Genomic DNA, 113,523 nt, shown 5'->3' with positions numbered 1-113,523 from the left:
GATTGTATGTACAGAATGGTCATTGAGCAACCGACAAATAACCTTAAAAAAACATCATGCTAAAACGCCACGCCTTCGTCGACCTCTTCAAGCGCTACGCCAAAATCTTCCGCCACGCCTGGTCACAGCGCAAAGAGACCGACGCGCCCGACCTGCATCCCCACGAAGCCCAGTTCCTACCCGCCGCACTCTCCCTGCGCGACACGCCGGTGCATCCCGCACCCCGCATCACGCTGTGGCTCATCATGACCTTTGCGCTGATCGCGCTGCTGTGGGCTATCTTCGGCCGCATTGATGTGGTGGCGACGGCGGTCGGCAAGATTATCCCCAACGACCGCACCAAGGTCATCCAGCCGATGGAAACCGCCGTGGTCAAAGCGATCCACGTGCGCGATGGACAGGAAGTCAAACTGGGCCAGGTGCTGATCGAACTTGATGCCACCAGCGCTGCCGCCGACAGCGAACGGCTGCGCAACGAAGCTTTGACCGCGCGGCTAGAAGCCATGAGAGCACAAGCCCTGTTGACGTCGCTGGCAAACGGCACCTCGCCCAGGTTGCAAGCGCTGGATGGCGTTGATCCTGCCCGGCTGCTCGCTGAACAAAGCCAGGCCACCGGCCAGTACCAGGAATACCAGGCCCGCCAGCGGCAATTGCAGGACGAGATCATCCGCCGACGGGCTGAACTCCAGACCACCCAGGAGCAGGTCACCAAACTTGAACAAACCGCGCCCATCGCCCGCCAGCGCGCGCAGGATTACCAGAAGCTGGTGAAAGAGAACTTCATTTCCCAGCACGGCTATCTGGAACGCGAACAGGCGCGGATCGAACAGGAGCAGGATCTGGCCAGCAGTCGATCCAAAGTGATGGAAATCCGTGCTGCGTTGGCTGAGGTTCAACAGCAGCAAGCCACCCTCGCCGCCGAAACGCGCCGCCAGCTGCTGGATCAGCACAATCTCGCTGCGCAAAAAGCAGCGTCGCTGGAGCAGGAATGGGTCAAAGCCGACCAGCGCGGCCGCTTGATGCGCATGACCGCTCCCGTCGCAGGCACGGTGCAGCAACTGGCCGTCAGTACCGTCGGTGGCGTGGTCACTCCCGCGCAGCCCTTGATGGTGATCGTGCCCAAAGAGAATGTGCTCGAAGTTGAGGCCATGCTGCCGAACAAGGACATCGGCTTTGTGAACCCCGGGCAGGACGCCGAGGTGAAAGTGGAAACCTTCCCCTTCACCAAGTACGGCACGATCCACGGCAAGATTACCCAGGTGTCATCCGACGCGATCCAGGACGAAAAGCTGGGGCTGATCTACTCCACCCGGGTGAAGCTCGCCAAAGACACGATTCAGGTGGAAAACAAGGCGGTACGACTCAGTCCAGGGATGGCGGTGACGGTTGAGGTCAAGACCGGCACACGGCGGGTGATCGAATATTTCCTGAGTCCGCTGATGCAGGTGACGAGTGAGAGTTTACGGGAGCGGTAATAGAGACCAATCTATATGGCTATATATCTTGGGTAGGCGTTGATATAAAGGCCTACTCCCACTACAATGCCCGGCTGTTCGAAATGGTTCGGACAAATTCGCACACCTGTCGTTAAAGGGTGGCGTCGCGTTCAAGTGGTACGCGCGCTGCTGACGGGTGGAGGCTTAACCCTTTAGGAGTCATTGCAATGTCCTCAGTCACTATGCGTCAAATGCTGGAAGCCGGTGTCCATTTCGGTCACCAAACCCGTTTCTGGAACCCCAAGATGGCACAGTACATCTTCGGTCATCGCAACAAAATTCATATCGTGAACCTGGAAAAGTCGCTGCCGATGTTCCAGGACGCGCAAAAATTCGTCCGTCAACTGACCGCCAACAAGGGCACCGTTCTGTTTGTGGGCACCAAGCGTGCCGCGCGCGAGATCGTGCGTGAAGAAGCCGAGCGCGCAGGCATGCCTTATGTCGATAACCGCTGGCTGGGCGGCATGCTGACCAACTTCAAGACGGTCAAGCAGTCGATCAAGCGTATGAAGGATCTGGAGGCTTCGCTGGCCGAGCCGGGCCGTCTGTCGAAGAAGGAAATCCTCACGGTGCAGCGCGAAGCCGACAAGCTGAATCGCAGCCTGGGTGGCATCCGTGAAATGAACGGCCTGCCGGACGCTATTTTCATCATCGACGTCGGTTACCAGAAGGGGACCGTGGTCGAGGCCAAGAAGCTGGGCATTCCGGTGATCGGCGTGGTCGACACCAACAACAGCCCGGAAGGCGTGGCTTATGTGGTGCCCGGCAACGACGACTCGGCACGTGCGATTCGTCTGTACGCGCGCGGCATGGCCGATGCGGCGCTGGAAGGCCGTGCTCAGATCCTCGGCGAAATCACCGGTGGCGAAGAGTTCATCGAAGTGGAAGAAGAAGGCGACGTGGCCGCTGAATAAACGCGACACGCCGTAACATCGCCGGAATAGATTTCCGGCGTCATGTATCTGAGGAGGGGCGTTGGCCCCTCTTTCTGCATGAGCTGACCGATTTGCTGTATTTAATTTATTAGGGAGTTAGGAACATGGCTGAAATCACTGCAAGCATGGTTAAAGAGCTGCGCGAGAAAACCGACGCGCCGATGATGGATTGCAAAAAGGCGTTGTCGGAAGCCGAAGGCGATATGCAGAAGGCAGAAGAAATCCTGCGCGTGCGTTTCGGCAACAAGGCTGCCAAGAGCGCGGGCCGCGTGGCGGCTGAAGGCGTGGTCACCATCGCCATCAGTGCCGACGGCAAGTCGGCTGCGATGATCGAAGTCAACTGCGAAACCGACTTTGTGGCGAAAAACGACGATTTCCTGGCGTTGTCCAATGCGCTGGCCAAAATGGTGCTGGAGCAGAATCCGGCTGACGTGGCTGCGCTGTCCGCACTGGCTTACAACGGTTCCACGGTGGAAGCGGTTCGCACCGAGCTGGTCGGCAAGATGGGCGAGAACATGTCGGTGCGCCGTTTTGAACGCCTGAGCGGCCAGGGTAAGTTCGCCAGCTATATCCACAGCGGCAAGATCGGCGTGCTGGTCGACGTCAGCGGCGACGAAGCGCTGGCGCGCGATATCGCCATGCACATTGCTGCGTCCAAGCCGAAGTCGCTGGATGCTTCCGGCGTGCCGCAGGCGCTGCTGGACATGGAGCGCCGCGTTGCGATCGAGAAAGCCAAGGAAGCCGGCAAACCGGAAGCCATGCTGGACAAGATCGCCGAAGGCACCGTGCAGAAGTACCTGAAGGAGGTCACCCTGCTGTCGCAGCCCTTCGTCAAGGACGACAAGCAAACCGTCGAGCAGGTGCTGAAGTCGAAGAATTCGCAGTGCCATGGCTTCACCATGTATGTGGTGGGCGAGGGCATCGAGAAGAAAGTGACCGACTTCGCGGCTGAAGTCGCTGCCGCCTCCAAGGTCTGATCGCGATGGCGCAGGCGCGTCGCATTTTGTTGAAGCTCTCCGGCGAGGCGCTGGGTGCGGATGCGTCCGGTGCCGACTCGTTCGGTTATCGCGCGGAGACGCTAGCGGGTTTTGTCGGGCAGATTCGCGAAGTGGTCGAACTGGGCGTGCAGGTGGGCATCGTCGTCGGCGGCGGCAACCTGTTTCGCGGGGCGACCGGCGCGCTGTCCGGCATGGACCGCGCAACGGCCGATTCGATGGGCATGCTCGCCACGGTGATGAATGCGCTGGCGCTGAAGGATGCGCTGGTGCGTGCCGGGGTGCCGGCGCGGGTGCAGACCGCAGTGGCGATCACGCATGTGGGCGAAGCCTTCGAGCGCGACACGGCCCTGCGTCACCTCGAATCGGGTAGCGTGGTGATTTTTGGCGGCGGAACGGGCAATCCGTTTTTCACCACCGACACCGCGGCGGCATTGCGCGGTGCTGAAATCGGCGCCGACCTGCTGCTGAAGGCGACCAAGGTCGATGGCGTGTACACCGCCGATCCGAAAAAAGATGCCACAGCGACGCGCTATGCGAGCCTGAGTTTCGACGAGGCGATCCGCAACAACCTGGCCGTGCTCGACACGGCTGCGTTCGCCCTGTGCCGCGAGCAGAAACTGCCGTTGGTCGTGTTCGATATTTTCAAACCGGGCGCCCTCAAGCGTGTGGTGATGGGCGAAGACGAAGGGACGCGCGTCACGCCTTGAACGCGCTTTACGAAGGAAGGAAACACAATGGCTGAAATGACGATTGCGGAAATCAAACAGTCTGCCGAGCAGAAAATGGGCAAGTCGCTGGAGTCGCTGAAAAACGATCTGGCGAAAGTGCGCACCGGGCGCGCGCATACCGGCATCCTCGATCATGTGATGGTGGATTATTACGGCAGCCCGACTGCCGTGCCACAGGTGGCAAACGTGTCGCTGGTGGACAGCCGCACCCTGGGTGTGCAGCCCTATGAAAAAAACATGATTGGCAAGATCGAAAAAGCGATTCGCGACGGCGATCTTGGCCTCAACCCGGCCACGCACGGCGACATCATCCGTGTGCCGATGCCCTCGCTGACCGAAGAGCGTCGCAAGGATCTGATCAAGGTGGTGCGCGGCGAGGCCGAAACGGCGCGCGTCGCGATGCGCAACATCCGCCGCGATGCCAACGGTGCAGTCAAGGACATGGTCAAGGCCAAAACGGCGACCGAGGACGAAGACCGCCGTACCCAGGACGAAGTGCAGAAACTGACCGACAAATACATCGCCGATATCGACAAACTGCTTGCCGAAAAAGAGAAAGACCTGCTCGCAGTCTGAGCGGCCCCGGCGACCCCGTCCTGCGTGATGACCCGCTCGAAACACCCGGCCTCAAGCGCTGATGTCCCCAAACACATTGCCATCATCATGGATGGCAATGGGCGCTGGGCGAAGCGTCGCCTGTTGCCGCGCGTGGCCGGCCACCGCAAGGGCGTCGAAACGCTGCGTGGGGTGATCCGTGCGTGCGCCGACCGCGGCGTGTCGCACCTGACCGTGTTTGCCTTCAGTTCCGAGAACTGGCGGCGGCCACAGGAAGAAGTCACGTTGCTGATGGAACTTTTCATGCGTGCGCTGGAAAACGAAGTGACGCGCCTGCACGAAAACAATATCCGCTTCCGCCTCATCGGCGACCTGTCCGGTTTTTCCGAGCGCATCCAGACCCTGATCTGCGATGCCGAAACCCTGACCCGCAACAACACCCGACTGACCTTTACCGTGGCGGCCAATTACGGCGGACGCTGGGATATCGTGCAGGCCGTGAAGAAATTGATGTCGGTGGGATTGGCGGCGGACGACATCGATGAAGCCGCACTGGCGCAGCAACTCAGCCTGTCCGATGCGCCCGAGCCGGACCTGTTCATTCGCACCGGCGGCGAAAAGCGCATCAGCAATTTCCTGATGTGGCAGCTGGCTTACACCGAACTGTATTTCACCGATACGCTGTGGCCGGACTTCAACGCGAAAGCGCTGGACGCGGCGATCGACTCCTATCGCACCCGCGAGCGCCGGTTCGGCCGTACCAGCGAGCAGGTTCAAACTTCCTCGTGACGGCCATCCCGGAGCTTGCCCCGAGCATGACGCCTCTGGCACGACGCGTGTTGACCGCTGCACTGCTGCTGGCGGTGTTCGTGCCGGCCGCACTGTGGGCGCCGGCGTGGCTGTGGGCGTTGCTGATGGCGACGGTGGTGGGCGCTGCGGCTTACGAATGGGCCACCCTGAGCCGTTTCCCGGTCACGGCGGCGCGCTTCTACGCAGTCGGGCTGGCTGCCGGCGCGCTGTTTCTGCATAAGCTCACGGGCGCCGATTGGCCGCTTGTTCAAGGCGGACTCGTGTTGCTGGCGCTGGCATTCTGGCTCGTGGTCGCGCCGCTGTGGCTGGCAGGTAAATGGCAGGCGCCGCAGCCCTTTGTGCGCGCGGCTGTCGGCGTGATGCTGCTGCTGCCGACCTGGGTGGCCCTGCTGTATCTGCATGCGCGCGGCCCTGCGGTACTGCTGGGGGTGATGGCCGTGGTATGGATTGCCGACACCGCCGCTTATTTTGCCGGCCGCCAGTTTGGGCGGCACAAGCTGGCACCGACCATCAGCCCGGGCAAAACCTGGGAAGGGGTGGCCGGTGCGCTGCTTGCGCTGGCCCTGTACGCCGCAATCCTGAGCCAATACACCGCAATGCCCTTGTTGCCGCTGTTCCTGATGTTGGTCGGACTGCTGTATTTGTCGGTGCTGGGCGACCTGTACGAGTCCTGGATCAAGCGGGTTGCCGGCATGAAGGACAGCGGTACGCTGCTGCCCGGCCACGGCGGCGTGCTCGACCGTATCGATGCCCTGACGTCCACGCTGCCGATTGCGACTGGCATGCTGCTGTGGCTGGAGCATGCCCTATGAATGCTTCCGCGTTGAAACCCCGCGTTCTCACCGTGCTCGGCGCCACCGGTACCATCGGCGTCAATACGCTCGATGTGGTGGCGCGCCACCCGGAGCGGTTTGAGATTTTTGCGCTGACGGGCGCAACGCAAGTCGATCGCATGTTTGAACAATGCCGCGCACACCGTCCCCGCTACGCGGTGATGACCGAAGCGACGGCAGCAGCGCAGTTGCGCGAACGCGTGGCGGCAGCCGGGCTGACTGTCGAGGTGCTGGAAGGCAGCGCGGCCTTGACTGCCGTCGCTACCGCGCCCGAGGTCGACACCTTGATGGCCGCCATCGTCGGCGCTGCCGGCCTGCCGGCCACGCTGGCGGCCGCGCAGGCCGGCAAACGAATCTTGCTGGCGAACAAGGAAACCCTGGTGGTCTCCGGCCAGCTGTTCATGGACGCCATCGCTGCCAGCGGCGCCGAGCTGCTGCCGATCGATTCCGAGCACAACGCGATTTTCCAGTCGCTGCCGCGCGACTTCAACGGCGATTTCCAGCAGGCCGGCGTGAAAGCCCTGTGGCTGACCGCATCCGGCGGTCCTTTCCGCACCTTGTCGGCCGAAGCCATTGCCATGGCCACCCCGGCGCAGGCGGTGGCGCACCCCAACTGGGTGATGGGCAAAAAAATATCGGTCGATTCGGCGAGCCTGATGAACAAGGGGCTCGAGGTGATCGAGGCGCGCTGGCTGTTCAACGCGCGCCCCGAGCAGATCAAGGTGGTGGTGCACCCGCAGAGCATCGTGCACTCGATGGTCGAATACGCCGACGGCTCGGTGCTGGCGCAGATGGGCACGCCCGACATGCGTACGCCGATCGCCTATGCCCTGGGATTTCCCGAGCGGATCGAGGCGGGGGTATCGGCACTGGAACTGATGGGCAAGCAACTTACGTTCGAAGCGCCGGACACCACGCGCTTTCCCTGTCTGCAACTGGCGTTCGATGCGCTCGCCGCGGGCGGCAACGCATCGGCCGTGCTGAACGCCGCCAATGAAGTGGCGGTGGCGCGTTTTCTCGACGGCGCCGTGCCATTCAGCGCCATCGCCGCCAGTATCGCGCACACGCTCGAGGCGCTGGCGGGTGGCGTGGCGACCACGCTGGAAGACCTGCTCGATGCCGACCGACAGGCACGCGCCGTAGCCGAATCCTATTTGAACCGGGTGCCTGCATGAGCGTGCTGCATACACTGGTCTGGTTTCTGGTCGCCATCGGCATCCTGGTGGTAGTGCATGAGTTTGGCCACTATCTGGCAGCGCGTCTGGCCGGGGTCAAGGTGCTGCGGTTTTCGGTCGGCTTCGGCAAACCGCTGCTGAGCTGGCGCGTCGGTCCGGATCAAACCGAATGGACCCTGTCGCCGTTGCCATTGGGCGGCTACGTCAAGATGCTCGACGAGCGCGAAGGCGAAGTGCCGGCCGCGGAAGCGCATCGCAGTTTCAACCGCGCCACCGTGTGGCGGCGCATCGGCATTGTTGCAGCGGGGCCGCTTGCCAACTTTCTGCTCGCCATCGTTTTTTACTGGGCCTTGTTCATGCACGGCCTGCCAGCGATGAAGCCGCTGATCGGCGAGCCTCCGCTCAACACTCCTGCGGCAGCGGCGGGTCTGGCGGCAGGCGATGAAATCCGCCGCGTCAATGGCATCGATACGCCCACCTTCCAGGATGTGCGCCTGAACCTGCTGCGGGCAGGCGTGGCGGGCGAGCCTTTGCAGATCGAACTGGTCGATGGCCGCAGCGTGCAGCTTGCCCCGCCTGCCATGCGCGATGAGAACCTGGAGCAGGACACCCTGCGTCCGCTTGGCATCGTGCGTTACGACCCGGTGATCGAACCGGTGATCGGCAGCCTGGCGGCCGATGGTGCGGCCCTCCGCGCAGGCTTCAAGCCGGGCGATCGCTTGCTTGCGGTGGATGGCAAGGCGGTCGCGGACTGGCAGGGCTGGGTGAAACTCATCCGGGCGCATCCGGCCAAACCCTTGCGGATCGAGTTTGAACGGCAGGGCCAGCCTGCTGTCATTACCATCACGCCGGATGCAGTCAGCGAAGCGGGTCAGCAGGTGGGAAAAATCGGCGCCGGCCCTCAAATCGATGAAGCCGTCTTTGCCGGCCTGATGACCGAAGTCAGCTACGGCCCGCTTGAAGCGCTCTGGCAGGGCACGGCCAAGACCTGGGAAATGAGCGTCTTCACGCTGGAAATGATGGGCCGCATGGTGCTCGGGCAAGTGTCGTGGAAGAACCTCTCCGGCCCGCTCACCATCGCTGACTATGCGGGGCAGAGCGCGGCCCTCGGCTGGATCAGTTTTGTCGGCTTTCTGGCACTGGTGAGCGTGAGCCTCGGTGTGCTGAATCTGCTGCCTGTCCCGCTGTTGGATGGGGGGCACCTCATGTATTATGTGGCGGAAGTTTTGACAGGTCGTCCGGTGTCCGAGCGCACCATGGAAATAGGCGGCCGGATCGGCATGACGCTACTGCTCCTGCTGATGTCATTTGCCTTGTTCAACGATTTGCAACGCCTGCTTGGCGGATGAAAAAACCCATGCTTCTAAACCGTCTGACGCTTGCTCTCGCTGCTGTGCTGGCCGCGCCATCGGTGCTTGCCGTAGAGCCTTTCACCGTGACCGATATCCGGGTTGAAGGCATCCAGCGTACCGAGGCCGGTACGGTGTTCAGTTACCTGCCGGTCAAGGTCGGTGACACGATGACCGACGAAAAAACGGCAGCGGCAATCAAGGCGCTGTACGCCACCGGATTTTTCAAGGAGGTCCGGCTGGAGGCACGCGAGGGTGTGCTGATCGTCACGGTGGAAGAGCGTCCTTCGATCGCCAAGATCACCCTGGAAGGCATCAAGGAGTTTTCCGAAGAAGACCTCAAGGCCGGTCTCAAACAGACCGGGTTGGCTGAGGGACAGGTACTGGACCGTTCCCTGGTCGACAAGGCCGAGCAGGAATTGCAGCGCCAGTATTACAACCGCGGCAAATATGCGGTCGAGATCAAAACCACCCTGACCCCGCTGGAGCGCAACCGCGTGGCGGTGCAGTTCGATGTGGTGGAAGGCGAGAGCGCCAAGATCCAGCAGATCAATCTGGTCGGCAACAAGGCCTTTTCCGAAGAGGACTTGCTGGATGAAATCACTTCGACCACGCCGGGCTGGTTTACCTGGTACACCAAGAACGACCAGTATTCGAAAGCCCGTCTGGGCGGCGACATCGAAATCCTGCGTTCGTTTTATCTGAATCGCGGTTATCTCGAATTCAACGTCGATTCCACCCAGGTTTCGATTTCGCCGGACAAGCAGGGTATCTACATCACCATCAACATGACCGAAGGGCCGCAGTACACGGTCTCCAGCGTCAAGCTGGCAGGGCAGATGCTGGTGCCCGAAGCCGAACTGCAAAAGTTGATCACGGTGGTGCCGGGCGAAGTGTTCGTGCGCGACCGCCTGACAGAAACCACCAAAAGCATCAGTGAACGGCTCGGCAACGACGGCTACGCGTTTGCCAACGTCAACGCCGTGCCCGAGCTCGACAAGCAGAAAAACGCCGTCGCCTTTACGCTGTTCGTCGATCCCGGCCGCCGGGTGTACGTCAATCGCGTCAATGTCACAGGCAACACCAAAACCCGCGACGAAGTGGTGCGGCGTGAAATCAGGCAGATGGAAGGCGGCTATTACAACGCCGAACAAATCAACCGTTCGCGTGACCGGCTGAACCGGCTCGGGTTTTTCGAGCAGGTGAATATCGAAACCCCTTCGGTTGCGGGCACGACCGACCAGGTCGACGTCAACGTCAACGTCGCTGAAAAATCCACTGGCAGCGTCCAGCTGGGCGCCGGTTTCTCGTCGTCGGAAGGCTTCGTGCTGTCGGGGTCAGTGTCGCAGGCCAACGCATTCGGCACCGGTAATCGGGTGTCGCTGCAACTCAACACCGGCAGCGTCAACACGGTGTATGCGCTGTCCTTCCTGAACCCGTATTACACCCTGGACGGCATCAGCCTGGGCTACGACCTCTACAAGCGCGATGTCGATACCAACAATCTCGACAGTGTCAGCGACTACGAAAGCTCGACGCTGGGTGCTGGCGTGCGGTTCGGATTTCCGGTCAACGAGCGCGACTATATTTCTCTAGGTCTGGTTTATGAAGAAAATTCGCTGAAGGTTGACCCCACTGTTCCTGCGGGGCAGCAGCAAACCGAGTATCAGAAATTCGTTGACCCTGATAAGACGGGTAACAGTACGCGCGACGACAACACGCTGCGTGTGGACGCTTCGTGGGCGCGCGATACCCGCAACAGCTACCTCTTTCCGACCCATGGCATGCTGCAGCGGGTATCGTCGGAAATCGGTACGCCCGTAGGAAGTCTGCAATATTACAAGTTGTCATTGCAGCATCAGCAATTCATTCCGCTCGGACATGACTTCACCCTCATGTTCAATGGCGAGGTGGGCATAGGCGGCGGACTGGGCGATGAAGAGCTGCCCTTCTACAAGAATTTTTATGCGGGCGGCAGCGGGTCAGTGCGCGGTTTTGAAACCGGCACCCTGGGGCCGAAGGATTACACCGGCGATGCCATCGGCGGCGACAGGCGTCTGGTAGGAAATATCGAATTGCTCTTCCCCTTGCCCGGCGTCAAGGCGGATCAGTCCTTGCGCATGTCGGCCTTTATCGATGGCGGCGCCGCGTTTGGTCCGGGCGATGCCAATGGCCTGTACCGGGACTTCGCTTTCGAAGATTTGCGTTTCTCGGCTGGCGTGGCCGTGCTGTGGGTGTCGCCGCTGGGGCCGCTTAAATTCAGCCTGGCCCAGCCGCTGGTCAGCAAGCCGGGCGACAAGGAAGAAGTCTTTCAATTCACCTTGGGCAATGCGTTCTAAGGCAGAGATTTACGGAGTGTGAAAATGAAAATCAAGCTATTGGCCGTTTCCCTGATGCTGGCATCCGCTTTTGCGGTCGCTCCCGCGCTTGCCGAAACGAAGATCGGTTTCGTCAATACCGAGAAACTGCTGCGCGAAGCGCCGCTTTCGGTGGCTGCGCAAAAGAAGCTGGAACGCGAATTTGCCGCGCGCCAGCAGGAGTTGCAGAAGCTGGCCAAGCAGGCGCGCGAACTACAGGCGCAGCTCGACAAGGACGGGGTGACCATGTCCGACACCGAGCGCAAGAACAAGGAACGTGAACTGGGTAATCACAGCCGCGAGCTGCAGCGCCAGGAACGCGAGTTCCGCGAAGACCTCAACCTGCGTCGCAACGAAGAGCTGGGGCAGATTCAGGAGCGTGCGCGCAAGACGATTCAGGAAATCGCCCGCGCGGAAAAATTCGACATCATCATCGAGCAGGCCGTCTTTGTGGATGCCAAAAGCGACATCACCGATCGCGTGATGAAAGCGCTGGGCGGCAAATAAGCCAGACTGATGACGGTTACGCTGACTGAGTTGGTTGCCCGTTTCGGCGGGGAGTTGGTGGGCGATGGCACGCGGACGATCCGCCAGGTTGCGCCGCTGGCACAGGCTGCGCAGGATGAAATAGGCTTTGTCTCGCAAAGCAAATATCTGGCGCAGCTGGCCGCTACCCAGGCCGGCGCAGTGATCCTGCCGCTGGACGCGCGCGATGCGAGCGACCTGCCGCGCATTTTGACCGCCAATCCCTATCTGTATTTCGCGCGCGTTTCGGCCTTGCTGAACCCGCCGCCGCGACCGCCGGTGGGCATACACCCGGCCGCAACGGTGGCGGAAGATGCCGTCATTGCCACCGATGCCTGCATCGCTGCGGGTGCCGTGATCGGGACGGGCGCGGTGATCGGCGCACGCACGGTGATCGGTGCCAACAGTGTGGTGGGCGACCATGCGCGCGTCGGGGCGGACTGTCTGCTGCATGCCCATGTCACCGTGTATCACCGCTGTGAAATCGGCGATCGCGCCATACTGCACTCCGGCTGCGTGATCGGTGCGGATGGTTTTGGTTTTGCACCGAACGACGGTCGCTGGGAGAAGATTCCGCAGATTGGCCGGGTCATGATCGGCGACGATGTCGAAGTGGGCGCGTGTACCACCATCGATCGCGGTGCGCTCGAAGACACCGTGATCGAGGAGGGCGTCAAGCTCGACAACCTGATCCAGATTGCCCACAACGTGGTGGTGGGCGCGCATAGTGCGATCGCGGCCTGTACCGGCATCGCCGGCAGCGCCAGAATCGGTCGCCATTGCACCATCGGTGGCGCGGCCATGATATTCGGCCACATCGAGATCGCCGACGGCACGCGCATATCGACCAACACGCTGATCACCAAGTCCCTGCCCAAGGCCGGCACCTACACCTCGGCGCTGCCGTTCTCGGAGCACGAGGTGTGGCAGAAAAACGCAGTGCACATGCGCAACCTCGACAAGCTGGTCAAGCGCGTCAAACAACTTGAAACTCGCCTTGGCGAATTGGAAAACCCGTCGGAAAGACAATCATGATCATGGATATCACGCAGGTGATGCAATATCTGCCGCATCGCTACCCCTTCCTGCTGATCGACAAGGTGACCGAGATGGAACTCGGCAAGACCATCACCGCGATCAAGAATGTCACCATCAACGAGCCGTTCTTCCCGGGGCATTTTCCGGTCGCTCCGGTGATGCCGGGCGTGCTGATTCTGGAAGCGATGGCACAGGCGGCGGCCATCCTGTCGTTCAAGACCAAGAACATTGCGCCGGAAGACATCGGGATTGTGTATTTCGCCGGCATCGACGGCGCGCGCTTCAAGAAGCCGGTCCTGCCGGGCGATCAGCTGGTGTTGAAGATCGCCATCGTGCGCGAGATGCGCGGCATCTGGAAATACACGGGACGCGCCGAAGTGGACGGCGCGCTGGTCGCCGAGGCGGAACTGATGGCCACCCTGCGCGACAAGCCCTGACATGGCGAAGATTCACCCCACCGCGCTGGTCGCGGCAGGCGCACAGCTGGCCGACGATGTCGAGATCGGCCCCTACAGCATCATCGGCGAGCACGTTGCGATCGGCGCCGGCACCACGGTCGGCGCCCATGCGGTCATTACCGGCCACACCCGCATCGGTGCGCGCAACCAGATTTTTCATTTTGTCTCGCTCGGCGAAGTGCCGCAGGACAAGAAATACGCGGGCGAACCGACGCGGCTTGAGATCGGCGACGACAACGTCATCCGCGAGTTCTGCACTTTCAACGTCGGTACCGTGCAGGGTCGCGGCGTCACCACGATCGGCAATCACAACTGGATCATGGCCTATGTCCATATCGCGCACGACTGCGTGGTGGGCGACCGCACGATCTTCGCCAACAACGCCTCGCTTGCCGGGCACGCCGAAATTGGCGACTGGGTGATTCTGGGCGGCTTTACCGGCGTGCACCAGTTCTGCAAGATCGGCGCGCACGTGATGACGGGAATTTCAAGCGTGGTGTTCAAGGACATTCCGCCCTTCGTCATGGCAGCCGGCCAGCCTGCCGCACCGCACGGCCTCAACAGCGAAGGCCTCAAGCGGCGCGGTTTTTCGGCCGACGCCTTGTCTGCGCTGAAGCGCGCCTACAAGATCGTTTACCGCGAAGGCAATACGGTTGCCGAGGCGCAGACCAAACTCGGGGACGATGCGGCCAGCCACCCCGAAGTACAGCAGTTGCTCGATTTTCTCGCGCGATCCGAGCGCGGCATCATCCGATGATCGATCTGGGGCTGGTCGCCGGTGAAGCCTCCGGCGATCTGCTCGGCGCACATTTCGTGCGCGCACTCAAGCAAGCCCATCCTGCGTTGCGCGCCGCCGGCATCGCCGGGCCCCGGCTCGCCCAGGCTGGCGTCGATGCGGTCTACTCCAGCGACAAGCTGGCGGTCAACGGCTATGTCGAGGTGCTGCGCCACCTGCCTGAGCTATTGTGGATACGCTCGCGCATCACGCGCCATTTTTTGCAGGAGCGGCCGCGCGTCTTCGTTGGCATCGATGCGCCGGATTTCAATTTCACGCTTGAAACACGGCTCAAGCAGGCTGGAATCCCCACCGTGCATTTTGTCAGCCCCTCGCTGTGGGCATGGCGGCCTGAACGCATTCACCGCATCGGGCAAGCGGTATCGCAGATGCTGGTGGTGTTTCCGTTCGAGGAAAAGATTTATCAGGATGCCGGCATTCCCGTCACCTACGTGGGCCATCCGCTGGCCGATGTGATTCCGTTGCAGCCGGATGTCGCGGCTGCTCGCGTCGCGCTGGGACTGCAGGCAGGTCCGGTGATTGCGCTGCTGCCAGGCAGCCGGCTCAGCGAAGTGAAGCGCCACGCGCAGTTGATGCTCGATGCCGCAGGATTGATTCTGCAGCGTCAGCCCGAGGCACAGTTCGTGCTGCCCGCCGCGAGCGAATCGGCTGCGCAGCTGATCCGCCAGGCTGCACAGGGCAGGGCGCTGCCCCTGCATATCCTGAATGGGCAGTCGCATGCCGCACTGGCGGCGTGCGACGTGGCGCTGGTCGCATCCGGCACTGCCACGCTCGAAGCTGCGCTGTTCAAGAAGCCGATGGTGATTACCTACCGGGTGCCGGCACTGACCGCCTACCTGATGCGCAAGAAAGCCTTGTTGCCGTGGATCGGCTTGCCGAACATTCTGGCGCGCGACTTCGTGGTGCCGGAGCGGGTGCAGGAGGACGCGACGCCGGCGCATCTTGCCGCCGACGCGCTGGCCTGGCTCGCGGATGCGCCGCGCTGCCAGGCGCTGGCCGACAGATTTCATGCGATGCATATGAGCCTGCGGCAGAACGCCAGCGCACGCATCGCCGAAGCGCTCGAACCTTATCTGGAGGGCGTGTGACGTCGCCGGTTATTTTGCATGTCGGGCCGCTCGGCTTGTGCGGTGTCGATGAAGCCGGACGCGGGCCGCTGGCCGGGCCGGTGATGGCGGCAGCCGTCATGCTCGATCCCGAACGGCCGATTCCCGGTCTGCGCGATTCCAAGAAGCTCAGCGCAAGCAAACGCGAACAACTGGCCGGCGCCATCCGTTTGCATGCCGCTGCCTGGTGCGTGGCCGAGGCCAGCGTCGCTGAAATCGACCAGTTGAATATCCTGCAGGCCACGATGCTGGCGATGCAACGTGCCGTGGCCGGACTGGCGCGCGCGCCGGACGACGTCTGGGTGGACGGTAACCGTTGTCCCAACTGGTCATGGCGTTCGCAGGCCGTGGTCAAGGGCGACGACAAGGTGGCGGCGATTGCTGCAGCATCGATCCTGGCCAAAACGGCACGCGACCAGTTTATGCAGCAGTTGCACGCGGAGTTTCCTGCTTATGGATTTGCCCAGCATATGGGCTACGGGACGGCCGTACACCTGGCCGCATTGAAAACCCATGGCGCCTGCCCACACCACCGACGCAGTTTCGGCCCGGTTAAACTTGCGCTCGATCAAGCTTTACTTTTTTGAAAGGAAATAGCATGGAACTGTCCGCAATATTGCATGTGCTGGGTATCGTAGTCTGGGTCGGCGGCATGTTCTTCGCCTATATGGCGCTGCGCCCGGTGGCGGCTGCCGTGCTGGAACCACCGCAGCGCCTGACCCTGTGGGCTGGCGTATTCGGCAAGTTCTTCCCCTGGGTGTGGGTGTCGGTGACGCTGGTCCTGGCAACCGGCCTGCACATGCTGATGCAGCTGGGCGCGGCCACGCCGCATTACGCACTGGCTATGCTGGCGCTCGGTGTGGTGATGATGCTGTTGTTCGCCCATGTGTTCTTCGCCCCCTACAAAAAACTCAAGCGTGCGGTGAGCGAGCAGAACTGGCCTGCCGGCGGTGCGGCTCTGGGTCAGATTCGCATGCTGATCGGCATCAACCTCAGCCTTGGGCTGCTGACGATTGCCGTGGTGTTCCTGGGGCGCGCCCTGACCTGAGGCGGTTCAACCCGGAAAATCCACCTAATGGATTATCCGGGTTCAAGGTTCATCCTGCGACGGCGCAGCCAGCAGGCGTTGTACGCTTTGCCGGATGGCCTCCGGCCGCGCTTCACATTGCAACTCGGCGTGAAACCGCCCGTCGCGATACAAATACAGCGTGGGCAGATGAAAGATGCCGAAGTAGCGCGCCACGCCGGTGGCTACGCTGACATCGACTTCATACAGCGCGTCGGCCATTCCGGTAAGCGCTGTCGGCAACAGGCTTTTCCAGCCCCGGCAGGCACCGCAGGCCGGCGCACTGAACAACACGAGCGCTACGCCCGCCGTCGTCGCCAGACGACCGTGATAGCCCCCTTCGTTCAGGCATGAAAATGCCAGCGGAGGGCAGGGCGTCCGGCTGGTAGAATCCACGTTTTCCTCCTGGCTGTCTCTCATGTTGTTTCTCGAATTATTGGGCTATCTGGTCGTGATCCTGGTGGCGGCTGAAATCTTTGTCAACGCGCTCGAACACCTGGGCGAAAAACTCAAAATCTCGGAAGGCGTCACCGGCTCCCTGTTTGCCGCGGTCGGTACGGCCATGCCCGAAACCATGGTGCCGTTGCTGGCGATTTTTGCCGGAACCGGCAATGCGCAGGTTGGCGAAGAAATTGGCGTCGGCGCCATCCTGGGCGCGCCCTTGATGCTGTCGACGCTGTCGGTCAGCCTGATGGCGCTGGCCGTGCTCAAGCGGCGCGGAATTCAGGGCCACCTCACACCCGAGCGCACCGGCCTCAAGCGCGATCTCGACTTTTTCCTGATCGCGTTCTCGCTGGCCTTCGTGGCCTTGTTCATTCCCCATGGCGAGGGCTGGGTGCGTGCCGCCATTGCGTTCGTCATGGTGTTGATTTATTTCATCTACGTGATGATGACCCTGCGCGCGTCGAGCAAGCTGGTCGAAGATGGCCACGCCACCGAGGCCGGCTCGCCGATGCTGCTGACCCGGTTGGGCCTGCCACAGAACATGCTGTTCATCATTGTGCAACTGGCGATGGGCCTGGCATTGCTGGTAGTGGGTGCAAAGGGCTTCATTCATGGCGTGGAAGCCGCCGCACCGATCATCGGCCTGTCCGCCCTGCTGCTGTCGTTGATGATCATTCCGATTGCGACCGAGTTGCCGGAAAAAGTGAATTCCATCCTGTGGATCCGCAAGCGCAAGGACACGCTGGCGTTCGGTAACATCACCGGCGCCATGGTGTTTCAGGGCACGCTGCTGCCCGCGATCGGCATTTCGCTGACGCCGTGGGCGCCGCAAATGGAAGTGCTGCTGGGCGTGGTCGTCACGCTGGTGGCGGCCTTCTGGCTGCGCTGGGCTGCGCTGAATGGCGGCTTGCGCGTATGGCATCTGTTTGTGAACGGTGCGCTGTATGTGGGCTACCTGACGGCGGTTCTGATCTGATCCGAACCATCACACAATAAAAAACGGCGGGTTCACCCGCCGTTTTTTATTGCATATCGAAAAGGCTACGCCTTGCGTCGCCGGGCGGCGAATCCGACCAGACCCAGACCTGCCAGCAGCATCGTCCAGGTGTCGGCTTCCGGCACAGGGGTGACTTGCCAGCCGATATCCTGCATGGCGGCGAAATCGAGTTCGGTGAAATATTTTCGGGTGCCGTTGGTGAGGCTGGGCGTCATCGCCGCTTCCTGGCTGACGCCATTGGCGAAACTCAGGGTGCCCGACGCCCAGTGGTCTTGATCGCCGTTCAAGGCGTGTGAGCCGGCTTCCGCACCGACAAAGTTACCGTTGCTGATCAGATTTTTGAATGAATCGGATGCGCCGAAGCCAAGCAGGTGAGCCAGTTCGTGCACGGCAACCGAGTAAAAGTCGAATTCGTTGTTGTCGAGCCCGGTGGTGGTCTGGCCGAAATGCCAGTTGGTGCCAGCAGAATCGAAAGTGATCGAGCCGCCCCAGGGAGCAACGTCATGGGCGTCCACACCCGCAACATCGCCCTGGCCGCGCTGGGTGGCATCGCTGCAAAAGCTGCCGATACCCGAGCAGTTGTAGCCGCCACCGCCGCCCATGCCAAGGGTGTTGGTGGTGAAGTTGTAGCCACCGGCATAAACCCGGATCACATTGGCGGCGAAGGTGTCGTTGTTGTTGCTGAGCTCTGCGCCAACGGGGTTGGCAGGGTTGAAGAAAAGCGGATCGAAACCATTCGGGCCGGAAGAAGTGATGGCGCTGAATGAGTCGGAAAAACGGCTTTCGAACACGCTGGCAGCGGATTCCAGCACAGATATACGGCTGGCATCGCTGAAAAAGTTGTTGGTGTCGTAGCTGAAGTCGAACTGGATGTCGATGTTGGCTTGAGCCTGCGTAGTTAGCGCAATCAGCAGTGCTGCAGAGAGGGGACGAATAATCATGGGTTCACGCTCCAAATTTAAATGGGAAAGTCAGTTTTTTATTGGATCTTGTTATCAGGCGCTATCCGCTGAGCTGAATCATAGCGCAGCAGGCCATTCGTTGAGTGTTTCAGTTGAGCATGACAGGCCTGTGTCAGCAGGCCCGTATCCGGACTTATTTTGTCGACGGCAGCTCGCGGCGGAACGGCGCGTCCAGCTCATCCATGTAATGACTGATGGCGTCGGTTTCGCGTTCGAGAAAACGGTCGACCGCCTCGCGGAATTCGGCGTTTTCCAGCCAGTGCCAGGAATGCGTGGCAGTGGGGACGAGGCCGCGCGCCAGTTTATGCTCGCCCTGCGCGCCGCCTTCGAACACCTGCAGGCCATGCGCAATCGCGTATTCGATGCCCTGCTGGTAGCAGGTCTCGAAATGCAGGCCGGGCACATATTCCAGGGTGCCCCAGTGGCGACCGTATAGCCGCTGGCCATCCTTGACGCAGAACGAACAGGCGATGGGCTCGCCTTGCCGGTCGGCGATGATGAGCACCAGGTTTTCTGGCATCGACGCGCGGATGGCGGCGAAGAACGCATGGTTTAAATGCGGGTCGCTGCGATGGCGGGCGTAGGTGTCGGCGTAACAGCGATAGAAGTGATCCCAGTCGGCGTCGGTGCTTTCCGCGCCTTCGACCCAACGGAAGGTGACGCCTGCGGCGGCGAGTTTCTTTCTTTCCTGGCGGATTTTCTTGCGCTTGTCGTGCGTCATCGCGGCGAGGAAGGCCTCGAAATCGGCATAGCCCGCGTTATGCCAGTGAAACTGGAAGCCGCTGCGGTGCATGAGCGGCGTGGCCTGGAGCGCGGCATGGTCCGGTTCGGTGGGGAACAGGATGTGCAGGGACGAGAAGCTCAGGTCCTGCATGAGTTTGAGCGCTGCCTGCAGCAGCGTGCCGCGGTCGGCATCGTTTCTTGCCAGCAGGCGCGCGCCAGGCACAGGCGAGAACGGCACGCAGCACACCAGCTTGGGGTAGTAGGCCACTCCGTGGCGGCGATACGCATCTGCCCAGGCCCAGTCGAATACGAACTCGCCCCAGGAATGATGCTTGATGTAGAGCGGCATGGCGGCGTCGAGCTGGCCGTTGCGGAACAGCGCCAGGTGCACCGGCTCCCAGCCGATGTCGGCGCCAACGCATCCGCTGGCTTCCAGCGCGTGTAAAAAAGCGTGGCGCAGAAAAGGCGAGTCGCCCGCCAGTGCGTCCCAGGCTGTCGGATCGAGGTCGGCCATGCGCGGAATCACGCGAATGACGGTTTCCGTGGCTTCCGCATCGGCGGGCTTTGCTTCAAAATGCACGTTTTGGCGAGCTTCCATCAAACATGAACCTGCACGAGTATCAGGCCAAACAAATATTGCGATCGGGCAACATTACCACGCCGCGCGGCATCGCCGCGGCGAGCGCCGACGATGCCGTGAAAGCCGCCACTGAACTGGGCGGCGAGGCCTGGGTGGTCAAGGCGCAAATCCATGCCGGCGGGCGTGGCAAGGCAGGCGGCGTCAAGGTCGTGAAGCAGCTTGATGAGGTGCATGCGCTGGCAACCAGGCTGCTTGGCAGCGTGCTGGTGACCAATCAGAACGCACCCGACGGTCAGCCGGTGAATCAGGTACTGGTCGAAGAAACCCTGCCGATTGCGCGCGAGCTGTATCTGTCCCTGCTGGTCGACCGCGAATCCGAGCGCGTGGCCATCGTCGCCTCGGCTGCAGGCGGCATGGACATCGAAGAAGTCGCTCACGCCACGCCGGAAAAAGTGCTGACCGAAATCTGCGACCCGCTGCTGGGCGTGCAGGATTTTCAGTGCCGTGCGCTGGCGTTTGCGCTGGCCTTGACGGGCGAGGCGTACAAGGATTTCTGCCGCCTGCTGCCGACCTTGTATCGCGTGTTCATGGCCAACGATTTGAGCCTGCTTGAAATCAATCCCCTGATCGTCACCGCTGATAATCGCGTGCTGCCGCTCGACTGCAAGATGAGCATCGACGACAGCGCCCTGTACCGCCGCAAGTCGCTGGCCGAGCTGCGCGACGACAGCCAGATTGACGCCAAAGAAGCCGCGGCCAACGCGGCCAACGTCAACTATGTCGCACTCACCGGCAACATCGGCTGCATGGTCAACGGCGCCGGGCTGGCAATGGCGACGATGGACCTGATTCAACTGGAGGGCGGTACGCCGGCCAACTTCCTCGACGTCGGCGGCGGCGCCACGCCCGAGACGGTGGCGCAGGGCTTCAAGATCATCCTGCTCGATCCCAACGTGCGCGCGGTACTGATCAACATCTTCGGCGGCATCGTGCGCTGCGATGTGATTGCCGAAGGCATCATCCAGGCGGTGAAGGAAGTCGGCGTGAAGGTGCCGGTAATCGTGCGGCTGGAAGGTACCAATGCCGAGATTGGGCGCAAGCTGCTGGCTGAATCGGGGCTGGCGATCCTGGCTGCGGAAAGTCTCACCCATGCCGCCAAACTTGCCGTGGAGAAGGCCGCATGAGCATCCTCGTCAACCAAAATACCAAAGTGATTTGCCAGGGCTTCACGGGCAAGCAGGGCAGCTTCCATTCCGAACAGGCGATCGCCTACGGCACGCAGATGGTCGGTGGCGTGACGCCGGGCAAGGGCGGGCAGACGCATCTGAACCTGCCGGTATTCAACACCGTGCGCGACGCGGTGCGGCAGACCGGCGCGCAAGCGACCATGATCTACGTGCCGGCCGCGTTTGCCGCCGACTCGATCCTCGAAGCGGCCGACGCCGGCATCGAGGTCATCGTCTGCATCACCGAAGGCATTCCAGTACTCGACATGCTGAACGTGAAGGCGGCCTTGCGTGCCAACGGCGCCAAGCTGATCGGTCCAAACTGCCCCGGCATCATCACCTCGGGCGAATGCAAGATCGGCATCATGCCCGGCGTCATTCATCAGAAGGGCAGGATCGGCATCGTCTCGCGCTCCGGCACGCTGACCTACGAAGCCGTGTACCAGACCACGCAACTCGATCTTGGTCAATCGACCTGCGTCGGCATCGGCGGCGATCCGATCAAGGGCCTCGACTTCATCGATTGCCTGGCGCTGTTCGAAGCCGATCCGCAGACCGAAGCCGTGATCATGGTTGGCGAAATCGGCGGCAGCCGCGAGGAGGAAGCGGCCGAATTCATCCGCTCGAACATGAAGAAGCCGGTGGCAGCCTACATTGCCGGGCGCACCGCGCCCAAGGGCAAGCGCATGGGCCATGCGGGCGCGATCATCGCCGGCGGCGCAGGCACGGCGGACGCCAAGATCCGTGCGCTCGAAGCGGCGGGCGTGGTTATCGCGCAGAGCCCAGCCGGGCTGGGTGAAGCCGTGCAGCAAGCGCTGGCTCGAAGCTAGATGTATCTCCCTGAACATTTCAAGGAAGAAAGCCCTGAACGCATTCAGGCGCTTATTCAGGAGAACGCTTTTGGCATGCTTGTGACTGCGCCGCAAGGGCAGCCCTTCGTTAGCCATTTGCCTTTCCTGTTCGAGCCGTCGTCCGGCGCACAGGGGAAGTTGTTCGGGCACATGGCGCGGGCAAACCCGCACTGGGAGCACCTGGCTTCTTGCGATGAGGTGCTGGTGGTTTTTCAAGGGGCGCATGCATACGTTTCACCTTCGTGGTATGCGGCCCCCGGTGTTCCCACCTGGAATTATGCTGTGGTGCATCTAAGGGGAAAGCCACGGATCATGGGATCCGAAGCCGAGCTTGAAGCCCTGCTTGAAAGGCAAACGGATGTTTACGAACAGAAGCAGCCCAAGCCGTGGAAACCCGATCTGGCGGGTGAACGACGTACAAAACTGCTCGGCATGATCGTCGGTTTCGAGATCGAAATTACAGATATTCAGGCCAAATTCAAGCTGAGTCAGAATCGTTCCGCAGAAGATCGGTTGCGAGTGATCGAAGAATTGGAAAGCTCAAAGAATTCCATGGAGGCTTCAGTTGCAAAACTCATGGGAGCTTAGTCGATGAAACTCGGCATCGCCCAACTCAACCCCACTGTCGGCGACATCGCCGGCAATACCGCGCAATTGCTGGCAGCGGCGCGCGAGGCGCAGGCGGCGGGTGCGGCCCTGCTGCTGACGCCGGAAATGTCGATTTGCGGTTATCCGGCCGAAGACCTGGTACTGCGGGCGGATTTTTGCGCGGCCTGCGCGGCGGCATTGCAGCAGATCGCGCAGGACGCGCCGCCCGAACTCGCGCTGATCGTCGGTTACCCCGAGCGCAGCGACCAGGGCTTGTTCAACGCCGTTGCGCTGGTGCGCGGCGGTAAAGTCGAGTCGGTATATCGCAAGCATCACCTGCCGAATCATTCGGTGTTCGACGAGCAGCGCGTATTCGACAGCGACGACCGGCCCTGCGTGTTTACCTGCGACGGTATCCGTTTCGGGCTCAACATCTGTGGCGATATCTGGGAGCCGGGACCTGCTGCGCGCGCGCTGGACGCCGGTGCGGAATGGCTGCTGGTGCCGAATGCCTCGCCGTTTCATCTCAACAAGGAGCACCAGCGCTATGCCGTGGCGCGCTCGCGGATCGTCGAGGCGGGACTGCCGATCGTTTACGCCAATATGGTGGGCGGCCAGGATGAACTGGTGTTCGATGGCGCGTCGTTTGCGATGAATGCGGCGGGCGAGGTGGTGGCGCAGTGCCCGGCCTGGCAGGCCGGTTTGTTCTATTTCGATATTGCGGGCGAGTCATGCAGCGGGCCGCAGCATCAATTGCAGGACGAAGATGCTGCCGTTTACGCCGCGCTGGTGCTGGCGGTGCGCGATTACAGTGCCAAGAATAACTTCAGGGGCGCGCATCTGGGTCTGTCGGGCGGCATCGATTCGGCGCTGACGCTGGCGATCGCGGTCGATGCGCTGGGCGCAGACAAGGTGCACGCAGTGATGATGCCGTCGGACTACACCGCCGGCATCAGTGTGGAAGATTCGCGCGACATGGTGCAGCGGCTGGGCGTGCGCTATTCAGAAATCCCCATCAAGCCGGTGTTCGATGCTTTTCTGGCGCAACTGGCGGGCGAGTTTGCCGGGCGTGCGGCCGACACCACCGAAGAAAACCTGCAGGCCAGAACGCGCGGCACGCTGCTGATGGCGTTGTCGAACAAATTCGGTACGCTCGTCCTGACCACCGGCAACAAAAGCGAAATGGCGACCGGCTACGCCACCCTCTACGGCGACATGGCGGGCGGCTTTGCCGTACTGAAGGACGTGGCGAAAACGCGCGTGTTCCGGCTGGCGAATTACCGCAACGGCTTGTCCAGCATCATTCCGCAACGCATCATCGACCGCCCGCCGTCGGCCGAGCTGCGCCCCGATCAGACCGACCAGGACAGCCTGCCGCCATACGACGTGCTGGATGCGATACTGGCGGCCTACGTCGAGCGCGATCTGTCGGCGCACGATATCGTGGCGCAGGGCTTCGATGCCGCCGTTGTGCGCAAGGTCATCCGCCTGGTGGATCTGGCTGAATACAAACGACGCCAGGCCCCGCCCGGGCCACGCATTACCCCGCGCGGTTTTGGCAAGGATCGCCGCTATCCGATTACCTCGAAATACCGACCCGAAGGAGATTTGCCGTGAAAAAAATCGAAGCCATCATCAAGCCGTTCAAACTCGACGAAGTGCGCGAAGCGCTTTCCGATATTGGCGTAACCGGCCTGACCGTCACCGAAGTCAAGGGCTTTGGCCGGCAGAAAGGCCATACCGAGCTGTATCGCGGCGCCGAGTACGTGGTGGATTTTCTGCCCAAGGTGAAGCTGGAAATCGTCATCGCCGACAGCCTGCTCGACCGCGCAATGGAGGCGATCACCACCGCTGCGCGCACCGGCAAGATTGGCGACGGCAAGATTTTTGTCAGCAACATGGAACAGGTGGTGCGGATCCGCACCGGTGAGTCGGGCGAAACGGCTATTTAAGCCGTCGTCGCCGTTTGATTACCAGAGGCTGTACCAGGGACGGCCTTCGAGATCGACGCCCTTGGCATATTTGCTGTTGGGGAAGTTGAGGTTCATGACGCGCAGCGTGTCGTCGCGCAGATCGGTCAGGTGCAGTTTGTCGTAGGACACCACCATGATCGCCAGCGCTTCTTCCAGCGCTGGGGCATCCGGGTAGTTTTTCAGCACTTCGCGGGCGCGGTTGGCCGAGGCCACCCAGGCTTCCCGCTTCATATAGTATTTGGCGACGTGGACTTCGTTGCTGGCCAGCGCATTCAGCAGATAGTTCATGCGGGCGCGCGAATCTTCCGCATACTTGCTGTCGGGAAAGCGGGTGATCAGCTCCTTGAACGCGAGAAAGGCATCCCGCGCAGCTTGCGGGTCGCGCTCGCTCATGTCCTGTTCGATCAGGTTGCCCAGCAGGCCCAGATCGTCATTAAAATTCGCTAGGCCCTTCAGATAGTACGCGTAATCGACGTTAGGGTGGTTGGGGTGCAGTTTGATAAAGCGGTCGCACGCGGCGATGGCGGAAATCGGTTCGTTGTCCTTGTAATAAGCATATGCCACCTCAAGTTGGGCCTGCTGTGCGTAGCGGCCAAACGGGTAGCGTGATTCCAGTGTCTCGAACAGTTTGACAGCACGCTCGTAGTTGCCATCATTGAGATTGTCCTTGGCCTCGGCATAGAGCTTTTGTGCCGACCAGCCCGAGGTTTCATCCTGAAGTTCGGGCAGGCCGCTACAGCCGCCCAGCGTCAGGGCGACAGTGAGCAGTACGCTGCCCCATGCGCGTTTGAATGTAGTAGAACCGGAAAAATGTTGCTTAAGCATGGAAAAAGACACAGAAAATTCGTCTGACGATTATAAGGGATTAAGCGAAGACGGCGTTCGCGAGCTGGTAATCCCGAACGAGCAGGGCGGCCAGCGGCTGGACCAGGCGCTGTCGGCCCTGTTGCCCGAGTTTTCGCGCAACCGTATCCAGAACTGGATCCGCGCCCGCAAGATTGCAGTGGACGAGGTTTTTCCCTCGACCAAAATGAAGGTTTTTGGCGGCGAGTCGGTACGGGTCGAGATCGAAGCCGATCCCAATGCCACGCCGGATGCGCCGGAAGACATCCCGCTCGATATCGTGCATCAGGACCCGATGCTGCTGGTAATCAACAAGCCGGTCGGCCTGGTGGTACATCCCGGCAGCGGCAACCGCAATGGCACTTTGCTCAATGCCTTGCTGCACTGGGTTCCGCAGGTGGCCGAGTTGCCGCGCGCCGGCATCGTGCACCGGCTGGACAAGGACACCTCGGGCCTGCTGGTCGTCGCCAAAACCCTGCCCGCGCATACCGATCTGGTGCGCCAGCTGCAGGCGCGCACGGTCAAACGCGAATATCTGGCGCTGGTATACGGTGAAGTCGACCACGATGGCACGGTCGACGAGCCGCTGGCGCGCGATCCGCACAACCGCACCAAGCGTTGCGTCCACAGTATGGGCAAGCAGGCGATCACCCACTATGAAGTGGTCGAGCGCTTTCCCTCCAACGTCACCCTGTTGCGCTGCAAGCTGGAAACCGGCCGCACCCACCAGATCCGCGTTCATATGCAGCACATCGGCCACCCCCTGGTGGGCGACACCGTTTACAGCGCCAGCCGTCGCAGCCACCACAAGATCGTGTTCCCGCGCCAGGCATTGCATGCCGAGCGTCTGGGGCTAATCCACCCCTTGTTCAAGGATCTGGTGCAATGGGAATGCCCTCTGCCGGCCGATTTCGAGTCGCTGCTCGAAGCCTTGCGCGAAGATCGCCCCTGGGTGGCTTGAAGTCTGGGGTGTGCATGATCCTAAAAACCGCAGTTGACCGCTTGTCCTCTTGATGAATACCGCATGAACACTGGGTTTTCTGCCTTCGATCATAGTCACCGTTCGGGTGAGACCGCTACGCACCCGCTGGCACGCCTGCTCGTGCGCCTGCCTTTGTCGCGCCTCCTTGCGGGCCCCGGCCCGCAGCGTCGTTGCTTCGCGGCAGACACCCGATCAGACGCACCCTCGGGCGCGTCCAACTGCGGTTTCTAGGATGATCGTCCCTGACTGGCCTGCACCGCCCCACGTCAAAAGCCGGATGACCACCCGCGAAGGCGGGGTGAGCGGCGCACCGTGGACGGCCTTCAACCTGGGTGACCACGTCGGCGACGACATGGCGCATGTAGCGGCCAACCGCGCGCGCCTGCGCCAGCAACTGCCATCCGAGCCCGGCTGGCTGAAGCAGATTCATAGTGCAAAAGTGGTGGAAGCCGGCGCTGGCGTGCCGGAGGCCGATGCGTCTTTTACCCGTCAGGCTGGCAGCGTCAGCGTCGTTCTCACCGCTGATTGTCTGCCAGTGTTGTTCTGCGACCGCGCCGGCAGCGTGGTGGCGGCTGCGCACGCAGGCTGGCGCGGGCTGGCTGACGGCGTGCTGGAAGCAACCGTGGCCGCGATGCAGGTGCCGTCAGGTGAAATTCTGGCCTGGATGGGGGCGGCCATCGGCCCGCAGGTGTTCGAAGTGGGCGACGAGGTGCGGCAGGCGTTTGTCGCGCGGCATCCTGAGGCTGCCCACGCCTTCATTCCCCACGCACCCGGCAAGTGGCTGGCCGACATCTACCAGCTGGCGCGTATCCGCCTTAATCACGTGGGGGTTCAGGCTGTCTACGGCGGCGGGCGTTGCACGTATACCGAGACGGACAGCTTCTTTTCCTATCGTCGCGACGGCGTGACCGGGCGCATGGCTTCGCTGATCTGGCTGGAATAGCCCCTAAAAATCCTCTCGCACCCGCAGGTAACGCGGAAAGCGCGGCACGCCGTTTTTCGTCAGGTGCTGGTAGCGGTAAGTGATGCGGGTGCCGATGGGCGGTGGTTGACGGCGCAGCGCGTCGGAGAGCCCGCTGCCGATGCGGAAGCGCTGGCCGTCCGGCATTTCCATTTCCAGTGATCCCGTCATGCCCGCGTATTTGCCCTTGCCCGCCACATGGCCGACCACCACTGCCTCGGCGTCCTGCCAGGGCTTCAGTTTCAACAGCACATCGCTGCGTCCGGTGAGATAGGGCGCATCGGCGCGATGCAGCATCAGGCCTTCGCCGTTCGCCTTGACCACGGCATCGAGTTGCTGCATCAGCGTGGCATGGTCGGCCACGCGCGTCTGCTCGACGGCCTGCAGCCAGGGTACGCCGGCTTGCTCGATCAGGGCGTTCATCAGCTGGAGGCGGGCGCTGAAGTCACCGGCTGCACCGGGCAGCTCAAAAACCAGATACCGCACCTGCCGCCATTCGGCGTCCACCGGCTCGACTTTGCGTACCGTGCCCGACAGCGCATCGAAGGTATCGCGGCCGATCCACAGTTCGCCGTCCAGCTGCGCCGGCGGGAAGTTCGCGGTGAACCAGGCAGGCGCCGGCACCACGCCGCCGCCGCGAAAGCGCAGGGCGCGGCCGTCCCATTGCGCCCGCACGCCGTCGAATTTTTCGCTCACCCAATATTGGGTGACATCGACGTGGGCGGCATATTGCTCGGCCAGCAGCATCGCCGGGGCGGCGGCCGGGGTGTCTGCCCATGCCTGCCCGAGGCCCAGCAGCAGCGCCAGCAGAATGTGTTTCAGTCCAGCCATTTGTGCATGAACTGCGCGTGGCCCATAGCCGGGTCAAGTCGGTAGTCGTCGAACCCCAGCTTTTCGTAGAGCCCCCGCGCGGCGAGGTTACCGGAAAGCACTTCGAGCGTCAGCTTGCATGCGCCGCGCTCGACGGCAATCATTTCGACCGCGGCAAACATCTGCGCCGCAATGCCACGTCCACGATAGTCAGGCAGCACCACCACATCGTGCACGTTCACCAGCGGCCGGCAGGCAAAGGTGGAAAAGCCTTCGATGGCATTGATGAGCCCGACGGGCACGTCGCCCTCGAACGCCATCACGCTGAAAATGAACGGCCGCGCAGCCAGTTGGCTGACCAGATGGGCGCGGGCGAAACCGGACAGTGGTTCGCCGCCGCCCGCCGGGTCGCGCGCGTAGCTGTCGAGCAGATCGACCAGCGCGGCGGCGTGGACGGGGTTGGCGTAATCGACCCGGACTGTCTTGATTAAAAGTGGCTCAATCATCGGCCTGGATGCGCATCGACAAGTCGACCGCGCGGATATGTTTGGTGAGGCTGCCGATGGAAATGCGATCGACCCCGGTTTCGGCCACCGCGCGCACCGTGTCGAGCGTGATGTTGCCGGAGGCTTCGAGCAGGGCGCGGCCATGGGTCACCTGCACCGCGTGGCGCATGTCCGCAGGGCTGAAGTTGTCGAGCAGGATCAGCGGTGCGCCGGCGCTCAGGGCCTGTTCGAGCTCGTCGATCGTTTCCACCTCGATCTGCACGCTGACGGTGTCGCCCGCCAGCTTGAATGCCGCTTCCAGCACCTGGGCGATGCCGCCTGCCGCCGCAATGTGGTTTTCCTTGATCAGGATGCCGTCGAACAGGCCGATGCGCTGGTTCTGCCCGCCGCCGACGCGCACCGCGTATTTCTCGGCGACGCGCAGGCCGGGCAGGGTTTTTCGGGTGTCGAGGATGGCGGCGTGGGTGCCGCGCACGGCGTCGACGTAGGGCCGGGTGGCGGTGGCCACGGCCGACAGGGTTTGCAGGAAATTCAGCGCCGGGCGTTCGGCGGAGAGCAGGGCGCGGGCGTTGCCGCTGATCTCCACCAGGACGTCGCCGGCGGCGACGGCATCACCTTCGTTGATCTGCCAGTCGATCACGCAAACGGGGTCGAGCGCCCGAAAACAGGCGTCGAACCACGGCCGCCCGGCGATCACGGCGGTTTCGCGAGTGATCACGCGGGCGCGGGCGGTTTGGCTGGCCGGGATGAGCTGGGCGGTGAGGTCGCCGCTACCGATATCCTCGTCCAGTGCACGGGCGATATCGATCAGAACCTGGGATTGAATCAATTCAGACATGGCGGGTTGAAATCGCCTGGGCAGGCTTCATGTAAGGGCCATTGAATATACCTTAAAGCACGAGGCCCACTATGCGATTTGACAAGCTCACCACGCAGTTTCAACAGGCATTTTCCGACGCCCAAAGCCTGGCCGTCGGCGGCGACCACGCCTATATTGAGCCACAGCACCTGCTGCTGGCCTTGCTCAATCAGGAAGGCGGCGGCGCTGCGGCCATCCTGTCGCGCGCCGGCGCGCAGGTGCCTGCGCTGAAAGCGGCACTGACGCAGGCGCTGACCCGTTTGCCCAAGGTCGAAGGACAGGGCGGCGAGGTGAGCATCTCGCGCGAACTGAACAGCCTGCTGAACCTGACCGACAAGGAGGCGATGAAGCGCAACGACGCCTTCATCGCTTCCGAGTTGTTTCTGCTGGCGGCACTGGACGACAAGGGTGAAACCGGGCGTCTGATGAAGCAGCACGGTGCACAGAAAGCCGCGCTGGAACAGGCCATCCAGTCGGTGCGTGGTGGCGAAAACGTGCAATCGCAGGAGGCCGAAGGCCAGCGCGAGGCGCTCGCCAAGTACACCCTCGATCTGACCGAGCGGGCGCGTGACGGCAAGCTCGACCCGGTGATTGGCCGCGACGACGAAATCCGCCGCTCGATCCAGATCCTGCAGCGCCGTACCAAGAACAACCCGGTGCTGATCGGCGAGCCTGGCGTCGGCAAAACTGCAATTGTCGAGGGGCTGGCGCAGCGGATCGTGAATGACGAAGTGCCGGAGACCCTGAAGGGCAAGAAAGTGCTGGTGCTCGACCTCGCCGCGCTGCTGGCCGGAGCCAAATATCGCGGTGAATTCGAGGAACGCCTGAAAGCCGTGCTGAAAGAGCTGGCAATGGATCCGGGCCGTTACATCGTGTTTCTCGACGAGCTGCACACCCTGGTCGGTGCAGGCAAGGCCGAAGGCGCGATGGATGCCGGCAATATGCTGAAACCGGCATTGGCGCGCGGCGAGCTGCACCTGATCGGCGCCACCACGCTCGACGAGTACCGCAAATACGTGGAGAAAGACGCCGCGTTGGAGCGCCGCTTCCAGAAGGTTCTGGTGGACGAGCCCAGCGTCGAATCGACCATCGCCATTCTGCGCGGCCTGCAGGAGCGCTACGAACTGCACCACGGGGTCGATATCACCGACCCGGCGATCGTCGCGGCAGCCGAACTCTCGCACCGCTACATTACCGACCGTTTCCTGCCCGACAAGGCGATCGACCTGATCGACGAGGCGGCTGCGCGCGTCAAGATGGAAATCGACTCCAAGCCCGAGGTGATGGACAAGCTCGAACGGCGCATGATCCAGCTGAAGATCGAGCGCGAGGCTGTCAAGCGCGAGAAGGACGAAGCGTCCAAAAAGCGCCTGCAACTGATCGAGGACGAACTGCTGACCCAGCAGCGCGAATACAACGATCTGGAAGAAGTCTGGAAAGCTGAAAAAGCCCAGGTGCAGGGCAGCGCCCACATCAAGGAAGAAATCGACAAGTTGCGCGGCGAGATGGTCGAGCTGCAGCGTCAAGGCAAGCTGGACAAAGTCGCCGAGATTCAATACGGCAAGCTGCCGCAGCTGGAAGCCCAGTTGAAGCATGCCGAAGCGGCCGACACCAAGTCTGCGTTCAAGTTGCTGCGTACCGAAGTCGGCGCCGAGGAAATCGCCGAGGTCGTCTCGCGGGCGACCGGCATCCCGGTCTCGAAAATGATGCAGGGCGAGCGCGACAAGCTGCTGCACATGGAAGACAAGCTGCACAGCCGCGTGGTGGGGCAGGATGAAGCGGTGCGCGTCGTCTCCGACGCCATCCGCCGCTCTCGCGCCGGCCTGTCCGATCCCAACCGTCCGCTCGGCTCTTTCCTGTTTCTTGGCCCCACCGGCGTCGGCAAGACCGAGCTGTGCAAGACGCTGGCCGAATACTTGTTCGACTCGGCCGATCACATGATCCGCATCGACATGAGCGAATTCATGGAGAAGCATTCGGTCGCCCGCCTGATCGGCGCGCCACCCGGCTATGTCGGCTATGAAGAGGGCGGTTATTTGACCGAAGCGGTGCGTCGCAAGCCCTATTCCGTGATCCTGATGGACGAGGTGGAAAAGGCGCATCCGGACGTGTTCAACGTGCTGCTGCAGGTGTTGGATGACGGCCGCCTGACCGACGGCCAGGGCCGCACCGTCGACTTTCGCAACACCGTGATCGTGATGACCTCCAACCTTGGCAGCCAGATGATCCAGCAGATGAGCGGCGACGATTATCAGGTGGTGAAGCTGGCCGTGCTGGGCGAAGTGAAGTCCTACTTCCGCCCCGAGTTCATCAACCGCATCGACGAAGTCGTCGTGTTCCACGCCCTGGACGAGAAAAACATCGCCAGCATCGCGCGCATCCAGCTGCAAGGCCTGGAAAGTCGTCTGGCGCAAATGGAAATGGGGCTGGACGTCAGCGATGCTGCGCTGGCCGAAATCGCCCGCGCCGGCTTCGACCCGCTTTACGGCGCGCGGCCGCTCAAACGGGCGATCCAGAGCGAACTTGAAAACGCTTTGGCGAAGGAAATCCTGGGTGGGCGCTTTGCAGCCAAAGACACCATTCGGGTGGATGCGCGCGATGGTGTGTTCAGCTTCGAAAAAGCAGCGACACCCGCAGGATAAGCATTCCCCAAGCCCAACCCGGCAGTCGGGTTGAGGTTTTGGGAGGCGGTTCATCGCCACAAAGAAAAGGGCCCGGATCGTATCCGGGCCCTTTTTATTGTTCATTGGGAGACCTTGCGAAGCCCGGATGCGGGTTATCGGATGGACTTGCCGGATCGCTACCTTGGTCAGCGTGTAGTACTGTTGCCAACACGAGAAATCAGCTTCGGAGTGTGGCCCACATGAAGAACTGCAACTGGAGCCCGGCTTGCGTACACGTCCTTGTTGGCATGGCATTGACGCTGCTCTCTCCGCTGATCCATGCCGAGCGCCTCCACGGGCGCGTCGTCGCCGTTGCAGACGGCGACACTTTGAACCTTTTGGCTGAAGGTCGGCAATACACAATCAGGATCGCAGGCATTGATGCGCCCGAGCGACACCAGGCCTGGAACGAACAATCGAAACTCAATCTCAGCCGGCTGAGCCTGAACCAGACGGCTGTCGCGGACTGCCCCAGGATCGACCCGCACAGAACGATGATCTGCAAGCTGACGGTGAAAGCGGTTGATATGGGACTGGAGCAGGTAAAGGATGGGATGGCCTGGTGGGCCAAAGACTTGGCCAGAGACCTGTCGCCCGAAGATCAGTCTGCCTGCCAAAGCGCCCAACTCATGGCGCAGTTGATGCGGCGCGGGCTGTGGCGTGAGACCAAGCCCATCCCACCCTGGGCGTTCAGAAAGCAAGGCCGGCTGTTTCCGGATAAAAGCTATCCCGGGTTTTAGCGGGCAGGCGCGCTGTCCGGGCTTTCGAGAATTTTAGCATTCCTGTTCTGGATCGGAATTCCGGGCAATAAAAAGCCCAACCGGGAACGGTTGGGCTTTTGGGTAGATGGTGGAGGCGGCGGGAATCGAACCCGCGTCCGAAAGCCCTCTACAGGCAGTTCTACATACTTAGTCCGGTGATTTTGTGCTTTAGCCTTGGTTACGCCCGCCGAACAGGCTGAACTTTGGCGAGTGGCCTTGATTTAATGTCTGCCCAAGCCACCCGGACAGACACGATCATGCTGAGATTACCCTGCTGTTGGTTGCCCAACCCAACCCGCATGCTGGCTGGTGCAGGGTCTAGCGCAATTAAGCGGCTAGAGCGTAAGTTTCGTCGTTTGCGTTTAAACGATTTTCAGTTGGATTTACGAGGTACTCTGACCCTCGGTATGCCCTACGCTGCTTCGCGACCCCCGTCGAAACCAGGTCGCCCCCTTGTGTTGCTGCTTCAAGTGTAATGCATTGAGTGACGCCGGGTGAAAAAGTTCCGGGGATTTAGGGCCTGATAACGCGCCCTACCGTATGAAAGGAACAGGGTCGCGGGAGACGGCAACCGCGGCCATGTAGCCGAATATCAGCAGCGCGGCGATCCAGGCGGCGATACGCTGGCTTCGGGTTCGGCCGCGTTTGAGGGCGATAGTTCCGAGCACGATGTAGAGGATCAGTGCGAAGAACTTGGCCGTCAGCCAGCCGTTTACCAGCGGATATTGCCGGGTCAGCATGGCCAGACTGATGCCGCTGGCCAGCAGCAAGCTGTCGTTGATATGCGGGACGATCCGTACCCAGCGGGCGTGCAGGCGGGGCGATTCGGCCATCATCCAGACGCCGCGCAGCACAAATAGCGCGAGGGTGACGACGAGGGTGGTCAGGTGCAGTTGCTTGAGCAGGCTGTATGCCATGCTCAGTTAGCGAGGTAGTCGAGGGTTTCGAGCGGGTGGCGGATTTGCGCGTGCGCGCCCCAGGTGTGCGGCTGATCGGCGGCATCGAGGTAACCCCAGGCGGCGACCAGGGCGGGCATGGCGGCGGCGTTGGCGGCCTGAATGTCGCGCTCGGCGTCGCCCAGGTACAGGCATTGCGCGGGGGCGACTTCGCACAGTTCGGCGGCGGCGAGCATGGGCGCAGGGTGCGGCTTGGGCTGCGGGCAGGTGTCGCCGGAGACGATGCAGGCGGCGCGCTCGGCCAGGTCGAGAATAGACATCAGCGGTTCGGTGAAGCGGGCGGGCTTGTTGGTAACGACGCCCCATTTGAGCTGGCGCGCGTCGAGCGCAGCCAGCAGGTCGAGAATGCCGTCGAACGGCCGCGAATGGCGGCAGATGTTGTCGGCATACAGTTGCAGAAATTCTTCACGCATCGGTGCAAACTTTGTGTCGTCCGGGTGCAGATCGAAGCCGATGCCGAGCAGGCCGCGCGCGCCGTGCGAGGCCTGCGGGCGAATGATGTCGTCGGTCAACGGCGGCAGGCCGTGGCGCGCGCGTTGCAGGTTGAGCGCGTAGCCAAGGTCGGGTGCGGTATCGACCAGCGTGCCGTCGAGATCGAACAGCACGGCCTGGATGCCTTCAAGCTTCATCGCGTTGATTTCCATGCCTATTCTCCACGCTGCGTCGCCAGCAGGTAGTTGACGTCGGTATCGGCTTCCAGCTTGTAGATTTTGGTCAGCGGGTTGTAGGTCATGCCGATCAGCTCCTGTGTGTCGAGGCCGTTTTCGCGCGCCATGCGGGCCAGTTCGGCGGGCTGGATGAACTTGGCGTAGTCGTGGGTGCCGCGCGGCAGCATATTGAGGATGTATTCGGCGCCGACGATGGCGAACAGGTAGCTTTTGGCGTTGCGGTTCAGTGTCGAGAAGAACACCCAGCCACCCGGTTTGACCAGGCGCGCACAGGCGGCGACGATGGCTGCGGGATCCGGCACGTGTTCCAGCATTTCCATGCAGGTGACCACGTCGAATTCGCCGCCATGCTGCGCGGCGAAATTTTCAGCTGAGACCAGCTGGTAATCGACGCTGAGTCCGGATTCGTACAGGTGCAGCTTGGCGACCTTGAGCGCCTTTTCCGATAAATCGATACCACTGACGCTGGCGCCGGCTGCTGCCATCGCCTCGGCCAGAATGCCGCCGCCGCAGCCGACGTCGAGCACTTTTTTGCCCGCCAGCGTGGCCTTCTGGTCAATCCACTTCAGGCGCAGCGGGTTGATCTCGTGCAGCGGTTTGAATTCGGAATTCGGGTCCCACCAGCGGTGCGCAAGCTCGGAAAATTTGGCGATTTCAGCGGCGTCGACATTGCTCATTTGAAAGTCCTATGCAGTGATTTTGGCGCGCCAGTAGGCGGCACGTGCGTTCAGGTCGTCGATGTTCAGACCATTCTGGCCGAGATCGACCAGACGGTGGTTATCCAGTTTCAGTTTGCCATCGACCCAGACATGACTGACGTTTTCGCGTCCCGCCACGTATACCAGATGCGAGACGGGATCGAACACCGGCTGGCTCGATGCGGCGGACAGGTCGACTGCGACCAGATCGGCGCGCTTGCCGGGCGTGATGCTGCCGATCTGGCTGTCGAGATTGAGCGCACGCGCGCCGCCGAGCGTGGCTGCCCTGAGCGCGGCGGCGGCGGGCAGGGCAGTCGCGTTGCCGCTGACGCCCTTGGCCAGCAGGGCAGCCAGGCGCATTTCGGCAAACAGGTCGAGGCGGTTGTTGCTGGCCGCGCCGTCGGTGCCGAGGCCGAGATTGACGCTCGCGTCGCCGAGCCGGGCTGCCGGTGCGATGCCTGAGGCGAGCTTCAGGTTCGAGCTGGGGCAATGCGCCACATGGCAGCCATGCTGCGCCAATAGTTCGATTTCGGCGTCGTTCACGTGCACGGCGTGGACGCCGATGAAGTTTGGCCCCAACAGGCCGAGCCGCGCCAGCCGTTCCAGCGGACGCACGCCATATTGTTTGATGCTGTCGCGGATTTCGTCGTCGGTTTCGTGAATGTGGGTGTGGATGGGCAGGCCGAGCTGTTCGGCCAGGGTGCTGATGCGGCCGAAAGTGGTGTCGGAAATGGTGTAGGGCGCGTGCGGGGCGAAGGTAAAGCTCAGCAACGGCTCTTCCTTCAGTTCGTCGCGCATCGCCAGACCCTTGGCCAGATAGTCGTCGGCATCCACCGCGTAGGCACTGGGAAATTCCAGCACGATCATGCCCAGCGCGGCGCGCATGCCGGCCTGGACGAAGGCTTCGCCCGCGGCCTGCGGGAAGAAATACATGTCGTTTACGGTGGTGATGCCGCCCGCCAGCATCTCGGCGGCGGCGAGCAGGGTGCCATCGCGCACGAAAGCGCCTGATACGTGTTTTTTCTCGGCCGGCCAGATGTGCTGGTGCAGCCAGGCCATCAAGGGCTGGTCGTCGGCAAAGCCGCGCAGGAGCGACATGGCGGCATGGCAATGCAGATTGACCAGGCCTGGAATCAGCACCTGGCCGGGCAGGGCGAGGGTGCGCGCAGCATCGTAGCGGACAGGCGCGTCGGCGGCAGGCAGCACATCGAGAATCTCGCCGTCATGCACCACCACGGCGTAGTCGGTCAGTGCGCCATCGGTCTCGACGGGAACGACCCATTGCGGCAGGAGAAGGAGATCGACCGGGATTTTCATGTGGCTGCATTCTCACTGTTTGGCCGGGGTTTGGCAAAGGCCGCCGGACGGGGCGGCCATGCTAAAATCACGGGCTTTTAGATCAATAAAAAGCCGGTTATGGAACAGTTTGCCAAGGAAACCCTCCCGGTCAGTCTCGAAGACGAGATGCGGCGTTCGTACCTTGATTACGCAATGAGCGTGATCGTGGGGCGTGCGTTACCGGATGTGCGCGATGGACTCAAGCCCGTGCATCGCCGCGTGTTGTTCGCGATGAACGAGCTCTCCAACGACTGGAACAAGGCTTACAAGAAATCCGCTCGCGTGGTGGGCGACGTGATCGGTAAATACCACCCGCACGGCGACACCGCGGTGTACGACACCATGGTGCGGATGGCGCAGGACTTCTCGCTGCGCTACATGCTGATCGACGGCCAGGGCAACTTCGGCTCGGTCGACGGCGACAACGCGGCGGCGATGCGTTACACCGAAGTGCGCATGGCGCGGATCGCGCACGAACTGCTGGCCGACCTGGACAAGGAAACAGTCGATTTCGGCCCCAACTACGACGGCTCCGAGTTCGAGCCGCTGGTGCTGCCGACCCGGATCCCCAATCTGCTGATCAACGGCTCGTCCGGTATTGCAGTGGGCATGGCGACCAACATCCCGCCGCACAACCTCACCGACATCTGCGACGCGCTGTTTGCGCTGCTCGACGATCCCGAGATCGACATCGAGTCGCTGATCGCGATCGTCAAGGCGCCCGACTTTCCGACTGCCGGCATCATCTACGGCCTGTCCGGCGTGCGCGACGGCTATCGCACCGGCCGCGGCCGTGTGGTGATGCGCGCCACCTGCCACATCGAGGATGTGGGCAGGGAAGGCGGCAAACAGGCGATCATCATCGACGAGCTGCCCTACCAGGTGAACAAGGCCAATCTGCTGATCAAGATCGGCGAACTGGTGCGCGAAAAGCAGATTGACGGCATTTCCGACCTGCGCGACGAGTCCGACAAGTCGGGCATGCGCGTCTACATCGAGCTGAAACGCGGTGAAAACGCCGACGTGATCCTGAACAATCTGTACAAGCAGACGCAGATGCAGGACACCTTCGGCATGAACATGGTGGCGCTGATCGACGGCCAGCCGCGTCTGCTCAATTTGCGCGAAATCCTCGACGCCTTCCTGCGCCACCGGCGCGAAGTCGTCACCCGCCGCACCGTGTTCGATCTCAAGAAAGCACGCGAACGTGGCCATATTCTGGAAGGTCTAGCGGTGGCGCTGGCCAACGTTGACGAGATTGTCGAACTGATCAAGTCGTCCGAAACCCCGTTGATCGCGAAAACCCGCATGCTGGACAAGGCGTGGAAGTCCGCGATGGTCGAGGAAATGCTGGCGCGCATCGATCCCGAGTACTCGCGCCCGATGAACATGGGGCCGGAATACGGCCTGCACGCCGACGGCTACCACCTGTCCGAGATTCAGGCGCAGCGCATTCTCGAGATGCAACTGCAGCGCCTGACCAATCTGGAATCCGACAAGATCATTGGCGAATACAAGGAGATCATGCTGAAAATCGCCGATCTGCTCGACATTCTGGCGACCCCGGCACGCATCACCCTGATCATTCGCGAAGAGCTGAAGCAGATCCAGGAGCAGTTCGGCGACGGCCGCCGCTCGGTGATCGTCGAGAACGCGCAGGACATGTCGATGGAGGACCTGATCAAGCCCGAGGAGATGGTCGTCACCCTGTCGCACGGCGGCTACATGAAAGCGCAGCCGATGGACGACTACCGCGCGCAGAAGCGCGGCGGCCGTGGCAAGCAGGCGGCGGGCACCAAGGACGAAGACTTCATCGAGAAGATGTTCGTCGCCAACACCCACGATTTCATCCTCTGCTTCTCCAATCGCGGGCGCATGTACTGGCTCAAGGTCTACAACGTCCCGGCAGGCGGGCGCGCGGCGCGCGGCAAACCCATCGTCAATCTGCTGCCGCTGGAAGACGGCGAGAAGATCAACGCATTGCTGCCGGTCAAATCATTTGACGACGAACACTATGTGTTCATGGCGACCAGCAACGGCATCGTCAAGAAAACCCCGCTGTCCGACTTCTCGCGTCCGCGCACCGCGGGCATCATCGCGGTGGGACTGGACGAAGGCGATTTCCTGATTGGCGCGTCGATCACCGACGGCCGTCACGACGTGATGTTGTTCTCCGACGGCGGCAAGGCGGTGCGCTTCGACGAGAACGACGTGCGCCCGATGGGCCGCACCGCGCGCGGCGTGATCGGCATGAAGCTGGCCAAGGGCAAGAAACTGATTTCGCTGCTGGTGGCTGAGGACGAAAATGATTTCGTGCTGACTGCGACCGAGAACGGTTTCGGCAAGCGCACCTCGATCACCGAATACACCCGCCATGCCCGTGCGACGCAGGGCATGATCGCGATCCAGACCAGCGAGCGCAACGGCCGCGTGGTTGCCGCCACGCTGGTGAAGGCTGATGACGAAATCATGCTGATCACCACCGGTGGCGTGCTGATCCGCACCCGCGTCAATGAAATCCGCGCGATGAGCCGCGCTACCCAAGGCGTCACGCTGATCAATCTGGACAAGGGCGAAACCTTGATTGGCCTGGAAAAAGTAGCTGAAACCGACAACGAAGAGGAATAAGCGCATGACCATCTATAACTTCAGTGCCGGCCCTGCCGTGCTTCCAAAATCCGTGTTGCAGCAGGTGCAGGCCGAGTTGGTCGACTGGCATGGCAGCGGCATGTCGGTGATGGAAATGAGCCATCGCGGCAAGGAATTCATGGGCATCGCCGCCGAGGCCGAGGCCGATCTGCGCGAAGTGATGGGCATCCCTGCCAACTACAAAGTGCTGTTCCTGCAGGGCGGGGCGTCGAGCCAGTTCGCGATGGTGCCGATGAACCTGCTGCGCGGCAAAGCCAGCGCCGATTACCTGAACACCGGCGAATGGTCGAAAAAGGCCATTAAAGAAGCCAAAAAATATGGTGCGGTGAACGTGGTGGCAACGAGCGAAGACAAGAATTTCAGCTACGCGCCGACGCAGGACCAGTGGAAACTCGATCCGAATGCGGCTTACGTCCACTACACGCCGAACGAAACCATTGGCGGCGTGGAGCTGTTCTGGACGCCAGATTTGGGAACGCAGCCCGGCAGCGTGCCGCTGGTGGCCGACATGTCATCGACCATCCTGTCGCGCCCGATCGACGTGTCGAAATTCGGCCTGATCTACGCGGGCGCGCAGAAGAATATCGGCCCGGCCGGCCTCACCATCGTCATCGTGCGCGACGACTTGATCGGCGAAACGCTCAAGGGCACGCCGACCATGTTCGACTACAAGATTCACGCCGATAACGACTCGATGTACAACACCCCGGCTACCTTCGCCATGTATACCGCCGGTCTGGTGTTCAAATGGCTGAAGGCGAACGGCGGACTCTCGGCGATGGAAAAAACCAATCGCGAGAAGGCCGGGCTACTGTACGGCAAGATCGACGCGTCCGGTTTCTACAACTCGCCGGTGGCGCTCGACAACCGCTCGCTGATGAACGTGCCGTTCACCCTCGCTGACGCTGCGCTCGACGAGGCCTTCCTCAAAGGCGCGAAAGAACGCAATCTGCTGCAATTGAAAGGCCACCGTTCGGTCGGCGGCATGCGTGCGTCGATCTACAACGCCATGCCGCTGGCAGGCGTGCAGGCGCTGGTGGATTACATGAGCGAATTCGAAAAAAGCCAGGGCTGATCAACATGGTCCAAGCGCGCAAGATCCTGACCCTCAACGCCATTTCTGCCAAAGGACTGGCCCGCTTGCCGGCGCATTACACCGTGGGCGGCGATGTGGTCGATGCGGACGGCATTCTGGTGCGCTCGGCCAACATGCACGAGATGGAGATTCCGTCGTCGGTGCAGGCTATCGCCCGCGCCGGCGCCGGAACCAACAATATCCCCGTCAAGAAGCTGTCCGAACGCGGCGTGCCGGTGTTCAACGCGCCGGGCGCAAACGCCAATGCGGTGAAGGAACTGGTCATCGCCGGAATGCTGATGGCCGCGCGCAACATCGTGCCGGCGATTCGTTTTGTCGAAGGCCTGGCCGGTACGGACGAAGACATGCACAAGGCGACCGAGGCCGGCAAGAAAGCCTTTGCCGGCAGCGAACTGCCGGGCCGCACTCTGGGCGTGATCGGCCTCGGCGCCATCGGCTCCTACGTCGCGGAAGCCGCGATCAAGCTGGGCATGAACGTGGTCGGCTTCGATCCGGCGATCACGGTGGACGCGGCGTGGCGCCTGCCCTCGCAGGTTCGGCGCGCCGAGAACGTCGAGGATGTGCTGCGCATGGCGGATTACGTCAGCCTGCATGTGCCCCTGCTCGACGCCACCCGCAACCTCATCAACGCCCAGCGCATCGGCGTGATGCGCCCCGGTGCAGTGCTGCTGAATTTCGCGCGCGAAGGCGTGGTCGACAACCTCGCCGCGATCGAGGCGCTAGACGCCGGCAAGTTGCATGCCTACATGTGCGACTTTCCCGCCAACGCCTTGAAGGGCCACGCCAGGGTGGTTGCGCTGCCGCATCTCGGCGCCAGTACCGAAGAAGCGGAGGAGAACTGCGCGGTGATGGTTGCCGAGCAGCTCGCCGACTATCTGGAAAATGGCAACATCTTGAATGCGGTGAATTTTCCCAACGTCGCCATGGCGCGCGAGTCGGCTTTCCGCATAGCCATTGCCAATGCCAACGTGCCGAATATGGTGGGACAGATTTCGGCGGTGCTCGCTGGCGCCGGCATCAACATCCACAACATGCTCAACAAATCCAGGGGCGACATGGCCTACACCCTGGTCGATATCGACAGCGCCGCCACCGACGCCGTGTTGCAGCAACTTTCAGCGATTGCCGGCGTGCTCGCTGTGCGGAATCTGCCTGCATGAACGAACAGCCCGAAGACCTGATCACGCTGCGCGCGCGCATCGATGGCATCGACGACGCCATCCTGAAACTGCTGTCGGAACGCGCCGGCATTGCGCAGCAGGTGGGGCGCGCCAAGAAGGGCGAAATCATCTACCGGCCCGAGCGCGAAGCGCAGATCGTCCAGCGCCTGCGCGCGGCCAACCCCGGCCCGCTGTCGGGCGACACCATCGAGCGCCTGATCCGCGAAATCATGTCGGCCTGCCGCGCGCTCGAGCAAACCACCCGGGTCGCCTACCTCGGGCCGGCCGGCACCTTCACCCAGCAGGCGGTGCACAAACAGTTCGGCCATGAAGTCGATGCGCTGGCCGAGGCCAGCATCGACGCATGTTTTCACGCGGTGGAAACCGGGCGCGCCGATTTCGCCGTGGTGCCGGTGGAGAACTCGACCGAAGGCGCGATTTCGCGCACGCTGGATCTCATTGTTTCCAGCCCGCTCAAAATCTGCGGCGAAGTGATGCTGCCGATCCACCAGATGCTGATGCGCGCGGAATCCGCGGCCAATCCGGCCGGCCTCGACGGCATCCAGCGCGTCTACGGCCATGCCCAGTCGCTCGCCCAGTGCCAGCAGTGGTTGACGCGCCATCTGCCCAAGGCCGAACGCATCAGCGTCGTCAGCAACAGCGATGGCGCGCGGCGCGCAGCGGCCGAGCCGGATGCCGCGACGCTGGGCAGCGAAGCGGCTGCGGAAATCTATGGCTTGGCCGTGGTGGCGGCGCGGGTCGAGGACGAAGCCAGCAACACCACGCGTTTTCTGGTTCTTGGAGTCACCGATGCCGCGCCGTCCGGGCGCGACAAGACTTCGCTGGTGGTGGGCGTGCGCAATCAGCCTGGCGCAGTGGTCAAGTTGCTGCAACCGCTGGCCGAAGCCGGCATTTCCATGAGCAAGCTCGAATCGCGCCCAGCACGCTCGAGCAACTGGGAATACCTGTTTTTCATCGTGTGCGAAAGCCATCGCCAGGATCCCCAACTCGCCACTGTGCTGGCTGAGATCGAAGCGCGCGCCGCCTTCCTCAAAATTCTCGGTTCCTATCCTGCTGCGCTGTCATGAATTGCTGCGATTTAACGCCGGCGCATGTGCGCGCCATCGCGCCGTATTTACCCGGCAAGCCCATCTCCGAACTGGCGCGTGAACTGGGCCTGGCCGAAGCCGATATCGTCAAACTGGCCTCGAACGAAAACCCGCTCGGCCCCAGTCCGCTGGCACTGGCAGCCGCACAGGATGCCCTGTACGACATGGCGCTGTATCCCGACGGTGCCGGCTTCGCCCTCAAAGCCAAGCTGGCTGGCAAGTGTGGCGTTGCCGCCAGCCAGATCGTGCTGGGCAACGGCTCGAATGACGTGCTGGACATGGCGGCGCGAGCGTTCCTGGCTCCGGGAACCTCGTCTGTGTTTGCCCAGCACGCCTTCGCTGTCTATCCCATCGCCACGCAAACCGCCGGCGCGCAGGGCATTGCGGTAGCGGCCAAGAACTACGGCCACGATCTGGCTGCAATGGGGGCCGCCATTCGCGCCGACACCCGCGTGCTGTGGATCGCCAACCCCAACAACCCGACCGGCACCTTTCTGCCCTGGGCCGAGGTCGAAGCCTTTCTCGAAACCGTGCCACCGCAGGTGCTGGTGGTGCTGGATGAAGCCTATGGCGAATTTCTGCCGGCCGCCGAACGTTGTGACACCGCGGCCTGGCTGGCGTGCTTTCCCAATCTGCTGATCGTGCGGACTTTCTCCAAGGCCTATGGCCTGGCCGGGCTGCGCGTCGGTTATGGCCTCGGCAATGCGGCCGTCATCGATTTGCTGAACCGGGTGCGCCATCCGTTCAACGTCAATGCGCCCGCGCTCGCTGCGGCAGAAGCGGCCTTGGATGACGCCGATTTTCTGGCGCGCAGCTATGCGCTGAATGCGGCCGGCATGGCGCAACTGGCTGCGGGCCTGAGCGCCCTTGGCGTCGAGGGCGTGCCGTCCCGGGGCAACTTCCTGCTGGCCCGGGTCGGCGACGCGGCGCGCATCAATACCGAACTGCTCAAGCGCGGCGTGATCGTGCGTCCGGTGGCCAATTACGGCTTGCCCGAATTCCTGCGTGTGTCGGTCGGGCTGGCGGGGCAAAATGCCCGCTTCCTCGATGCCCTGAAAGCCTGCCTGTGATCGTCGATACGCTCGCCCTTGTCGGCACCGGCCTGATCGGCGGCTCGTTTGCATTGGCGCTGAAACAGGCGGGTGCGGTGCGGCAGGTGCTGGGCGTTGGCCGCAATCCTGACCGCCTGGCTCGCGCCCAGCAATGCGGGTTGATCGACCGTGCGGTCGACTGGGCGGAAGCCGGGCAGGCCGACTGCATTCTGCTGGCGCTGCCGGTGGGCGAAACCGAAGCGGTGTTGCGGCAACTGGCACCGCACCTGAAACCCGGTGCGATCGTCACCGATGCCGGCAGCACCAAGCTCAATGTGGTGGACGCTGCGCGTGCGGTGCTCGGCGTGCGCGTTGCAGATTTCGTCCCCGGTCACCCGATTGCTGGCTCCGAACAGAGCGGGCCGGATGCGGCGCGTGCCGACTTGTATCGCGGCAAGAAAATCGTGCTGACGCCGCTGGACGAAACACGCGCCGCTGCGCTCGAAACCGTCAAGGCGCTGTGGCAGGCGACTGGCGCGCAGGTCGAAACGCTCGATGCCGCCCAGCATGACCGGGTCTTCGCCGCGGTGAGCCACCTGCCGCATCTGGCGGCGTTCGCACTGGTCGATGAACTGGCGCAACGCGCCGACGGCGATACCTATTTCCGTCTGGCCGCCAGCGGTTTTCGCGATTTCACCCGCATCGCCGGCAGCAGCCCCGAGATGTGGCGCGACATTGCGCTGGCGAACAAGACGCCCCTGCTGGCTGAACTCGATGCCTATCTGCTTGCACTGCAAACCTTGCGTGCCGCCGTATCGACGGAAGATAGTGCCGCTTTGCTGAACATGTTTTCACGTGCGCGAACCGCACGCGAAAACTGGATGAATTCACAGGACGTTTGATGGACTTTCTCGATTTACCCGCTCGATCCACCGCACAGGGCAGCGTGCGCCTGCCGGGCTCCAAAAGCATTTCCAACCGCGTGTTGCTGCTGGCCGCGCTGGCGGCCGGAACGACAACGGTACGCGCACTACTCGATTCGGACGACACCCGGGTGATGCTCGATGCCTTGCGCGCGCTTGGCGTGGGCGTAGCGCGCCAGAAGAATCTGGATGGCAGCGACTCCGACGACTACGCCATTACCGGCGTGGGCGGTGCGTTCCCGGTCAAGCAGGCCGAACTCTTCCTCGGCAATGCCGGTACGGCATTCCGTTCGCTGACGGCGGCCTGCGCTCTGGCGGGCGGCGAGTATGTGCTGAAAGGGGTCGAACGGATGCACGAGCGGCCGATTGGCGATCTGGTCGAGGCCTTGCGCCTGCTCGGCGCGCGCATCGATTATCTGGGGCAGGAAGGCTTTCCCCCGTTGGCCATTCATCCTGCCGAACTGGCAGGCGACACCACCCAGGTGCGCGGCAATGTGTCGAGCCAGTTTCTGACCGGCCTGATGATGGCCCTGCCGTTGCGGCAGCGGCGCACCAGTATCGAGGTGGTCGGCGAGCTGATTTCCAAGCCGTATATCGGCATCACGCTGGCGATGCTGCGCCGTTTCGGCGTCGCGATCGAGCAGGACGGCTGGCAGCGCTTTACGATTCCGGCGCAGGCGCGCTACCAGAGTCCGGACGAAATCTGGGTCGAGGGCGATGCGTCTTCCGCCTCGTATTTTCTGGCCGCCGGCGCCATTGGCGGCGGGCCGGTGCGGGTGGAAGGCGTGGGTCGGGACAGCGTGCAGGGCGACGTGCGTTTTGCCGAGGCGCTGGCGCTGATGGGCGCGCAGATCGAGATGGGGCCGAACTGGATCGAGGCGCGCGCACCTGCAAGCGGCCGCCTTGTGGCCATCGAGCTGGACTGCAACCACATCCCCGACGCAGCGATGACGCTGGCGGTGGCGGCGCTGTTCGCCGACGGCGCAACCACGCTGACCAACATCGCCAGCTGGCGGGTCAAGGAAACTGACCGCATTGCCGCCATGGCGACCGAGCTGCGCAAGGTCGGCGCAAGCGTGGAGGAGGGGACGGATTACATCCGCATCACGCCGCCTGCCAAGCTGATCCCTGATGCCGTCATCGACACCTACGACGACCACCGCATGGCGATGTGCCTGTCGCTGGTGACGCTTGGTGGCGTGCCGATCCGCATCAACGATCCGGCGTGCGTGAACAAGACCTTTCCGACCTTTTTCAAAATCTATGCGGAGGTGGCGCAATGAGCATCCCGGTCATCACCATCGACGGTCCCTCCGCATCCGGCAAGGGCACCGTGGCCGAGCGCGTGGCCAAGGCGCTCGGCTTTCATTTCCTCGACAGCGGCGCGCTGTACCGGCTGACCGCGCTGTCGGCGGTCAAGCAGGGGGTGGCGCTGGATGACAAGGGTCGCGTTGCCGAGCTGGCCGCCGATTTGCCCGCGACGTTTCGTGACGGCGCGATCTGGCTGGCAGACGAGGACGTCAGCGATGCGATCCGCACCGAAGCGATCGGCGAGGGTGCATCGAAAGTGGCCGCGCTGCCCGCCGTGCGCGCGGCGCTGCTCGACCGCCAGCGCGCCTACCGGCAGGCGCCCGGCCTGGTGGCGGACGGACGCGACATGGGCACGGTGATCTTCCCCGATGCGGTGACCAAGGTTTTCCTCACCGCCAGCGCCGAGGCGCGTGCCGAAAGGCGATATAAGCAGTTGATCGGCAAGGGTAACTCTGCTAGTCTAACGGCCCTTGTTGCGGACATGCAGGCGCGAGATGCGCGTGACACTGCCCGTTTGGTGGCTCCCCTGAAGCCGGCGCCGGATGCGCTGTTTCTCGATACCACCTCGATGGATGTCGAATCGGCCGTACAGGCCGTTCTGGACCACCATGCTTCATGTAAGGCGAAGGCTTCATGAGGCGCGAAACAAGCTGTAAGTGAGTTTTTCCCGTGTCAGTCCTGCGCCCGCAGGCTGGCGATGTGCAACTAACCCCGTCCTCACCGACGGACCAAGAAGGTTTTTAATGTCTACTGCTACCGCTTCTACCAACCTGGATTCCATGGACAATTTTGCCGCGATGTTCGAGGAGTCCCTCGTCCATCAGGAAATGCGCCAGGGTGAAGTCATCACCGCTGAAATCGTCGGCATCGACGGCAACTTTGTGACGGTGAACGCCGGCCTCAAATCCGAGAGCCTGATCCCAATCGAAGAGTTCAAGAACGACCTCGGCGAGATCGAAGCCAAAGTTGGCGATTTCGTGGCCGTTGCAATCGAGTCGATCGAAGACGGTTTCGGCGCCACCAAGCTGTCGCGCGAGCGCGCCAAGAAACTGGCAGCCTGGCTGGATCTGGAAGTGGCCATGAACGAAGGCCGTATCGTCACCGGCATGGTGCAGGGCAAGGTCAAGGGCGGTCTGACGGTACTGGTGGGCGGCCTGCGCGCCTTCCTGCCGGGTTCGCTGGTGGACATGCGTCCGGTCAAGGACACCACGCCGTTCGAATACAAGGAAATGGAATTCAAGGTCATCAAGCTCGACCGCAAGCGCAACAACGTCGTGGTGTCGCGTCGTGCCGTGCTGGAAGAGACCATGGGTGCCGACCGCGAAGCGATGATGGAGAACCTGAAAGAAGGCTCCATCGTCAAGGGCGTGGTCAAGAACATCACCGACTACGGCGCGTTCGTGGATCTGGGCGGCATCGACGGCCTGCTGCACATCACCGACATGGCCTGGCGCCGCGTCAAGCACCCGTCCGAAGTCGTGCACGTCGGCCAGGAACTCGAAGCCAAGATTCTGCGCTACGACACCGAGAAGAACCGCGTCTCGCTCGGCATCAAGCAGCTGGGCGACGATCCGTGGGTCGGCATCGCACGCCGCTATCCGCAAGGCACCCGCATGTTCGGCAAAGTGGCCAACCTCACCGACTACGGCGCATTCGTCGAGATCGAAGCCGGCATCGAAGGCCTGGTGCACGTCTCCGAAATGGACTGGACCAACAAGAACGTCAGCCCCTCCAAGATCGTGCAGCTGGGCGACGAAGTCGAAGTCATGGTGCTCGACATCGACGAAGACAAGCGCCGCATCTCGCTGGGCATGAAGCAGTGCAAGTCGAACCCGTGGGAAGACTTCTCGATGAACTTCAAGAAGGGCGACAAGGTCAGCGGCGCGATCAAGTCGATCACCGACTTTGGCGTGTTCATCGGCCTGGCTGGCGGCATCGACGGCCTGGTTCACCTGTCCGACCTGTCGTGGAATGTTCCGGGCGAAGAAGCCGTGCAGAATTTCCGCAAGGGCCAGGAAGTGGAAGCCGTGGTGCTTGGCATCGACCTCGAGCGCGAGCGCATTTCGCTGGGCATCAAGCAGATCGAAGGCGATCCGCTGACCAGCTTCGCTTCCGGCAACGAGAAGGGCAGCATCGTCAAGGGCACCATCAAGACCGTCGAAGCCAAGGGCGCCACCGTGCAGCTGGACAGCGACATGGAAGGCTATCTGCGCGCATCCGAAGTTTCGCGTGACCGTGTCGAAGACATGCGTACCCACTACAAGGAAGGCGACGAAATCGAAGCCATGATCATCAACGTTGACCGCAAGAACCGCGTGATCAATCTGTCGATCAAGGCCAAGGACATGACCGAGCAGGAGTCGGCCATGAAGAAAATGGCAGCTGACACTTCGGCCGCCGCCACGGGTTCAACCAACCTCGGCGCGCTGCTGAAAGCCAAACTCGAAAACAAGAACGCCGAGTAATCCATGACCAAGTCCGAGTTGATTGCTCAACTGGCGGCGCGGCATTCGCAGTTTTCGGTTGCGGATATCGAGATGGCGGTGAAAACGATCCTCGACGCGCTGGCGAAAAACCTGTCGCGCGGCGAGCGTATTGAAATCCGTGGCTTTGGCAGCTTCAGCCTGAGCTTCCGGCCCGCGCGTCTCGGTCGCAACCCCAAATCGGGCGAGCGCGTACAGGTTCCGGCCAAGTACGTGCCGCACTTCAAGGCGGGCAAGGAGCTGCGTGACAGGGTGGATTTTCCACTTTGATACGCGATGTTGCGTTCAGGTCAGCGGATGCAATCAAATCAGGCAAATGAAAACGGCGCGCAAGCGCCGTTTTCTTTTGGCGCGTTCTTTTTGAAGCCCGGCCGGAAAGGTAGAATGGCGGGCACGACCGATACGCAACCATCCATGAAAAACATCACCCGATATCTGGGGCTGGCGCTCAAACTGCTCGTATTCCTGCTGGTATTGGGTTTTGCCTTGAAAAACAGCCACAGCATCCAGTTCAACGGCTATCTGGGTCAAGTCTGGCAGGCCCCGCTGATCGTCATGCTGGGGCTGGCGTTTGTGCTGGGTGTACTGACCGGTGTGCTGGCCTTGTTGCCCAGCATTTTCCGCTTGCGGCGGGAAGCCACCCGCAAGGGGCGGGAAAACGACCTGGATATCACCATCACGCAACCCGATATCCCGGTGGTGTAAACCAAATGGAATTTGAAATCTGGTGGCTGCTGGCCTTTCCCCTGTTTTTCGTATTGGGCTGGCTGGCCGCGCGAGTCGATATCAAGCAGGTGGTCACCGAATCCCGCGCACTGCCCAACTCGTATTTCCGCGGTCTGAACTTTTTGCTCAACGAGCAGCCCGACAAGGCGATCGAAGCCTTTCTCGAAGTCGTCAAGCTCGAACCCGAAACTATCGACCTGCATTTTGCGCTCGGCGCATTGTTTCGCCGTCGCGGCGAACTGGACCGTGCCATCCGCATGCACGAAAACCTGCTGGAACGCGAAGGACTGGCGGAAGAGCAGCGTCTGCGCGCGCAGGGCGAACTCGGTCAGGACTATCTGAAGGCCGGCTTGCTCGATCGCGCCGAACAGGTGTTCGGCAAGCTGCTGGAAACCCCGCAGCACGGCCTGGCCCGCACCTATCTTCTGGAAATCTACGTGCAGGAAAAGGACTGGCAAAAAGCCATCGACGCGGCGCGTGAGCTGGAGAAAGACACCAGCAAACCGCTCAACGCCGACATTGCCCATTTTTACTGCGAACTGGCCTTGCTTGACGCCGCCCGCGGCCAGCCCGAGGCCGCTGCAGCCCATCTGCAGCAGGCGCTGGCGACGAACCGCCAGTCGGTACGCGCCAACCTGATGGCAGGCGACCTCGACGCGGCGGCCGGACAGCACAAAGCCGCGATTGCGGACTGGCGTCTGGTGGAGACTCAAAGCACGGTCCACATGGCGCTGGTCGTCGAGCGCGTGCTGGGCAGTTATCGGCAACTGGGGCGGCTGCAGGAAGGCGTGCAATGGCTGCGCGCCCTGTACGCACGGCAACCCTCGCAGGATGTATTCAGCGCACTCTATCTGGCGGTTTCGGAAACCGAGGGTGCGGCAGCTGCAACCCAGCTTGCACGCGAGGAACTGCGCCGCAACCCCAGCCTGCGGACGCTGGATCGCCTGCTGGAAGCGCAACTGGTGAACGCCGAGCCGGGCGAGCGCGAATTGCTGCAGGTGGAAAAAAGCCTGGTGGCCGCGCACAGCCAGCGCATGATGCGCTACCAGTGCGACAGCTGCGGTTTCAAGGCCAAGCAGTTCTTCTGGCGTTGCCCGGCATGCGGCCGCTGGGACAGTTTCGATCCCGAACGGCACGAAGGGGAAAGCTGAGATGCAAGACTCAGCATGCAAGTTTCAACAGCAGGTAAGATTGTGAATTCGACAAAAATCATTGTGGCGCTGGATTTTGCCGATGCGGCATCCGCGCTGAAGCTGGTGGACCGGCTCGACCCTGCGCTGTGCCGGCTCAAAGTCGGCAAGGAGCTGTTCACGGTCGCCGGCCCGGACTTCGTGCGAGCGCTGGTTGCGCGCGGCTATGAGGTTTTTCTCGACCTCAAGTTTCACGACATTCCCAATACCGTCGCAGCAGCCTGCCGCGCGGCGGCCGGGCTGGGCGTGTGGATGCTTAACGTCCACGCCTCGGGCGGCTCGCGCATGATGACCGCTGCCCGCGAGGCGCTCGGAGACGGACCGCGGCCGTTGCTGATCGCCGTCACGGTGCTGACCAGCATGAGTGCCGAAGACCTGGGCGAAGTCGGCGTGGCCGCAGCCCCCGCCGATCAGGTGTTGCGCCTGGCGCGGCTTACACAACAATGCAAACTGGACGGCGTAGTCTGCTCCGCGCAGGAGGCCTCGATGCTGCGCAGCGAGCTGGGCGTCCATTTCCGCCTGGTGACGCCCGGCATTCGCCCGGCCGGCGCCGAGGTGGGCGACCAGCGTCGGGTCATGACGCCGCAGCAAGCCTTGAACGCAGGCGCCACCGATCTGGTGATCGGTCGTCCGATTACGGCTGCAGTCGACCCGCTGGTCGCCTTGCAGCAAATACAATTCGAGTTACACAAGTCTGGGGAGACAGCGTGAAAATTACCGTCATTGGCACCGGGTATGTGGGTCTGGTCACCGGAACCTGCCTGGCAGAAGTCGGAAACGAGGTGTTGTGCCTCGATCTCGACGCGAAAAAGATCGACACGTTGAAAGCCGGCGGCATTCCCATTTACGAACCCGGGCTGCAGGACATGGTGCGCCGCAACGTCGCGGCAGGCCGCCTGTCCTTCACCACCGATATCGAAGAGTCGGTGGCCTACGGTGAAATCCAGTTCATCGCAGTGGGCACGCCGCCGGACGAAGACGGCTCGGCCGACCTGCAATACGTCGTCGCCGCGGCTCGCAACATCGGCCGCCACATGCAGGGCTACAAACTGGTCGTCGACAAATCCACCGTACCGGTCGGCACCGCCGACAAGGTGAGGGCCGCCCTGCAGGAAGAGTTGGGCAAGCGCGGCGTCGCGCTCGAGTTCAACGTCGCCTCCAATCCCGAGTTTCTCAAAGAGGGTGCGGCGGTGGACGATTTCATGAAACCCGACCGTATCGTGATTGGCACCGACAGCGAGCGCGCCACCGCCTTGCTGCGCCAGTTGTACGCGCCGTTCCAGCGCAATCACGACCGTCTCACCGTGATGGACGTGCGCAGCGCCGAGCTCACCAAGTACGCCGCCAACGCCATGCTGGCGACGCGCATTTCCTTCATGAACGAACTTGCCGTGCTGGCGGAAAAGCTCGGCGCCGACATCGAGCAGGTGCGCCATGGCATCGGTTCCGATCCGCGCATCGGCTATCACTTCCTGTATGCCGGTTGCGGCTACGGCGGTTCGTGCTTCCCCAAGGACGTGCAGGCGCTGCGCCGCACCGGCCAGGAAAACGGCATCACGCTGCGCGTGCTCGACGCTGTGGAAGAAGCCAACGAAGCGCAAAAGCAGGTGCTGGTGAACAAGCTGACCGCGCGTCTGGGTACCGATCTCAAGGGCAAGCGTTTCGCCATGTGGGGGCTTGCATTCAAGCCCAACACCGACGACATGCGCGAAGCGCCCAGCCGCAGCATGCTGGAAGCGCTGTGGGCGATGGGTGCGAGCGTATCGGCCTACGATCCGGCGGCGATGGAGGAAACCCGCCGCATCTACGGCGAACGCGCAGACCTGCTGCTGGTCGACAGTCCGATGGATGCGCTGAAGGGCGCCGATGCGCTGCTGATCGTCACCGAATGGAAAGTATTCCGCAGCCCCAACTTCGATACCATGAAGTCGCTGCTCACGAGCCCGCTGGTTTTCGACGGACGCAACCTCTACGAGCCGCAAGCCATGCGCGACATGGGCTTCGACTACCTGCCGATCGGGCGGCAGTAATGAGCTGCGCGCTTGAATGGATGCGGACATGACGGACACGAATCCCTACAAATCCATCGAAGACACGGTTGGCAACACGCCGCTGGTGCGTCTCAAGCGCATGCCGGGCCTTACCAGCAACATCATCCTCGCCAAGCTCGAAGGCAATAATCCGGCCGGCTCGGTGAAGGATCGTCCGGCCCTGTCGATGATCGATGCGGCGCAGGCGCGCGGCGACATCAAGCCCGGCGACACCCTGATCGAGGCGACCAGCGGCAACACCGGCATCGCGCTGGCGATGGCGGCGGCGATGCGCGGCTACAAGATGATTCTTATCATGCCCGAACACCTGTCGATCGAACGGCGCCAGACCATGCGCGCCTTCGGCGCCGAGCTGCAGCTGGTGAGCAAGGAGGCAGGTATGGAAGGGGCGCGCGATCTGGCGATTGCGATGGAAAAGCAGGGCATCGGCAAGATCCTCGACCAGTTTTCCAACCCCGACAATCCGGAAGCGCACTACCGCACCACCGGCCCGGAAATCTGGCGCGACACCCAGGGCAAGATTACCCATTTCGTCTCCAGCATGGGCACCACCGGCACCATCATGGGCTGTTCGCGCTATCTCAAGGAACAGAACCCCGATATCCAGATCGTCGGCGTGCAGCCGAACGAGGGTGCGCAGATTCCCGGCATCCGCAAATGGCCGGACGAGTACGTGCCCGCCATCTGCGATTACGAACGTGTCGACAGCATGATTTACGTCGGCCAGTACGACGCCGAAGAAACCACCCGGCGGATGGCCCGCGAGGAGGGCATCTTCGCCGGTATCTCGTCCGGCGGTGCGTTGTGGGCCGCCCTGAAGCTGTCGAAAGAAGTCGAAAACGCGGTGATCGTCTCCATAGTCTGCGACCGCGGCGACCGCTATCTGTCGACGGGCGTCTTCCCGGCATAAGCGGCCACATGGCCAAAGCCAAAACCGTCTATACCTGCACCGAATGCGGCGGCCAGGCGCCCAAGTGGCAAGGGCAATGTCCGGCCTGCAACGCCTGGAACACCCTGGTTGAAACCATCGCCGAGTCGACCAAGCCGCGTTTCGCCGGCCTGGCAGCGAGCAGCAAGGTGCAGCGCCTGCTCGACGTCGAAGCTTCGGAAGAAAGCCGCATCGCCACCGACATCGGCGAGCTCGACCGCGTGCTGGGCGGCGGCCTGGTGCCGGGTGGGGTGGTGCTGATCGGCGGCGATCCCGGCATCGGCAAATCGACTCTGTTGCTGCAGGCCCTGGCCGAGCTTTCCACGCGGATGAATGCACTGTACGTCAGCGGCGAAGAATCCGCCCGCCAGGTCGCGTTGCGTGCGCGACGGCTTTCCCTGCCCGAAGCGAATCTGCCGGTGCTGCCGGAAATCCGCCTCGAAGCCATCCTGGCGCACCTGGACGATCTCAAGCCCGAAGTCGCGGTGATCGATTCGATCCAGACCGTCTACTCCGAAACGCTGACCTCCGCGCCCGGCTCGGTGGCTCAGGTGCGCGAGTGCGCGGCGCAGCTGACGCGCTACGCCAAGCAGAGCGGCACCGCGATCATCCTGGTCGGCCACGTCACCAAGGAAGGCGCGATCGCCGGCCCGCGCGTGCTCGAGCATATCGTCGACACCGTGCTGTATTTCGAAGGCGACACCGGATCGAGTTTCCGGCTGGTGCGCGCGATCAAGAACCGCTTTGGCGCAGTCAACGAAATCGGCGTGTTCGCGATGACCGAAAAAGGCCTCAAGGGCGTGTCTAACCCCTCGGCCATTTTTCTCTCGCGTCATGGCGAACCGGTGCCCGGTTCCTGCGTGCTGGTCACCCAGGAGGGCACACGCCCGCTGCTGGTCGAGATCCAGGCATTGGTCGATGGCAGCCACGCACCCAACCCGCGCCGCCTGAGCGTGGGCCTGGAACAGAACCGGCTCGCCATGCTGCTCGCCGTACTGCATCGCCACGCCGGCATCGCCTGCTTCGATCAGGACGTGTTCGTCAACGCAGTAGGTGGCGTCAAGATCAGCGAGCCCGCCGCCGACCTCGCGGTGCTGGCGGCGATCGTGTCGTCACTGCGCAGCCAGCCGCTGCCCGACAAGCTGGTGATGTTCGGCGAAGTGGGGCTGGCCGGCGAAATCCGCCCGGTGCAGCGGGGTCAGGAACGATTGAAAGAAGCCGCCAAGCTCGGCTTCACCCAGGCTATCGTGCCGGCTGCCAACCAGCCCAAGCAGAAAATCGCCGGGATGGAGATTCGCCCCGTGCACCGATTGGACGAGGCAATCCGGTTTTTCAGGGAAAGCTGATTGCTCGTGTAAATGGGTTGGCACGCTTGCGGGATGGAGAAGCGCATGGGGTGGGGAATGCCTCTGTTTGGCCCAAATTAATGTGCTTTAAGTCCCACGCCCCCTCATTGCCAGCATCAGAACACCTGTTCCAGGAATTGTCATGACGCGCCTGGGATTGTAGGCGAGCACATCCAGGCTCATTTCCGTACTGGCCCGCCCCACGGTCTTGGTCCGGCAAAGCGTTGCGACCATCTACGCCTCGACAGCCCCGAACAGGCGCTCAACTGTCAGACCTCGCATGCGCACCCTGTCTGGGGTATCTCCGCAGCTTTATGTTTTCTTAATACCTTCCAGTCCAGTCTTAGCCCCATCTTTACCGGCAGCTACCTATAGTTCGGCGTGTCCCCGTTCACGCTGGAAGGAAGTGTCATGGATCTGCTGTACATCGCCCTGGGCGTAGGTTTCTTTGCCCTCACGGCTGTTCTTGTGTCCGTCTTCGACAGCTTGAGGAAACGCTGATGAATACCCTTTACCTGATCGCCCTGGTTGCCGCGGTAGGCATCTTCGCCTACCTGCTGGCCGTGTTGTTCTATCCGGAGGACTTTTCATGACTGCCAATGGCTACATGCAATTGGGCCTGTATCTGATCGCCCTGATCGGCCTGGCGTGGCCGTTGGGCGTCTACATGGCCCGCGTCTATCGCGACGAACTGCCGGGCTTCGTCCGCTGGCTCAAGCCGGTGGAAAATCTCTTCTATCGCGTCTGCGGCGTCAAACCAGGCGACGACATGCCGTGGACCCGCTACGCCTTCGCGATGATCGCCTTCAACCTCATGGGCTTCCTCGCGGTCTACGCCCTGCAGCGCTTCCAGGTCTGGCTGCCGCTCAATCCCGAAGGGCTGGCGGCGGTCACGCCTGACTCGTCCTTCAATACCGCCGTCAGCTTTGCCACCAACACCAACTGGCAGGGCTATGGCGGCGAGACGACTATGAGCTACCTGACCCAGATGCTGGGGCTCAGCGTGCAGAACTTCCTCTCCGCTGCAACCGGCATGGCCGTCGTGGTGGCCCTGATGCGCGGCTTCACGCGCAAAGAAGCCGGCGGCGTAGGCAACTTCTGGGTCGACATGGTGCGTTCCACGCTCTACATCCTGTTGCCGCTGTCCATCATCCTGTCGCTGGCTCTGGTCACCCAGGGCGTGGTGCAGAGCTTCTCGCCCTACCAGAAGGCGCAACTGGTCGAGTCGGTGAGCTACGAGCAGGCGAAGACCGGCGCGAACGGCGAGCCTGTCGTCGATGCCCAGGGCCAGCCGGTGATGGAACAGGTCGCCGTCGCGGAGCAGACCATCGCCGTCGGCCCGGCCGCCTCGCAGATCGCCATCAAGCAGCTCGGCACCAACGGCGGCGGCTTCTTCAACGTCAACTCCGCGCATCCGCTGGAGAACCCGACGCCGCTCGCCAACTTCCTGGAACTGCTGGCGATCCTGATCATCCCTGCCGCGCTGTGCTTCACCTTCGGCCGCTTCGTCGGCGACATGCGCCAGGGTGGCGCCATCCTCGCTGCCATGACGGTGGTGTTCACTGCATTGCTGGGAGTGACGGCGGTCGCCGAGCAGTCAGGCAACCCGCTGTTCGAGCGGCTGGGGCTGGTCACTGAGGCCTCCGACATGCAGGCCGGCGGCAACATGGAAGGCAAGGAGACCCGCTTCGGCATCGCCAACTCCGCGCTGTGGGCCATCGCCACCACCGCCGCTTCCAACGGCTCGGTGAACTCGATGCACGACTCCTATACCCCCCTCGGCGGCATGGTGCCGATGTGGCTGATGCAGCTCGGCGAAGTGATCTACGGCGGCGTCGGTTCGGGCCTCTACGGCATGTTGGTGTTCGCGCTGATCGGCGTGTTCGTCGCCGGTCTGATGATCGGTCGCACGCCGGAATACCTGGGCAAGAAGATCGAGGCCTTCGAGGTGAAGATGGCCGCCGTCGCCATCCTGGTGCCGCCGCTGGTGGTGCTGGTTGGCGCGGCCCTCGCGGTGAGTCTCGACGTGGGCCGGGCGGGCATTTTCAACCCGGGCGCGCATGGCTTCTCGGAAGTTCTCTACGCCCTGTCCTCGGCTGGCAACAACAACGGCAGCGCCTTTGGCGGACTGTCGGCCAACACGCCTTTCTACAACACGCTGCTGGGCTTCGCGATGCTGCTGGCGCGCTACTGGGTGATGATCCCGGTGCTCGCCATCGCCGGCGCGCTCGCCGCCAAGAAGATCGTGCCGGCCTCGGCGGGCACCCTGCCGACCCATACGCCGCTGTTCGTGCTGCTGCTGATCGGTACCGTCGTCGTCGTCGGCGCGCTCACTTTCGTCCCGGCGCTGGCGCTGGGCCCGGTGGTCGAGCACCTGCAGATGATTTCGGTCAAATAAGGAATTCGTGATGCATAAAACTCAAACGCTGTATGACGCCGCCATCATCAAGGCGGCGGCCTGGGACGCGGTGAAACGCCTGTCGCCCCGCCACCAGGTGAAGAACCCGGTGATGTTCGTGGTCTGGCTGGGCAGCCTGCTCACCAGCGGCCTGTTCATCCAGGCGCTGACTGGAAATGGTGAAGCCCCCACCGGCTTCATCCTCGCCATCACCCTCTGGCTCTGGTTCACCGTGCTGTTTGCCAACTTTGCCGAAGCCGTGGCAGAAGGCCGCGGCAAGGCCCAGGCGGCGGCGCTGAAAGGCATGAAGAAGGCCGTGCTGGCCAAGAAGCTGAAGGAGCCGCGCCACGACGCCATCACGCACGTGGTCAATTCGGAAGACCTGCGCAAGGGCGATTTCGTGCTGGTTACCGCCGGCGAACTCATCCCCGGCGACGGCGAGGTGATCGAAGGCGTGGCCTCGGTCGACGAGTCGGCCATCACCGGCGAGTCGGCGCCAGTGATCCGCGAGGCGGGCGGCGATTTCTCCGCCGTCACCGGCGGCACCCGCGTGCTGTCCGACTGGCTGGTGGTGAAGATCGCCGTCAACCCCGGCGAGACCTTCCTCGACCGCATGATCGCCATGGTGGAAGGTGCCAAGCGCCAGAAGACGCCGAACGAGATCGCGCTGACCATCCTGCTGGTGGCGCTGACCCTGGTGTTCCTGCTCGCCACCGCGACCCTGCTGCCGTTCTCGCTGTTCAGTGTGCAATCGGCTGGCAGCGGGTCGCCGGTCAGCGTCACCGTACTGGTTGCGCTGCTGGTGTGTTTGATCCCCACCACCATCGGTGGTCTGCTGTCCGCCATCGGCGTGGCCGGCATGGGCCGCATGATGGCGAAGAACGTCATAGCCACCTCGGGCCGCGCGGTGGAAGCCGCCGGCGACGTCGACGTGCTGCTGCTCGACAAGACCGGCACCATTACGCTCGGCAACCGCCAGGCCAGCAATTTCCTGCATGCCGCCGGCGTGAGCGAGCGCGATTTGGCCGACGCCGCCCAATTGTCTTCGTTGGCCGACGAAACGCCGGAAGGCCGCAGCATCGTGGTGCTGGCCAAGCAGAAATTCGGTTTGCGCGGCCGCGATGTGCAGGAACTGGGCGCTCATTTCGTCCACTTCACCGCGCAGACCCGCATGAGCGGCGTCGACCTCGACGGCCGCGAAATCCGCAAGGGCGCGGGCGACGCAGTACGCGCCTACGTTGCCGAAAAGGGCGGCCACTTTCCGCCGGAGGTGGAGGGCATTGTCGAGCAGGTCTCCAAGCGCGGCTCCACCCCGCTGGTGGTGGCTGAATTCACCGGTGGCCAAGCCCGCGTGCTGGGCGTGGTCGAGCTGAAGGACATCGTCAAGGGCGGCATCAAGGAACGCTTCGCCGAGATGCGCCGCATGGGCATCAAGACGGTGATGATCACCGGCGACAACCGCCTCACCGCTGCCGCCATTGCGGCCGAGGCCGGGGTCGACGACTTTCTGGCCGAAGCCACACCCGAGGCCAAGCTGAAGCTGATCCGCGAATACCAGGCCGAGGGCCGGCTGGTGGCGATGACCGGCGACGGCACCAACGACGCGCCGGCGCTGGCGCAGGCCGACGTCGCCGTGGCGATGAACACCGGTACCCAGGCCGCGAAGGAAGCCGGCAACATGGTCGACCTCGACTCCAACCCGACCAAGCTGATCGAGGTGGTGGAGACCGGCAAGCAGATGCTGATGACGCGCGGCTCGCTCACCACGTTCTCGATCGCCAACGACGTCGCCAAGTACTTCGCCATCATCCCGGCCGCCTTCGCTACCACCTACCCGGCGCTCGACGCGCTCAACGTCATGGGGTTGGCGACGCCCGCAAGCGCGATCCTGTCGGCGGTGATCTTCAACGCGCTGATCATCGTCGCGCTGATCCCGCTGGCGCTGAAAGGGGTGAAGTACCGTCCGCTCGGCGCCGAGGCCATCCTGCAGCGCAACCTGCTGGTCTATGGCCTGGGCGGCCTCATCGTGCCCTTCATCGGCATCAAGGCCATCGACCTCGTCCTGGTCGCCCTCAACCTGGCATAAGGAGACATCATGCTCAAGGAACTCAAACCCGCGTTGCTCGTACTGGCCCTGATGACCGTGCTGACTGGCGTCGCCTATCCGCTGCTGGTCACCGGTATCGCCCAGGGCCTGTTTCCCGACCAGGCGAACGGCAGCCTGATCGAGCAGGACGGCAAGCTCGTCGGCTCGGCCCTGGTCGGTCAGCCGTTCGCCGATCCGAAGCACTTCTGGTCCCGCCCCTCGGCCACCGGCCCCGTGCCCTACAACGCCGGCGCTTCCAGCGGCTCCAATCTGGGGCCGCTGAACCCGGCCTTGGAAGAGGCGGTCAAGGCCCGCATCGACGCGCTCAAGGCGACCGATCCGACCAACACTGCACCGATCCCGGTGGATCTGGTCACCGCCTCGGGCAGCGGCCTCGATCCCCACATCAGCCCCGCTGCCGCCCGCTGGCAGGCGCCGCGTATCGCCCGCCTGCGCGGCCTCAGCGAAGCCGATGTGGCGAGGCTTATCGACGACCATACCGAAGGCCGCCAGCTCGGCCTGTTGGGTGAACCTCGGGTCAACGTGCTGACACTGAATCTGGCGCTGGACCGTCTGGCCAAGTCCTGAGATCGGTCGCCATGGAATTCCTGAACTTCCTGATGGCGGTCGCCGCCCTGGTCATCCCCCTGCTTTTTGCATGGATTGTTGTAAACCGCTTGGCTAACAAGCACTCCCCGAAACATCAAAGGAAATCAAGTAAATGAAACTGCAGCACACCACCTTCCGCCCCCTGATCCTGTTGGCTGCCATGGCGTCCTTGCCTGCGCTTGCCGAGGACAGCCCGCACACCTTTACCGGCAACGTCAGCATGACCAGCGACTACGTCTTCCGCGGCATCTCGCAAACCGGCGGCGACCCGGCCATCCAGGGTGGCCTTGACTACACCCACAGCAGCGGTTTCTACCTCGGCACCTGGGGCTCCAACGTGGGCTGGATCGAAGACTATCAGAGCTACCAGTCGGGCAATCTGGAACTGGATCTTTACGGTGGTTTCCGTGGCGGGTTCGGCGAGACGGGCATTACCTATGATCTTGGTATTGCCAGCTATTTCTACCCGGGCGAGGCCAACGGTGCGGTTGATGCCGATACCACCGAAATTTACGCAGCCTTGGGCTGGAAGTGGTTCACCGCCAAGTATTACTACAGCATCAGTAACGAGACCTTCGGCTTCGCCAATTCCGACGGTTCCGACTACCTGGATATTTCCGCCAGCCTGCCCGTCGGCGAAACCGGCCTGACGCTGGGTGCGCACTGGGGTACGTTCTCGTTCCAGAACAACGGCGCCCAGGATTACAACGACTGGAAGGTCAGCGCGACCTACGACATGAGCAAGCTGAGCAAGGTGATGTCGGGTGTGACGCTCGGCGTGGCCTATTCCGACACTGACGCGGATGGCGGCGATGGCACGGCTGCCTCGGCACCCTGGACGGATCAAAATGGCCAGGACCTGGGCGATGGCACCGCCATCGTCTGGGTTAGCAAGGCACTCTGAGCACGCCCGGCAAAAGGGGAAACCACTTCCCGCGCGAGAACAGCACCGCTCGCAAATTTTGGCCCGCCGCAAGGCGGGCCTTTTCTTTGTATGCGGAATGGCGCCGCGTGCCCGTCTTGATCAAATCTTGATGTCCGGCTGGCAAGTCTTTACAGAATTAAAAGACCGGCTTGCCTAGCATGCGTGATGTGGAAAGGGCGCGTAAAAACGTGGGCCGCTTCCACATTTGGCAATTGATGGAGAGTACACATGCTGAACATCCGCTGGACCCGAAACCCTGCAGGCCGTCTGCACGCCGTCTGGATTGCGTTTGAATTCGACAAGCCCGCGCGGCCTCAGCACACTGCACCTTCCTTTTTTTCCCTACGCAATCGATTCCACGTGGCTGCTGGACACAGTCTGCGGAAAGCGGCGTAATCCCTGGAGACGAGCATGAATCTGAATCCGCTGGCCGTGGTCAGGCCGAAACTGTTCAACAACACGCGCAAGCCCTGCAAACCCGGCTCGCTTGCCAGTCACCTCTACCCGGAAAACATCTGTCTCGACGTCGCAGTCTCGAACAAGCTTGAGCTGTTCGATGTCATTGGTCGGCATATGGAGCGGGAGCACGGGCTCCCGGGGGAATGGGTGGTCCGGAGTCTCTCGCGTCGCGAGCAGGCCGCTTCCACAGGACTGGGCAAGGGTGTCGCCATTCCCCACGCCCGCGTCAAGGACCTGGAGCGGATGCAGGTTGCCTATCTGCGCCTGCAGTCGCCCATTCCTTTCGATGCCCCGGACGGCAACCCGGTCGTGGACATCCTGGTTCTGTTGGCACCGAGCCAGGCCGATGAGGCGCATCTCAGAATTCTGGCCGACGCCACGCAACTATTCTCCGATCGCCGTTTTCGCCTGCGCCTGCATCGGTGCAGCCATGCGCAGGAGGTCAAGCATCTGTTCGACGCCTGGAGCCAGCCTGCCGGCGCGTTCTTTAGCAATGTTTAACGGTCTGCTGGCCAGTCTTTACGACATCTTGATGCAGCGGCCGCTACGCTTCCACCTATCGCAATGACAGGAGATGACATGAGCATCATTCATCAGGAAGAAGAACCCCCCGCCGGTAACGACAAGGTATGCATCGGCATTGCCCTGGACGGGGAAGACATCCGGGTGGCGGCGCGTGCCGAAGGCCGCGAGATCGCACAGGGCAGTTTTCCGGCCAGTCCCGTGGGTACGGCGGCCCTGCTGTGTTACCTGGCCGACTGGCAGACGCCTTTGCGTCTTGCCGTGGCCACGGCCGGGGCCGCTGCCCTGGGGTTGGCACTGGCCGTGGGCGCGCCGCACGGTCGGGAAGTATTTCTGGTTTCGACGCAGACGGTGCACGCCGCATCCGACCTCGCTCGCTATGCCGAACGTGCCATCTGACAGCAAGAAGAAAATGATGATCCACATTTGCCCGGTTTGCGGGAAGGCGCATGCGGTGAATCAGGCCCGTCACTCGGTGGCGTGGGGGCGCCAGTTGACCTGCTCCTGTGCGTGCGAGTCGGAAAGCCGCCGCCGCATGCGTACGCAACACCTTGCTGCCAGCGCGGTGCGTGCGCCGGGTGCACGATGACAGTACACTGGGGCATGAATGCATTGCCGAATCACATGATCTGATCGCCTGTTTCGAGCACGATGCCATGCCCTATGACTGACCAGCCATCCCTCGAACCAAACGCGCTGCCGCCGGGCCGCCCGCATCTGATACGCCACTTCCGCCAGATCTTGCTGTGGCCCCTGCAGCTTGAATTCCAGGCGCCCGAAGCCGAACAGGCAGAACCCTGGCGCATTCTGGAGCGGGGCGACAGCCCGTGGAGCAGAGGCGAATGCAATATCACCTATGATCCCGATAAAACCCGGGAGCGGCATTACAAGGAATTTGTCAGTTTCCTGCCCTATGTGCAGCGCTTTCTCTATGGGGATAGCCGCGCGCGCGTGGGCGGTAATGACCAGGCGGACAGCAACGCCCCGATGCAGGTGTTCCGGCGCCGCGACATCGCCAATCTGCGCGTAACGCTCAAACCCGGCGACAAGCCCCTGCTGCTCGATGTGGCCCACGTCGATCTGGTCTTTTTCTTTGACGTCGACGTCGCCTTCCTCAAGGTGGAGATCAGCACGAATGATCTGCCCTGGGACACCGCGCTGGAACTGATGCATCGCTTCGGGCGCGCCTATCCCTCGGGCTGGGACGCGAGCGGCCAGGGCGTGCACAACGCCTATCGCTCGGAGTGGCTGGGGGCGGACGGGAAAGTGCTGGCGGCGTCCGATTCGGAAAATCGCGAGAAATTCCTCTGTTTCGTCAACGAGCATCGCGCCCCCTGCCTGGCCTCCCACTGGGCGTATTTGCTGCGTCCCCTGGTGCTGGAGCACGAGGAAGAAGAAGCCGAAGTACGCTATCGCCAGCTCGAATACCATCGCATGCCGATGATGGCCTACCTGGCGCTGGACAACCCGCGCGCGCTGACGCCAGACGATTTCATCCACCTCGGCCTCATCAACGCGTTTCGTCCTAGCGACCCGTTGCCGCGCCGGGATCCGGCAGTGGCTGAATTTGAAAGCCGCTACTGCGACGACCGTTACTGGACCGACACCGACAGCGGTCCCAACACCCGCGCCATCTGCACGGGCAACACCCTGGTGGTGGTTGGCGAGGCGCAGTCGAGCTATTTCCGCAACGAGGTGCACGGGATCCTGGCCCAGTTCCGCCACCAGTTCATGCTGCTGTTTCTGATCGCCCATTTCCACCGCGCCGCGCTGCTGGTTTTCTCCGACCGCATGATGGATGCGATCAGCGAACTGAACATCCGCAGCACGAAGTCGCAAATGCGCTTTCGCAAACACATCCGGGACAGCTTCGAGGCGTTCCTGCGTTTTACCCACCGCTACTGGTTCCACGAGTTGTCCGAGCGTGCCCAGGTGCAGGGACTGTTCCACCGCTGTACCACCTATCTCGGCAACGATGTCAAATACCGCGACGTCAAGGAAGAAATACGCGACATGAGCCAATACCTGGACAGCGATACCCAGCGCCGCCAATCCAATACCGTCGTGCGGCTCACTGTGGTGACCACCTTCGGTCTCATCGGCACGGTGGTCACCGGCTTCCTAGGCATGAACCTGCTCGCCGCAGCCGAAGCGTCGCTCGGACTCAAATTCGTTTACTTCGTCGGTGTCATGCTGGCCGCCTCCGTGCTGACCCTGTACACCGTCGCCAAATCGAAACCGCTGTCGGACTTTCTCGATGCCTTGTCCGATGGGCGGGTCGGATTGGGCGCAGCATTCGCTTTCTTGCGGCGTGTCTGGCACAAGGAGGACGCTTGAGAGGGTGGGTCTGGTCACCGCTCGATCCCTGCATCAGTTGGATGACCTGAGTACACGCGGAGCGTCACGCGCTGCCACCCGCGTACGGGATGGATGGCAGGCCATGTAGCGCACTGTCCTGCTCAATTTTTACGATATTTTGATGCGCTATCCGCTAGGCTGTCGCACTTCGTAACGGCGTACGCCGGACGTGCATTGAAACTACACTGGGACCATGACTGCCAACGACCTGGACAACCGACCCGACCCGGATACCCTGCTTGCCCGCATCGAAGCCGAGGCCGAGCGTGCGAAGAAGGGCAAGCTGAGGATATTCTTCGGCGCCTGCCCCGGCGTGGGCAAGACCTACGCCATGCTGAGTGCAGCGCGCATGCTGCACGAGCAGGGCAGCGAGGTGGTGGTGGGCGTGGTGGAAACGCATGGGCGTTCCGAAACCGCGCGCCTGGTGGAAGGCCTGGAGCTGCTGCCGCCCAAACTGGTGGCCTATCAGGGGCGCGAGCTGCGCGAGTTCGACCTCGACGCGGCGCTGGCGCGCAAACCCGCGCTGATCCTGGTCGACGAACTGGCGCATTCCAACGTCGCCGGTTCGCGCCATCCCAAGCGCTGGCAGGATGTCGAGGAGCTGCTGGCGGCCGGCATCGACGTCTGGACCACGGTGAACGTGCAGCATCTGGAAAGCCTCAACGACATCGTCGGCGGCATCACCGGCATCCAGGTGCGCGAGACCCTGCCGGACCGGGTGTTCGAACAGGCCGACGAAGTCGCTCTGGTGGACCTGCCGCCGGACGAACTGCTGCAACGCATGAAGGAAGGCAAGGTCTACCTTGCCCAACAGGCCGAACGCGCTATCCGCAACTTCTTCCGCAAGGGTAACCTGATCGCGCTGCGCGAACTGGCACTGCGCCGAACCGCCGACCGAGTGGACGCGCAAATGCGCGAATACCGTACCGACCAGGCCATCGAGACGGTGTGGCAGGCCAAGGAGCGCCTGCTGGTGTGCGTCGGCCCGGGCGCCGGCGGCGACCGGCTGGTGCGCTCCGCGGCCCGCCTGGCTGGGGATTTGCACGCCGACTGGATCGCCGTCTACGTCGAGACACCGGCGCTGCAGCGTTTGTCCGATGCCAACCGCGACAAGATCCTCAAAACGCTGGCACTGGCACGTGAGCTGGGCGCCGAGACCGCCACCCTGGCTGGACAAGAGGATGCGCAGACGCTCTTGGCCTATGCCATCAGCCGCAACGCCTCCAAGCTGGTGGTGGGCAAGAGCCTGCGCACCGGGCTGTCGCGGATGCTGCGTGCGCCGCTGTCGGACCGGCTTTCCGCGCTGGCCCGCGACGTGGACGTCTACGTGGTGGCCCACGAGGTGGAGGCAGCACCTGCCGGCGAGGTGGTCGCGATGCCGCTCGAACTGGAGCTGGAACCCGCGCGCGGCTGGAAGGTGCAAGGCTATGCCTGGGCCGGCGGCATCTGCGCCCTCACCACCGTGCTGGCCAAGCTGGTGTTGCCCTGGTTCGATCTGGCCAACCTGATCATGTTCTACCTGGTTGGGGTGATATGGGTGGCCGCGAGCTATGGGCGCGGGCCAGCCATCCTGGGATCGATACTGAGCGTGCTGGCCTTCGACTTCTTCTTCGTGCCGCCGCCGCTGTCCTTCACCGTAGCCGACACCCGCCATCTGCTGACCTTCTTCATCATGCTGGCGGTGGGGCTGACCATCAGCACCCTGGCCGCCAACCTGCGTTACCAGGCGCGCATCGCCACGTATCGGGAACGCCGCACGCGAGCCCTCAACGAACTGGGCAAGGAGCTGGCCGGCGCCTTGATGGCCGAACAGATTGTGGAGACCGCCCGGCACCATCTGGAAAGCCTGTTTCAGGCGAAGGTCTGCATCCTGTTGCCGGATGCAGACGAGACGCTGCGTTCGCCTACCCCTTTGCCCACCCACAAGGACCTGCCGCTGGATCCGGCCATTGCCCAGTGGGTATACGACCACCAGCAGCCTGCCGGGATGGGCACCCAGAGCCTGGCAGGCCACCCCATGTACTATTTGCCGCTGAAGGCACCGATGCGAACGCGGGGCGTGCTGGCCTTGCTACCGAGCCAGAAGCGGCTGCTGTTTCTGCCGGAACAGGCGCGCATGCTGGAAACCCTATCTGGCCAGATCGCGCTGGCGCTGGAACGGGTGCATTTCGTGGAAGTGGCGCAGGACGCCCTGGTGCGGATGGAATCCGAACGCCTGCGAAACGGCCTGCTGTCCGCGCTCTCGCATGACCTGCGCACGCCGCTGACCGTATTGGCCGGCCTGGCCGATTCCCTGCCGCTGGCCGGCCCGCCCTTGCCCGAAGCGCAGGCCGAGATTGCCCAGGCGATCCGCGCCGAGGCGCTGCGCACCAGCATCCTGGTGAGCAACTTGTTAGATATGGCGCGTCTGCAAGAGGGGCAGGTCCAGTTGAAACGGGAATGGCAACCGCTGGAAGAAGTGGTGGGCGCCTCGTTGCAGACCCTGGCCGTACCGCTGGCGCGACACGAGGTGGTGGTCGACTTGCCGGCGGACCTGCCGCTGCTGGAGTTCGACAGCGTGCTGATGGAGCGGGTGTTATGCAACCTGCTGGAGAACGCCGCGAAATACACGCCGCCGGGCAGCCGCATCGAGATCGGCGCCCGCAACGAAGGCGACCGCGTCAGCATCAGTGTGGCCGACAACGGCCCCGGGCTGCCGCCCGGCCGCGAGGACATGCTGTTCGAGAAGTTCACCCGCGGCCAGGACGAATCCGCCGTGGCGGGCGTCGGCCTCGGCCTTGCCATCGTGCGCGCCATCGTCGAGGCGCACAAGGGCACGGTCAGAGGGGAGACGCGCGCGGAAGGCGGCGCCCGCTTCGTCATCAGCCTGCCCGCCGGCGAACCGCCCGTCGTTCCCCCGGAGACCTCGGCTTGATGGAAAACCCGCGCGCCGCTTCACCCACCGTGGTCGTCATCGAGGACGAACCGCAGATCCGCCGCTTCGTCCGCACCGCCCTGGAGGCCGAAGGCTGCCACGTGGTGGAGGCTGCCACGGGAGAACGGGGCTTGATCGAAACCGGCACGCGCAAACCCGATCTGGTCATCCTCGACCTCGGCCTGCCGGACCGCGACGGCGTCGACGTGGTGCGCGATCTGCGCAGCTGGTCCACTGTGCCTGTCCTCATCCTGTCAGCCCGGGTCGACGAGACCGACAAGGTTGCCGCCCTCGATGCTGGAGCGGACGACTACCTGACCAAGCCTTTCGGTGTGGCGGAATTGCTGGCACGTGTGCGCGCCCTGTTGCGCCGCACTCGCCTGGCCGGCGGCGAAGGTCCGCTCGTCACCTTCGGCGAAATCGTGGTGGATTTGGCGCGGCGCCAAGTTACCCGGGACGGAGCCGAGATTCATCTCACCCCCATCGAATACCGGCTGCTTGCGCTGCTGCTCGCCAATGCCGGCCGGGTGCTTACCCACCGGCAATTGCTGCGCGAAGTGTGGGGTCCGAGTCACGCTGAGGATACCCACTACCTGCGCGTCTACATGACTGGACTGCGCCGCAAGCTGGAAGCGAACCCGGCCCAGCCGCGCCACATCCGCACCGAGTCCGGAGTGGGGTATCGATTCGTATGCGATACGGATTAGCTGTGCATTAACCCAGGCCGGTCCGTGCTCGTGGGTATCGTGAATTGGGCCAGCGTTTCTGCGCCAGCGACAGATTCAGCCGCGTGTCCGCCGGATACACCAGATTGCCGTCGACGTCCTTCGCCCGTTTGAGCGTGTTGCCTTGGTGAATTCGGCCAAGTGCGCGGCGTCGGGGCAGAGCACCCAGCGCGCAGTGTAGATGCCGGCGTTCTCGAAGCTGGTGTCGACGCCGTATTGGGTGTGCAGACGAGGGGCGTCGATCAGGAACCTCTGTCCGCGCGGTGCGCAAGCGATAGCCCGAATCAGGGCAGGCGAATCAGGGCAGGTTGCGCGCGCGATTCACGTCCAGCGCGCAACTGAAGGGTGGGTTGTCCTTCATCGTCAGGGCAAGCGCATAGGCTGTCGCGGGCCGCATATTGACCAGCACCATGTCGATGCCCGATATGCGGCACATGGATGCAAGATTCTCCAGCCAGGCGTAATACAGATTGTCGATGACGGGCACGTTCTTGAGATCGTAGAGCAGACGTCGCGCGCGCATCTGCTGCAGCGCTCCCGTCAGGGGAACAAGATAGGCATCCGGTTCTCCGGGATCGAGCGCCTCGGTCGGTTCCAGCAAGACATTGCCATCACCGATCGGCGTCAGATGCATGCCCTGAAGAATGGCCACGAGTCAGCGCTCCGGATAGCGGTTAGCGACGTTGCCCATCTGCGGCAAGGACAGTGATGCCGAGCAGGCAAAAGGCTTCCTTGAGACCCTCCGACAGGGTCGAGCGGGTCGATACCAGCGACAAGTCGATGTTGAGGCTGGTGATTGCGCGTGCGATTTCTGGACGGATGCCTGTCAGGATGGCCTTGGCGCCCATCAGGCCGACTGCGCGGATCATCTGGATCAGGTGATGCGAGACCTGCGAATCGATCGCCTGCACCCCCGTGACGTCGATCACCACAACCTTGGCGCGTTCCTTCTCGATCCGCTCGAGCATGTTTTCCATCACGGACATGGTGCGCGAGGAATCGAGTGTGCCGATGATGGGCAGGGTCAGCACGCCATCCCAGATTTCGGTGATCGGAGTCGAGGTGTGCTTGAGTTCCTCCTGCTGGGCCTGGATGGTGCGTTCCTTCTCGGCGAGGTAGACGTGGAATACATCGAGGATGATGTCGTTGAATACCGAGGCGAGCAGCAGCAGGATGGCGCGCGTCTGCTGAAAATCGAGCGTGCTGTCGACTTCAAGATTATTGAGAAAGACATCCTGCATGAAGTGGATGAAGCGCACGAACTCTTCCATATTGCCGCCGCGGATCTGGATCTGCTGCGAGAAATTGCTGAAGAACTGGCGCAGCGCCTTGTGCTCGCTGCTGCGCCGGTCCACCTTCTCGCCGGCCTGCAGCAACAGGACGAACAGTTCGAGGAATTCGAGGCTGTAGTCGTTGATCTCATCCATGGTGAGCAGATTGCCCTGGCCAAAGATGTTCTGGCCGCGCTGCTCGATGTCCTGCGAGATGGTGGCAACCTTGGTCATCATCTGCTCGATCAGCAGCTGGTTGGTGCTCTTGACTGGTTTAGCGATTCTTGCCATTTTCAACTCCCTTTATTGGTGTTGCCCGTATTACGAAGATAGATTTGTCGTCGTTGTTGCGCGTGACCACGTTGCCGAGCAATAACGCGATGAATTGAGGATGCAGGCGCCACAGCCCGGGGAAGGTGTTCAGATTCCAATTGCGGCGCAAACCGTCCGAGGCGGTGATGAAAAGCGCCTGCTTAGGGAAGGGCAGTTCGACCATCTCGAACGAACGATGCTCGTGCCCAAGCACGCCCGGCGAGAAGTTGAGCACCTTGCGCTCACCGTTGCAGATCAGGAACGCGCTCATGTCGCCGACGCCGCATATGCGCAATATGAGGGCGGTGAAGTCGATCTCGCAGGCCATGGCGACGGCGCCACGCCCACCGCGCAGTCGCTGTGAGAGGGTCTGCAGGGTGCCGTCGAGCGGGGTGACGGAATCCAGAACCTTCTCTGCTCCGACCAGCCCCTCGGCCGCCTCCTTGCCATGTCCCAGCCCATCGGCATGCAGCCATTTGACTGAATCGATCGAAGGCTGCACGCAGATGCAGTCGCCGTTGTACACATCGTCCTGATAGGCGCGCAGGTGATGGCCATACTGGAAGGGGTGCGAAGGGGGTTTGTTTCCCACATAAAAACGTGACCACACGGCCGTGCCGTGCCAGGGCGAATCATGGGACAGTCCCGGCGGCAGGGTGTAGACCTCGTACTCGGCGGACATCCGCTGGATGGTGCCAAGCCCCTTTCCCATGGTGCCCGAAGTCGTATAGCCATCCTTCATGGCGTCGGGCAGATTCGATATGCCGGGGCCGTAATCGAGCGCGAACAGGTCCAGTGCGGAAAATTCGCCGTTGCCGTATTCCCATATCTGCACCAGGCCGTGCCCACCTGCGTACTTCAGCTGGTTGGAGATGATTTCGTTGCACACCAGCTCGATCCGCTCCCGCACGGCATCCTTGAAGCCCATGCGGCGCGAAACTGCGCGCACTTTCGAACGCAACAGCACCTGGCTGCTATCGTCGCTGATGGCCTGGTCGAGTAGAAGTCTGCTAATCATGAGTGTCCCGTTATGCCAGGTGTAATTTCGTCTTCGGTCGCAAACTGCCCGCGGCCGCGCCGCTTCGCCTCGTAGAGGGCGGCATCGGAGCGGGCTGCCAACGTTTCGGTGTTGTCGTCGGCGCGGCATAGCGCGATGCCGATGCTCACCTTGCCGTTCATGCCTTGCAGCACTTTGGCGGCGATCCGCGCAGCAATCTTGAGTTCGCAGAAGGTGATGGCGGCAAACTCGTCGCCGCCGATGCGGCAGAGTATGTCCACATGCTCGCGCACCGAGCCGCGCATGGCATTCGCCATTTTCTTCAGGTATTCGTCGCCGTACTGATGGCCATGCGTGTCGTTGATCTGCTTGAAATAGTCGAGATCGAACATCATCAGGCACATCGATTCATTCTGACGCTGGCTGCGCAGCAGGGATTCGTGCAGACGCTGGTCGTAGGCGCCGCGATTGTAAATTCCGGTGAGCGCATCGGTTTCGGCATGGCGAATCGACGCTTCAAGCTCGTGTTTCCGCTTTTCCAGCACCGATTCCATTTCAGCCATCTGTGCGGCGGCATCGCGCATATAGCGCTCGAGATCCTCGCTGATCTGACGGTTGCGGCACTTCAGCAGTTCGGGGTCGGCCGACTCGCTGGCAAACCGCAGCTGCTCGGCCAGCTTGTCGATCTGGTACGTAGCCGGCGTGACCGGCAGCATGCAGATTCCGAAATGCGCGTCGCCCCAATCCAGGAATATTGCACGATCCTGGATCATTAACTGCACATCGAGGCTTGTGTTCGCCGACAGCCCCGCTGAGCGCAAGGTGTCGAGCATCAACACGACGCGAACCGAGGTTGTGAAGACATCGCCCCCCAGCACGTCGATTGCATCGATCACAAAACGCGCCAGCCGCTGTCGGTCGGGCTCGACGATCAGCGAAAGCGAAAGCAGCGGTCTTGCCGTGGTATCCAGAGGGGCCATGGCACACTAACGGTAAGGTCAGCCTGAAGTTAAATCGGAATAGGGGGAAATTCCCTTATATTTCTGGAAATTGGCACGATTTGTGCGGACAGGGTTCGGAAATACAGCCATGTCCTATGCAAACAAACTGATGGGCTATCCGAAGTTCCACAGCATGCTGTGCTTCACGCTACTGCCCCACTCCCTTGAAGGGTGAGGGCCGGATGAATAGACCTCCCCCTTTGGAAAAGGGGGATTGAGGGGGATTTGACCTGAGGACGTTGCCTGACCACTGCCCGTTGGCCGGGGGTAGCCCGGCAGCTAGTCACTTTCTTTGTCAATGCGACAAAGAAAGTAACCAAAGAAAACGCACCCCGACATCCCCGAAACCCCGGAAACCGAGCCTGCCGGGTGGGCGGCAAAGAACTCGCCCCGCTTTTGTAATGTTGATTAATTTTTGTGAGCGGGGCTCAAACACCTTTGCCGCTGATCCACCCGCCAAACTCAATTTCCGGCGGGGCTGAGAGGGGATGAAGGTCAAAACCAGGACGGCGGTGATGGGACGTTTGCGATTACCATTTGAGCTTCAGACAGCCGTATCGGGAGCCAATTGTCCGACTGTAGCAAGAGTCAAGGCCTGACCCTTTGGCTCCGTGCAGCGCGGCCAGGAACGCCTCAAGGAAGCCGCCAAGCTCGGTTTCACCCAAGCCATCGTCCCGGCCGCCAACCAGCCGAAGCAGAAAATCGCCGGGATGGAGATTCGCCCCGTGCATCGGTTGGATGAGGCTATTCAGCTGTTCAGGCAAGCCTGAACGTACGCGGTTGGTGTTCAGCGACGGAAAAGTCAAAACCGTTGTGCCTTCTCAGGTTCTATTTCAAGGCTTGGTAGCAGCGTGCTGCGCGCTAGAGTCGTTGGTCTTTGATGACAATCTCTGCTGAGTTGCAGAACCCTTCCTTAGCTCAAGCTTCTTTAGATCATCCAAGCGATACGCCACAGTCGAATTTTCTTTAAGTAGAAAAACATATTCGCCAAGGTGGCCTAGGTAAGTGAGATTACCTGTCTCAACTTCTGACTTTATGTCTTTGCCCGAAACAGTATGGAAGTCACTTTTATTAATGATTTCCGATCTGTTCCATACTGCGCTAGATACAGATGCTGCCGGCAAACAACAAATAATCAAAAAAACAAAAACTCTTATGTTCTTGGAAGGGAAATATTGAGCGAACTCATTGAGGCTACCTAGTCTGAATGCGGCGGGAAATATCCCAGCAACAAGACCCATAAAAAGAGGATTGCGTGACGACCAATGATCAAACTCGGCAAGTACTATCATCGCCAAGTTGAGGAATATGACCAAAATAACATGAACCTCCAAGTAACTCTTTTTGGCGTCATTTTGAGTTTCTTCTGGGTAGTTGCTTGGCCATAAGAGCTCCCCGATGAACACCGGAAATAGCATGAATGATGAGAGCATTAAAAACGGGATGCCATACGCAACAGCTTCACTGATCGATATGAACTCGAAAGGTTGGATTCCAAATGGCTTCCAGAAGTAATACAGGCTTAAGAAAGCGCACATAAACGAATACGGCACCACAATTCCTACTGCATTCTTTATTTGTGCATTCATGACGTCACCTTTACAGAGAAAAAGGGCGCAGACCCACTGCCTCGGGCGAGCCTCTTGGAGGCCTAGCCCATTACCTGCCCATGCTCCCGCGTATCGTGGAACGCCACCTTGGGCCAGCGTTCCTGTGCCAGCGACAAATTCACCCGCGTATCGGCCAGATACACCAGGTTGCCGTCGACGTCCTTCGCCAGCTTCAGCGAATTGGCCTTGGTGAATTCGGCCAGATGCGCGGCGTCGGGGCAGGTCACCCAGCGCGCGGTGTAGATGCCGGCGTTCTCGAAGCTGGCGTCGACGCCGTATTCGGTGCGCAGGCGATGGGCGACGACTTCGAACTGCAGCTGGCCGACGGCGCCAATCAGCAGCGTGTTGTCGACGAAGGGTTCGAACACCTGCACCGCGCCTTCTTCGCCCAGTTCCAGCAAGCCCTTGTTCAACTGCTTGGCGCGCAACGGATCGCGCAGGCGCGGGCGGCTGAACAGTTCGGGGGCGAAGTAGGGGATGCCTTTGTATTGCAGCGCTTCGCCCTCGGTGAGGGTGTCGCCGATATGCAGCTGGCCGTGGTTGTGGATGCCGATGATGTCGCCCGCCACCGCGTCTTCCATGCGGGTGCGCTCGTTGGCCATGAAGACCACGGCGTTGGCGATTTTCATGTCCTTGCCGGTGCGGCGGTGGCGCACTTTCATGTTGGGGCTATAGCGGCCCGAGCAGACGCGGAAGAAGGCGATGCGGTCGCGGTGCTGCGGGTCCATGTTGGCCTGGATCTTGAACACGAAGCCGGTGAATTTGGGTTCGGCGGGGTCGACCACGCGCTCGACCGCCTCGCGCGGCTGCGGCGGCGGCGCCCAGTCGGCCAGCGCGCGCAGCACTTCGCGCACGCCGAAGTTATTGATCCCGGAGCCGAAAAACACCGGTGACTGTTTGCCTTTCAAAAAGGCATCCAGCTCGAAGCCGACGCCGGCGCCGCGCACCAGTTCGATTTCCGACAGCAGGGTGTCGGCTTCGAGCGGGAAGCGTTCACGCAAAGCCTCATCGCCCAGGCCCTGCAGCGATTCAAACGCCTGGCCGGCGTTTTCCTCGCCCGCCTTGAAGCGCAGGATTTCGTCGTTGATCAGGTGGTACACGCCATGAAAGCGCTTGCCCATGCCGATCGGCCAGGTCACCGGGGCGCACTGTATTTTCAGGATCGATTCGATCTCGTCCAGCAGTTCCAGCGGGTCGCGTACCTCGCGGTCCATTTTGTTGATGAAGGTGATGATAGGCGTATCGCGCAGGCGGCAGACTTCCAGCAGCTTGATGGTCTGTTCTTCCACGCCCTTGGCGGCATCGACCACCATGATCGCGGCGTCCACCGCGGTCAGCACGCGGTAGGTGTCTTCGGAAAAATCCTTGTGGCCCGGGGTGTCGAGCAGGTTGAACACGCAGTCGCCGTGCGTGAACTGCATCACCGAGCTGGCGACCGAAATGCCGCGTTCGCGTTCCACTTCCATCCAGTCCGAGGTGGCGAACTTGCCGCTTTTCTTGGCCTTGACGGTGCCCGCCATCTGGATCGCACCGCCGAACAGCAGCAGCTTTTCGGTCAGCGTGGTTTTACCGGCGTCGGGGTGGGAGATGATCGCGAAGGTGCGGCGTTTTTTGACGTCGCGCGCCAAAGGCGAATCGCCGGTTGTAGCCGGTGTAGTGACTAAGGATTCCATCGGGGGGGTCAAGCGGATACGAAGCAGGGGCGCAATTTTAACCCGGTTAATCCATCAGGGCGCGCGATGATGGCGAGCCGGTTTGCGAGGCAATTTTGTTGCTTGGGAGAAGCCCATGGTTGTTCCATGGGCGCCGAGCAAGCGGCAAAAATGACCGCAAAGCGGCCGCCAGCGCGTGCGCAGGCTCGAAGAGCCGCCTGATGGATTATCCGGGTTTATGCTATTTCCTGCCGCCGGATAAATTGCACGACTGCCGCACCGTGTCGTGTTGCCGCGTGCGACTACCGGTAAAATTGCGCCGATGAAATTGCTCGTGATCGATACTTCCACCGAATGGTGCTCGGCTGCGTTGTGGCTGGATGGCCGCATCCTCGCCCGCCGGGTGCTGGCCGAACAGCAGCACAGCAGCCTGTTGCTGCCGATGGTGGATGAACTGCTGCGTGAGTCGGCAACCAGCCTGCGCCAACTGGATGGCATCGGCTACGGCGCCGGGCCGGGTTCGTTTACCGGCCTGCGCATTGCCTGCGCGGTCACCCAGGGCCTGGCGCTGGGTGCCGATCTGCCGGTGGTGGGCGTCTCCACGCTGGAGTCCATTGCCGAGCAGACCCGCTCTGAACAAAACAGCCCGGAGCAGGTGCTGGCCGTGCTCGATGCGCGCATGGCCGAGGTCTACTGGGCCGCGTACCGGCGAAGCGGGACCGGCTGGCAGTGCGTGACCGAACCTGCGCTGGCGCTGCCCGAGTCGGTAAGCGTGCCGGAAGGCGGCGACTGGATGGGCGCAGGCAATGGTTTCATCGCCCTGGGCGCAGTGCTGCTTCCAAGGCTGGCGGCGCATCTCACGCGTATCGACGATACCCTGATGCCCGATGCCGCCGCGATGGCGGGCTTGGCTGCCCGTGCGTTCGAGCGCGGCGAAGGCATGGACGCCGCGCTGGCCGCGCCGATTTATCTGCGCGACAAGGTGGCATTGACCATCGACGAACGCCGGGCGAAACGAAGCGCATGAGTCACGTACCCCTCAGCGAAACCCGTGTCATTGCGCAGGGTCTGCGCGCCATGACCGTGGCCGACTTGCCGCTCATTCACCCGATCGAACTGGCGAGCTACGACCATCCGTGGAGCATCGGCAATTTTGCCGACTCGCTCGGCGCCGGTTACAGCATGTGGGTGCTCGAAGCCGGCGGCGACGTCATGGGGTATTACGCCATGATGGCGGCGGCGGGCGAGGCGCATCTGCTCAACCTCACCATCGCGCCCGACTGGCGGCGCCACGGCCTGGGACGCGATCTGCTCGCGCACTGCCTGGCGCGCGCCTGCGAGCAGCAGGCCGGCAGCGTGTTTCTGGAAGTGCGCACCTCCAACATCGCTGCCATCAGCCTGTATCACAGCAGCGGTTTTGTCGACCTGGCCGTGCGGCGCGCCTACTACCCCGCAGGCGAAGGCCGCGAAGATGCGCTCATCATGAAAAAGGACTTGTCGTGTTGAGCAAGGATGACGTGTTCACCGAACTGGGCATCGGCCCGGTGTGGCGCCTGCGCGAAGCCGCGCCCGCTGCACCGCTCTCCATTCCCGGCTCCCCGCTCCCCGCTCACGCCTCACCGCTCACCACCTGGGACGCCCTCGCCGAAGCCGTCGCCCACTGCACCGCCTGCAAGCTGCATCCAACCCGCACCCAGGGCGTGCTCGGCGTGGGCGACCGCAATGCCGACTGGCTGATCATCGGCGAGGCGCCCGGCGCCGACGAAGACGCCCAGGGCGAGCCCTTCGTCGGCCAGGCGGGCAAGCTGCTCGACGCCATGCTGGCGGCCATCGGCCTGCAGCGCGGCAACAATGTCTACATCACCAACGTGCTGAAATCCCGCCCGCCCGGCAATCGCGATCCCGCGCCCGATGAAATCGCAGCATGCCGCCCCTATCTGCTGGCGCAGATCGAACTCATCCAGCCCAAGCTCATCCTGGTGCTGGGACGAATCGCCGCGCAAAGCCTGCTCGATACCCAGGAGACGGTCGGCCGCCTGCGCGGACGGGTGCACGCGTTCCAGAATGTGCCGCTGGTGGTGACGTATCATCCTGCCTACCTGCTGCGCACCCTGCCCGACAAGGCGCGGGCGTGGGAGGACTTGTGCCTCGCCCGGCGCACTTTTAACGCCCTGATCCCAGAATCCTGACTCCTTCGAAACATGAAACTTCTGCATTCCGCGCTGCGCTTCCGCGTCAATTATTTTTCCGACCTCGGTCGCCATCAGGTGGTGGTGTGGATGCCGGCCGACACGCCGCCGGTCGACGCCCAGGTCGATGTCGGTCCGAAAATCGAGTTCGACGTACCGCTGCAGGCCTTCCGCAGCGAGATCGCCCCGTTGCGGGTGGGGCGCTTCTATCCGTCGCAGCTGCTGCATGCCGACGATGCGCCGGGGCCGATGTTCCGCGTGATGAAGATCGATGGCGATCATTTTTCCGCCAATTTCAGCCACCCGCTGCAGGGTCGCATTTTCAGCATCGACAGCGGCAAGAGCGATGTCGGCACCGAACCCGTCGGTCATGTCGGGCAGCTGCTCGAATGGAGCGGCATGGAAACGCAGATGTTGACGCCGACCGAGTTTGGCGGGCCGGACGCCTACACCCGCGAAGATGAAACCCCCGATCCGGATTTCTATGCCCAGCCGCGCAAGCTCATCCACGTCGACGCCGTGTGCGCGCGCCGCATCCAGGCCCTGTACCGCACGGTACTGCCGGAAAACGCGCGCGTACTCGACCTGATGGCCGGCTGGCGCTCGCACTTGCCCGATACCGTGCAGTCTGCCGTGGGCTTGGGCTTGAACGCGGAGGAACTGGCGGACAACCCGCAACTGGCCGAGCGTGTCGTGCACGATCTCAACAGCGATCCCAAACTGCCATTCGCCGACGCCAGTTTCGATGCGGTGGTGTGCACGGTGTCGTTCGAGTATCTGACCCAGCCGGAAAAAATCGTCGCCGAAGCGAAGCGCGTGCTGAAGCCGGGCGGCATGTTCGTGGTCACATTGTCGAACCGGAACTTTCCACCCAAAGTCATTAAACTGTGGACGCAGTTGCATCCGATGGAACGCATGGCCTGGGTGGGCATGCTGATCAAGAACGCGGGTTTCAAGAAAGTGGAAACCTATCTGGAGCGCGGCTTGAAGCGCCCCAGGGACGATCGTTACGCGGACCGCTTGAATGAGTCCGACCCCCTGTTCGCCACCTGGGGCGTGGCACCCTGACCGAGGAAGACGACATGTTGAAATGGCTGTGGATTTCTTTTATGGCGCTGGCTTTGTCCGGCTGTGGCTACAACACGTTTCAGACCACCGACGAGGAGGTTAAGGCGGCGTGGGCCGAAGTGCTGAACCAGTATCAGCGCCGGGCTGACCTGATTCCCAACATCATCAGAACCATTAAGGGTGAGGCCAACTTCGAGCAAGAGACGCTGACTCGGGTGATTGAGGCGCGCGCCCGCGCCACCGGTATCCAGGCCACGCCCGAGCTAATCAACGATCCAGAAGCCTTTGCCAAGTTCCAGGCCGCGCAGGGCGAGCTCACAGGTGCGCTGAGTCGGTTGATGGTAACGGTGGAGCGGTACCCCAATCTGCAGACCAATCTGGGCTTCCAGGATCTGCGTGCGCAACTCGAAGGCACCGAGAACCGCATCACCGTCGCGCGCAACCGCTATATCGATACGGTGAAGGTCTACAATGTCGCGGTGCGTTCGTTCCCGTCCAACCTGACCGCGATGCTGTTCGGCTACAAGACCAAGCCCAGCTTCACGGTGGAAAACGAGAAGGCGATTGCCACCTCGCCCACTGTCGATTTTGGCGCACCCGCGCCAGCACCCGCTCCAACTGCTCCGGTCAGCGGCGACACGCCGGCTCCCGCGCCCGGATATTGATCGCTGATGATCCGGCAGCTGCCGACGCGATTCGCGTTCGGCTTCCTGTGCTTCTGGTTCGCGCTGTCCGCCTGGGCTCAGGTGGCGGTGCCGGACTTGTCGCGCCGGGTCACCGACCGGAGCGGCACGCTTTCCACGCAGCAAATCGCCGAACTCGATACCCAGCTCGCCGCACTCGAAGCCAGAAAGGGCAGCCAGATTGCCGTGCTGATTGTGCCCACGCTGGACGGAGAAGACATCGCGCAATTCGGCATCCGGGTGGCCGACAAATGGAAAATCGGCCGCACTAAAGTGGACGACGGCGTGATCCTGATCGTCGCCAAAAACGACCGCAAGCTGCGCATCGAAGTGGGCTACGGACTGGAAGGCGCGATCCCCGACGCGATTGCCAAACGGGTGATCGCCGAAACCATCACGCCGTATTTCAAGGCGGGCGACTTTTACGGCGGCATCTCGGCTGGGGTGGCGCAGCTCGTCAAGCTGATAGACGGTGAGTCGCTGCCCGCGCCGACACGCTCGAATCAAGCGAGCGATCCGGGTGAAGGCCTGCTGGTCTTCATGGTGCTGGGCTTTATCTTCGGCAGTTTTCTGGCCCCCATGCTGGGGCGCGGCACCGCCAGCGGCGTGGCCGGTTTGGGCACCGCTGGCCTCGCCTGGATGAGCTCGGGAGCGCTGCTGTCGTCCTTGCTGATGGGCGGCGGGGTGCTGCTCGCCGTGCTGTTTCTTGGAGCGCTGGGGCGCGGCGGTGGGGGTGGCTGGGGCAGCGGCGGCTATGGCGGCGACGGTTTCGGTGGTGGTGGGGGCGGCTCCTGGGGAGGCGGGGGCGGGGGTTTTGGCGGCGGAGGCGCATCGGGCTCATGGTGAATTTCAGTCGCTGGCTCAAGCATCTGTTCATGCCGCCGTGGGCGTGGCGGCGCGCGTTTCCGCATGCTGCGCTGGACGCAATCGAGTCTGCGATCCGTCAGTCGGAAACCCGCCACAATGGCGAAATCCGCTTTGCCATCGAAACCAGCCTCGCACCCGCCCGCGTGTGGCGCGGCATGAGCGGCCGCGAACGCGCCATTGAAATCTTTTCGGAACTGCGCGTGTGGGACACCGAACACAACAGCGGCGTGCTGATCTATTTGCTGCTGGCCGACCACGATATCGAGATCGTGGCCGACCGCGGCATTGCCGCGCAGGTCGAGCAATCGGCCTGGGAAGCGGTGGCGCAGGCGATGGAGGCCGCCTTCCGCCAGGGCGAGTTCGAGCGCGGCGTGCTCAACGGAATCGAGCAGGTGAGCGCGCTGCTGGCGACGCATGTGCCGCCGCGCAGCAGTAACCCAAACGAACTGGCCAACCGGCCAGTGATCATCAGGAGTTGAAATGCAGGCTTATGTGGTGTGGTGGATTCTGGCAGCCGTACTGGTGGGGGTGGAACTCACCAGCGGCACGTTTTACCTGCTGGTGTATGGCGCTGCGGCCGCGGTGGCGGGCATCGCCGCCTGGCTCGGCGCCGGGCTGGTGGTGCAGCTGCTGACCGCGGCCGTGATCGCCGTCGCCGGCACACTGGCCCTGCGCCACTGGAAGCGCAGCACGGCGCATCCTGAAAGCACGGTGCAGGACATGGATATCGGCCAGCCGGTGATACTCGATACCTGGCAGGACGGGCGCGGCCAGGTCAAATATCGCGGTGCGCTGTGGGACGCCGAGGCCGAATCGGCCAGCGTCGACAGCGCGCGCCCGCTGATCATTCGTGCAGTCAAGGGCAACACACTGGTTCTCGGAAATTAATCAAAAGGGGTTGGAAACATGGACGTCGTCGCACTGGTTTTTCTAATCGTCATCGCCATCGTCGTCGCCAAGGGCGTGCGCGTGGTACCACAGCAAAACGCCTGGGTGGTCGAACGCCTCGGCAAGTTCCACGCCGTGCTCGCGCCCGGCCTCAATCTGGTCATTCCGTTCATCGACAACGTGGCCTACAAGCATTCGCTGAAGGAAATCCCGCTCGATGTGCCGAGCCAGGTTTGCATCACGCGAGACAATACCCAGCTCGCGGTGGACGGCATCCTGTACTTTCAGGTCACCGACGCCAAGATGGCATCCTACGGATCGAGCAATTACATCGATGCCATTTCTCAACTGGCGCAAACCACCCTGCGCTCGATGATCGGCAAGATGGAAATGGACCGCACCTTCGAAGAACGCGACGATATCAACCGCGGCGTGGTGATGGCGCTCAACGAAGCCTCGACCAACTGGGGCGTCAAAGTGCTGCGCTACGAAATCAAGGATCTGACTCCGCCGAAAGACATTCTCCACGCCATGCAGCGGCAGATCACCGCCGAGCGCGAGAAGCGCGCGCTGATCGCCTCATCCGAAGGCCGCATGCAGGAACAGATCAACATCGCCACCGGTGCACGCAATGCGGCGATCCAGGAATCCGAAGGCGAGATGCAGGCGGCCATCAACGTCGCCCAGGGCGAAGCCGAAGCAATCAAGGCGATCGCCGCCGCCAACGCCGAAGCGATCGCCCGCGTCGCGCGCGCCGTCGAACTGCCCGGCGGCATGCAGGCGGTGAATCTGAAAGTGGCCGAGAAATACGTCGAGGCTTTTGCCGGTATCGCAAAAACCGGCAACACCCTGATCGTGCCGTCGAATATGGCGGATATCAGCTCGCTGATCGCGGGGGCGATGAGTGTGGTGAAGTCGCAGAATCCCTGATGGACATCAGGCGGAGCGGGGTGGTTTTGAGCAACCCGATAAGTCAAAGGGTGACCACATGAAGCAAGATTACCGGACATGTCCGGTAATCTTTTATTCCGTCACGTGACGGCTATTTAACGTTAGATTTTTCTAGGAGGCTTTGTGGCCAAACAACTTGAACACGAACAAAAACAAGTCGCGGCTCAACCGGAATGCTTTGTAATCATGCCAATTGCCGACCCGGATGGTTATGACAAAGGGCATTTTTCAAAAGTTTACGAAGATATCTTCAAGCCAGCATGTGAAAAGTCGAATTTCAAACCCGTTCGGGCAGATGAAGTTAAGCAAACGAATCTGATTCATCTGGATATTCTGCAAAAACTCATAGATTCACCGATGGCAATTTGTGATCTGAGTTCAAGGAATCCAAATGTCCTGTTTGAGTTGGGGCTGCGACAGGCTTTCGATAAACCGACAGTTCTGGTGCAAGAGAATGGCACGCCAAAAATATTCGACATTGCCCCACTCAGGTATACGGAATACCGCAGGGATTTGAGGTATCGGGACGTGCTAGAGGATCAGGAATCAATCGCTCAGGCAATTGCCGCAACAAGAGAGTCAACTGCAAAAGGCGATGGGGTTAATTCGATTGTCAGCATACTTTCACTAGCGAAGCCCGCGACTCTTAAAGAAGTGGCCGAGGGCGATTCGTCAGGGCTGCTTCAGTTGGTTCGAGCAGAGATGAGTGAAATGCGCTCTGACTTTAGGAAAGCCATGTTTATGTTTGAGTCCGTTAATAATCGGACCTTCGTTGGAAGTGGCGGTTCAGCTAGCAATTTCAGGCGGCGTATCAGTGAAGCCCGAGACTCGTTGCGAGAAGCTGAAATGATGATGGAAAAAGGTGCACCACTTGAAATTATCGTTAACTTAACGAGTCGTACGCAAAAAACACTATCCCGAATTGTCGACGCAGACGTTCCTGAAGAACACAGAGCTGAAGCCAGGCACCTATTTATGATGGCTGACAACCTTGAACGTGCAGCTGTATCAAGGCAAGAGAAAATCTAACATTGCGCTCAACCTCGCTCCCTTCGGTCGCTGGACGCTGCGCGATAAAGCCGCGCAGCGCCGGTTAGCTCTACGTTCGGCCTCATCGTAATGTCACACAAGACTCCTCAAGAGTTTGTCGGCCCAAGCAAAGACGGATTCGAGCGCGACCCTCTTGGGTACGGCGCACTCGCATGGCACAAATGGGCTATGGCACAAAACCTCGCCGGCTACTTTGTCGACCTAGAGGCTGGTCCAGTCGAGGAAGATTTGAAATCCCCCGTGCTTTGGTTGTCTCATGCGCACGCAATGTCTGAATCTGCTCGCGTCTTGCTACAAGGGGCGCCCAATCTAGCGGCAATGCCTGAGAGTGTCCGTGGAGCTTGCCATTGCCAATATCACGCCGTCGCGCTAATGCTTGTTGGCTACAGCCTCGAAATCTGCCTCAAGGCCATACTCATTATTAAGAAGGGTATTCCTGCCTACCAAGCGGAAGAGAAGAAGCACCGCCACCATAATCTCGGCAAGCTGGCTAGTTTTGTCCCTGGCTTGACCGCTAAAGATCAGGCAACGTTGCAAGCACTCTCTCATTTCGTGCGTTGGGCAGGTCGCTACCCTGATCCCGGGTTAGGAAATCTTAGTCAAGCGGAGGAGATATTCACACTCTCTGAGGGACACCAAGTCAGCGCGAAGGAGCTATTTACCTTGGCTGCCCGAATCATGGCCTATTCCGGTAACGTAATTGCCGAGGTATCGCCATGAGGCCGAACCCATCATTCCACCGGACGCTGCGCGATGAAGCCGCGCAGCGCCGGTGAATTCAAACGTTGGGCCGCAAAAGGACGTCGCTCATGACTGAATCTGAGTATGACAAGCTTGAATCGCTGTGCGCGGACTTTCAGCGTCAATGGATCGCCGCCCTGAGCGATACCTTGAAGAAGCATGAGGTTCCGAGAGAGGTGGCAAAGTCAATCTGTGGTGAATTCAGCTTCGACCTCTCGATGCTATTCGATCAAGGCGAAATTGAGTTTGAAGGGAGCACCTACAGACCGTTCGTAGCGTTCACCGATGATGGCGACGCCCCATCTCTTGTTATCGAACCTAATGGCCCCCAGTTTCACGAATACGCATTTGGGACTACCGAAGAAGCTTACGAGGAGAAATAAACGAAACAAAGGGGACGCTTCCCTTAAATGGCTGCGGAGATAAGCGATGCGTCCCTGAACCACGCTGATTATCTTGTTGCCGCCGGTTCTCGCCTAGAATTCGGCATTGCCTCGTTTTCCGCTCTGCACTTGCGCCTCCGCCTTTTTTCTCTGGTTTTTCTGTCCCTGCTCGGACTGGCGGCGGCTTCTGCACACGCGCTGGAGGTGCGGGTGGATGCGCCGGAGGAACTGAAGCCGTTGCTGGAGCAGTATCTGGAAACGGCGCGGGCGGTGCGCCTGGGGGAGGCGCTGACGGATGAGGAGTTGCTGCGCTTGCAGCAGACAAGCCTGGTCACGGCGCATGAACTCCTGGCGACCGAGGGTTATTTCTCCCCGCAAATCAGTTCGACGATAGAGGGGGCGGGCGCGAATCAGCGGGTGCGCTATTCGGTGGTGCCGGGGCCGCGCACGTTGGTGGGGGCGATCGATATCCGGTTCGAGGGCAGGCTGGTCGAGACGCCGCAGGCGGATGCAGCCAAGGATACGCTGGAGGCCCGCAACAAGCGTCTGCGCAAGCGGATCCTCGACAATTTTGCGCTGAAGCCAGGGATGCCGTTTCGCCAGGCAGACTGGGATGCGGCCAAGAATACGGCGCTGCGTCCCTTGTTGCGCAGCACCTATCAGGCGGCGCGTCTGGCCAGCAGCGAGGCCAGAGTCGACCCGGCGGCCCAGCGTGCGAGTTTGTCCCTCGTCATCGACAGCGGCCCGGCATTCTTCTACGGACCGCTGCAGATCAGCGGCAACGAACGGTATCCGGCCAGCGTGATCGCGGCACTCAATCCGGCCGTGACGGGCGAGCCGGTGCGCCAGCAGCAGATGCAGGATTACCAGCAGGCGCTGGATGCCACCGGCTATTTTTCGCAGGTGATCGTGCTGGTGAATCCCGATCCGGCCGTGGCAGCGGCCGCGCCGATCCTGGTAACAGTGGTCGAGCGCAAGGAACAGCAGCTGAGTTTTGGCGTGGGCTACAGCACCGACACAGGCGCACGCGTGCAGACCACGTATCTGCACCGCGATATTTTCGGATCGGGCGAGCGCCTGAAACTGGAACTCAAGCTGGAACACCTTGAAAGCTCGGCGCTGGCCGAGCTGGCCTGGCCGCGTTCGGCCAGGGGCTACGAAAACCGCACCTCCCTGTCTTTCCTGCAGGAAGAAATCGAGGGTCAGGACACCGATAGCTGGAAAACGGTAATCAGTCGAAACCGCAAGCGCGACCGCATCGATGCCACGCTTTCCCTGCAGTATCAGTTCGAAAACCAGACCGTGGACAGCCTGCCCACCGTGCAGAACGAGGCGCTCAGCCTTGGCTACGCCTGGATGCATCGTACGGATGGCCGCGCGTTTTACCCGGTGCGCGGCCACATTACCAACCTGCAGGCCAGCGTAGCGTCGGAAAGCCTGCTGTCGAAAACCAGCTTTGTCCGGCTGTATGGCCGCCATACCGAATATTTCAAACTGGGTGACAAGGGCCGCCTGTTGCTGCGCGGTGAACTGGGCGCGGTGATGGCGGAACACCTCGAAGGTATTCCCACCGACTTCCTGTTTCGTGCCGGCGGTGAAAACTCGGTGCGTGGCTACAAACACGAAAGCCTCGGCCTGAACGTGGCCGGCGCGGTGCAGTCGGTGCGCAACCTGGCCACCGCCAGCATCGAATACAACTACTTTTTTACGCCGACCTGGGGCGCCGCGCTGTTTGTCGATGCCGGCGATGCGGCGGACAGTATCGACGAGCTGTCTCCGGCGGTGGGCGCGGGTGTGGGCGTGCGCTACAAATCGCCGATCGGTCCGATCAATGTCGACCTCGCCTACGGCCAGGAAACCGAAGAATTCCAGGTGCATTTCCAGCTCGGGGTGGCATTTTGAAGCGCCTGCTGTGGATCGGGCTTGCGGTCTTGACGCTGCTGCTGGGGCTGCTCGGCGGGCTGGCCTGGCTGACCGCGACGGCGGATGGCTTTCGCTGGCTGACCCGCGAAGCCTCCAGCCTGAGCCAGGGCAAGCTCAGGATCGAAGGCGTCGAGGGGCATTTGCTGACGCCGCAGCTGGGCGTGCGCTATCTGGAATTCAGCAGCGAGACCACGCGCATCCGGGTCGAGCACGCCCGCCTGGACTGGCGCGCGCGCGCGCTGCTGCAGCGCCGCCTGGATATCCGCCAGCTCACCGCGCAGCGGATCGAGGTGACGACGCTGAAGCCCAGCGCCGAACCCGCCACGCTGCCGGCTAACCTGCGGCTGCCGTTCGGACTGGAGCTGGGCCCGGCGCGGGTGGATCTGGCGCGGCTCGACATCCGCGAGGGCGAGCAGACCGTGAGCCTGACGGACATTCGTCTGGGCGTGGATGGGCGGAAGCAACGCTGGCAGGTGCAGCTCGATTCTCTGGTATCGCCGTGGGCGAGCGTGCGCGGGCAGGCGGGCATGGATCAGAACGCACCGTTCGCCCTCAGCGGGCATCTCGCCGCCGACACGATCGAGCCGCTGCCGGTCAGCGCCGCGCTTGATCTCAGTGGACGGCTCGAAGCGATTCAATTCCGGTTGAGCGCGCAGACAACCGGTAGCCCCGCAAGCCCGGCGCCGCGCGACCTGAGCCTGCTGGCCCAGGGCGAGATCGCACCGTTTGCCGAATTGCTGCTGCCGCAGTTGCTGCTGGCAGGGCAGGGCATCGATCCGGCACAGTGGGTGGAAGGGGCGCCGAGTGCTCGTCTGGCGTTCTCCGGCATCTTCCAGCAGCTTCCGGGCAAGCGCCTGCTCGGCAGCTTCAGTCTGGAAAACGCGCTGGCGGGCACACTCGACAGCGGGCGCATGCCGCTGGCCAGCCTGAGCGGTGCGGTGCTGGGCGACGCCCGCCACGCCGACTTCAGCATGCTGGAAATCGATCTCGGCGCAGCCGGGCAGCTGAGCGGCGAGGGCCAGTGGCGCGACGGCCGCTTCGTTCTGAACTTGAACAGCGATCGCCTGAACCTGGCGGGCCTGCACAGCAGCCTGTATGTCAGCCACATCCGTACCACGCTGAAGCTGGACGGCGATGCCGAACGCCAGCGTCTGCACGCCGAGGTCGACGGAAATTATGGCAAGGGCCAGTTCGTACTGACCCACGACGCCGACAAACTGGCGCTACAGGCGCTGGATCTGAGCGGCAAGCACGGCGGCCAATTGTCGGCGCAGGGCAGTGTGCAGTTGAGCGGCAAGCAGGCCTTTGCGGCGAAATTCGATCTGGCGCGGATCAACCCGGCGCGCTTCGGCGCCTTTCCGCAGGCGCGGCTCAATGCACGGGGGCAGGTCAGCGGCGCGCTCAAGCCGGGCTTCAGCATCAAGGCCGGCTTCGAGCTGCCGCTGGGCGAGCTCGAAGGCCATCCGGTGGCGGGCAAAGGGCGGCTGAATTTTGCTGGCGGCCGCCTGTTCGACACCGAGATGGACGTCAATCTGGCGGGCAACACCGTGCAGCTGCGTGGCGATTTTGCGCCATCCAAGGTGCAGGCGAACTGGCAGATCCACGCGCCCGCGCTGGAGCGGCTGGCGCGCCTGGGCACGCGTTACCTGGGCTTCGATCTGGCCGGCCAGCTGGACAGCGAAGGCCGCGTGTCGGGCAGCGCCGCGCGGCCGCAGATCAACATGCAGGCCAACGCACGCGGCTTGCGTTTGCCGGGCGGCGTCATGGCCGACAGCCTGAACCTGCAGCTCGACATGCAGGCAACGGCGACCGGCGCCTTCAACGGAAAATTGACGGGGCAGGGTTTGGCGCTGGGCGAATACCGCGCTTCGTCGATTCGGCTCGACGTGCAGGGATGGCGCAGCGCCCATGCGATCGAACTCGATGCGCGCCTGCCTGAGTGGCAGGTCACGGCGCAGGCGCAAGGCGGGCTCGACGACAAGCAGGTATGGCGCGGCCGCCTGCTGCAGGCCGAAATCGACGGTGCCTGGCCGCTGCGCCTGCTGGCGCCCGCCAGCCTGAGTCTGGGTCAGGATGTGCAGCGCATCGATGACGTCGCGTTCAGTTTTGCCGGCGGGCGCGTGTCGCTCGACCGCTTCGAGCGCCGCGCGGGGCTACTCGCCACACGCGGCAGCTTCGCCCGCCTTCCGATCGCGCCGCTGCTGGACCTGCTGGAAGAGCAGCTGCCGCTCCGCACCGACCTGCGGGTCGTCGGAGAATGGGATATCCAGCTCGACAACGCGCTCGATGGCCATGTTGTCCTGCACCGCGAATCGGGCGGGGTGACGCTCACCGACCCGGCACTGGCGCTCGGCCTCACCCAACTCGATATCGAACTGCGCGCCGTGGCAAACCAGTTGAGCGCGCGTGTCGATATCGACACCGCAGAGACCGGGCGGATCCATGCGGAAGGGCGTACCCGCCTGACGCTCGAAGACGGCAAGCTGATGTGGCTGCGCACTGCCCCGCTCAACTGGAGCGCCCAAGCCAGGCTGCCCGATCTGCGCGCAGTGCGACCCTTCCTGCCGCCTGGTATCAAGGCGGATGCGCAGCTTGCGTTCGATCTGTCCGGCAGCGGCACGCTGGCGCAGCCGGTGCTGGACGGCACGCTGGCCGCCAGCGGCATCCGCTTCACCATGCCGGAAGAGGGGCTCGCCATCCGCGATGGCGTCCTCAAACTGAAGCTCGACAACAACACGGTCAGCGTGAGCGAAGGTGTGCTGGAAGGACAGACCGGCCGCATCCTGCTGACGGGCGCGGCGTCCTGGCGCAATCCCGAAGGCGGGCTGACGCTGAAGGCCGAGAAATTTGCCGTGCTCACCCGCAGCGACCGCCGTCTGTGGCTGTCGGGCACCACCCGCCTGGGCTATGCGGCGGGACGCCTGACCCTGGAGGGCGACCTGCGCGCCGACAAGGCCCGTATCGAAATGCCGGAAGCGAGCCGTCCGCGCCTGTCCGACGACGTGGTGGTGGTGGGGCAACCGCCGCGCGCCGACGCCCGTGCCCACCGCACGCCGCTGGATATGGATCTGCGCTTCGATCTCGGCGACGACTTCCTGTTCAAGGGCGCCGGCATCGACGCCCGGCTCGGTGGAAAAATCCGCGTGTTCACCCTCAACGAGGCGCTGCGCGGAGAAGGCAGCATCAAAGTCGAAAAAGGCCGCTACTCGGCCTATGGCCAGAAGCTCGATATCGAGCGCGGCGTGCTCACCTTTACCGGCCCGATCGGCAATCCCACGCTCGACATCCTGGCCGTGCGCAAGACCGGCGACGTCACCGCCGGCGTCAAGGTCAGCGGCAACGTCGAGCGTCCGCTGGCGAAGCTGTATTCGGATCCCGCCATGTCCGATACCGAAACGCTGTCCTGGCTGGTGTTCGGGCACGGCCTGGAAGAGGGTGATAGCGCCAAGTTCGGCGCGTTGCAATTGATGGCGGGTGCGTTGCTGAGCCAGGCCGAATCCGTCAGCCTGCAGAGCGAGCTGGCGGAATTCCTGTCGATCGACAACTTCGAAGTGCGCGGCGGCGACAACCCCGAAGACATATCGACGACTGTGGTCAGCGTGGGCAAACGCATCAATTCAAAACTGATGATGAACTACGAACAGAGCCTGGACGGGCTGGAGCAGATCGTCAAAGCCATCTACCAGTTTTCGCCCAAGTTCCGGGTCGAGGTGACGACCGGCTCGAACACCGGACTGGATGTGTTTTACACGCTGGAGTACGACTGATTCGGTCACAGGCCGGTGTTAGAATCGGTGACATGTCAGATGTCTGCTTTTACACCATGAATTTCCTGCGTATTTTGCCCCTCCGGCATGGAGACTTCCGCTGATGCGCATCCTGCTTTCCAACGACGATGGTTACTTTGCCCCCGGCCTGGCTGCGCTGGCGCAGGCTCTTGCGCCGCTGGCCGAGATCACCGTAGTGGCGCCCGAGCGCGATCGCAGCGGCGCCTCCAATTCGCTGACGCTGGACCGGCCCTTGCTGCTGCGGCAGGCGCCGAGCGGCTTTTATTACGTCAACGGCACACCGACCGATTGCGTGCATCTGGCGGTCACCGGCATGCTCGACCATCTGCCCGACATGGTGATTTCCGGCATCAATCACGGCGCCAACATGGGCGACGACACGATCTATTCCGGCACCGTCGCGGCCGCCACCGAAGGCTATCTGCTGGGGATTCCCTCGATTGCCGTCTCGCTCGCCAGCCACAATGCGCAGCATTTCGCGACCGCCGCGCAGGTGGTGGCCGATCTGGTCAAGCGCATCCAGGCGCAGCCTCCAACCGAACCGATGCTGCTCAACGTCAACGTCCCGGATTGCAGCCGGGACGATCTCGACGGCATCCAGGTCACCCGGCTCGGCAAGCGCCACAAGGCTGAATCGGTGATCAAGAGCACCAACCCGCGTGGCCAGACTGTGTACTGGGTGGGCGCGGCAGGCGCGGCCGCCGACGCCGGCGCCGGCACCGACTTCTTCGCCGTGGCGCAAGGCCAGGTGTCGATCACGCCCTTGCAAATGGACCTGACCCGCTACAACCAGATGGACAGCGTGAGCGCATGGCTGAAATCATGAATTCCCGCGCCGGTATCGGCATGACCTCGGCGCGCACGCGCGGCCGCATGGTCGAACGCTTGCGCGAACTGGGCATCAAGGACGAAATGGTGCTGTCGGCCATGGGCGAGGTGCCGCGTCACCTGTTCGTGGACCAGGCGCTGGAGTCGCGCGCTTACGAAGATACGGCGCTGCCGATCGGCTTCGGGCAGACGATTTCCAATCCCCACATCGTGGCGCGCATGGCCGAACTGGCCCGCCATGGTGAAACCGGGCAGGGGCGGCCGCTTGGCCGCGTGCTGGAAATCGGCCTGGGCTGCGGTTATCAGGCCACCGTGCTGGCCAAGCTGGCGCGCGAAGTGGTGTCGATGGAACGCATCGCCGCGCTGGTCGGCAAGACCCGGGTGCGCCTGCGCGAACTGCGGGTGAACAACGTCAAGCCCAAGCATGGCGACGGCATGAACGGTGCCAGGGACTTTGCCCCATTCGACGCGATCGTGATTGCCGCAGCGTTCGGCGAAGTGCCGCAAGTCCTGCTGCCGCAGCTTGCCGACGGCGCCCGGCTGGTGATGCCGCTGGGCAACCAGACCCAGACGCTGTGCGTGGTGGAACGCCAGGGCGACACCTACACCGAACGCTTGCTGGAAGGGGTGAAATTCGTGCCCCTGCTGCCGGGGGTCGCATGACCGGGTTGGCGGGCTGGTTCGGCAGCTTGGCGCCAGGTCTGATCTTGCCGGGCCTGGTCTTGCTGGCGCTGGTCGGTTGCTCGTCGAGCGGCACCGCGCCGGTGAGCGAGCGAACTGCCGGTACTGCAAGCAGCAGCAAGCCCGCCGCCGCGCGTCCGCGCACATCGCCAATCACCCCCTCCACCACGGGCCGTCATACCGTGCAACGTGGCGACACGCTGTATGCCATCGCTTTTGCCAACGGCCTGGATTACCGCGATGTCGCGCGCTGGAACCGGATCGAATCGGTCGACCGCATTTTCGTCGGCCAGGAATTGCGGCTGACGGCGCCGCCGGGCGCAGTGGAAATCCAGCCGCTGGACGATGACCCCGCGCCGAGTGCGCGCCCGCTGGCCGAGCCGCTGGTGTTGAAAACCCCGCAGGCGGTGTTGCTGCCGTATTCGGAAGCCAATTGGGCGCAGGTCAACACGCCCCCGGCAGTTGTGGCCGCAAAACCGCCCGTGGTCAAAGTGGCGCCGGTAGTCGCCACCACGTCCGCGGCCTCCGTGCCTGCTGCCCCCGTTCCTGCGGCGACGGTTGGCGACTGGCTGTGGCCCGCCGAGGGCACGCTGGCCGGGCGCTTCGGTGCGGCAGGCGGCAAGGGCATCGACATTGTCGGAACGCGAAATGCGCCGGTGATCGCGACCGCCTCCGGCAAAGTGGTCTACAGCGGCAGCGGCCTGCGCGGCTATGGCAAACTGCTGATCATCAAGCACGCGGGCGAGTTTCTTTCGGCCTATGCGCACAACGAGAGCATCCTGGTGAAGGAAGGCGACAGCGTGACGGCCGGCCAGAAAATCGCCCTGATGGGCGACAGTGATTCCGACCGGGTCGAACTGCATTTTGAAATACGCCGTTATGGCAAACCGCTCGATCCCCTTGTTTACCTGCCGGAGCGTTCATGAGCCAGGAACCCAGCGACGAATCCGAAGAGTCGGCAGACCTGCCGCTCGACGAGCCGGAAGAAGCCGAACACGCCGCCGTCGACAGCGTGGAGGAGCTGGCTTCGGCCATTCTGGGCGAGTCGCAGGTGGACGTCACCCAGCTCTACCTCAACGAAATCGGCAAATCGCCGCTGCTGACGGCCGTTGAAGAAGCCGCACTGGCCCGGCGCGTGGTGCAGGGCGATTTCGAGGCGCGCCAGACCATGATCGAGCGCAACCTGCGGCTGGTGGTCAATATTGCCAAGCACTACGCCAATCGCGGGCTGACGCTGCTCGATCTGGTGGAGGAGGGCAATCTCGGCCTGATCCACGCGCTGGAAAAATTCGATCCCGAGCGCGGCTTCCGATTCTCGACCTACGCCACCTGGTGGATACGCCAGAACATCGAGCGAGCGATCATGAATCAGTCGCGCACCATCCGGTTGCCGGTGCATGTCATCAAGGAACTCAACATCTACCTGCGCGCCAAGCGCCATCTCGAAACCCACGGCATCAGCGACGCCACGATGGAAGACATCGCCGCGCTGACCAGCCATCCGATCGAGGACGTGCGCCGCATCATGCAACTGAACGAACGCGTCACCTCGCTCGACGCGCCGCTCGACATCGATCCGACGCTGTCGCTGGGCGAGGCGATTGCCGACGACAACGCTCACTTGCCGGACGAAATGCTCCAGCTCGAGGAAATCGGCCACCACGTGACCGAGTGGATGTCGCAGCTGAACGACAAGCAGCGCTGGGTGATCGAGCGGCGCTTCGGGCTCAATGGCCTGGAAACCTGCACCCTCGAAGATCTGGCGACCGAGTTGCAGGTGACGCGCGAACGCGTGCGGCAGATCCAGATGGAATCGCTGCGCATCCTGCGGCAGCTGCTGCGGCGGCGCGGCATGTCCAAAGACCAGCTGTTCTGACGCCATGCCGCAAGCTGATCAAACGGGTGGCCGCGCGATGCCGGAGTGGGAGAAGATCGACACCGTGTTTCTCGACATGGACGGCACCCTGCTCGACCTCTACTTCGACAACCATTTCTGGCGCGAGCACATGCCGCGCCGCTATGCCGAATACCACGGTCTCGACGAGGCGGTGGCGCAGGCGCATCTGGACACGCATTACGAACGGCATGCCGGCACGCTCAACTGGTATTGCCTGGATTTCTGGTCCAGCGAACTCAACCTCGATATCGTTCAACTGAAGCAGGAAGTCGCCCACCTGATCGCCGTGCGTCCGGACGTCCCGGCCTTCCTGCAGGCGGTGCGGGCATCCGGTCGGCGCATCACGATGGTGACCAACGCCCATCCCAAAAGCCTCGATCTGAAAATGCGCGAAACCGGCCTCGACGCCCATTTCGATGCGCTGATTTCGTCGCATCAGATCGGCATGCCCAAGGAGCATCCCGATTTCTGGCAGGCCCTGCAGGCGGTCGAGCCGTTCGACAAGGCCCGAACCCTATTCGTCGACGACAGCCTGCCGGTGCTGAACAGCGCGCGCGCCTACGGCATTGCCCACCTGCTGGCCATCTGCAATCCCGATTCAAGCCAGCCGCACAAGGACTGCGCCGACTTTGTCGCGATCGAGAGTTTTGCGCAGGTGATGCCGGGCGCGTAAAGCGCCGGTTGCACATTCTTTTTACAGGCAGCCCTTTCCGGAAATTCCACATGAACCCCACGCAGCATGACCTGACCCGAACCACGCTGGCAGTCCTGTTTATCGGCATCCTGATCGCCGCGTCTTTCTGGATCGTGCGGCCGTTCCTGTCGGCGCTGATCTGGGCGACGATGGTGGTGGTGGCGACCTGGCCGGTGATGATCAAGGTGCAGGCCCGGCTGGGCGGCAAGCGTTCGCTTGCGGTCGTCGTGATGTCGCTCAGCCTGCTGCTGGTGTTGCTGATCCCGATGTCCGCAGCGATCGTGACCCTGGTGGACAACTCCGACCGTATCGTCGGCTGGTCCAAATGGCTGGCCGAAACCGAGGTGCCGCCGCCGCCGGCCTGGGTCGCCGGCGTGCCGTTGATCGGCGACAAGCTGCAGCAGTTCTGGATGCAATTCGTGGCCCAGGGCCTGCAGGATTTCGCCGTCAAGCTCGCGCCCTATGCCAAGGACATCACCCACTGGTTCGTCGCGGAAGTTGGCAGCTTCGGCATGCTGTTTTTCCAGTTTCTGCTGACCGTGGTGATTGCGGCCATTCTGTACGCCGGCGGCGAATCGACTGCCGCCTGGATCAAGCAGTTCGGCATGCGGCTGGCGGGCGACAAGGGCGTGAACGCCGTCGTGCTGGCAGGCCAGGCGATCCGCGGCGTGGCCCTGGGCGTGGTGGTAACGGCCGTGGTGCAGTCGGTTCTGGGCGGCATCGGGCTGGCCATCGCCGGCTTGCCGATGGTGGCCGTGCTGACGGCGCTGATGTTCATGCTGTGCATCGCCCAGCTCGGGCCGGTTCTGGTTCTGGCGCCGGCCGTCGCCTGGCTGTACTGGAGCGGCGATGCCGGATGGGGCACGTTCCTGCTGGTCTGGACCCTGGTGGTCGGCAGCCTGGACAACATCCTGCGTCCGTATCTGATCAAGAAAGGGGCGGACCTGCCCTTGCTGCTGATTTTTGCCGGGGTCATCGGCGGGCTGATCAGTTTTGGCCTGGTAGGCATCTTTGTCGGCCCGGTGGTGCTTGCCGTGACCTATACGCTGATCGACGCGTGGGTACGGCGCGATGAACCCGCCGCCTGACGCCGGCGACTGCCTCATTCAGGCCATAAAAAAACGCGCCTTGCCGGCGCGTTTTTTTATGGCCTGCCGCATACGATTCAGTCGTCGGCGCCCGCGGTGGTGTTGAAGCCCGCGTCCACATAGGTGATTTCGCCGCTGATGCCCGAAGCCAGATCGGACAGCAGGAAGGCGGCCGCATTGCCGACTTCATGAATGGTGACATTGCGGCGCAGCGGGGCATTTTTTGCCACCAGATCGAGCTTTTCGTTGAACTTGGCAATGCCGGAAGCGGCCAGCGTCTTGATCGGGCCGGCCGATACCGCGTTGACGCGGATGCCTTTGGGGCCGAGGCTTTGCGCCATGTAATACACGCTGGATTCGAGGCTGGCCTTGGCCAGGCCCATCACGTTGTAGTTGGGCACCGAGCGCACTGCGCCGAGATAGGACAGGGTGAGGAGGGCGGCGTTGCGGCCTTCCATCATCGGCAGCGCGGCCTTGGCCAGTGCGGCAAAGCTGTAGGAGCTGATGTCGTGGGCGATGCGGAAGTTTTCGCGGGTGACCGAGGACAGGTAGTCGCCGGCCAGCGCCTCTTTCGGTGCAAACGCGATCGAGTGCAGCAGCCCGTCGAGGCCATCCCAATGCTTGCTGAGTTCGACGAACAGCGCGTTGATTTCGTCGTCGCTGCCGACATCGCACGGGAACACCAGATCGGAGCCGAATTCCTGGGCGAATTCAGCGACGCGATCCCTGATGCGTTCGCCCTGGTAAGTGAAAGCGAGTTCGGCGCCTTCGCGCTTGCAGGCAGAGGCAACGCCATAGGCAATGGAGCGGTTGGAAATCACACCGGTAATCAGCAAACGTTTTCCTGCAAGAAAGCCCATGATGGTCTCGAAAAGTTGAGTAGGCCGCGATTATAACGGCTGACGTTAGCGGTGGGCTTGGGTAAACTCGCGGCATGACGCGTATGGGCATATCCCTGCTGGGCACGATCCTGTTCACCACCGGGCTATTCACCACAGCGAGCCAGTTGTCGGGATGTTCCGACAACTGGAATTCCCCCTACCCGGGCACAGCGAAGCAGGCGAACGCGGTTTACAGCGCCTTCTCCGAACGCCCCAAGCATCTCGATCCGGCGCGTTCCTACAGCGAGAACGAAGTCGAATTCACCGGCCAGATTTACGAGCCGCCGCTGCAATACCATTTTCTCAAACGCCCCTACACGCTGATTCCGCTGACGGCCGAGGCCGTGCCCAAGCCACGTTTTTACGACGCGGCAGGCAAGCCCTTGCCGGACGATGCACCGTCGGCCGCGATTGCCGAAAGCGTGTACGAGATCCGTCTTCGGCCCGGCATCCGTTACCAGCCGCACCCTGCGTTAGCGCGCAATGCCGCGGGGCGCTACCGCTACCATGCGCTGGATGCCGCTGCGCTGGCGGACAAAGCCACGCTTGCCGATTTTGCCCATACGGGCAGCCGCGAATTGACCGCAGCGGATTATGTTTACCAGATCAAACGGCTGGCGCATCCCGGTCTCAGCTCACCGATATTTGGCTTGATGAGCGAGCACATCGTCGGTCTGAGGGAACTGGGCGCCACGCTGGAGCAGGCCGCCAAAGCCAGACCGGGTTCCATATTGAACCTGAACGATTTCCCGCTCGCCGGCGCCGAGGTGGTCGACCGTACCACCTACCGCATCCGCATCAAGGGCAAATATCCGCAATTCATTTACTGGCTGGCGATGCCGTTCTTTGCGCCGGTGCCGTGGGAGGCCGAAGCGTTCTTTGCCCAGCCCGGCATGGCCGACCGCAACCTCACGCTGGACTGGCAGCCGGTCGGTACCGGGCCGTTCTATCTGGCGGAAAACGATCCCAATCGCCGCATGGTGCTGAAAAAAAACCCGAATTTCCACGGCGAAACCTATCCCGCCGACGGCGATGCGGCCGACCGCCAGGCCGGCTTGCTGGCCGACGCAGGCAAGCCCCTGCCGCTGGTGGACGAAGCGATATTCAGCCTGGAAAAGGAAACCATTCCCTACTGGAGCAAGTTCATGCAGGGCTATTACGACAGCGCCGGCATCAGCTCCGACAGCTTCGATCAGGCGGTGCGGTTTTCCGCCCGCGGCGAGCCGCAACCCACTGACAGCATGCGCGACAAGGACATCCGCCTCATTACCACGGTGGCCGCTTCGATCTGGTACGTCGGCTTCAACATGCTCGACCCGGTGGTCGGCGGGCTCGGCGAGGATCGCCAGAAACTGCGGCAGGCGCTGTCCATCGCCTTCGACTACGACGAGTTCATCTCGATTTTTCTCAACGGTCGCGGCATTCCCGCACAGGGCCCGATTCCACCGGGCCTGTTCGGCTATGTCGAGGGCGTGGCCGGCCTCAATCCCTACGTGTATCAAGCGCGCGGCAAGCAGATCGTGCGACGCCCGCTCGCGGACGCGAAACGGCTACTGGCCGAGGCGGGCTATCCCAACGGCCGCCAAGCTAAAACCGGCGAACCGCTGGTGCTGTATTTCGACACCATGGCGAGCGGCCCGGACGCCAAATCGCGCCTCGACTGGATGAAGAAGCAGCTCGACAAGCTGGGCGTGCAGCTGGTGGTGCGCGGCACCGACTACAACCGCTTCCAGGACAAGATCCGCAAAGGCAACGCGCAGTTGTTCGAGTGGGGCTGGAACGCCGATTACCCCGATCCGGAAAACTTCTTCTTCCTGCTCTACGGCCCGCACAAAAAGGTCGCCACGGGCGGCGAAAATGCTGCCAACTACGATAACCCTGAATTTAATCGCCTGTTCGAGCAGATGAAGGACATGGACAACGGCCCCGCGCGTCAAAAAGTGATCGACGCCATGCTGGAGATCGTGCGCCGCGATGCGCCGTGGATCTATGCCTATTACCCCAAGTCCTTCGGCCTGCGCCACGGCTGGGTGCATAACGTCAAACCCAATCTGATGGCGAACAACACGCTCAAGTACCGCCGCGTCGACCCGGAATTGCGCGAGCGCCAGCGCGAAGCCTGGAATCAGCCGGTACTGTGGCCGATTGTGCTGATGCTGGGCGGGTTATTTGCCCTGATTGCGCCGGCGGCGATTGCCTGGCGGCGACGTGAAGAAGGTCAGGCGTAATGAATAAACTTTCTGGAATTGACTGACCAGCCATGCGATATCAAGGAAAAGTCATCAAATGGAACGATGAAAAGGGTTTCGGTTTCGTCGTTCCCAGCGGCGGAGGCAACCAGCCAGTTTTTTTGCATATACGAGGTTTTTCGAACCAGCAGCGACGCCCGCTGATTGGCGCTGGCATCAGCTACGAATTGGGCAGCGATGCGCAAGGGCGCTGTTGTGCAGTGAACGTCCGGTATGCCGACGAGAGTCAGACCTCAATAAAATTAAGGGTCAACATCGTATCCATGCTTTGGGCGCTTCTGTTCTCGGCCTTGTTGGCCTCCATGGTTTGGTCAGGGCATATCCCGATGTTCGTGGCGGTGGCATATCTGGTAGCAAGCCTGATCACTTTCATTGCTTATGGTGTGGACAAGAGCGCGGCGAAATCTGGCCTGAGGCGAACGCCTGAGAACACCTTGTTTGTCTTTGGGCTGGTTGGTGGATGGCCCGGTGCCATTTTTGCGCAACAACTCTTTCGTCACAAATCGAGCAAACGCGAATTCCAAACCATCTTCTGGCTGACCGTGTTGCTCAACTGCGGCGCGTTGGTCTGGGTACTTTCTCCTTATGGCGCAGACATTCGCTTGCTGTTGAGTGGGATGATCTGAGCAATGTTCGCCTACCTGCTGCGCCGCCTGCTGTACGCCATCCCGATCCTGATCGGGGTAAACCTGCTGACCTTCGCGCTGTTTTTCGTCGTCAACACGCCGGACGACATGGCGCGGCTGCAGCTCGGCGCCAAGCATGTGACGCCGGAAGCGATCGAGCGCTGGAAATCTGAGCACGGCTACGATAAACCGCTGCTGCTGAACCACGCCGCCGAGGGCAGCGCGCAGTTCACCGACACGATTTTTTTCCAGCATTCGGCCGCGATGTTCGTGTTCGAGTTCGGCAAGGGCGACGACGGCCGCGACATCGGCAATGAAATCAGGAACCGCATGGGTCCGAGCCTGGCGATTGCGCTGCCGGTGTTCGTCGTTGGCCTGTTGGTCAACATCACCTTCGCCCTGTTGATGGTGTTCTTCCGTGCCACCTATCTCGACCTGTGGGGGGTCGTGCTGTGCGTGGTGCTGATGTCGATTTCGGGCCTGTTCTACATCATCGCCGGGCAGTACTTCATCGCCTCGCTGTGGAAGCTGCTGCCGATCTCGGGTTTTGCCGGCGGCATCGGCGGCCTCAAGTTCATCCTGTTGCCGGTGCTGGTCAGCGTGGTGGCCGGCATCGGCGGCGGGTCGCGCTGGTACCGCACCATCTTCATCGAGGAAATCGGCAAGGACTACGTGCGCACCGCGCGCGCCAAGGGGCTGTCCGAGCTGCGCGTGCTGTTCCGCCATGTGCTGAAGAACGGCATGATCCCCATCCTCACCGGCGCGGTGGTGGTGATTCCCACGCTGTTCATGGGCAGCCTCATCACCGAATCCTTCTTCGGCATTCCCGGCCTCGGCAGCTACACCATCGATGCGATCCAGGCGCAGGATTTTGCCGTGGTCCGGGCGATGGTGTTCCTCGGTTCGGTGCTCTACATCGTCGGGCTGATCCTCACCGACCTGTCCTATTCGTGGGTCGATCCGCGGGTGCGGCTGCAATGAGCGCGATTTTCATGGACATCCAGCCCGTCATCCTGTGGACCGATGGCCTGATCTTCGCGCTGCTGGCAGGCGTGCTCGCGCTGGCCTGGAGCATCAGCCGCCAGGAACACCTGCGCGCGCCGTGGGCAGCGGTGGGACGGCGGCCGATGGCGATGGGCGCGGCGCTGGTGCTGGGCGTGTTCGTGGCGATCGGCTTGCTCGATTCGCTGCATTACCGTGAAAAGCTGGCCGACAGCCCCGTCGACAAGCCGCAGTATTCGGTCGAGGTGCTGTCGGTGTTCGATGCGCTGGTGGGCGATTTGCGCACCCGGAACGAAAAAACCTATTCGGCGCCGCTGGCGATGCATTTGTACGCCAAGGAATTCGTTGACCGCGATGGTCAAGCGGTGCGCGAATATCCTCGCCTGCAATATGGCGGCGCGCACCTGCGCGATGCCACCGAGCGGCGGCCGGATATTGTCCGGCGCAGCGCCATCGCTCTGACGCAGGGGCTGGCTGCGAGCCTGCTGCTGTTCGGCGTGCTGGCCGCGTGGCAAGCACGCCGGGCCAAGCTGTCGCTGGGCGAATGGCTGACGCGCTGGGGCGAAGGCCGCCTCGGCTGGCCGGGACGCACGCTGGTCTGCATGGCGACGCTGCTGTTGATACTGGCCGGCGTGCTGATGCATCTGGCGGCGGGCTACCACGTGTTCGGCACCGACAAGGTGGGGCAGGACGTGCTTTACATCACGCTGAAGAGCATCCGCACCGGGCTGGTGATCGGCACGCTCACCACGCTGGTGACGCTGCCGTTGGCAATCAGCCTCGGCATCGCCGCGGGGTATTTCCGCGGCTGGGTGGACGACGTCATCCAGTATGTCTACACCGTGCTCAATTCCATTCCCGGCGTGCTGCTGATCGCGGCGGCGGTACTGATCGTGCAGGGCTATATCGAATCTCATCCCGAGCTGTTCGACAACGCCGCCGCGCGCGCCGACGTGCGCCTGCTGGCGCTCTGCCTGATCATGGGAATGACCAGTTGGACCGGATTGGCCCGATTGTTACGCGGCGAGGCGCTCAAGCTGTCGACGCTGGATTATGTCGATGCTGCGCGCGCATTCGGCGTATCCCACACCCGCATCCTCAGCCGCCACATCTTCCCCAACGTGTTCCATCTGGTGCTGATCGCCATCGTGCTGGATTTCTCCGGTCTGGTGCTGGCCGAGGCGGTGCTGTCCTACGTCGGCGTCGGCGTCGATCCCAGCATGCACAGCTGGGGCAACATGATCAACGGCGCACGGCTGGAGCTTGCGCGTGAGCCTACCGTTTGGTGGCAGCTCGGCGCGGCATTCACTTTCATGTTCACCCTGGTGCTGGCCGCCAACCTGTTTGCCGACGGCGTGCGCGATGCGTTCGATCCGCGCCGGGAGGGCGGGCGATGAGCCATTTGTTGCAGGTCGACCAGCTCATCGTCGAGATCGGTGCCGTGCGCATCGTCGACGGCGTGTCGTTCCACATCGCCGCGGGCGAAACCTACGCGCTGCTCGGCGAATCGGGTTGCGGCAAGTCGATGACGGCGCTCTCCCTGATGCGCCTGCTGCCGGACGGTGGGCGAATTTCCGCCGGCAGCGTGCGTCTGGACGGCGAAAACATCCTGACGCTGCCCGAGTCGGCGATGCGGCGCGTGCGCGGCGGCGGACTCGCCATGGTTTTTCAGGAACCGATGCTGGCCTTGAATCCGGTCATCAAGGTGGGCGATCAGATCGCCGAAGCGCTGGGCCTGCATCAGGGCCTGCGCGGCCAGCCGATGACGGACGCGGCGCGCGCGCTGCTCGATGCCGTGGGGGTGCCGGACGCGGCGCGGCGGCTCGACAGCTACCCGTTCGAACTGTCGGGCGGCCTGCGTCAGCGGGTGATGATCGCCATGGCGCTGGCCGGCCAGCCCAAACTGCTGATTGCCGACGAGCCGACCACCGCGCTCGACGTCACCATCCAGGCGCAAGTGCTCGACGTGCTGCGCCATCTGCGCGCCGAACGCCGCATGGGCATGCTGCTGATTACGCACGACCTCGGCGTGGTCGCAGAAAACGCCGACCGGGTAGGGGTGATGTACGCCGGCGAACTGGTGGAGGAGGGCGCGCGCGCGGACTTCTTCGCCACGCCGCAGCATCCTTACAGCCGCATGCTATTCGATGCCCTGCCGCGGCCCGGCGATGGCGGGCGGCTCACCACGATTCCCGGCCAGGTGCCGCGGCTCGATGAAGCGTTGCACGGCTGCCGGTTTGCACCGCGTTGCCCGTTCGCCATCGCGCGCTGCCGTCTGGAGTCCCCGCAGTGGCAGGCAATCAACGGTCAGCGGGTGCGCTGCCATCTGGCCGGCAGCCTGCCGCCGCGCACCGCGCATGCGGCTGGCGTACATGCGATTCCCGCACAAACGGAACAGGCGTTGCTGCAGGTCGATGGCCTCAAGGTGCATTTTCCGATCCGGCGCGGCCTGATCCAGCGCACCATCGGTCACGTGCGCGCCGTCGACGACGTGTCGCTGTCGATCCAGCCCGGCCGCACGCTGGCGCTGGTGGGTGAATCCGGTTGCGGCAAAACCACCGTCGGCAAGGCGCTGCTGCGCCTGATCGAGCCGACAGCCGGCACCGTGGCGCTGGCGGGCGAAACGCTGGGCGCGCACAACGTGCCCACGCTGCGGCGGCAGATGCAGATGGTGTTCCAGGACCCGTTCAGCTCGCTCAATCCGCGCATGCGGGTGGCCGACATCCTGCTCGAAGGCATGGATGCACTGCAGATCGGCGCGGCCAGCGCGCGCCGCGATGCCGTGGTGCAGTTGCTGCAGCAAGTAGGGCTGCCGGACGATGCAGGCGGGCGCTATCCGCACGCGTTTTCCGGCGGCCAGCGCCAGCGCATCGCGATTGCGCGGGCGCTCGCCGTCGCGCCGCGCCTGTTGATTTGCGACGAGCCGACCAGCGCGCTCGACGTCTCAGTGCAGGCGCAAATCCTCAACCTGCTCAAAGACCTGCAAAACCGGCTCGGCCTGGCTTATCTATTCATCACCCACAACTTGGCCGTGGTCGATTACCTGGCGCATGCGGTGGCCGTCATGTATCTCGGCCGCATCGTCGAACACGGCGCCGCCACCGACGTGCTGCGCGCGCCGCGGCATCCGTATACCCAGGCCCTGGTCAGCGCCGTGCCGCGCATCGATGCCCAGTCCGGGCAATCCATCATCCGCCTGAGCGGCGATCAACCCTCGCCACTCAATCCACCGGCCGGTTGCCATTTCCATCCGCGCTGCCCGCATGCCAGCGAGGTATGCCGGCAAACCTACCCAGATCAGACCGATCTGGGGGGTGGGCACTGGGTGCGGTGCCATTGGGTAGCTGGCCAGGTTTGAAGGCGGCTGTGCTTGGCTGATGTTTTTACTGTTTAACATAATATTCATTATGCGAAGTAGCCAGCGGCCCTGCGTCAGCCTTTCCAGCCTGTAGTACGCCGGCGGAACCAGCCGCGATCGCTAACCACCCTATGGCGTGCGCGGTCTGCTTCAAACCAGAAAAAAAACTTCGCCAGTACTGGCGTTTTTTTTCCGTCCTTGCGGCCTCCGCTTCCACCTGGGCGATCACTTCAAGAGGATCGCGCTCAAGGATTTCGGCGATCTTGGCGCAGGCGTAGGCGTCGGCGGCATCGCCTTTCACGTAGCGTCTTACATATTCCTGTTGTAAATCAAGAGCTTGCGCTATTTTGTAATCGGTTGCGCCGTTGAGTTTTTGGCGTACCTGCTCAATGAGTTGTTGCGTTTGTGTCATGGCTTTGCCTCCTGCGCGAATGATAGTCACAAATAGTGCTTGCGTCTGCTCACACATTGTGAGTATCTTTGGGGCGTGCTCACATCTTGTGAGTTCTACAACCTATCAAGGAAACCATCATGAAAATGCAAGTTCTCGGTGCGAAGGTTCTCAAGGGCACAAAAGACGGCAACGATTGGGACATGTCCACGATTCTTGTCCAGACCAAAATCGAGACCTTCCAAAATGCCAAGGTCACCGTGGTTGGCTATGGCTTTGAAGTTACAGAAATGCCTCTTGATGCGTCCTGCATCGAACAATTCAAAAATATCCAGTTTCCTGCCCTTATTGATCTGGACATCGGTCAGCGCGCCCGCATGGGCAAATTTGAAAGCTATGTCGTCGGAGTTATCCCGGCGATGGCAGCGGTCAAGTCGGCCTGATGAAATTTCGTCAGGGTCGAACGGCTAGTAACACTAGTCCGTTCATTCCGGTTTCCGGTGTTTGAAGGTTAAAAAAAGCTTTTGGGGGAGGTATGCAAGATGGGTCGCTCTTCATCGATTGGATCACCATTACTCAGCATCATCAGGGGGCGGTACTCCCGATCCTCACGGGGGGCGTCACTGTCCATTATTCCGCCGAAGGTGTCCCAGTTTTTGAGCGCAACCAGTCCACGCGCATTCAGGGAAGCCATGACACATCGGTGCGTGTTGGATGTGACGGTTTCCGTGTCTCCCTTAGCGGCAACCCGGGAAGGCTATCTCGCAAAGACAACGTTTTTAACCACGGACTCGCAGGGACAATCGAGGCTTGTAACCGAGTACTGGTGGAGCTTGGCCTTCCACCATTCACAACTAGCGGCGCTCACCGGCCAGCGGGTGCTGCCCGCGAGGTGGCATCAACCGGGCGCGGCGCTGTCGTTTCGCGTCTGGACGTTACCCGGAATTACGCAACAGGGTCGGAAAGTTCAGCCCGTGCTTTCATCCGCTGGCTTGGTGGCCGCTCCATCGCTCGCATGAAACGCGGTCAGGCAGGGGACGAATCCGTCTGGTGGGCAAATACGCGTCACATGCTCAAGGCTTACGTCAAGCATCTTGAAATGGTTAAGCATGGATCGGCCAAGGATGACGATCTAGTGATTTGGCTTCAAAAACAGGGGGTGGTGCGCGTGGAACTCGAACTTAAAAAACGTTTGCTTTCAGAGCTTGGCTTGAATGACCTGGCCAATCTCACCGATGAAAAATTGGCTGAAATCTACGAACAACAGATTGAGCCTTTCAAGCGCGCAGACCGTTCCTGTGATGACGATATTTTGGAAGCGCTTCCACGTCGTTCACGTGCCCTTGCTGCTGCTTGGCTTGCTGGCCACGATGTGCGCGACCTTATCGGTAAGACTCAGCTTTATGTCCATGCCAAAGTTCTTCGCGAATGTGGCATCGATATTCTTCAGCCGCGCAACGTTGAGCGCTTTCCGGTGAAAGTCCGATTTATCGACCTTCAACCCCTTGCCGTTCCCGAGTGGTACAGCCTGAGGGCCGCATGATGAAAAAGCACCTTTGGATTTGGCGTTATTTTCCGCTTCCTCGACACGTCCGTCATTACTGCGATTTGGATCAACGCAATTCAAGCTATTACTACGCGGGTGGGCCTTACTGATGAAGACCTATTACCGCACATGGATCCACTTCGATTTTGGTTCTTACGTGCAATACGGTTGCACTATCTTTGATCGCAAAAGATGGATTGATTTTGGCATCTTTGATGGGTGTCCCTTCTGATGTACGGCCACCCAAAACTAGTCAAGAAAATGGCCAAGGCCTTCAAGCCTGCGCCCACTTTTTCTCAGGCCGAGCAAGCCCGCCTAATGCGTTTGGCTAAAGTTCAGAAGCGCGAATATCTGACGCGTCAAAAAGACCTTTTCGAGGTGGTGGCATGACCATCGGCTACCGGAATGGCGCTGATTGTTTGGCTACTGTCGATGACGCTATCGATGCCCATTATTCGGGTTTGCCTGTGTCTTTTTACATTTCCGGGAACACAGTTAATAGCGTTACTTTCTTCAAGGATTCAGGCGTTTGGAAAATGAATTTTCAAATCAACCAGGGCACTTATTTCGTCAACGATATTTTTTCTCCGCCTGCATACATCCCACCGACTTGCACTATGTCCTCGACCTCTGCTGTGCCTGAAACTGGCATTCCCGCAGGCTTCGATTATTCGATTCTCGGCGCGCTTTTCGCCTTCTCATTTTCTACTGTTGTAGCCCTCTATTTCATCGGCAAATCAGGGGGCGCAATCGTCAATATTTTTAGACCACGCTAATTCGGCATTCTGCCGAACCCCGCTGCCTGACGGTCTTCTCAGGCATTCAAGAAGGAGTTGTAAAAATGAAAATCGCTTTCAACCGTGTCACTCAAACCGCAAAAAAAATTGGCCGTGATCTTTATGCGGTGATCGACAACACCACCGGAAAAGCTGTCGCTTTTGGTACTGCTGCAATGATTTCCGCTGGTCAAGCGTTGGCCCTGCCGCCTGACTTCACTTCGTTGACCTCGGCCATCGATCTGTCAACTGTTTCGGCTGCTGCATTGCTCGCTTTGGCTGCGCTGATGGGTCTGTATCTCATCATCAGCGGTGGCAAAACCATCGTTGGCTTTTTCAAGGGCGGCCGCTAATTAACAAGCCGGGGGGGACGCCTCCCGACTTCTGGAGGGTTTTCATGATCGACGCTGAAACCTATCTTTACCTTCTGTTTTTCTTTTTCGGCATCGTCTCGGCTTGGGCGTTTGTTCTTGGGGTTGATACATGACACGTTCAATTGCTGCATTTTTTCTGCTGATCTCATCCATAGGCGTGCTTGTCTATGTCGAAAAAGAAGCACAGGCCCAGGCTCTTCAACTCGCCAAACCGTTTACTGGAAAAGTAAATAAAGCCATCGCTTCCACGCTCGGAAAACGACTCAATACGATGGGCTTTGCTGCTAATGATCCTATCTACACAGCCACACTCGCATCTGCCGAAACGGTCGTGGGTGGTGCTATCGCGGCTGGTTCTGTAGCTGCGACCGTTGCTAGTATTGGCACAGCCCCGGTCTGGTTATCGGTCGCTCTCGGCCTCGGTGCCGCCTATGAAATTTATGATTTCTCTATGGGTCAGTTTGAGGTTAAAGCGGTTTCGCCTGCCTCTACTGTCCAGATTTCGCAGGGCACAATTACCCATGCTCCCGCTCTTCCGCCTCCTTTCACTGGCACTGATTATTCGGTAGTTCCAACAGACCTCCCATACGACTATGCCGACCCAGGTGTGGGCAATGCGATTCAATACCCAAGCGATCAGAAAATATGCGCCACCATGACGGGCGGCTTTACTGCATCTGGAACTTATTGTGGCAACACGACGCAGGAAATATTCGATCAGGTTTACAAGCGTCACATTCATTCAATCATTTCTACTGAGATAACTAATCGTCACGCGCTCACTATCAACATTGTTGATGGCTATACCAGCGGCCCCACAAAAGTTGTTTGCACGATTTCGCCTTTGATTTGCCCGGACGGCATTCGCTATGCTTACTCGCGCTATCAAACCGTCAATTACACCTTTGATGACTACGGCACTCCCGGTTCTGGTACAGACCCTTCTACGTTGACCTACTACATTTTCAACAATCCGAAATATGTAGATTCAACCAAAAACTATTCTTTAAATGATGCTGCGTCGAAGCTCACCGAAAGTGATTTAAATACGTTTGCTGATCCTGAAATCCTTGCCGCAATCGCCAATAAAATTTGGCAACAGGCCGCTCAGCAACCTGGCTATTTAGGTGCACCTTATGACGTGCAAAATCCTGTAACTGCGGCTGATATCTTGGCCGATGTGGCCGCCGGTCTTTACCCACATCCAACCAACTATGACTTGCTTTCTCTGCCTTCTCCTGATGCTGCAACAGCACCCGCGTTAGACCCGACCGCCCAACCTGTTCAATCGCCAGCAACCGACCAAGTCACAGTTGATCTTGGTCCTGATCCCGGCATTGCCGAGCCTGCTCTTGAGGACGCACCAACCGGCGCCAGCATTCTTACTCACGTCATGGGCCTACTTCCCAGCGTGTCAGCTTTTACCATTCCTGTTCATACGGCTGATTGCGTCATGCCCTCGTTCGACTTTTTCGGAACGACTATGACAATGCAAGGTGCGTGCGATCTGATCGAGCAGCAACGCGCCATGCTCAGCCTGTTGTTTACTGCTATTTGGGGCATTGCTGGTCTCGTTACGGTTCTTAGGGCTTAACCCATGTTCGCTATTTTGTTTTCAGCCTTTAACGTTGCGCTTGCTTTTGTCTTCAGAAGCATCGTCGTCAAATTCGTCATCATGTTTGCGGCTTGGTTTCTGGCCGTTGAGCTTATCGGCGCGCTCGTGGCCTATGTCCCCTCGACTTCTGCAATCGTCGCCGCTATGGGTCAATTTCCGCCTCTGCTGTGGTATCTGCTCGACCTTATCCGCATCGACATCGGCATCCCGTTAATGCTTAGTGCGATGTCGACAAAATTCTTGATTCGTCGTCTCCCGTTCGTTGGCTGATCCATGGCAATCAACGCCTACACTGGTTTGATGGGTTCCGGCAAAACCTATGAAGTCGTTTCCTCCGTCATCCTCCCGGCCATCAAAGCAGGCCGTGACATCGTTACCAATATCCACGGACTCAATCAAGAATTGATCCATACCCATCTTGGCAAACCCGATGATGGCGTTGAGTTTGGCAAGATACGCCTGGTCAAAAATGAGCAGGTTGAGAGCGCGGATTTTTTCCCCGAATTTCTTGACGATAAATTTATTGTCAATGACATGACGATTGTGAAACCGGGTGATGTGGTCGCTATTGATGAGGCGTGGCGACCTTGGGGAACCAGTAGCAAGGCCGTTCAGCAACACATGGCATTTTTTCGGGAGCATCGCCATTGCGTGAATGGCAAGGGTGTTTCATGTGACTTGGCTTTGGTCACTCAAGACATTACCGATATCCATAAGCTGCTGAAAAACGTCATTGAAATGACCTTTGTTTTCACCAAGTTGAAAACTCTTGGCATGTCAGGTCGTTACCGAATTCAGATGTACGAAGGATCGAAGCTTTACAAAACCAAGCTGACATCGTGGTCTACGTCGACCTACAACAAAAAAATTTTTCCGCTCTACAAGTCGTATTCAAGCGAAACCGGGGGAGGAGTCGAGAAGTCGCTTGACGCACGTCAAAACCTCTTCAAGTCAACTGCTTTTTTCTTTCCTGTTTTGCTGGCCATCACGCTAATTACTGTCGCGACTTTTTACCTCTACGATTTTTTCCACGTTGTGCCGAACGCCAAACCCAGCAGTTCGCCGCAAGCTCAAAGCAAAGAATTAACAGCTTTGCAGTCATCTCCTTCAACGGTTTCAGGTGTGCCTGCTACGCCTTCTTCTGCTCCTGTTTCTGCTGGTTCTATTGCTGGTTCGATTACTGTGGCGGGTGACACGTGGGTCGTTTTGAATTACGCCGAAGGGCTCGCTATTGCTTCGCCTTCCTTGCTTTATTCGCGCGGTGTTTCGGCCATCACAAAAGATGCCAATAAATCCACTCCGGCCTATCTCACAAAATGAAAAACCCTGTCCTTCTTTTTCTCTTCGTGCTTACCGTCGTGGTTTTTTCTCAGGCTCACGCGGATACCATCAAGCTCGACAATGTTCCGCTTTCTAATGTGGTTCGCCTTTACTTCGCCGAGATCAACAAAGACGCTTACAGCCTTCCCGATGAGCTCATCAAAGATGACCGTAAAATCAGTCTTTCGATCAGTGGCAATTCAGAAAAACTAAGGAAAAATCTAACTGATATTTTGGTCGGCTACGGCTATTCAATTACCCATGACAACGGTCTTTACACCGTTAAAAAAATCGGTGGTTCTTCTCCATCATTCGAAGAAATGGAAGTTTTCGTCTATCGTCCAAAATCAAGAACGTCCCAATATTTGACCGACGTTCTTCGCAACCTTTATCCGTCGATTACTCAAGCCGCACCCGGCCTACATGCCCCAGTTCCTGCCACGGGTGAGTATTCATCGACTAGCGCCACTGCCCAGCTCGACAATAAGTCAGATCGTTTGATCATGAAGGGAACACCTGGCCAGATCAGGGACATGAAGCGCTTGCTGGTTTCGCTCGATGTCGCAACGCCTTCCATCGAGTTGCAGGTTTATCTGATTGAGCACGTCAAAACAAAGGGCGGACAAAGTGGTTTTCAGGCTTTGGTTGCAAAGCTAGGATCGCTTTCCCTTAATGTCGGTGGTGTGGTTGCCGGTGATGTTCTGCGGTTTTCTTCTGGTGCTATCAGCTTGGCTTTGTCGGCGCTCAAGACAGATAACGCCTTCAGCATTTACACATCGCCGCGCATGCTCTTGGTGGATCGCAAGAAATCGCGTCTTGTCGTCGGTCAGGATGTGCCGATTCTCGGTTCGACCACTGACACACAAAACGGCGTCACTCAGTCCATCGAATACAGGTCGAGCGGTGTAATCATGGAAGCGACGGCCAACATCCTTGACGATGTTATCGAGGTCGATTCATCGATCGAGGTTTCCAGCTTCGCTACGACCACAACCGGTGTTACCACCTCACCTACCCTCACAAAACGCTCCATAGATACCTCTACGGTCCTCTCGGACGGTGTTTCAGTGCTTTACGGGGGTCTGACCTCGGCTGGTGACTCCGAAGGCTCTACAGGCCTCTCATTCCTCCCCAAGATAATGCGCGTGAACTCAAATACATCTGACGAAAGCGAGCTCTTCGTTCTCATGACGGCCAAGCGCATTTGATCGGTCGGCGGGCGCTGCCGGCGCTTGCGCCGAGCAAGCCCGTTGATCGATCAAAAAGCCTATGCAGCTTGACGTAATGGGAACCAGGTCACCCACAACGGCAAGGGCAACTGTAGAAGCGATGGAAGTTCAATCGGCTCAGGCATCCGAAATGCCTTCAGCCATGCTTTAAACGCCTTCCTGCTGGCGTCAATGCTGTCTGCGATGGCCTCAAGAGCCGGGCCAACAGCGTCCTTGAAGTCCAGCCACATTTGCCGAGCTTTGAACTCAACGCCAGCCTGATACTGCCTGCCAAGCGTGGGGTACTTAGGGGAGGCGTTGGCCCCTCTAGCCAAGCGGCGATGAGCGTCTGGGTTTTTTAAGCAGTGGTTCATGGTTTTTTTCCTTTCGCGGTTTAAAAACGATTGCGCCGCCCCCTCGCCCTTTTGAGGGGGTCGCAATCGTTTTTGCGAAAGGAAAAAAAACAGGAACTACAAAAAAGCTAGACGCCTCCGCACTGTGCCGGAGTGAGTAGAAAAAATCGGCGGGTGCTGTGCCACAGCTTCACCGTGGCGCTGCAGCTGCTTTTTCTACGGCTTTGGGACTGATCAGCCACTAAAAAAACCTCCGAAGGAATCGCTTTGTTCTTGACCTGGCTTTTCTGCTTTTGGTGATCTTGGTTTTCTGCTTTTCAAAAAAGGACCAGCAAAAAAAAACCGCCTATCGGGCGGCATTTCATTGGCCAATAGCACTTAAACTATTTTCGAGCATCGGCCGGCCGATTCAGTTGATATCTTTTCTTCGACGAACTGGCCAGTTACTACCCCGCATGGATAAAGGCTTTCAGGCCTGTTCGAGCTCGATGCGAGGATCCATCTCCAGGTTGCAAAATCCGTCGACGAACTTAAAGTTATTTCTAGCGCGATCGCGCGATCGGAGATTTTGTTGATCAAAAAAAACCGCCCATTGGGCGGCATTTGTCATTTTCTGGGCTTTCGCCATTCTTTCGGGTGGTAAATCGCGTCTTTCAGGTCTGCCGGATAGTCTCTTAGCAGTGGTTCATGACCTTGCGGCCGCTTGGAAATTCTGCGTTGAAGCAGGCCAATGGCCAACAAAACCAAACCTGAAACGACAAGAAATTTTGCATAAAACATGTCGCGATATAGCGGTTAATTGCGCGATTTCTTGAACGAAATCGCCCATTATGCGAAGTAAATAACGGCAATAGACAAGGCTTGCCCGGGCTGTAGTTGTAGGAACCATAGCAACCTGCTAAATCGCAACTTAAGGCTGCTAAATCGTACAACTTCAACCTGCTAACCCTGGACCAATCAACTCAATGACTTACAGTGTGGATGGCTGCAACTTCAAGCTGCTAACTCGGCGCCTTTTAAAACAATGGCTTAGAGCTTGTGCCCATGCAACTTCAGGCTGCTAACTCGAGAGAAATAAATTCAAGGGGTTACGGCGCGCCTTAGCCAGCAAGAACAACCTGCTAACCGAGAGCCTCAGGAATCAATGAGTTGCGACACGGCTTCACCGGGCGTTTCGGAACAAGCCCTAGGGGGTCGGCGGCAGCCGTTTGGCGTGCCTGACGGCAACCCAAGACAAGAACTACGGATAACCTCGCCGGCCTAAGTTGGCCGGCCGTCACGGGGCCATGGCTAGGAACTGGCTTCTGGCGATGCTTTCCGCTCTGAGAACATCGCCCTTACTTCATCGGGAGCGAATGGCGGGTTTGCAAGGTGGATTACCGCATGGCAGTTGGCACAGACCGGCAACAAATCCTTGATTGGGTCTATGCGGTACTCCTACTCGATCCATGCAAGGGGCACCAAGTGGTGGACCTGGATGTACTTTTCGGCGCGCCGGCCATACGTGTCCGCAAAGCTGAAGCCGCCTATTCCGCAGTTCAGTCCATGGTGCTGTATCGCCGCCTTGCGTGCCTTGGCGTTTCGCTCGTAAGGACTACCCGAATGAAAGCCGCTTCATTCGCATTGAAGCCGTCAAGATCTTCGAGATCGAGCACCTCACCGGACATCACTTCGTACTGACCATCGAGCTGCAACCAAAGACTCACGGTACCGATGTGGTGTGGCGCCAGACCTTTGACAATGTTGAGCACTACCGGCGCATCGCCGAGTTCGTAGCGTACGCCAACGAGCAAAACCTTGAGCGGCTAGCTACGGAGGTTCTACGTGGAAAGAGTGCCGCCTAAGTCGAGCGTTGGGCCATCAACTTCACGGAACACTACACGGTCGAGTTCGGATGAGCCGGTCATTGTGGCACCCAACGTACTAGACCAAGGGCGCGCCGCTTGCGGCGCATTCTGCTGAAGTGGTTAGCCCCAGGGTGGCGGGCGATCTTCATGCTGCGGGAGTTGATCGTGAATCTCGTGCCATGGGGCTTTTGAGCCAACATAGATGTGCGCGCCAGGGCCTTGGGAGAGCGGGGAGTCGAGCGTTCCCATACGAACACGAACTACATCTGGAAGGACGTCGCGACGACTAACAATTGGTGAGCCACAGTTTCCACAGAAATATCTGTGAGTGCCGTCGGGCGTACTGAAGCATTTTAATGATTCCTCCCCCGAAACAATCACGAATTCCCTCGCCGCTGCAATAATGTTTGAGGCAAACGCGGAACCACTTGCCTTTCGACACAGCGAGCAGTGGCAGTAGAATCCGGGTCCAAAGTTACCGCGTATTTCATATTTCACGTTTCCGCAGAGACAACTTCCGGTATGCATGTGATCTCCTCAGGGGGCTACGTCGGCCTTCAGCGATCGCCGAAGGCGGTCCGCTGGAATGCATGGTTGGGCGGCCGTGTTTCAAATCACCGCTCCAATGCGCCCTTTCCGGCAAGGATCCGATCACGGAAAGCGGCAATACGAGAAATGCGGGTCTCGGGCTTCTTTGCCGAGCTCAAGTTGATGACGTAGCTCCTTTGACGCCCCGGTGTAAGGCTGTGAAACGCCTCTGCAAGCTCCGGATCGGAGTCCAATGCCTCTGCCAATTCATATGGCAATTCGATTTCGCTTGCGTCCTTCTGCGGCTTGATGCCGGCTTCCGCGTAACTCATCGCCTCTTTCAAGTAGGAGCGGATGATTCCTTCCATCGCTGCCACTTGCGAATTGTCCGTGAATCGAATCATGTCCGGGTGCTTGGTATTTGGCCCTTGTCTCTCCAGCACGCCTTCGGAATCCTTCATCAGCGCGGCGTTGAAGAAAATAAGTCGGAAATCACTGCGCAGAGCACCGATGATTGCGATGTTGCGATCCTTGTGCATGTAGCATGGATGAGCCCACTTAACCGTTTCAACAAGCTTCAAGTCGATGCAGAGCTTCCGAAGCGCTAGCAGCCCGCCCATCCATTTCCGCGTCGAGCAATCAACCGAGGCGAAGCGTTCGCAACGTCCGCAACCCAGTGAGAAGTAGTCTTCAATCTCAGTAATCACTTCTGAATCTCCCGCAAGATTGGTCCAGATCGAGACCACGAAGTTTTGCCGCCCAACGTCGAAGGTAACGGGCGGCCAAACAGGCGGCAAAACCAGCTGTTTGGGCATCCCTGTTGACCGCAGTGTTAGACGCGGAGTTTCCCAGACCGAAGTTCATAGAGCGTGCTCTTAGATAACCCGAGTTTTTCGTAGAACTTAGCGGCTACTGTTCCTTCTCGCACAATCAACGCCACGTGTGAATCTCCGCCTTTGTTCTCTACCACCTGCCTTACGAGATCACCGGCAATTCCTTTGCCACGGTATTGCCCGGCAACAAATAACTCTTGGATGAAAAAGATGGAGCCGACCTGCCAAGGGTAACTGAAGCCAAACACAGCACCGACTATCTTGTCTTCATTTTCAGTGGCGACAAGGGCTCCCTCAGCATCAATGCGAAAAAAAGATTCAAGATATTCCGTGGCCCGACTCTCTGGCCAACTCTCTTCATAGGGGGGCTCAGCATATATTTCTTGGACTTCGGCAGTGAGCTGACCACAACTGCATGAGGCAAGGCGGTTTGGCATGCGA

Annotated in this window: 112 protein-coding genes, 1 other RNA gene and 1 pseudogene; 90 read left to right on the top strand and 24 right to left on the bottom strand. The window is 61.3% G+C overall.

Annotation, left to right across the window (positions count from 1 at the left end; translation table 11 throughout):
* Nucleotides 1-56: 56 nt before the first annotated feature.
* From IV098_RS10900 to IV098_RS10820, 17 genes are all read left to right on the top strand, one after another.
* The gene (locus tag IV098_RS10900) at nt 57-1,475 is read left to right on the top strand and encodes an HlyD family type I secretion periplasmic adaptor subunit (RefSeq protein WP_296889007.1); all 1,419 of its coding nucleotides are present in this window, start codon (nt 57-59) and stop codon (nt 1,473-1,475) included.
* Nucleotides 1,476-1,663: 188 nt separating this feature from the next.
* Nucleotides 1,664-2,410, top strand: a complete 747-nt coding sequence (gene rpsB / locus IV098_RS10895; protein WP_296889003.1) for a 30S ribosomal protein S2 — start codon at nt 1,664-1,666, stop codon at nt 2,408-2,410.
* Between the two features lie 125 nt (nt 2,411-2,535).
* Nucleotides 2,536-3,408, top strand: a complete 873-nt coding sequence (gene tsf / locus IV098_RS10890) for a translation elongation factor Ts (protein ID WP_296889001.1) — start codon at nt 2,536-2,538, stop codon at nt 3,406-3,408.
* 5 nt (nt 3,409-3,413) lie between these two features.
* Nucleotides 3,414-4,136 (top strand): UMP kinase, encoded by a 723-nt coding sequence (gene pyrH / locus IV098_RS10885; RefSeq protein WP_296888999.1) that lies wholly within the window; start codon nt 3,414-3,416, stop codon nt 4,134-4,136.
* Between the two features lie 27 nt (nt 4,137-4,163).
* Nucleotides 4,164-4,733, top strand: coding sequence for a ribosome recycling factor (gene frr / locus IV098_RS10880; protein WP_296888997.1), 570 nt, complete (start codon nt 4,164-4,166; stop codon nt 4,731-4,733).
* Between the two features lie 27 nt (nt 4,734-4,760).
* Nucleotides 4,761-5,501: an isoprenyl transferase gene (locus tag IV098_RS10875; RefSeq protein ID WP_296888995.1), complete on the top strand. Its 741-nt coding sequence runs from the start codon at nt 4,761-4,763 to the stop codon at nt 5,499-5,501.
* Nucleotides 5,502-5,527: 26 nt separating this feature from the next.
* Nucleotides 5,528-6,334 (top strand): phosphatidate cytidylyltransferase, encoded by an 807-nt coding sequence (locus IV098_RS10870; protein ID WP_296888994.1) that lies wholly within the window; start codon nt 5,528-5,530, stop codon nt 6,332-6,334.
* Between the two features lie 11 nt (nt 6,335-6,345).
* Nucleotides 6,346-7,530: a 1-deoxy-D-xylulose-5-phosphate reductoisomerase gene (ispC, locus tag IV098_RS10865; RefSeq protein ID WP_296888993.1), complete on the top strand. Its 1,185-nt coding sequence runs from the start codon at nt 6,346-6,348 to the stop codon at nt 7,528-7,530.
* Entirely contained in the window at nt 7,527-8,879 is a 1,353-nt protein-coding gene (gene rseP / locus IV098_RS10860; RefSeq protein WP_296888992.1) for an RIP metalloprotease RseP, read from the top strand. The genes ispC and rseP overlap by 4 nt, the downstream gene beginning before the upstream one ends.
* Before the next feature lie 8 nt (nt 8,880-8,887).
* Nucleotides 8,888-11,218: an outer membrane protein assembly factor BamA gene (bamA, locus tag IV098_RS10855; protein ID WP_296888991.1), complete on the top strand. Its 2,331-nt coding sequence runs from the start codon at nt 8,888-8,890 to the stop codon at nt 11,216-11,218.
* Between the two features lie 24 nt (nt 11,219-11,242).
* A complete protein-coding gene (locus tag IV098_RS10850) occupies nt 11,243-11,743 on the top strand; it encodes an OmpH family outer membrane protein (RefSeq protein WP_296888990.1) in 501 nt (166 codons plus the stop codon).
* Between the two features lie 9 nt (nt 11,744-11,752).
* Complete coding sequence (gene lpxD / locus IV098_RS10845; RefSeq protein ID WP_296888988.1) at nt 11,753-12,796, top strand: UDP-3-O-(3-hydroxymyristoyl)glucosamine N-acyltransferase; 1,044 nt, start codon at nt 11,753-11,755, stop codon at nt 12,794-12,796.
* Nucleotides 12,793-13,236 carry a 3-hydroxyacyl-ACP dehydratase FabZ gene (fabZ, locus tag IV098_RS10840; protein ID WP_296888987.1) on the top strand — a complete coding sequence of 148 codons (444 nt, stop codon included), beginning with the start codon at nt 12,793-12,795 and terminating at the stop codon, nt 13,234-13,236. The genes lpxD and fabZ overlap by 4 nt, the downstream gene beginning before the upstream one ends.
* Before the next feature lies 1 nt (nt 13,237).
* A complete protein-coding gene (gene lpxA / locus IV098_RS10835) occupies nt 13,238-14,014 on the top strand; it encodes an acyl-ACP--UDP-N-acetylglucosamine O-acyltransferase (protein WP_296888986.1) in 777 nt (258 codons plus the stop codon).
* On the top strand, nt 14,011-15,141 hold the full coding sequence (lpxB, locus tag IV098_RS10830; protein WP_296888984.1) for a lipid-A-disaccharide synthase: 1,131 nt from the start codon (nt 14,011-14,013) through the stop codon (nt 15,139-15,141). The genes lpxA and lpxB overlap by 4 nt, the downstream gene beginning before the upstream one ends.
* On the top strand, nt 15,138-15,746 hold the full coding sequence (gene rnhB / locus IV098_RS10825) for a ribonuclease HII (RefSeq protein WP_296888982.1): 609 nt from the start codon (nt 15,138-15,140) through the stop codon (nt 15,744-15,746). Before lpxB ends, rnhB begins: the two co-directional genes overlap by 4 nt.
* A gap of 11 nt (nt 15,747-15,757) precedes the next feature.
* Nucleotides 15,758-16,207, top strand: a complete 450-nt coding sequence (locus IV098_RS10820) for a CopD family protein (protein ID WP_296888980.1) — start codon at nt 15,758-15,760, stop codon at nt 16,205-16,207.
* Between the two features lie 42 nt (nt 16,208-16,249).
* Here IV098_RS10820 and IV098_RS10815 read toward each other — a convergent pair whose 3' ends face one another.
* Nucleotides 16,250-16,621 (bottom strand): co-chaperone YbbN, encoded by a 372-nt coding sequence (locus tag IV098_RS10815; RefSeq protein ID WP_296888978.1) that lies wholly within the window; start codon nt 16,619-16,621, stop codon nt 16,250-16,252.
* A 22-nt stretch (nt 16,622-16,643) separates the two neighbouring features.
* Between IV098_RS10815 and IV098_RS10810 the strand changes: the two genes are divergently transcribed.
* Complete coding sequence (locus IV098_RS10810; protein WP_296888975.1) at nt 16,644-17,645, top strand: sodium:calcium antiporter; 1,002 nt, start codon at nt 16,644-16,646, stop codon at nt 17,643-17,645.
* Between the two features lie 65 nt (nt 17,646-17,710).
* Here IV098_RS10810 and IV098_RS10805 read toward each other — a convergent pair whose 3' ends face one another.
* Nucleotides 17,711-18,607 (bottom strand): PEP-CTERM sorting domain-containing protein, encoded by an 897-nt coding sequence (locus IV098_RS10805; protein WP_296888973.1) that lies wholly within the window; start codon nt 18,605-18,607, stop codon nt 17,711-17,713.
* Between the two features lie 154 nt (nt 18,608-18,761).
* Nucleotides 18,762-19,949 (bottom strand): GNAT family N-acetyltransferase, encoded by a 1,188-nt coding sequence (locus tag IV098_RS10800; protein WP_296888971.1) that lies wholly within the window; start codon nt 19,947-19,949, stop codon nt 18,762-18,764.
* Nucleotides 19,950-19,954: 5 nt separating this feature from the next.
* Here IV098_RS10800 and sucC point away from each other — a divergent pair, with 5 nt between their 5' ends.
* From sucC to IV098_RS10775, 5 genes are read left to right on the top strand one after another with little or no spacing between them, the layout of a single operon-like run.
* Entirely contained in the window at nt 19,955-21,115 is a 1,161-nt protein-coding gene (gene sucC / locus IV098_RS10795) for an ADP-forming succinate--CoA ligase subunit beta (RefSeq protein ID WP_296888969.1), read from the top strand.
* A complete protein-coding gene (sucD, locus tag IV098_RS10790) occupies nt 21,112-21,987 on the top strand; it encodes a succinate--CoA ligase subunit alpha (RefSeq protein ID WP_296888967.1) in 876 nt (291 codons plus the stop codon). The genes sucC and sucD overlap by 4 nt, the downstream gene beginning before the upstream one ends.
* Nucleotides 21,988-22,596: an FMN-binding negative transcriptional regulator gene (locus IV098_RS10785; protein ID WP_296888965.1), complete on the top strand. Its 609-nt coding sequence runs from the start codon at nt 21,988-21,990 to the stop codon at nt 22,594-22,596.
* Between the two features lie 3 nt (nt 22,597-22,599).
* Nucleotides 22,600-24,213, top strand: coding sequence for an NAD+ synthase (locus IV098_RS10780; protein ID WP_296888963.1), 1,614 nt, complete (start codon nt 22,600-22,602; stop codon nt 24,211-24,213).
* Nucleotides 24,210-24,548, top strand: a complete 339-nt coding sequence (locus tag IV098_RS10775) for a P-II family nitrogen regulator (protein WP_296888961.1) — start codon at nt 24,210-24,212, stop codon at nt 24,546-24,548. The genes IV098_RS10780 and IV098_RS10775 overlap by 4 nt, the downstream gene beginning before the upstream one ends.
* An 18-nt stretch (nt 24,549-24,566) precedes the next feature.
* Here the strand turns inward: IV098_RS10775 and IV098_RS10770 are convergent, their stop codons facing one another.
* Nucleotides 24,567-25,394, bottom strand: a complete 828-nt coding sequence (locus IV098_RS10770; protein WP_296888959.1) for an outer membrane protein assembly factor BamD — start codon at nt 25,392-25,394, stop codon at nt 24,567-24,569.
* Between IV098_RS10770 and rluD the strand changes: the two genes are divergently transcribed.
* On the top strand, nt 25,393-26,373 hold the full coding sequence (gene rluD, locus IV098_RS10765; protein WP_296888957.1) for a 23S rRNA pseudouridine(1911/1915/1917) synthase RluD: 981 nt from the start codon (nt 25,393-25,395) through the stop codon (nt 26,371-26,373). The two genes, IV098_RS10770 and rluD, sit on opposite strands and share 2 nt — an antisense overlap.
* Nucleotides 26,374-26,626: 253 nt before the next feature.
* Nucleotides 26,627-27,337: a peptidoglycan editing factor PgeF gene (pgeF, locus tag IV098_RS10760; protein WP_296888956.1), complete on the top strand. Its 711-nt coding sequence runs from the start codon at nt 26,627-26,629 to the stop codon at nt 27,335-27,337.
* A 3-nt stretch (nt 27,338-27,340) separates the two neighbouring features.
* Here pgeF and IV098_RS10755 read toward each other — a convergent pair whose 3' ends face one another.
* From IV098_RS10755 to nadC, 3 genes are read right to left on the bottom strand one after another with little or no spacing between them, the layout of a single operon-like run.
* On the bottom strand, nt 27,341-28,186 hold the full coding sequence (locus tag IV098_RS10755; protein WP_296888954.1) for a DNA ligase: 846 nt from the start codon (nt 28,184-28,186) through the stop codon (nt 27,341-27,343).
* Nucleotides 28,174-28,671, bottom strand: coding sequence for a GNAT family N-acetyltransferase (locus IV098_RS10750; protein ID WP_296888953.1), 498 nt, complete (start codon nt 28,669-28,671; stop codon nt 28,174-28,176). Before IV098_RS10750 ends, IV098_RS10755 begins: the two co-directional genes overlap by 13 nt.
* Entirely contained in the window at nt 28,664-29,509 is an 846-nt protein-coding gene (gene nadC / locus IV098_RS10745) for a carboxylating nicotinate-nucleotide diphosphorylase (RefSeq protein WP_296888952.1), read from the bottom strand. Before nadC ends, IV098_RS10750 begins: the two co-directional genes overlap by 8 nt.
* Nucleotides 29,510-29,580: 71 nt before the next feature.
* Here nadC and clpB point away from each other — a divergent pair, with 71 nt between their 5' ends.
* Complete coding sequence (clpB, locus tag IV098_RS10740) at nt 29,581-32,172, top strand: ATP-dependent chaperone ClpB (protein WP_296888951.1); 2,592 nt, start codon at nt 29,581-29,583, stop codon at nt 32,170-32,172.
* 221 nt (nt 32,173-32,393) lie between these two features.
* A complete protein-coding gene (locus tag IV098_RS10735) occupies nt 32,394-32,933 on the top strand; it encodes a thermonuclease family protein (RefSeq protein WP_296888950.1) in 540 nt (179 codons plus the stop codon).
* Between the two features lie 107 nt (nt 32,934-33,040).
* On the opposite strand, the gene ssrA is transcribed toward IV098_RS10735, so the two are convergent.
* The 5 genes from ssrA to IV098_RS10710 form a co-directional block, all read right to left on the bottom strand.
* Nucleotides 33,041-33,407: a transfer-messenger RNA gene (gene ssrA, locus IV098_RS10730) on the bottom strand.
* Nucleotides 33,408-33,487: 80 nt separating this feature from the next.
* Complete coding sequence (locus IV098_RS10725) at nt 33,488-33,871, bottom strand: SirB2 family protein (RefSeq protein WP_296888949.1); 384 nt, start codon at nt 33,869-33,871, stop codon at nt 33,488-33,490.
* A 2-nt stretch (nt 33,872-33,873) separates the two neighbouring features.
* Complete coding sequence (locus tag IV098_RS10720; protein ID WP_296889330.1) at nt 33,874-34,539, bottom strand: HAD-IA family hydrolase; 666 nt, start codon at nt 34,537-34,539, stop codon at nt 33,874-33,876.
* A 17-nt stretch (nt 34,540-34,556) separates the two neighbouring features.
* Nucleotides 34,557-35,255 (bottom strand): bifunctional 2-polyprenyl-6-hydroxyphenol methylase/3-demethylubiquinol 3-O-methyltransferase UbiG, encoded by a 699-nt coding sequence (gene ubiG / locus IV098_RS10715; RefSeq protein WP_296888947.1) that lies wholly within the window; start codon nt 35,253-35,255, stop codon nt 34,557-34,559.
* Between the two features lie 9 nt (nt 35,256-35,264).
* Nucleotides 35,265-36,593: a TRZ/ATZ family hydrolase gene (locus IV098_RS10710; protein ID WP_296888946.1), complete on the bottom strand. Its 1,329-nt coding sequence runs from the start codon at nt 36,591-36,593 to the stop codon at nt 35,265-35,267.
* Between the two features lie 99 nt (nt 36,594-36,692).
* Between IV098_RS10710 and gyrA the strand changes: the two genes are divergently transcribed.
* From gyrA to kdpE, 27 genes are all read left to right on the top strand, one after another.
* Nucleotides 36,693-39,242 (top strand): DNA gyrase subunit A, encoded by a 2,550-nt coding sequence (gene gyrA / locus IV098_RS10705; protein ID WP_296888945.1) that lies wholly within the window; start codon nt 36,693-36,695, stop codon nt 39,240-39,242.
* Between the two features lie 4 nt (nt 39,243-39,246).
* Nucleotides 39,247-40,338, top strand: coding sequence for a 3-phosphoserine/phosphohydroxythreonine transaminase (gene serC / locus IV098_RS10700; protein ID WP_296888944.1), 1,092 nt, complete (start codon nt 39,247-39,249; stop codon nt 40,336-40,338).
* Nucleotides 40,339-40,343: 5 nt separating this feature from the next.
* On the top strand, nt 40,344-41,519 hold the full coding sequence (locus tag IV098_RS10695; RefSeq protein ID WP_296888943.1) for a phosphoglycerate dehydrogenase: 1,176 nt from the start codon (nt 40,344-40,346) through the stop codon (nt 41,517-41,519).
* Complete coding sequence (gene pheA / locus IV098_RS10690; protein WP_296888941.1) at nt 41,516-42,607, top strand: prephenate dehydratase; 1,092 nt, start codon at nt 41,516-41,518, stop codon at nt 42,605-42,607. Before IV098_RS10695 ends, pheA begins: the two co-directional genes overlap by 4 nt.
* Nucleotides 42,604-43,698, top strand: a complete 1,095-nt coding sequence (gene hisC, locus IV098_RS10685; protein ID WP_296888940.1) for a histidinol-phosphate transaminase — start codon at nt 42,604-42,606, stop codon at nt 43,696-43,698. The genes pheA and hisC overlap by 4 nt, the downstream gene beginning before the upstream one ends.
* Complete coding sequence (locus IV098_RS10680; RefSeq protein ID WP_296888939.1) at nt 43,695-44,561, top strand: prephenate dehydrogenase/arogenate dehydrogenase family protein; 867 nt, start codon at nt 43,695-43,697, stop codon at nt 44,559-44,561. Before hisC ends, IV098_RS10680 begins: the two co-directional genes overlap by 4 nt.
* Nucleotides 44,561-45,865: a 3-phosphoshikimate 1-carboxyvinyltransferase gene (gene aroA / locus IV098_RS10675; RefSeq protein WP_296888938.1), complete on the top strand. Its 1,305-nt coding sequence runs from the start codon at nt 44,561-44,563 to the stop codon at nt 45,863-45,865. Before IV098_RS10680 ends, aroA begins: the two co-directional genes overlap by 1 nt.
* Nucleotides 45,862-46,530 carry a (d)CMP kinase gene (cmk, locus tag IV098_RS10670; protein WP_296888937.1) on the top strand — a complete coding sequence of 223 codons (669 nt, stop codon included), beginning with the start codon at nt 45,862-45,864 and terminating at the stop codon, nt 46,528-46,530. The genes aroA and cmk overlap by 4 nt, the downstream gene beginning before the upstream one ends.
* Before the next feature lie 106 nt (nt 46,531-46,636).
* Nucleotides 46,637-48,358 carry a 30S ribosomal protein S1 gene (gene rpsA, locus IV098_RS10665; RefSeq protein WP_296888935.1) on the top strand — a complete coding sequence of 574 codons (1,722 nt, stop codon included), beginning with the start codon at nt 46,637-46,639 and terminating at the stop codon, nt 48,356-48,358.
* 3 nt (nt 48,359-48,361) lie between these two features.
* Nucleotides 48,362-48,646 carry an integration host factor subunit beta gene (locus IV098_RS10660; protein WP_059757474.1) on the top strand — a complete coding sequence of 95 codons (285 nt, stop codon included), beginning with the start codon at nt 48,362-48,364 and terminating at the stop codon, nt 48,644-48,646.
* Between the two features lie 144 nt (nt 48,647-48,790).
* A complete protein-coding gene (locus IV098_RS10655) occupies nt 48,791-49,081 on the top strand; it encodes a lipopolysaccharide assembly LapA domain-containing protein (RefSeq protein WP_296888934.1) in 291 nt (96 codons plus the stop codon).
* Nucleotides 49,082-49,086: 5 nt separating this feature from the next.
* Complete coding sequence (lapB, locus tag IV098_RS10650; protein ID WP_296888933.1) at nt 49,087-50,253, top strand: lipopolysaccharide assembly protein LapB; 1,167 nt, start codon at nt 49,087-49,089, stop codon at nt 50,251-50,253.
* A gap of 42 nt (nt 50,254-50,295) precedes the next feature.
* Nucleotides 50,296-51,003 (top strand): orotidine-5'-phosphate decarboxylase, encoded by a 708-nt coding sequence (gene pyrF / locus IV098_RS10645; RefSeq protein ID WP_296888932.1) that lies wholly within the window; start codon nt 50,296-50,298, stop codon nt 51,001-51,003.
* The gene (locus tag IV098_RS10640) at nt 51,000-52,322 is read left to right on the top strand and encodes a UDP-glucose/GDP-mannose dehydrogenase family protein (protein WP_296888931.1); all 1,323 of its coding nucleotides are present in this window, start codon (nt 51,000-51,002) and stop codon (nt 52,320-52,322) included. The genes pyrF and IV098_RS10640 overlap by 4 nt, the downstream gene beginning before the upstream one ends.
* A 28-nt stretch (nt 52,323-52,350) precedes the next feature.
* Nucleotides 52,351-53,253: a cysteine synthase CysM gene (cysM, locus tag IV098_RS10635; RefSeq protein ID WP_296888929.1), complete on the top strand. Its 903-nt coding sequence runs from the start codon at nt 52,351-52,353 to the stop codon at nt 53,251-53,253.
* 8 nt (nt 53,254-53,261) lie between these two features.
* Nucleotides 53,262-54,617: a DNA repair protein RadA gene (gene radA, locus IV098_RS10630; protein ID WP_296888927.1), complete on the top strand. Its 1,356-nt coding sequence runs from the start codon at nt 53,262-53,264 to the stop codon at nt 54,615-54,617.
* A 500-nt stretch (nt 54,618-55,117) separates the two neighbouring features.
* Nucleotides 55,118-55,210, top strand: coding sequence for a potassium-transporting ATPase subunit F (locus IV098_RS10625; protein ID WP_296888925.1), 93 nt, complete (start codon nt 55,118-55,120; stop codon nt 55,208-55,210).
* Complete coding sequence (gene kdpA, locus IV098_RS10620) at nt 55,207-57,015, top strand: potassium-transporting ATPase subunit KdpA (protein ID WP_296888922.1); 1,809 nt, start codon at nt 55,207-55,209, stop codon at nt 57,013-57,015. Before IV098_RS10625 ends, kdpA begins: the two co-directional genes overlap by 4 nt.
* Before the next feature lie 10 nt (nt 57,016-57,025).
* Nucleotides 57,026-59,101, top strand: a complete 2,076-nt coding sequence (kdpB, locus tag IV098_RS10615; RefSeq protein ID WP_296888920.1) for a potassium-transporting ATPase subunit KdpB — start codon at nt 57,026-57,028, stop codon at nt 59,099-59,101.
* A gap of 9 nt (nt 59,102-59,110) precedes the next feature.
* Nucleotides 59,111-59,689, top strand: a complete 579-nt coding sequence (gene kdpC / locus IV098_RS10610; protein ID WP_296888918.1) for a potassium-transporting ATPase subunit KdpC — start codon at nt 59,111-59,113, stop codon at nt 59,687-59,689.
* Nucleotides 59,690-59,700: 11 nt separating this feature from the next.
* Nucleotides 59,701-59,826 carry a hypothetical protein gene (locus tag IV098_RS10605; RefSeq protein ID WP_296888916.1) on the top strand — a complete coding sequence of 42 codons (126 nt, stop codon included), beginning with the start codon at nt 59,701-59,703 and terminating at the stop codon, nt 59,824-59,826.
* Nucleotides 59,823-60,614, top strand: a complete 792-nt coding sequence (locus IV098_RS10600) for a TorF family putative porin (RefSeq protein ID WP_296888914.1) — start codon at nt 59,823-59,825, stop codon at nt 60,612-60,614. Before IV098_RS10605 ends, IV098_RS10600 begins: the two co-directional genes overlap by 4 nt.
* A 432-nt stretch (nt 60,615-61,046) precedes the next feature.
* Complete coding sequence (locus IV098_RS10595; protein ID WP_296888913.1) at nt 61,047-61,595, top strand: PTS sugar transporter subunit IIA; 549 nt, start codon at nt 61,047-61,049, stop codon at nt 61,593-61,595.
* 78 nt (nt 61,596-61,673) lie between these two features.
* The gene (locus IV098_RS10590) at nt 61,674-62,015 is read left to right on the top strand and encodes a hypothetical protein (RefSeq protein WP_296888912.1); all 342 of its coding nucleotides are present in this window, start codon (nt 61,674-61,676) and stop codon (nt 62,013-62,015) included.
* Between the two features lie 264 nt (nt 62,016-62,279).
* The gene (locus tag IV098_RS10585; RefSeq protein ID WP_296888911.1) at nt 62,280-63,953 is read left to right on the top strand and encodes a CorA family divalent cation transporter; all 1,674 of its coding nucleotides are present in this window, start codon (nt 62,280-62,282) and stop codon (nt 63,951-63,953) included.
* Nucleotides 63,954-64,167: 214 nt separating this feature from the next.
* Nucleotides 64,168-66,888: a two-component system sensor histidine kinase KdpD gene (gene kdpD, locus IV098_RS10580; protein WP_296888910.1), complete on the top strand. Its 2,721-nt coding sequence runs from the start codon at nt 64,168-64,170 to the stop codon at nt 66,886-66,888.
* On the top strand, nt 66,888-67,595 hold the full coding sequence (gene kdpE / locus IV098_RS10575; protein ID WP_296888909.1) for a two-component system response regulator KdpE: 708 nt from the start codon (nt 66,888-66,890) through the stop codon (nt 67,593-67,595). Before kdpD ends, kdpE begins: the two co-directional genes overlap by 1 nt.
* 316 nt (nt 67,596-67,911) lie before the next feature.
* Here kdpE and IV098_RS10570 read toward each other — a convergent pair whose 3' ends face one another.
* From IV098_RS10570 to IV098_RS10555, 4 genes are all read right to left on the bottom strand, one after another.
* Nucleotides 67,912-68,265, bottom strand: coding sequence for an STAS domain-containing protein (locus IV098_RS10570; protein ID WP_296888908.1), 354 nt, complete (start codon nt 68,263-68,265; stop codon nt 67,912-67,914).
* A 22-nt stretch (nt 68,266-68,287) separates the two neighbouring features.
* Nucleotides 68,288-69,175 carry an STAS domain-containing protein gene (locus IV098_RS10565; RefSeq protein WP_296888907.1) on the bottom strand — a complete coding sequence of 296 codons (888 nt, stop codon included), beginning with the start codon at nt 69,173-69,175 and terminating at the stop codon, nt 68,288-68,290.
* A complete protein-coding gene (locus IV098_RS10560) occupies nt 69,159-70,124 on the bottom strand; it encodes a SpoIIE family protein phosphatase (RefSeq protein ID WP_296888906.1) in 966 nt (321 codons plus the stop codon). Before IV098_RS10560 ends, IV098_RS10565 begins: the two co-directional genes overlap by 17 nt.
* 86 nt (nt 70,125-70,210) lie before the next feature.
* Nucleotides 70,211-71,173 carry a GGDEF domain-containing protein gene (locus tag IV098_RS10555; RefSeq protein WP_296888905.1) on the bottom strand — a complete coding sequence of 321 codons (963 nt, stop codon included), beginning with the start codon at nt 71,171-71,173 and terminating at the stop codon, nt 70,211-70,213.
* 632 nt (nt 71,174-71,805) lie between these two features.
* On the opposite strand from IV098_RS10555, the pseudogene IV098_RS10550 reads away from it, so the two are divergent.
* A pseudogene (locus IV098_RS10550) lies at nt 71,806-71,964 on the top strand (DNA repair protein RadA); the annotation flags it as partial.
* Between the two features lie 63 nt (nt 71,965-72,027).
* Here IV098_RS10550 and IV098_RS10545 read toward each other — a convergent pair.
* Complete coding sequence (locus IV098_RS10545; RefSeq protein WP_296888904.1) at nt 72,028-72,783, bottom strand: hypothetical protein; 756 nt, start codon at nt 72,781-72,783, stop codon at nt 72,028-72,030.
* Nucleotides 72,784-72,845: 62 nt separating this feature from the next.
* Nucleotides 72,846-74,477, bottom strand: coding sequence for a peptide chain release factor 3 (locus tag IV098_RS10540; protein ID WP_296888903.1), 1,632 nt, complete (start codon nt 74,475-74,477; stop codon nt 72,846-72,848).
* A 301-nt stretch (nt 74,478-74,778) separates the two neighbouring features.
* Between IV098_RS10540 and tsaB the strand changes: the two genes are divergently transcribed.
* The 20 genes from tsaB to ydiK all read left to right on the top strand — a co-directional run bounded on the left by tsaB (nt 74,779) and on the right by ydiK (nt 94,175).
* Nucleotides 74,779-75,483 (top strand): tRNA (adenosine(37)-N6)-threonylcarbamoyltransferase complex dimerization subunit type 1 TsaB, encoded by a 705-nt coding sequence (gene tsaB / locus IV098_RS10535; protein WP_296888902.1) that lies wholly within the window; start codon nt 74,779-74,781, stop codon nt 75,481-75,483.
* On the top strand, nt 75,480-75,962 hold the full coding sequence (gene rimI, locus IV098_RS10530) for a ribosomal protein S18-alanine N-acetyltransferase (RefSeq protein ID WP_296888900.1): 483 nt from the start codon (nt 75,480-75,482) through the stop codon (nt 75,960-75,962). Before tsaB ends, rimI begins: the two co-directional genes overlap by 4 nt.
* Complete coding sequence (locus IV098_RS10525; protein WP_296888898.1) at nt 75,956-76,645, top strand: uracil-DNA glycosylase; 690 nt, start codon at nt 75,956-75,958, stop codon at nt 76,643-76,645. The genes rimI and IV098_RS10525 overlap by 7 nt, the downstream gene beginning before the upstream one ends.
* 12 nt (nt 76,646-76,657) lie before the next feature.
* Nucleotides 76,658-77,713, top strand: a complete 1,056-nt coding sequence (locus IV098_RS10520; protein WP_296888896.1) for a class I SAM-dependent methyltransferase — start codon at nt 76,658-76,660, stop codon at nt 77,711-77,713.
* 14 nt (nt 77,714-77,727) lie between these two features.
* Nucleotides 77,728-78,378 carry a LemA family protein gene (locus IV098_RS10515; RefSeq protein WP_296888895.1) on the top strand — a complete coding sequence of 217 codons (651 nt, stop codon included), beginning with the start codon at nt 77,728-77,730 and terminating at the stop codon, nt 78,376-78,378.
* Between the two features lie 6 nt (nt 78,379-78,384).
* Complete coding sequence (locus tag IV098_RS10510) at nt 78,385-79,242, top strand: YgcG family protein (protein ID WP_296888893.1); 858 nt, start codon at nt 78,385-78,387, stop codon at nt 79,240-79,242.
* The gene (locus IV098_RS10505; RefSeq protein WP_296888890.1) at nt 79,236-79,742 is read left to right on the top strand and encodes a TPM domain-containing protein; all 507 of its coding nucleotides are present in this window, start codon (nt 79,236-79,238) and stop codon (nt 79,740-79,742) included. Before IV098_RS10510 ends, IV098_RS10505 begins: the two co-directional genes overlap by 7 nt.
* Before the next feature lies 1 nt (nt 79,743).
* Nucleotides 79,744-80,151 (top strand): NfeD family protein, encoded by a 408-nt coding sequence (locus tag IV098_RS10500; RefSeq protein ID WP_296888889.1) that lies wholly within the window; start codon nt 79,744-79,746, stop codon nt 80,149-80,151.
* 18 nt (nt 80,152-80,169) lie between these two features.
* Nucleotides 80,170-81,081, top strand: a complete 912-nt coding sequence (locus IV098_RS10495; RefSeq protein WP_296888887.1) for an SPFH domain-containing protein — start codon at nt 80,170-80,172, stop codon at nt 81,079-81,081.
* Nucleotides 81,082-81,225: 144 nt separating this feature from the next.
* Nucleotides 81,226-82,131 carry a hypothetical protein gene (locus IV098_RS10490; RefSeq protein ID WP_296888885.1) on the top strand — a complete coding sequence of 302 codons (906 nt, stop codon included), beginning with the start codon at nt 81,226-81,228 and terminating at the stop codon, nt 82,129-82,131.
* A gap of 189 nt (nt 82,132-82,320) precedes the next feature.
* Nucleotides 82,321-82,872, top strand: coding sequence for a hypothetical protein (locus IV098_RS10485; RefSeq protein WP_296888883.1), 552 nt, complete (start codon nt 82,321-82,323; stop codon nt 82,870-82,872).
* An 89-nt stretch (nt 82,873-82,961) separates the two neighbouring features.
* Nucleotides 82,962-83,276 carry a hypothetical protein gene (locus tag IV098_RS10480; protein ID WP_296888881.1) on the top strand — a complete coding sequence of 105 codons (315 nt, stop codon included), beginning with the start codon at nt 82,962-82,964 and terminating at the stop codon, nt 83,274-83,276.
* A 129-nt stretch (nt 83,277-83,405) separates the two neighbouring features.
* Nucleotides 83,406-85,178, top strand: a complete 1,773-nt coding sequence (locus tag IV098_RS10475; protein ID WP_296888879.1) for an autotransporter assembly complex family protein — start codon at nt 83,406-83,408, stop codon at nt 85,176-85,178.
* Nucleotides 85,175-88,966, top strand: coding sequence for a translocation/assembly module TamB domain-containing protein (locus IV098_RS10470; RefSeq protein ID WP_296888877.1), 3,792 nt, complete (start codon nt 85,175-85,177; stop codon nt 88,964-88,966). The genes IV098_RS10475 and IV098_RS10470 overlap by 4 nt, the downstream gene beginning before the upstream one ends.
* A 103-nt stretch (nt 88,967-89,069) precedes the next feature.
* Complete coding sequence (gene surE, locus IV098_RS10465) at nt 89,070-89,813, top strand: 5'/3'-nucleotidase SurE (RefSeq protein WP_296888874.1); 744 nt, start codon at nt 89,070-89,072, stop codon at nt 89,811-89,813.
* The gene (locus tag IV098_RS10460; protein ID WP_296888873.1) at nt 89,798-90,478 is read left to right on the top strand and encodes a protein-L-isoaspartate(D-aspartate) O-methyltransferase; all 681 of its coding nucleotides are present in this window, start codon (nt 89,798-89,800) and stop codon (nt 90,476-90,478) included. The genes surE and IV098_RS10460 overlap by 16 nt, the downstream gene beginning before the upstream one ends.
* Nucleotides 90,475-91,422 carry a peptidoglycan DD-metalloendopeptidase family protein gene (locus tag IV098_RS10455; RefSeq protein WP_296888871.1) on the top strand — a complete coding sequence of 316 codons (948 nt, stop codon included), beginning with the start codon at nt 90,475-90,477 and terminating at the stop codon, nt 91,420-91,422. Before IV098_RS10460 ends, IV098_RS10455 begins: the two co-directional genes overlap by 4 nt.
* A complete protein-coding gene (gene rpoS / locus IV098_RS10450; RefSeq protein WP_296888869.1) occupies nt 91,419-92,372 on the top strand; it encodes an RNA polymerase sigma factor RpoS in 954 nt (317 codons plus the stop codon). The genes IV098_RS10455 and rpoS overlap by 4 nt, the downstream gene beginning before the upstream one ends.
* A 4-nt stretch (nt 92,373-92,376) precedes the next feature.
* The gene (yrfG, locus tag IV098_RS10445) at nt 92,377-93,066 is read left to right on the top strand and encodes a GMP/IMP nucleotidase (protein ID WP_296888867.1); all 690 of its coding nucleotides are present in this window, start codon (nt 92,377-92,379) and stop codon (nt 93,064-93,066) included.
* 50 nt (nt 93,067-93,116) lie between these two features.
* Nucleotides 93,117-94,175, top strand: coding sequence for an AI-2E family transporter YdiK (ydiK, locus tag IV098_RS10440; RefSeq protein WP_296888866.1), 1,059 nt, complete (start codon nt 93,117-93,119; stop codon nt 94,173-94,175).
* 77 nt (nt 94,176-94,252) lie between these two features.
* Here the strand turns inward: ydiK and fabI are convergent, their stop codons facing one another.
* The gene (fabI, locus tag IV098_RS10435) at nt 94,253-95,035 is read right to left on the bottom strand and encodes an enoyl-ACP reductase FabI (RefSeq protein WP_296888864.1); all 783 of its coding nucleotides are present in this window, start codon (nt 95,033-95,035) and stop codon (nt 94,253-94,255) included.
* A gap of 74 nt (nt 95,036-95,109) precedes the next feature.
* Between fabI and IV098_RS10430 the strand changes: the two genes are divergently transcribed.
* From IV098_RS10430 to IV098_RS10410, 5 genes are read left to right on the top strand one after another with little or no spacing between them, the layout of a single operon-like run.
* A complete protein-coding gene (locus tag IV098_RS10430) occupies nt 95,110-97,284 on the top strand; it encodes an ABC transporter substrate-binding protein (protein WP_296888862.1) in 2,175 nt (724 codons plus the stop codon).
* Between the two features lie 32 nt (nt 97,285-97,316).
* Entirely contained in the window at nt 97,317-97,931 is a 615-nt protein-coding gene (locus IV098_RS10425) for a DUF1294 domain-containing protein (protein ID WP_296888860.1), read from the top strand.
* Between the two features lie 3 nt (nt 97,932-97,934).
* The gene (locus IV098_RS10420; RefSeq protein ID WP_296888858.1) at nt 97,935-98,912 is read left to right on the top strand and encodes an ABC transporter permease; all 978 of its coding nucleotides are present in this window, start codon (nt 97,935-97,937) and stop codon (nt 98,910-98,912) included.
* An 11-nt stretch (nt 98,913-98,923) separates the two neighbouring features.
* On the top strand, nt 98,924-100,330 hold the full coding sequence (locus IV098_RS10415) for an ABC transporter permease (protein WP_296889328.1): 1,407 nt from the start codon (nt 98,924-98,926) through the stop codon (nt 100,328-100,330).
* Complete coding sequence (locus IV098_RS10410; RefSeq protein ID WP_296888856.1) at nt 100,327-102,291, top strand: ABC transporter ATP-binding protein; 1,965 nt, start codon at nt 100,327-100,329, stop codon at nt 102,289-102,291. The genes IV098_RS10415 and IV098_RS10410 overlap by 4 nt, the downstream gene beginning before the upstream one ends.
* Before the next feature lie 25 nt (nt 102,292-102,316).
* On the opposite strand, the gene IV098_RS10405 is transcribed toward IV098_RS10410, so the two are convergent.
* Nucleotides 102,317-102,703 carry a hypothetical protein gene (locus IV098_RS10405; RefSeq protein ID WP_296888854.1) on the bottom strand — a complete coding sequence of 129 codons (387 nt, stop codon included), beginning with the start codon at nt 102,701-102,703 and terminating at the stop codon, nt 102,317-102,319.
* Between the two features lie 119 nt (nt 102,704-102,822).
* Here IV098_RS10405 and IV098_RS10400 point away from each other — a divergent pair, with 119 nt between their 5' ends.
* The 9 genes from IV098_RS10400 (at nt 102,823) to IV098_RS10360 (ending at nt 109,521) form a co-directional block, all read left to right on the top strand.
* The gene (locus IV098_RS10400) at nt 102,823-103,125 is read left to right on the top strand and encodes a hypothetical protein (protein WP_296888852.1); all 303 of its coding nucleotides are present in this window, start codon (nt 102,823-102,825) and stop codon (nt 103,123-103,125) included.
* 92 nt (nt 103,126-103,217) lie between these two features.
* Nucleotides 103,218-104,225, top strand: coding sequence for a phage/plasmid replication protein (locus IV098_RS10395; RefSeq protein WP_296888850.1), 1,008 nt, complete (start codon nt 103,218-103,220; stop codon nt 104,223-104,225).
* A gap of 222 nt (nt 104,226-104,447) precedes the next feature.
* Nucleotides 104,448-104,618, top strand: coding sequence for a hypothetical protein (locus IV098_RS10390; RefSeq protein ID WP_296888848.1), 171 nt, complete (start codon nt 104,448-104,450; stop codon nt 104,616-104,618).
* On the top strand, nt 104,615-105,004 hold the full coding sequence (locus tag IV098_RS10385; protein WP_296888846.1) for a hypothetical protein: 390 nt from the start codon (nt 104,615-104,617) through the stop codon (nt 105,002-105,004). Before IV098_RS10390 ends, IV098_RS10385 begins: the two co-directional genes overlap by 4 nt.
* A gap of 65 nt (nt 105,005-105,069) precedes the next feature.
* Nucleotides 105,070-105,357: a hypothetical protein gene (locus IV098_RS10380; RefSeq protein ID WP_296888845.1), complete on the top strand. Its 288-nt coding sequence runs from the start codon at nt 105,070-105,072 to the stop codon at nt 105,355-105,357.
* Nucleotides 105,358-105,487: 130 nt separating this feature from the next.
* On the top strand, nt 105,488-106,972 hold the full coding sequence (locus IV098_RS10375) for a hypothetical protein (protein WP_296888843.1): 1,485 nt from the start codon (nt 105,488-105,490) through the stop codon (nt 106,970-106,972).
* Between the two features lie 3 nt (nt 106,973-106,975).
* Nucleotides 106,976-107,263 (top strand): DUF2523 domain-containing protein, encoded by a 288-nt coding sequence (locus IV098_RS10370; RefSeq protein ID WP_296888841.1) that lies wholly within the window; start codon nt 106,976-106,978, stop codon nt 107,261-107,263.
* A gap of 3 nt (nt 107,264-107,266) precedes the next feature.
* Entirely contained in the window at nt 107,267-108,313 is a 1,047-nt protein-coding gene (locus tag IV098_RS10365; RefSeq protein ID WP_296888839.1) for a zonular occludens toxin domain-containing protein, read from the top strand.
* Nucleotides 108,310-109,521, top strand: coding sequence for a hypothetical protein (locus IV098_RS10360; protein WP_296888837.1), 1,212 nt, complete (start codon nt 108,310-108,312; stop codon nt 109,519-109,521). Before IV098_RS10365 ends, IV098_RS10360 begins: the two co-directional genes overlap by 4 nt.
* Nucleotides 109,522-109,580: 59 nt before the next feature.
* On the opposite strand, the gene IV098_RS10355 is transcribed toward IV098_RS10360, so the two are convergent.
* Nucleotides 109,581-109,895 (bottom strand): hypothetical protein, encoded by a 315-nt coding sequence (locus tag IV098_RS10355; RefSeq protein ID WP_296888835.1) that lies wholly within the window; start codon nt 109,893-109,895, stop codon nt 109,581-109,583.
* 1,547 nt (nt 109,896-111,442) lie between these two features.
* On the opposite strand from IV098_RS10355, the gene IV098_RS10350 reads away from it, so the two are divergent.
* Nucleotides 111,443-111,718: a hypothetical protein gene (locus IV098_RS10350; RefSeq protein ID WP_296888833.1), complete on the top strand. Its 276-nt coding sequence runs from the start codon at nt 111,443-111,445 to the stop codon at nt 111,716-111,718.
* A 123-nt stretch (nt 111,719-111,841) separates the two neighbouring features.
* Here the strand turns inward: IV098_RS10350 and IV098_RS10345 are convergent, their stop codons facing one another.
* The 3 genes from IV098_RS10345 to IV098_RS10335 form a co-directional block, all read right to left on the bottom strand.
* Complete coding sequence (locus IV098_RS10345; RefSeq protein ID WP_296888832.1) at nt 111,842-112,249, bottom strand: GFA family protein; 408 nt, start codon at nt 112,247-112,249, stop codon at nt 111,842-111,844.
* Nucleotides 112,250-112,335: 86 nt separating this feature from the next.
* Nucleotides 112,336-113,064, bottom strand: a complete 729-nt coding sequence (locus IV098_RS10340) for a YdeI family protein (protein ID WP_296888830.1) — start codon at nt 113,062-113,064, stop codon at nt 112,336-112,338.
* Nucleotides 113,065-113,081: 17 nt separating this feature from the next.
* Nucleotides 113,082-113,523, bottom strand: a 442-nt coding sequence (locus tag IV098_RS10335) for a GNAT family N-acetyltransferase (protein WP_296888828.1), incomplete at its 5' end; no start/stop codon positions are given.

It is taken from the genome of Thiobacillus sp., assembly GCF_018780105.1.
GTDB lineage: Bacteria > Pseudomonadota > Gammaproteobacteria > Burkholderiales > Thiobacillaceae > Thiobacillus.
Note: the sequence above shows the minus strand (reverse complement) of the source record. Positions and strands in the feature narration are given on the sequence as shown.

Bases quoted from the DNA above. Each gene is read 5' to 3' on its own strand.
- rpsB (WP_296889003.1), top strand. From the start codon at position 1,664: ATGTCCTCAGTCACTATGCGTCAAATGCTGGAAGCCGGTGTCCATTTC.
- IV098_RS10600 (WP_296888914.1), top strand. From the start codon at position 59,823: ATGAAACTGCAGCACACCACCTTCCGCCCCCTGATCCTGTTGGCTGCC.
- IV098_RS10785 (WP_296888965.1), top strand. From the start codon at position 21,988: ATGTATCTCCCTGAACATTTCAAGGAAGAAAGCCCTGAACGCATTCAG.
- rimI (WP_296888900.1), top strand. From the start codon at position 75,480: ATGAGTCACGTACCCCTCAGCGAAACCCGTGTCATTGCGCAGGGTCTG.
- IV098_RS10565 (WP_296888907.1), bottom strand. From the start codon at position 69,175: ATGGCAAGAATCGCTAAACCAGTCAAGAGCACCAACCAGCTGCTGATC.
- sucC (WP_296888969.1), top strand. From the start codon at position 19,955: ATGAACCTGCACGAGTATCAGGCCAAACAAATATTGCGATCGGGCAAC.
- IV098_RS10755 (WP_296888954.1), bottom strand. From the start codon at position 28,186: ATGGCTGGACTGAAACACATTCTGCTGGCGCTGCTGCTGGGCCTCGGG.
- IV098_RS10500 (WP_296888889.1), top strand. From the start codon at position 79,744: ATGCAGGCTTATGTGGTGTGGTGGATTCTGGCAGCCGTACTGGTGGGG.
- IV098_RS10850 (WP_296888990.1), top strand. From the start codon at position 11,243: ATGAAAATCAAGCTATTGGCCGTTTCCCTGATGCTGGCATCCGCTTTT.
- IV098_RS10400 (WP_296888852.1), top strand. From the start codon at position 102,823: ATGAAAATGCAAGTTCTCGGTGCGAAGGTTCTCAAGGGCACAAAAGAC.
- IV098_RS10545 (WP_296888904.1), bottom strand. From the start codon at position 72,783: ATGAATGCACAAATAAAGAATGCAGTAGGAATTGTGGTGCCGTATTCG.
- rluD (WP_296888957.1), top strand. From the start codon at position 25,393: ATGGAAAAAGACACAGAAAATTCGTCTGACGATTATAAGGGATTAAGC.
- cmk (WP_296888937.1), top strand. From the start codon at position 45,862: ATGAGCATCCCGGTCATCACCATCGACGGTCCCTCCGCATCCGGCAAG.
- IV098_RS10590 (WP_296888912.1), top strand. From the start codon at position 61,674: ATGAGCATCATTCATCAGGAAGAAGAACCCCCCGCCGGTAACGACAAG.
- rpoS (WP_296888869.1), top strand. From the start codon at position 91,419: ATGAGCCAGGAACCCAGCGACGAATCCGAAGAGTCGGCAGACCTGCCG.
- IV098_RS10660 (WP_059757474.1), top strand. From the start codon at position 48,362: ATGACCAAGTCCGAGTTGATTGCTCAACTGGCGGCGCGGCATTCGCAG.
- kdpA (WP_296888922.1), top strand. From the start codon at position 55,207: ATGACTGCCAATGGCTACATGCAATTGGGCCTGTATCTGATCGCCCTG.
- lpxA (WP_296888986.1), top strand. From the start codon at position 13,238: ATGGCGAAGATTCACCCCACCGCGCTGGTCGCGGCAGGCGCACAGCTG.
- ubiG (WP_296888947.1), bottom strand. From the start codon at position 35,255: ATGAGCAATGTCGACGCCGCTGAAATCGCCAAATTTTCCGAGCTTGCG.
- IV098_RS10560 (WP_296888906.1), bottom strand. From the start codon at position 70,124: ATGGGCTTCAAGGATGCCGTGCGGGAGCGGATCGAGCTGGTGTGCAAC.
- IV098_RS10380 (WP_296888845.1), top strand. From the start codon at position 105,070: ATGAAAATCGCTTTCAACCGTGTCACTCAAACCGCAAAAAAAATTGGC.
- IV098_RS10415 (WP_296889328.1), top strand. From the start codon at position 98,924: ATGGACATCCAGCCCGTCATCCTGTGGACCGATGGCCTGATCTTCGCG.
- IV098_RS10370 (WP_296888841.1), top strand. From the start codon at position 106,976: ATGTTCGCTATTTTGTTTTCAGCCTTTAACGTTGCGCTTGCTTTTGTC.
- aroA (WP_296888938.1), top strand. From the start codon at position 44,561: ATGGACTTTCTCGATTTACCCGCTCGATCCACCGCACAGGGCAGCGTG.
- IV098_RS10375 (WP_296888843.1), top strand. From the start codon at position 105,488: ATGACACGTTCAATTGCTGCATTTTTTCTGCTGATCTCATCCATAGGC.
- IV098_RS10365 (WP_296888839.1), top strand. From the start codon at position 107,267: ATGGCAATCAACGCCTACACTGGTTTGATGGGTTCCGGCAAAACCTAT.
- lpxD (WP_296888988.1), top strand. From the start codon at position 11,753: ATGACGGTTACGCTGACTGAGTTGGTTGCCCGTTTCGGCGGGGAGTTG.
- cysM (WP_296888929.1), top strand. From the start codon at position 52,351: ATGACGGACACGAATCCCTACAAATCCATCGAAGACACGGTTGGCAAC.
- serC (WP_296888944.1), top strand. From the start codon at position 39,247: ATGACCATCTATAACTTCAGTGCCGGCCCTGCCGTGCTTCCAAAATCC.
- IV098_RS10395 (WP_296888850.1), top strand. From the start codon at position 103,218: ATGCAAGATGGGTCGCTCTTCATCGATTGGATCACCATTACTCAGCAT.
- hisC (WP_296888940.1), top strand. From the start codon at position 42,604: ATGAATTGCTGCGATTTAACGCCGGCGCATGTGCGCGCCATCGCGCCG.
- radA (WP_296888927.1), top strand. From the start codon at position 53,262: ATGGCCAAAGCCAAAACCGTCTATACCTGCACCGAATGCGGCGGCCAG.
- yrfG (WP_296888867.1), top strand. From the start codon at position 92,377: ATGCCGCAAGCTGATCAAACGGGTGGCCGCGCGATGCCGGAGTGGGAG.
- IV098_RS10495 (WP_296888887.1), top strand. From the start codon at position 80,170: ATGGACGTCGTCGCACTGGTTTTTCTAATCGTCATCGCCATCGTCGTC.
- lapB (WP_296888933.1), top strand. From the start codon at position 49,087: ATGGAATTTGAAATCTGGTGGCTGCTGGCCTTTCCCCTGTTTTTCGTA.
- IV098_RS10695 (WP_296888943.1), top strand. From the start codon at position 40,344: ATGGTCCAAGCGCGCAAGATCCTGACCCTCAACGCCATTTCTGCCAAA.
- clpB (WP_296888951.1), top strand. From the start codon at position 29,581: ATGCGATTTGACAAGCTCACCACGCAGTTTCAACAGGCATTTTCCGAC.
- IV098_RS10355 (WP_296888835.1), bottom strand. From the start codon at position 109,895: ATGAACCACTGCTTAAAAAACCCAGACGCTCATCGCCGCTTGGCTAGA.
- IV098_RS10625 (WP_296888925.1), top strand. From the start codon at position 55,118: ATGAATACCCTTTACCTGATCGCCCTGGTTGCCGCGGTAGGCATCTTC.
- kdpE (WP_296888909.1), top strand. From the start codon at position 66,888: ATGGAAAACCCGCGCGCCGCTTCACCCACCGTGGTCGTCATCGAGGAC.
- frr (WP_296888997.1), top strand. From the start codon at position 4,164: ATGGCTGAAATGACGATTGCGGAAATCAAACAGTCTGCCGAGCAGAAA.
- IV098_RS10770 (WP_296888959.1), bottom strand. From the start codon at position 25,394: ATGCTTAAGCAACATTTTTCCGGTTCTACTACATTCAAACGCGCATGG.
- fabZ (WP_296888987.1), top strand. From the start codon at position 12,793: ATGATCATGGATATCACGCAGGTGATGCAATATCTGCCGCATCGCTAC.
- IV098_RS10515 (WP_296888895.1), top strand. From the start codon at position 77,728: ATGTTGAAATGGCTGTGGATTTCTTTTATGGCGCTGGCTTTGTCCGGC.
- IV098_RS10750 (WP_296888953.1), bottom strand. From the start codon at position 28,671: ATGATTGAGCCACTTTTAATCAAGACAGTCCGGGTCGATTACGCCAAC.
- pgeF (WP_296888956.1), top strand. From the start codon at position 26,627: ATGATCGTCCCTGACTGGCCTGCACCGCCCCACGTCAAAAGCCGGATG.
- IV098_RS10455 (WP_296888871.1), top strand. From the start codon at position 90,475: ATGACCGGGTTGGCGGGCTGGTTCGGCAGCTTGGCGCCAGGTCTGATC.
- IV098_RS10605 (WP_296888916.1), top strand. From the start codon at position 59,701: ATGGAATTCCTGAACTTCCTGATGGCGGTCGCCGCCCTGGTCATCCCC.
- IV098_RS10820 (WP_296888980.1), top strand. From the start codon at position 15,758: ATGGAACTGTCCGCAATATTGCATGTGCTGGGTATCGTAGTCTGGGTC.
- kdpC (WP_296888918.1), top strand. From the start codon at position 59,111: ATGCTCAAGGAACTCAAACCCGCGTTGCTCGTACTGGCCCTGATGACC.
- IV098_RS10725 (WP_296888949.1), bottom strand. From the start codon at position 33,871: ATGGCATACAGCCTGCTCAAGCAACTGCACCTGACCACCCTCGTCGTC.
- tsf (WP_296889001.1), top strand. From the start codon at position 2,536: ATGGCTGAAATCACTGCAAGCATGGTTAAAGAGCTGCGCGAGAAAACC.
- IV098_RS10420 (WP_296888858.1), top strand. From the start codon at position 97,935: ATGTTCGCCTACCTGCTGCGCCGCCTGCTGTACGCCATCCCGATCCTG.
- IV098_RS10870 (WP_296888994.1), top strand. From the start codon at position 5,528: ATGACGCCTCTGGCACGACGCGTGTTGACCGCTGCACTGCTGCTGGCG.
- IV098_RS10810 (WP_296888975.1), top strand. From the start codon at position 16,644: ATGTTGTTTCTCGAATTATTGGGCTATCTGGTCGTGATCCTGGTGGCG.
- gyrA (WP_296888945.1), top strand. From the start codon at position 36,693: ATGGAACAGTTTGCCAAGGAAACCCTCCCGGTCAGTCTCGAAGACGAG.
- IV098_RS10800 (WP_296888971.1), bottom strand. From the start codon at position 19,949: ATGGAAGCTCGCCAAAACGTGCATTTTGAAGCAAAGCCCGCCGATGCG.
- kdpB (WP_296888920.1), top strand. From the start codon at position 57,026: ATGCATAAAACTCAAACGCTGTATGACGCCGCCATCATCAAGGCGGCG.
- IV098_RS10460 (WP_296888873.1), top strand. From the start codon at position 89,798: ATGGCTGAAATCATGAATTCCCGCGCCGGTATCGGCATGACCTCGGCG.
- IV098_RS10900 (WP_296889007.1), top strand. From the start codon at position 57: ATGCTAAAACGCCACGCCTTCGTCGACCTCTTCAAGCGCTACGCCAAA.
- fabI (WP_296888864.1), bottom strand. From the start codon at position 95,035: ATGGGCTTTCTTGCAGGAAAACGTTTGCTGATTACCGGTGTGATTTCC.
- IV098_RS10735 (WP_296888950.1), top strand. From the start codon at position 32,394: ATGAAGAACTGCAACTGGAGCCCGGCTTGCGTACACGTCCTTGTTGGC.
- bamA (WP_296888991.1), top strand. From the start codon at position 8,888: ATGCTTCTAAACCGTCTGACGCTTGCTCTCGCTGCTGTGCTGGCCGCG.
- IV098_RS10405 (WP_296888854.1), bottom strand. From the start codon at position 102,703: ATGACACAAACGCAACAACTCATTGAGCAGGTACGCCAAAAACTCAAC.
- IV098_RS10520 (WP_296888896.1), top strand. From the start codon at position 76,658: ATGAAACTTCTGCATTCCGCGCTGCGCTTCCGCGTCAATTATTTTTCC.
- IV098_RS10780 (WP_296888963.1), top strand. From the start codon at position 22,600: ATGAAACTCGGCATCGCCCAACTCAACCCCACTGTCGGCGACATCGCC.
- IV098_RS10595 (WP_296888913.1), top strand. From the start codon at position 61,047: ATGAATCTGAATCCGCTGGCCGTGGTCAGGCCGAAACTGTTCAACAAC.
- IV098_RS10360 (WP_296888837.1), top strand. From the start codon at position 108,310: ATGAAAAACCCTGTCCTTCTTTTTCTCTTCGTGCTTACCGTCGTGGTT.
- IV098_RS10345 (WP_296888832.1), bottom strand. From the start codon at position 112,249: ATGCATACCGGAAGTTGTCTCTGCGGAAACGTGAAATATGAAATACGC.
- sucD (WP_296888967.1), top strand. From the start codon at position 21,112: ATGAGCATCCTCGTCAACCAAAATACCAAAGTGATTTGCCAGGGCTTC.
- IV098_RS10340 (WP_296888830.1), bottom strand. From the start codon at position 113,064: ATGCCCAAACAGCTGGTTTTGCCGCCTGTTTGGCCGCCCGTTACCTTC.
- IV098_RS10430 (WP_296888862.1), top strand. From the start codon at position 95,110: ATGACGCGTATGGGCATATCCCTGCTGGGCACGATCCTGTTCACCACC.
- kdpD (WP_296888910.1), top strand. From the start codon at position 64,168: ATGACTGCCAACGACCTGGACAACCGACCCGACCCGGATACCCTGCTT.
- ydiK (WP_296888866.1), top strand. From the start codon at position 93,117: ATGAACCCCACGCAGCATGACCTGACCCGAACCACGCTGGCAGTCCTG.
- IV098_RS10410 (WP_296888856.1), top strand. From the start codon at position 100,327: ATGAGCCATTTGTTGCAGGTCGACCAGCTCATCGTCGAGATCGGTGCC.
- IV098_RS10485 (WP_296888883.1), top strand. From the start codon at position 82,321: ATGGCACAAAACCTCGCCGGCTACTTTGTCGACCTAGAGGCTGGTCCA.
- lpxB (WP_296888984.1), top strand. From the start codon at position 14,011: ATGATCGATCTGGGGCTGGTCGCCGGTGAAGCCTCCGGCGATCTGCTC.
- pheA (WP_296888941.1), top strand. From the start codon at position 41,516: ATGAACGAACAGCCCGAAGACCTGATCACGCTGCGCGCGCGCATCGAT.
- IV098_RS10805 (WP_296888973.1), bottom strand. From the start codon at position 18,607: ATGATTATTCGTCCCCTCTCTGCAGCACTGCTGATTGCGCTAACTACG.
- IV098_RS10505 (WP_296888890.1), top strand. From the start codon at position 79,236: ATGGTGAATTTCAGTCGCTGGCTCAAGCATCTGTTCATGCCGCCGTGG.
- IV098_RS10875 (WP_296888995.1), top strand. From the start codon at position 4,761: ATGACCCGCTCGAAACACCCGGCCTCAAGCGCTGATGTCCCCAAACAC.
- IV098_RS10655 (WP_296888934.1), top strand. From the start codon at position 48,791: ATGAAAAACATCACCCGATATCTGGGGCTGGCGCTCAAACTGCTCGTA.
- IV098_RS10555 (WP_296888905.1), bottom strand. From the start codon at position 71,173: ATGGCCCCTCTGGATACCACGGCAAGACCGCTGCTTTCGCTTTCGCTG.
- IV098_RS10385 (WP_296888846.1), top strand. From the start codon at position 104,615: ATGACCATCGGCTACCGGAATGGCGCTGATTGTTTGGCTACTGTCGAT.
- IV098_RS10425 (WP_296888860.1), top strand. From the start codon at position 97,317: ATGCGATATCAAGGAAAAGTCATCAAATGGAACGATGAAAAGGGTTTC.
- tsaB (WP_296888902.1), top strand. From the start codon at position 74,779: ATGAAATTGCTCGTGATCGATACTTCCACCGAATGGTGCTCGGCTGCG.
- IV098_RS10585 (WP_296888911.1), top strand. From the start codon at position 62,280: ATGACTGACCAGCCATCCCTCGAACCAAACGCGCTGCCGCCGGGCCGC.
- rpsA (WP_296888935.1), top strand. From the start codon at position 46,637: ATGTCTACTGCTACCGCTTCTACCAACCTGGATTCCATGGACAATTTT.
- IV098_RS10480 (WP_296888881.1), top strand. From the start codon at position 82,962: ATGACTGAATCTGAGTATGACAAGCTTGAATCGCTGTGCGCGGACTTT.
- IV098_RS10540 (WP_296888903.1), bottom strand. From the start codon at position 74,477: ATGGAATCCTTAGTCACTACACCGGCTACAACCGGCGATTCGCCTTTG.
- IV098_RS10510 (WP_296888893.1), top strand. From the start codon at position 78,385: ATGATCCGGCAGCTGCCGACGCGATTCGCGTTCGGCTTCCTGTGCTTC.
- nadC (WP_296888952.1), bottom strand. From the start codon at position 29,509: ATGTCTGAATTGATTCAATCCCAGGTTCTGATCGATATCGCCCGTGCA.
- rseP (WP_296888992.1), top strand. From the start codon at position 7,527: ATGAGCGTGCTGCATACACTGGTCTGGTTTCTGGTCGCCATCGGCATC.
- IV098_RS10710 (WP_296888946.1), bottom strand. From the start codon at position 36,593: ATGAAAATCCCGGTCGATCTCCTTCTCCTGCCGCAATGGGTCGTTCCC.
- IV098_RS10720 (WP_296889330.1), bottom strand. From the start codon at position 34,539: ATGAAGCTTGAAGGCATCCAGGCCGTGCTGTTCGATCTCGACGGCACG.
- pyrH (WP_296888999.1), top strand. From the start codon at position 3,414: ATGGCGCAGGCGCGTCGCATTTTGTTGAAGCTCTCCGGCGAGGCGCTG.
- surE (WP_296888874.1), top strand. From the start codon at position 89,070: ATGCGCATCCTGCTTTCCAACGACGATGGTTACTTTGCCCCCGGCCTG.